The sequence below is a fragment of the Cloacibacterium sp. TD35 genome (assembly GCF_028864635.1).
Lineage (GTDB): Bacteria > Bacteroidota > Bacteroidia > Flavobacteriales > Weeksellaceae > Cloacibacterium.
The window spans coordinates 2,112,476-2,227,818 of record NZ_CP104850.1; the positions used below are offsets into that span (position 1 = coordinate 2,112,476).

At 33.6% G+C, this 115,343-nt stretch carries 120 protein-coding genes and 1 tRNA gene (1 of these 121 cut by a window edge); 51 read left to right on the forward strand and 70 right to left on the reverse strand.

Annotation, left to right across the window (positions count from 1 at the left end; all coding sequences use genetic code 11):
- On the forward strand, positions 1-639 hold the 3' portion of the coding sequence (locus tag N7277_RS09750) for a PhzF family phenazine biosynthesis protein (RefSeq protein WP_274779363.1). It extends 147 nt beyond the left edge of the window; 639 of the gene's 786 nt are visible here — the last part of the coding sequence; the start codon falls outside the window, past its left edge; its stop codon occupies positions 637-639.
- A gap of 13 nt (positions 640-652) precedes the next feature.
- Positions 653-1,384, forward strand: coding sequence for a tryptophan synthase subunit alpha (trpA, locus tag N7277_RS09755; RefSeq protein ID WP_274779364.1), 732 nt, complete (start codon positions 653-655; stop codon positions 1,382-1,384).
- Positions 1,385-1,412: 28 nt separating this feature from the next.
- Here trpA and N7277_RS09760 read toward each other — a convergent pair whose 3' ends face one another.
- The 9 genes from N7277_RS09760 to hisG form a co-directional block, all read right to left on the reverse strand.
- Positions 1,413-1,856, reverse strand: a complete 444-nt coding sequence (locus tag N7277_RS09760) for a hypothetical protein (RefSeq protein WP_274779365.1) — start codon at positions 1,854-1,856, stop codon at positions 1,413-1,415.
- Positions 1,857-1,922: 66 nt separating this feature from the next.
- Positions 1,923-2,507, reverse strand: a complete 585-nt coding sequence (gene hisIE, locus N7277_RS09765) for a bifunctional phosphoribosyl-AMP cyclohydrolase/phosphoribosyl-ATP diphosphatase HisIE (RefSeq protein ID WP_213189028.1) — start codon at positions 2,505-2,507, stop codon at positions 1,923-1,925.
- Positions 2,504-3,256: an imidazole glycerol phosphate synthase subunit HisF gene (hisF, locus tag N7277_RS09770; protein ID WP_274779366.1), complete on the reverse strand. Its 753-nt coding sequence runs from the start codon at positions 3,254-3,256 to the stop codon at positions 2,504-2,506. The genes hisIE and hisF overlap by 4 nt, the downstream gene beginning before the upstream one ends.
- 4 nt (positions 3,257-3,260) lie before the next feature.
- Positions 3,261-3,971, reverse strand: coding sequence for a 1-(5-phosphoribosyl)-5-[(5-phosphoribosylamino)methylideneamino]imidazole-4-carboxamide isomerase (hisA, locus tag N7277_RS09775; RefSeq protein ID WP_274779367.1), 711 nt, complete (start codon positions 3,969-3,971; stop codon positions 3,261-3,263).
- Between the two features lie 4 nt (positions 3,972-3,975).
- Positions 3,976-4,554, reverse strand: coding sequence for an imidazole glycerol phosphate synthase subunit HisH (hisH, locus tag N7277_RS09780; RefSeq protein WP_274779368.1), 579 nt, complete (start codon positions 4,552-4,554; stop codon positions 3,976-3,978).
- Positions 4,551-5,648, reverse strand: a complete 1,098-nt coding sequence (gene hisB / locus N7277_RS09785; RefSeq protein ID WP_274779369.1) for a bifunctional histidinol-phosphatase/imidazoleglycerol-phosphate dehydratase HisB — start codon at positions 5,646-5,648, stop codon at positions 4,551-4,553. Before hisB ends, hisH begins: the two co-directional genes overlap by 4 nt.
- Before the next feature lies 1 nt (position 5,649).
- A complete protein-coding gene (gene hisC / locus N7277_RS09790) occupies positions 5,650-6,678 on the reverse strand; it encodes a histidinol-phosphate transaminase (protein WP_274779370.1) in 1,029 nt (342 codons plus the stop codon).
- Positions 6,668-7,960 carry a histidinol dehydrogenase gene (gene hisD, locus N7277_RS09795; protein ID WP_274779371.1) on the reverse strand — a complete coding sequence of 431 codons (1,293 nt, stop codon included), beginning with the start codon at positions 7,958-7,960 and terminating at the stop codon, positions 6,668-6,670. Before hisD ends, hisC begins: the two co-directional genes overlap by 11 nt.
- 46 nt (positions 7,961-8,006) lie before the next feature.
- Positions 8,007-8,864, reverse strand: a complete 858-nt coding sequence (gene hisG, locus N7277_RS09800) for an ATP phosphoribosyltransferase (protein ID WP_274779372.1) — start codon at positions 8,862-8,864, stop codon at positions 8,007-8,009.
- Between the two features lie 316 nt (positions 8,865-9,180).
- Between hisG and N7277_RS09805 the strand changes: the two genes are divergently transcribed.
- Complete coding sequence (locus N7277_RS09805; protein WP_274779373.1) at positions 9,181-9,996, forward strand: glycosyltransferase family 2 protein; 816 nt, start codon at positions 9,181-9,183, stop codon at positions 9,994-9,996.
- An 88-nt stretch (positions 9,997-10,084) separates the two neighbouring features.
- On the forward strand, positions 10,085-10,906 hold the full coding sequence (locus tag N7277_RS09810) for a glycosyltransferase (protein WP_274779374.1): 822 nt from the start codon (positions 10,085-10,087) through the stop codon (positions 10,904-10,906).
- A 33-nt stretch (positions 10,907-10,939) separates the two neighbouring features.
- On the opposite strand, the gene N7277_RS09815 is transcribed toward N7277_RS09810, so the two are convergent.
- From N7277_RS09815 to N7277_RS09830, 4 genes are read right to left on the reverse strand one after another with little or no spacing between them, the layout of a single operon-like run.
- Positions 10,940-11,692 carry a glycosyltransferase domain-containing protein gene (locus N7277_RS09815; protein ID WP_274779375.1) on the reverse strand — a complete coding sequence of 251 codons (753 nt, stop codon included), beginning with the start codon at positions 11,690-11,692 and terminating at the stop codon, positions 10,940-10,942.
- Positions 11,693-12,505 carry a 2,3,4,5-tetrahydropyridine-2,6-dicarboxylate N-succinyltransferase gene (locus N7277_RS09820; RefSeq protein ID WP_274780828.1) on the reverse strand — a complete coding sequence of 271 codons (813 nt, stop codon included), beginning with the start codon at positions 12,503-12,505 and terminating at the stop codon, positions 11,693-11,695. It lies immediately after the preceding gene.
- Positions 12,506-12,526: 21 nt separating this feature from the next.
- A complete protein-coding gene (locus N7277_RS09825) occupies positions 12,527-12,991 on the reverse strand; it encodes a hypothetical protein (RefSeq protein ID WP_274779376.1) in 465 nt (154 codons plus the stop codon).
- Between the two features lie 3 nt (positions 12,992-12,994).
- Positions 12,995-13,519 carry a C40 family peptidase gene (locus N7277_RS09830; RefSeq protein WP_274779377.1) on the reverse strand — a complete coding sequence of 175 codons (525 nt, stop codon included), beginning with the start codon at positions 13,517-13,519 and terminating at the stop codon, positions 12,995-12,997.
- 206 nt (positions 13,520-13,725) lie between these two features.
- Here N7277_RS09830 and N7277_RS09835 point away from each other — a divergent pair, with 206 nt between their 5' ends.
- Complete coding sequence (locus N7277_RS09835; RefSeq protein WP_274779378.1) at positions 13,726-14,370, forward strand: hypothetical protein; 645 nt, start codon at positions 13,726-13,728, stop codon at positions 14,368-14,370.
- A 675-nt stretch (positions 14,371-15,045) separates the two neighbouring features.
- Positions 15,046-16,035: an IS110 family transposase gene (locus N7277_RS09840; RefSeq protein WP_274779201.1), complete on the forward strand. Its 990-nt coding sequence runs from the start codon at positions 15,046-15,048 to the stop codon at positions 16,033-16,035.
- Positions 16,036-16,167: 132 nt separating this feature from the next.
- On the opposite strand, the gene N7277_RS09845 is transcribed toward N7277_RS09840, so the two are convergent.
- The 8 genes from N7277_RS09845 to amaB form a co-directional block, all read right to left on the reverse strand.
- Positions 16,168-18,021: a DNA topoisomerase 3 gene (locus tag N7277_RS09845; RefSeq protein WP_274779379.1), complete on the reverse strand. Its 1,854-nt coding sequence runs from the start codon at positions 18,019-18,021 to the stop codon at positions 16,168-16,170.
- A gap of 220 nt (positions 18,022-18,241) precedes the next feature.
- Positions 18,242-18,315: transfer RNA gene (locus tag N7277_RS09850), tRNA-Ala, on the reverse strand.
- A 14-nt stretch (positions 18,316-18,329) separates the two neighbouring features.
- Positions 18,330-18,563 carry a putative signal transducing protein gene (locus N7277_RS09855; protein WP_104792545.1) on the reverse strand — a complete coding sequence of 78 codons (234 nt, stop codon included), beginning with the start codon at positions 18,561-18,563 and terminating at the stop codon, positions 18,330-18,332.
- Between the two features lie 30 nt (positions 18,564-18,593).
- On the reverse strand, positions 18,594-19,862 hold the full coding sequence (locus tag N7277_RS09860; RefSeq protein WP_274779380.1) for an amidohydrolase family protein: 1,269 nt from the start codon (positions 19,860-19,862) through the stop codon (positions 18,594-18,596).
- Positions 19,863-19,874: 12 nt separating this feature from the next.
- A complete protein-coding gene (locus N7277_RS09865) occupies positions 19,875-22,841 on the reverse strand; it encodes an amidohydrolase family protein (RefSeq protein WP_274779381.1) in 2,967 nt (988 codons plus the stop codon).
- 132 nt (positions 22,842-22,973) lie between these two features.
- On the reverse strand, positions 22,974-24,311 hold the full coding sequence (gene lat / locus N7277_RS09870) for an L-lysine 6-transaminase (RefSeq protein WP_274779382.1): 1,338 nt from the start codon (positions 24,309-24,311) through the stop codon (positions 22,974-22,976).
- Positions 24,312-24,374: 63 nt separating this feature from the next.
- Positions 24,375-24,728 carry a four helix bundle protein gene (locus N7277_RS09875; protein WP_274779383.1) on the reverse strand — a complete coding sequence of 118 codons (354 nt, stop codon included), beginning with the start codon at positions 24,726-24,728 and terminating at the stop codon, positions 24,375-24,377.
- A 62-nt stretch (positions 24,729-24,790) separates the two neighbouring features.
- Entirely contained in the window at positions 24,791-26,344 is a 1,554-nt protein-coding gene (gene amaB / locus N7277_RS09880) for an L-piperidine-6-carboxylate dehydrogenase (protein WP_274779384.1), read from the reverse strand.
- A 251-nt stretch (positions 26,345-26,595) separates the two neighbouring features.
- On the opposite strand from amaB, the gene serB reads away from it, so the two are divergent.
- On the forward strand, positions 26,596-27,798 hold the full coding sequence (gene serB, locus N7277_RS09885) for a phosphoserine phosphatase SerB (RefSeq protein WP_274779385.1): 1,203 nt from the start codon (positions 26,596-26,598) through the stop codon (positions 27,796-27,798).
- A gap of 23 nt (positions 27,799-27,821) precedes the next feature.
- Positions 27,822-27,962: a hypothetical protein gene (locus N7277_RS09890; protein ID WP_164467601.1), complete on the forward strand. Its 141-nt coding sequence runs from the start codon at positions 27,822-27,824 to the stop codon at positions 27,960-27,962.
- Here the strand turns inward: N7277_RS09890 and N7277_RS09895 are convergent, their stop codons facing one another.
- From N7277_RS09895 to N7277_RS09955, 12 genes are all read right to left on the reverse strand, one after another.
- Positions 27,963-28,490 carry a GNAT family N-acetyltransferase gene (locus N7277_RS09895; protein ID WP_274779386.1) on the reverse strand — a complete coding sequence of 176 codons (528 nt, stop codon included), beginning with the start codon at positions 28,488-28,490 and terminating at the stop codon, positions 27,963-27,965.
- Between the two features lie 82 nt (positions 28,491-28,572).
- Positions 28,573-28,779, reverse strand: a complete 207-nt coding sequence (locus N7277_RS09900) for a YgaP family membrane protein (protein ID WP_069796528.1) — start codon at positions 28,777-28,779, stop codon at positions 28,573-28,575.
- 10 nt (positions 28,780-28,789) lie between these two features.
- Positions 28,790-29,092 carry a hypothetical protein gene (locus N7277_RS09905; protein WP_104792538.1) on the reverse strand — a complete coding sequence of 101 codons (303 nt, stop codon included), beginning with the start codon at positions 29,090-29,092 and terminating at the stop codon, positions 28,790-28,792.
- A gap of 15 nt (positions 29,093-29,107) precedes the next feature.
- The gene (locus N7277_RS09910; RefSeq protein ID WP_274779387.1) at positions 29,108-32,353 is read right to left on the reverse strand and encodes an efflux RND transporter permease subunit; all 3,246 of its coding nucleotides are present in this window, start codon (positions 32,351-32,353) and stop codon (positions 29,108-29,110) included.
- A gap of 99 nt (positions 32,354-32,452) precedes the next feature.
- Positions 32,453-33,541 (reverse strand): efflux RND transporter periplasmic adaptor subunit, encoded by a 1,089-nt coding sequence (locus N7277_RS09915; protein ID WP_274779388.1) that lies wholly within the window; start codon positions 33,539-33,541, stop codon positions 32,453-32,455.
- Positions 33,542-33,646: 105 nt separating this feature from the next.
- The gene (locus tag N7277_RS09920; protein ID WP_274779389.1) at positions 33,647-34,954 is read right to left on the reverse strand and encodes a TolC family protein; all 1,308 of its coding nucleotides are present in this window, start codon (positions 34,952-34,954) and stop codon (positions 33,647-33,649) included.
- 200 nt (positions 34,955-35,154) lie between these two features.
- Complete coding sequence (locus N7277_RS09925) at positions 35,155-35,520, reverse strand: rhodanese-like domain-containing protein (protein WP_274779390.1); 366 nt, start codon at positions 35,518-35,520, stop codon at positions 35,155-35,157.
- A 159-nt stretch (positions 35,521-35,679) separates the two neighbouring features.
- The gene (locus N7277_RS11935) at positions 35,680-36,723 is read right to left on the reverse strand and encodes a bifunctional transcriptional activator/DNA repair enzyme AdaA (RefSeq protein ID WP_342455283.1); all 1,044 of its coding nucleotides are present in this window, start codon (positions 36,721-36,723) and stop codon (positions 35,680-35,682) included.
- Positions 36,724-37,042: 319 nt separating this feature from the next.
- Positions 37,043-37,657, reverse strand: a complete 615-nt coding sequence (locus tag N7277_RS09940; protein ID WP_274779391.1) for a DUF2911 domain-containing protein — start codon at positions 37,655-37,657, stop codon at positions 37,043-37,045.
- A gap of 100 nt (positions 37,658-37,757) precedes the next feature.
- Positions 37,758-40,937: a carbamoyl-phosphate synthase large subunit gene (carB, locus tag N7277_RS09945; protein ID WP_274779392.1), complete on the reverse strand. Its 3,180-nt coding sequence runs from the start codon at positions 40,935-40,937 to the stop codon at positions 37,758-37,760.
- 26 nt (positions 40,938-40,963) lie between these two features.
- A complete protein-coding gene (gene carA / locus N7277_RS09950) occupies positions 40,964-42,043 on the reverse strand; it encodes a glutamine-hydrolyzing carbamoyl-phosphate synthase small subunit (RefSeq protein ID WP_274779393.1) in 1,080 nt (359 codons plus the stop codon).
- Between the two features lie 61 nt (positions 42,044-42,104).
- Positions 42,105-42,995 carry an aspartate carbamoyltransferase catalytic subunit gene (locus N7277_RS09955; RefSeq protein ID WP_274779394.1) on the reverse strand — a complete coding sequence of 297 codons (891 nt, stop codon included), beginning with the start codon at positions 42,993-42,995 and terminating at the stop codon, positions 42,105-42,107.
- Between the two features lie 233 nt (positions 42,996-43,228).
- On the opposite strand from N7277_RS09955, the gene N7277_RS09960 reads away from it, so the two are divergent.
- The 11 genes from N7277_RS09960 (at position 43,229) to N7277_RS10010 (ending at position 55,717) form a co-directional block, all read left to right on the forward strand.
- Positions 43,229-43,648 (forward strand): IS1/IS1595 family N-terminal zinc-binding domain-containing protein, encoded by a 420-nt coding sequence (locus tag N7277_RS09960; RefSeq protein ID WP_274779395.1) that lies wholly within the window; start codon positions 43,229-43,231, stop codon positions 43,646-43,648.
- A 95-nt stretch (positions 43,649-43,743) separates the two neighbouring features.
- The gene (locus tag N7277_RS09965; RefSeq protein WP_274779396.1) at positions 43,744-44,985 is read left to right on the forward strand and encodes a hypothetical protein; all 1,242 of its coding nucleotides are present in this window, start codon (positions 43,744-43,746) and stop codon (positions 44,983-44,985) included.
- A 44-nt stretch (positions 44,986-45,029) separates the two neighbouring features.
- A complete protein-coding gene (locus N7277_RS09970; RefSeq protein WP_274779397.1) occupies positions 45,030-46,613 on the forward strand; it encodes an MFS transporter in 1,584 nt (527 codons plus the stop codon).
- Between the two features lie 115 nt (positions 46,614-46,728).
- Positions 46,729-46,956, forward strand: coding sequence for a DUF6814 family protein (locus N7277_RS09975; protein WP_274779398.1), 228 nt, complete (start codon positions 46,729-46,731; stop codon positions 46,954-46,956).
- An 88-nt stretch (positions 46,957-47,044) separates the two neighbouring features.
- Positions 47,045-47,239, forward strand: coding sequence for a hypothetical protein (locus N7277_RS09980; RefSeq protein ID WP_274779399.1), 195 nt, complete (start codon positions 47,045-47,047; stop codon positions 47,237-47,239).
- Positions 47,232-49,886 carry an ATP-binding protein gene (locus N7277_RS09985; protein WP_274779400.1) on the forward strand — a complete coding sequence of 885 codons (2,655 nt, stop codon included), beginning with the start codon at positions 47,232-47,234 and terminating at the stop codon, positions 49,884-49,886. Before N7277_RS09980 ends, N7277_RS09985 begins: the two co-directional genes overlap by 8 nt.
- Positions 49,887-49,888: 2 nt before the next feature.
- Positions 49,889-50,251, forward strand: a complete 363-nt coding sequence (locus tag N7277_RS09990; RefSeq protein ID WP_069796560.1) for a response regulator transcription factor — start codon at positions 49,889-49,891, stop codon at positions 50,249-50,251.
- Between the two features lie 76 nt (positions 50,252-50,327).
- Positions 50,328-52,220: an acetate--CoA ligase gene (locus N7277_RS09995; protein ID WP_274779401.1), complete on the forward strand. Its 1,893-nt coding sequence runs from the start codon at positions 50,328-50,330 to the stop codon at positions 52,218-52,220.
- A 45-nt stretch (positions 52,221-52,265) separates the two neighbouring features.
- On the forward strand, positions 52,266-54,176 hold the full coding sequence (acs, locus tag N7277_RS10000; protein WP_274779402.1) for an acetate--CoA ligase: 1,911 nt from the start codon (positions 52,266-52,268) through the stop codon (positions 54,174-54,176).
- Positions 54,177-54,261: 85 nt separating this feature from the next.
- Positions 54,262-55,101, forward strand: coding sequence for a prephenate dehydratase (gene pheA, locus N7277_RS10005; RefSeq protein ID WP_274779403.1), 840 nt, complete (start codon positions 54,262-54,264; stop codon positions 55,099-55,101).
- A 166-nt stretch (positions 55,102-55,267) separates the two neighbouring features.
- Positions 55,268-55,717, forward strand: coding sequence for an Hsp20/alpha crystallin family protein (locus N7277_RS10010; protein WP_274779404.1), 450 nt, complete (start codon positions 55,268-55,270; stop codon positions 55,715-55,717).
- Between the two features lie 36 nt (positions 55,718-55,753).
- Here the strand turns inward: N7277_RS10010 and N7277_RS10015 are convergent, their stop codons facing one another.
- From N7277_RS10015 to N7277_RS10035, 5 genes are all read right to left on the reverse strand, one after another.
- A complete protein-coding gene (locus N7277_RS10015; RefSeq protein WP_274779405.1) occupies positions 55,754-56,443 on the reverse strand; it encodes an SCO family protein in 690 nt (229 codons plus the stop codon).
- Between the two features lie 9 nt (positions 56,444-56,452).
- Entirely contained in the window at positions 56,453-56,719 is a 267-nt protein-coding gene (locus N7277_RS10020) for a YHS domain-containing protein (RefSeq protein WP_274779406.1), read from the reverse strand.
- A 53-nt stretch (positions 56,720-56,772) separates the two neighbouring features.
- Positions 56,773-57,132, reverse strand: a complete 360-nt coding sequence (locus N7277_RS10025; RefSeq protein WP_274779407.1) for a hypothetical protein — start codon at positions 57,130-57,132, stop codon at positions 56,773-56,775.
- A 67-nt stretch (positions 57,133-57,199) separates the two neighbouring features.
- A complete protein-coding gene (locus tag N7277_RS10030; protein ID WP_274779408.1) occupies positions 57,200-58,477 on the reverse strand; it encodes a replication-associated recombination protein A in 1,278 nt (425 codons plus the stop codon).
- Between the two features lie 32 nt (positions 58,478-58,509).
- On the reverse strand, positions 58,510-58,914 hold the full coding sequence (locus N7277_RS10035; RefSeq protein ID WP_274779409.1) for a hypothetical protein: 405 nt from the start codon (positions 58,912-58,914) through the stop codon (positions 58,510-58,512).
- A gap of 62 nt (positions 58,915-58,976) precedes the next feature.
- On the opposite strand from N7277_RS10035, the gene yidD reads away from it, so the two are divergent.
- Entirely contained in the window at positions 58,977-59,222 is a 246-nt protein-coding gene (gene yidD / locus N7277_RS10040; protein ID WP_274779410.1) for a membrane protein insertion efficiency factor YidD, read from the forward strand.
- Between the two features lie 28 nt (positions 59,223-59,250).
- A complete protein-coding gene (gene lgt, locus N7277_RS10045; protein ID WP_274779411.1) occupies positions 59,251-60,108 on the forward strand; it encodes a prolipoprotein diacylglyceryl transferase in 858 nt (285 codons plus the stop codon).
- 35 nt (positions 60,109-60,143) lie between these two features.
- Here the strand turns inward: lgt and N7277_RS10050 are convergent, their stop codons facing one another.
- Positions 60,144-61,643, reverse strand: coding sequence for an NAD(P)H-hydrate dehydratase (locus N7277_RS10050; RefSeq protein WP_274779412.1), 1,500 nt, complete (start codon positions 61,641-61,643; stop codon positions 60,144-60,146).
- 135 nt (positions 61,644-61,778) lie between these two features.
- Between N7277_RS10050 and mscL the strand changes: the two genes are divergently transcribed.
- On the forward strand, positions 61,779-62,162 hold the full coding sequence (gene mscL, locus N7277_RS10055) for a large conductance mechanosensitive channel protein MscL (RefSeq protein ID WP_274779413.1): 384 nt from the start codon (positions 61,779-61,781) through the stop codon (positions 62,160-62,162).
- A gap of 38 nt (positions 62,163-62,200) precedes the next feature.
- Here the strand turns inward: mscL and N7277_RS10060 are convergent, their stop codons facing one another.
- Complete coding sequence (locus tag N7277_RS10060) at positions 62,201-63,157, reverse strand: D-2-hydroxyacid dehydrogenase (RefSeq protein ID WP_274779414.1); 957 nt, start codon at positions 63,155-63,157, stop codon at positions 62,201-62,203.
- A gap of 289 nt (positions 63,158-63,446) precedes the next feature.
- Between N7277_RS10060 and idi the strand changes: the two genes are divergently transcribed.
- Together idi and gcvT are read left to right on the forward strand one after the other, a co-directional pair.
- The gene (idi, locus tag N7277_RS10065; protein WP_274779415.1) at positions 63,447-63,956 is read left to right on the forward strand and encodes an isopentenyl-diphosphate Delta-isomerase; all 510 of its coding nucleotides are present in this window, start codon (positions 63,447-63,449) and stop codon (positions 63,954-63,956) included.
- 48 nt (positions 63,957-64,004) lie between these two features.
- Positions 64,005-65,087 carry a glycine cleavage system aminomethyltransferase GcvT gene (gene gcvT, locus N7277_RS10070; RefSeq protein ID WP_274779416.1) on the forward strand — a complete coding sequence of 361 codons (1,083 nt, stop codon included), beginning with the start codon at positions 64,005-64,007 and terminating at the stop codon, positions 65,085-65,087.
- A 62-nt stretch (positions 65,088-65,149) separates the two neighbouring features.
- On the opposite strand, the gene N7277_RS10075 is transcribed toward gcvT, so the two are convergent.
- Both N7277_RS10075 and N7277_RS10080 read right to left on the reverse strand, forming a co-directional pair.
- Positions 65,150-65,488 (reverse strand): hypothetical protein, encoded by a 339-nt coding sequence (locus N7277_RS10075; RefSeq protein WP_274779417.1) that lies wholly within the window; start codon positions 65,486-65,488, stop codon positions 65,150-65,152.
- A gap of 2 nt (positions 65,489-65,490) precedes the next feature.
- Complete coding sequence (locus tag N7277_RS10080; RefSeq protein WP_274779418.1) at positions 65,491-65,838, reverse strand: arsenate reductase family protein; 348 nt, start codon at positions 65,836-65,838, stop codon at positions 65,491-65,493.
- 69 nt (positions 65,839-65,907) lie between these two features.
- Here N7277_RS10080 and N7277_RS10085 point away from each other — a divergent pair, with 69 nt between their 5' ends.
- Positions 65,908-66,372, forward strand: coding sequence for an acyl-CoA thioesterase (locus N7277_RS10085; protein ID WP_274779419.1), 465 nt, complete (start codon positions 65,908-65,910; stop codon positions 66,370-66,372).
- Positions 66,373-66,430: 58 nt separating this feature from the next.
- Here the strand turns inward: N7277_RS10085 and rny are convergent, their stop codons facing one another.
- The 6 genes from rny to N7277_RS10115 all read right to left on the reverse strand — a co-directional run bounded on the left by rny (position 66,431) and on the right by N7277_RS10115 (position 71,091).
- Positions 66,431-68,002: a ribonuclease Y gene (gene rny, locus N7277_RS10090; RefSeq protein WP_274779420.1), complete on the reverse strand. Its 1,572-nt coding sequence runs from the start codon at positions 68,000-68,002 to the stop codon at positions 66,431-66,433.
- A gap of 230 nt (positions 68,003-68,232) precedes the next feature.
- The gene (locus tag N7277_RS10095) at positions 68,233-68,520 is read right to left on the reverse strand and encodes a cell division protein ZapA (RefSeq protein WP_104792506.1); all 288 of its coding nucleotides are present in this window, start codon (positions 68,518-68,520) and stop codon (positions 68,233-68,235) included.
- A complete protein-coding gene (locus N7277_RS10100) occupies positions 68,520-68,822 on the reverse strand; it encodes a hypothetical protein (RefSeq protein WP_274779421.1) in 303 nt (100 codons plus the stop codon). The genes N7277_RS10095 and N7277_RS10100 overlap by 1 nt, the downstream gene beginning before the upstream one ends.
- 147 nt (positions 68,823-68,969) lie before the next feature.
- Entirely contained in the window at positions 68,970-69,746 is a 777-nt protein-coding gene (porT, locus tag N7277_RS10105; RefSeq protein ID WP_446715106.1) for a type IX secretion/gliding motility protein PorT/SprT, read from the reverse strand.
- Between the two features lie 6 nt (positions 69,747-69,752).
- Complete coding sequence (ubiE, locus tag N7277_RS10110; protein WP_274779423.1) at positions 69,753-70,469, reverse strand: bifunctional demethylmenaquinone methyltransferase/2-methoxy-6-polyprenyl-1,4-benzoquinol methylase UbiE; 717 nt, start codon at positions 70,467-70,469, stop codon at positions 69,753-69,755.
- A 55-nt stretch (positions 70,470-70,524) separates the two neighbouring features.
- A complete protein-coding gene (locus tag N7277_RS10115) occupies positions 70,525-71,091 on the reverse strand; it encodes a hypothetical protein (protein ID WP_274779424.1) in 567 nt (188 codons plus the stop codon).
- Between the two features lie 106 nt (positions 71,092-71,197).
- Between N7277_RS10115 and N7277_RS10120 the strand changes: the two genes are divergently transcribed.
- Positions 71,198-72,265: a 3-oxoacyl-ACP synthase III family protein gene (locus tag N7277_RS10120; RefSeq protein ID WP_274779425.1), complete on the forward strand. Its 1,068-nt coding sequence runs from the start codon at positions 71,198-71,200 to the stop codon at positions 72,263-72,265.
- Between the two features lie 73 nt (positions 72,266-72,338).
- On the forward strand, positions 72,339-73,544 hold the full coding sequence (locus tag N7277_RS10125; RefSeq protein ID WP_274779426.1) for a metallophosphoesterase: 1,206 nt from the start codon (positions 72,339-72,341) through the stop codon (positions 73,542-73,544).
- 6 nt (positions 73,545-73,550) lie between these two features.
- On the opposite strand, the gene N7277_RS10130 is transcribed toward N7277_RS10125, so the two are convergent.
- Positions 73,551-74,303: a polysaccharide deacetylase family protein gene (locus N7277_RS10130; protein WP_274779427.1), complete on the reverse strand. Its 753-nt coding sequence runs from the start codon at positions 74,301-74,303 to the stop codon at positions 73,551-73,553.
- 109 nt (positions 74,304-74,412) lie between these two features.
- Positions 74,413-75,381 carry an NAD-dependent epimerase/dehydratase family protein gene (locus N7277_RS10135; RefSeq protein WP_274779428.1) on the reverse strand — a complete coding sequence of 323 codons (969 nt, stop codon included), beginning with the start codon at positions 75,379-75,381 and terminating at the stop codon, positions 74,413-74,415.
- 226 nt (positions 75,382-75,607) lie between these two features.
- Here N7277_RS10135 and ggt point away from each other — a divergent pair, with 226 nt between their 5' ends.
- Positions 75,608-77,296, forward strand: a complete 1,689-nt coding sequence (ggt, locus tag N7277_RS10140) for a gamma-glutamyltransferase (protein WP_274779429.1) — start codon at positions 75,608-75,610, stop codon at positions 77,294-77,296.
- Here ggt and N7277_RS10145 read toward each other — a convergent pair whose 3' ends face one another.
- Genes N7277_RS10145 through ribA form a run of 8 tightly spaced genes read right to left on the reverse strand, consistent with a single transcriptional unit; the run spans position 77,297 to position 83,914 of the window.
- Positions 77,297-78,724 (reverse strand): SDR family oxidoreductase, encoded by a 1,428-nt coding sequence (locus N7277_RS10145; RefSeq protein ID WP_274779430.1) that lies wholly within the window; start codon positions 78,722-78,724, stop codon positions 77,297-77,299.
- A complete protein-coding gene (locus N7277_RS10150) occupies positions 78,721-79,206 on the reverse strand; it encodes an SRPBCC family protein (RefSeq protein WP_274779431.1) in 486 nt (161 codons plus the stop codon). Before N7277_RS10150 ends, N7277_RS10145 begins: the two co-directional genes overlap by 4 nt.
- Positions 79,207-79,225: 19 nt before the next feature.
- Positions 79,226-79,945, reverse strand: a complete 720-nt coding sequence (locus tag N7277_RS10155) for a lycopene cyclase domain-containing protein (protein WP_274779432.1) — start codon at positions 79,943-79,945, stop codon at positions 79,226-79,228.
- A gap of 54 nt (positions 79,946-79,999) precedes the next feature.
- Positions 80,000-80,470, reverse strand: coding sequence for a sterol desaturase family protein (locus tag N7277_RS10160; protein ID WP_274779433.1), 471 nt, complete (start codon positions 80,468-80,470; stop codon positions 80,000-80,002).
- Between the two features lie 9 nt (positions 80,471-80,479).
- Positions 80,480-80,935 (reverse strand): hypothetical protein, encoded by a 456-nt coding sequence (locus N7277_RS10165; protein WP_274779434.1) that lies wholly within the window; start codon positions 80,933-80,935, stop codon positions 80,480-80,482.
- 16 nt (positions 80,936-80,951) lie between these two features.
- Positions 80,952-81,794 (reverse strand): phytoene/squalene synthase family protein, encoded by an 843-nt coding sequence (locus N7277_RS10170; RefSeq protein ID WP_274779435.1) that lies wholly within the window; start codon positions 81,792-81,794, stop codon positions 80,952-80,954.
- A gap of 49 nt (positions 81,795-81,843) precedes the next feature.
- On the reverse strand, positions 81,844-83,298 hold the full coding sequence (locus N7277_RS10175) for a phytoene desaturase family protein (RefSeq protein WP_274779436.1): 1,455 nt from the start codon (positions 83,296-83,298) through the stop codon (positions 81,844-81,846).
- Positions 83,299-83,311: 13 nt separating this feature from the next.
- Positions 83,312-83,914, reverse strand: a complete 603-nt coding sequence (gene ribA, locus N7277_RS10180; RefSeq protein ID WP_274779437.1) for a GTP cyclohydrolase II — start codon at positions 83,912-83,914, stop codon at positions 83,312-83,314.
- 175 nt (positions 83,915-84,089) lie between these two features.
- Between ribA and N7277_RS10185 the strand changes: the two genes are divergently transcribed.
- Genes N7277_RS10185 through N7277_RS10225 form a run of 9 tightly spaced genes read left to right on the forward strand, consistent with a single transcriptional unit; the run spans position 84,090 to position 91,934 of the window.
- On the forward strand, positions 84,090-84,746 hold the full coding sequence (locus tag N7277_RS10185) for a TetR family transcriptional regulator C-terminal domain-containing protein (protein ID WP_274779438.1): 657 nt from the start codon (positions 84,090-84,092) through the stop codon (positions 84,744-84,746).
- Positions 84,747-84,749: 3 nt separating this feature from the next.
- A complete protein-coding gene (locus tag N7277_RS10190; RefSeq protein WP_274779439.1) occupies positions 84,750-86,075 on the forward strand; it encodes an ABC1 kinase family protein in 1,326 nt (441 codons plus the stop codon).
- Positions 86,068-86,223, forward strand: coding sequence for a DUF2256 domain-containing protein (locus N7277_RS10195; protein ID WP_274779440.1), 156 nt, complete (start codon positions 86,068-86,070; stop codon positions 86,221-86,223). Before N7277_RS10190 ends, N7277_RS10195 begins: the two co-directional genes overlap by 8 nt.
- A complete protein-coding gene (locus tag N7277_RS10200) occupies positions 86,175-87,476 on the forward strand; it encodes a DASH family cryptochrome (protein ID WP_274779441.1) in 1,302 nt (433 codons plus the stop codon). The genes N7277_RS10195 and N7277_RS10200 overlap by 49 nt, the downstream gene beginning before the upstream one ends.
- Entirely contained in the window at positions 87,458-88,939 is a 1,482-nt protein-coding gene (locus tag N7277_RS10205; RefSeq protein WP_274779442.1) for a cryptochrome/photolyase family protein, read from the forward strand. Before N7277_RS10200 ends, N7277_RS10205 begins: the two co-directional genes overlap by 19 nt.
- Positions 88,939-89,220: a TIGR03643 family protein gene (locus N7277_RS10210; RefSeq protein WP_274780830.1), complete on the forward strand. Its 282-nt coding sequence runs from the start codon at positions 88,939-88,941 to the stop codon at positions 89,218-89,220. Before N7277_RS10205 ends, N7277_RS10210 begins: the two co-directional genes overlap by 1 nt.
- A gap of 55 nt (positions 89,221-89,275) precedes the next feature.
- On the forward strand, positions 89,276-89,974 hold the full coding sequence (locus N7277_RS10215) for an SDR family NAD(P)-dependent oxidoreductase (protein ID WP_274779443.1): 699 nt from the start codon (positions 89,276-89,278) through the stop codon (positions 89,972-89,974).
- A 5-nt stretch (positions 89,975-89,979) separates the two neighbouring features.
- Entirely contained in the window at positions 89,980-90,627 is a 648-nt protein-coding gene (locus N7277_RS10220; RefSeq protein WP_274779444.1) for a MarR family winged helix-turn-helix transcriptional regulator, read from the forward strand.
- A gap of 2 nt (positions 90,628-90,629) precedes the next feature.
- Positions 90,630-91,934 (forward strand): cryptochrome/photolyase family protein, encoded by a 1,305-nt coding sequence (locus tag N7277_RS10225; protein ID WP_274779445.1) that lies wholly within the window; start codon positions 90,630-90,632, stop codon positions 91,932-91,934.
- Here the strand turns inward: N7277_RS10225 and N7277_RS10230 are convergent.
- From N7277_RS10230 to N7277_RS10245, 4 genes are all read right to left on the reverse strand, one after another.
- A complete protein-coding gene (locus N7277_RS10230) occupies positions 91,926-92,774 on the reverse strand; it encodes a diacylglycerol/lipid kinase family protein (RefSeq protein ID WP_274779446.1) in 849 nt (282 codons plus the stop codon). The two genes, N7277_RS10225 and N7277_RS10230, sit on opposite strands and share 9 nt — an antisense overlap.
- 136 nt (positions 92,775-92,910) lie before the next feature.
- Positions 92,911-94,845 (reverse strand): DNA topoisomerase (ATP-hydrolyzing) subunit B, encoded by a 1,935-nt coding sequence (gyrB, locus tag N7277_RS10235; RefSeq protein ID WP_274779447.1) that lies wholly within the window; start codon positions 94,843-94,845, stop codon positions 92,911-92,913.
- Between the two features lie 273 nt (positions 94,846-95,118).
- Positions 95,119-96,816, reverse strand: coding sequence for a lysine--tRNA ligase (lysS, locus tag N7277_RS10240; protein ID WP_274779448.1), 1,698 nt, complete (start codon positions 96,814-96,816; stop codon positions 95,119-95,121).
- A 136-nt stretch (positions 96,817-96,952) separates the two neighbouring features.
- Positions 96,953-97,345 (reverse strand): c-type cytochrome, encoded by a 393-nt coding sequence (locus tag N7277_RS10245; protein ID WP_274779449.1) that lies wholly within the window; start codon positions 97,343-97,345, stop codon positions 96,953-96,955.
- 154 nt (positions 97,346-97,499) lie between these two features.
- On the opposite strand from N7277_RS10245, the gene lipB reads away from it, so the two are divergent.
- Positions 97,500-98,213: a lipoyl(octanoyl) transferase LipB gene (gene lipB, locus N7277_RS10250; RefSeq protein ID WP_274779450.1), complete on the forward strand. Its 714-nt coding sequence runs from the start codon at positions 97,500-97,502 to the stop codon at positions 98,211-98,213.
- Between the two features lie 20 nt (positions 98,214-98,233).
- Here lipB and N7277_RS10255 read toward each other — a convergent pair whose 3' ends face one another.
- A complete protein-coding gene (locus N7277_RS10255; protein WP_274779451.1) occupies positions 98,234-98,524 on the reverse strand; it encodes a putative quinol monooxygenase in 291 nt (96 codons plus the stop codon).
- A 180-nt stretch (positions 98,525-98,704) separates the two neighbouring features.
- Here N7277_RS10255 and N7277_RS10260 point away from each other — a divergent pair, with 180 nt between their 5' ends.
- From N7277_RS10260 to N7277_RS10320, 13 genes are all read left to right on the forward strand, one after another.
- Entirely contained in the window at positions 98,705-100,012 is a 1,308-nt protein-coding gene (locus N7277_RS10260; RefSeq protein WP_274779452.1) for a dihydrolipoamide acetyltransferase family protein, read from the forward strand.
- 202 nt (positions 100,013-100,214) lie between these two features.
- Positions 100,215-100,691, forward strand: a complete 477-nt coding sequence (locus N7277_RS10265) for a GNAT family N-acetyltransferase (protein WP_274779453.1) — start codon at positions 100,215-100,217, stop codon at positions 100,689-100,691.
- A 118-nt stretch (positions 100,692-100,809) separates the two neighbouring features.
- Positions 100,810-101,151 carry a 30S ribosomal protein S6 gene (rpsF, locus tag N7277_RS10270; RefSeq protein ID WP_274779454.1) on the forward strand — a complete coding sequence of 114 codons (342 nt, stop codon included), beginning with the start codon at positions 100,810-100,812 and terminating at the stop codon, positions 101,149-101,151.
- Positions 101,152-101,178: 27 nt separating this feature from the next.
- The gene (gene rpsR / locus N7277_RS10275) at positions 101,179-101,481 is read left to right on the forward strand and encodes a 30S ribosomal protein S18 (RefSeq protein ID WP_274779455.1); all 303 of its coding nucleotides are present in this window, start codon (positions 101,179-101,181) and stop codon (positions 101,479-101,481) included.
- A 73-nt stretch (positions 101,482-101,554) separates the two neighbouring features.
- Positions 101,555-102,031: a 50S ribosomal protein L9 gene (gene rplI, locus N7277_RS10280; protein WP_274779456.1), complete on the forward strand. Its 477-nt coding sequence runs from the start codon at positions 101,555-101,557 to the stop codon at positions 102,029-102,031.
- A gap of 165 nt (positions 102,032-102,196) precedes the next feature.
- Positions 102,197-104,176 carry an alpha-ketoacid dehydrogenase subunit alpha/beta gene (locus tag N7277_RS10285; protein WP_274779457.1) on the forward strand — a complete coding sequence of 660 codons (1,980 nt, stop codon included), beginning with the start codon at positions 102,197-102,199 and terminating at the stop codon, positions 104,174-104,176.
- An 80-nt stretch (positions 104,177-104,256) separates the two neighbouring features.
- Complete coding sequence (locus N7277_RS10290) at positions 104,257-104,934, forward strand: DUF4197 family protein (RefSeq protein WP_274779458.1); 678 nt, start codon at positions 104,257-104,259, stop codon at positions 104,932-104,934.
- Between the two features lie 89 nt (positions 104,935-105,023).
- Positions 105,024-106,679, forward strand: a complete 1,656-nt coding sequence (locus N7277_RS10295; protein ID WP_274779459.1) for a peptidase domain-containing ABC transporter — start codon at positions 105,024-105,026, stop codon at positions 106,677-106,679.
- Position 106,680: 1 nt separating this feature from the next.
- The gene (locus N7277_RS10300; RefSeq protein ID WP_274779460.1) at positions 106,681-107,985 is read left to right on the forward strand and encodes an HlyD family secretion protein; all 1,305 of its coding nucleotides are present in this window, start codon (positions 106,681-106,683) and stop codon (positions 107,983-107,985) included.
- Positions 107,972-108,502, forward strand: coding sequence for a TolC family protein (locus N7277_RS10305; RefSeq protein WP_274779461.1), 531 nt, complete (start codon positions 107,972-107,974; stop codon positions 108,500-108,502). Before N7277_RS10300 ends, N7277_RS10305 begins: the two co-directional genes overlap by 14 nt.
- Positions 108,499-109,350, forward strand: a complete 852-nt coding sequence (locus N7277_RS10310; protein WP_274779462.1) for a TolC family protein — start codon at positions 108,499-108,501, stop codon at positions 109,348-109,350. Before N7277_RS10305 ends, N7277_RS10310 begins: the two co-directional genes overlap by 4 nt.
- On the forward strand, positions 109,347-109,655 hold the full coding sequence (locus tag N7277_RS10315) for a DUF493 domain-containing protein (RefSeq protein ID WP_274779463.1): 309 nt from the start codon (positions 109,347-109,349) through the stop codon (positions 109,653-109,655). The genes N7277_RS10310 and N7277_RS10315 overlap by 4 nt, the downstream gene beginning before the upstream one ends.
- Before the next feature lie 76 nt (positions 109,656-109,731).
- On the forward strand, positions 109,732-110,631 hold the full coding sequence (locus N7277_RS10320) for a TIGR01777 family oxidoreductase (protein WP_274779464.1): 900 nt from the start codon (positions 109,732-109,734) through the stop codon (positions 110,629-110,631).
- A gap of 52 nt (positions 110,632-110,683) precedes the next feature.
- On the opposite strand, the gene N7277_RS10325 is transcribed toward N7277_RS10320, so the two are convergent.
- The 7 genes from N7277_RS10325 to N7277_RS10355 form a co-directional block, all read right to left on the reverse strand.
- Positions 110,684-111,025, reverse strand: a complete 342-nt coding sequence (locus N7277_RS10325; protein ID WP_274779465.1) for an ArsC/Spx/MgsR family protein — start codon at positions 111,023-111,025, stop codon at positions 110,684-110,686.
- Positions 111,026-111,103: 78 nt separating this feature from the next.
- A complete protein-coding gene (locus tag N7277_RS10330; RefSeq protein ID WP_274779466.1) occupies positions 111,104-111,718 on the reverse strand; it encodes a deoxynucleoside kinase in 615 nt (204 codons plus the stop codon).
- A 5-nt stretch (positions 111,719-111,723) separates the two neighbouring features.
- Positions 111,724-112,485, reverse strand: coding sequence for a hypothetical protein (locus tag N7277_RS10335; RefSeq protein ID WP_274779467.1), 762 nt, complete (start codon positions 112,483-112,485; stop codon positions 111,724-111,726).
- Positions 112,486-112,544: 59 nt separating this feature from the next.
- The gene (locus N7277_RS10340; RefSeq protein WP_274779468.1) at positions 112,545-113,564 is read right to left on the reverse strand and encodes a glutaminyl-peptide cyclotransferase; all 1,020 of its coding nucleotides are present in this window, start codon (positions 113,562-113,564) and stop codon (positions 112,545-112,547) included.
- Between the two features lie 83 nt (positions 113,565-113,647).
- Positions 113,648-114,070 (reverse strand): SRPBCC family protein, encoded by a 423-nt coding sequence (locus N7277_RS10345; protein ID WP_274779469.1) that lies wholly within the window; start codon positions 114,068-114,070, stop codon positions 113,648-113,650.
- 98 nt (positions 114,071-114,168) lie between these two features.
- Complete coding sequence (locus N7277_RS10350; protein WP_274779470.1) at positions 114,169-114,624, reverse strand: DUF1569 domain-containing protein; 456 nt, start codon at positions 114,622-114,624, stop codon at positions 114,169-114,171.
- 107 nt (positions 114,625-114,731) lie between these two features.
- Positions 114,732-115,292, reverse strand: coding sequence for a Crp/Fnr family transcriptional regulator (locus N7277_RS10355; RefSeq protein WP_274779471.1), 561 nt, complete (start codon positions 115,290-115,292; stop codon positions 114,732-114,734).
- Positions 115,293-115,343: the final 51 nt, after the last annotated feature.

The following is a 115,343-nucleotide window of genomic DNA, read 5'->3' on the forward strand; positions in this document are numbered from 1 at the left end:
ACAGTTTCTGTAGAAAATGGTTATGAAATCAGATGGTTTACGCCAGAAGTAGAAGTAGATTTATGTGGACACGCCACTTTGGCATCCGCTTATACATTGATGAATTTTGAAGGATTTTCAGGAGAAAAAATCAACTTCTTTTCTAGAAATAGCGGAACGCTTACCGTAACTAAAAACGGAGATTTTTTAACCTTAGATTTTCCTGTAGACCAACTCCAAAAAGTAGAAGACTTATCTATTTTCGAAAAATGCTTTGCGTATCAACCTATTGAAGCTTATCAAGGAAAAACTGATTATTTATTGATTTTTGAAAACGAACATCAAATTCAAAATATAGAACCCAACATTCCTGAAATTGCAAAAATTAATGCAAGAGGTATTATTGTAAGTTCGATTTCAGAAAATTTTGATTTTGTATCCAGATTTTTCGGACCAAACTGCGGTGTAAACGAAGATCCTGTTACAGGTTCTGCTCACACAACATTAACTCCTTTTTGGGCAGAAAAATTGGGTAAAACTAAACTTACTGCAAAACAAATTTCAAAACGTGGTGGCGTTTTAGAATGTGAATTAAAGAACGATAGAATTCTCATCGGTGGAAAGTGCAAAGCGTACTTGAAAGGCAAAATATTCATCTAATAAAAAGATTACAATGAAAAAATTAAATATATATTTTACTGCGGGAATTCCCACTTTGGAAGATACTGCAGAAATCATGAAAACCATCCAAAACTCTGGCGCAGATATGATGGAAATCGGGATGCCTTATTCTGATCCGGTTGCAGATGGCCCTGTTATTCAAGGCGCACACGAATTGGCGCTTTCTAACGGAATGACCATCGCTAAACTTTTTTCTCAACTGAAATCGGTGAAAGATGAAATAAAAATTCCCGTGATTTTAATGGGTTACATTAACCCTGTTTTAAGTTTTGGATTCGAAAAATTCTGCGAAGAATGTGCCAATTCTGGAGTTTCAGGATTAATTATTCCAGATTTGCCTCCAATTGAATTTGAAAGAAATTATCAACCCATTTTAGAGAAATATGGATTGAATTTTACTTTTTTAGTCACTCCAGAAACTTCGGAAAAACGCATTCAATATTTAGATTCTTTGAGTTCAGGATTTCTTTACGCTGTTTCTAGTTCTTCAACTACAGGAAACGAAAACAAAGAGGTTAAAAATGATGAATACTTAAATAAATTGGCTTCCATCAAACTGAAAAATCCTGTAATGATTGGTTTCGGAATTAAAAACAAAACTGATTTCGAGCAAGTTACAGAAAAATCACAAGGCGGAATTATAGGAACTGCTTTTGTGAAAATTCTTTTAGAAAATAAAGATTGGAAAGAAAAAGCGGAAGCTTTCATCAAATCTATCAAATAAAAAACAGAGCAAATTGCTCTGTTTTTTGTTATTTTTTCAATAAGTTATTGTACTTTTCTTGTAAAATTTTGAGTTCATCTTCATTTTCTTGCAACTTCATTTGGTTTTTTTCTAACTCTGCAGTAATTTCTTGTAATTTTCGATTTACTTTTTCTTTTTTAGCATCATTTTTAGAAGACAATAGTAAGGATTGTAATTCTGTTTTTTTCTGATTAAGCACTTTAAATTTAGAATCTAATCTCTCTTTTTTAACAAAATTGAGTTCAAATTTTTCATCTAAATCTTTCATTTCGCTAGATTTACTTGCTTTAGCACTAGCTTCCATTTGACTCAAAGCTCTTTCTCTTTGATAATTTGATACTTGATTATTATAAGTTTGCTGAGAAACTCTACTACTGTTAATACTTTCTGCTGTTTGAGAAAAAATAGCAATTCCAGAGAATGAAAGTGCTAAAGTTAAATATTTTACCATTATTAATTTTTCTAGTAAAGGTAAACATATTCTTAATACTTTTTTACAAGAAAATTACATTTCAAATTAATGTCTTCCTCTCAAAACTTCTTCAATGTCTTTTAATTTGAAATTTTTAGCCTTCAATAAAATTAAAAAGTGATACAATAAATCTGCTGCTTCGTTTTTGAACAAGTCATCGTTATTATCTTTCGCCTCAATTACCAATTCTACTGCTTCCTCTCCTACTTTTTGAGCTACTTTATTGATGCCTCTTTGATAAAGTTTTGAAGTATAAGAACCTTCTACATTTTCATCAATTCTTTGGTTGATAATCGATTCTAATTCATACAGAAAACCTTTGGTATCTTTTTCTCCAAAACAACTGAAATTACCAGTATGACAAACCACATTCGTAGGCTTTACTTTAATCAGTAAAGTATCATCATCACAGTCTTTTTCGATGCTTTTTACATATAAATAATTTTCAGAAGATTCTCCTTTTAACCAAATTCTATCTTTGGTTCTGCTAAAAAAGTGAACTTTCCCCGTTTCTTCTGTTAATTTTAGAGCTTCTTCATTCATAAAACCTAGCATTAACACTTGTAATGTGGTTTCGTCTTGTATGATTGCAGGAATTAAACCTCCTGATTTTTCGTAATCTAAATTCATCTTATGGCAATATTTTGTTGTTTTAAAACTTGTTTTAAATCGTTTATTTTAATTTCTCCAAAGTGGAAAATACTTGCTGCTAAAGCTCCTGTAGCTTTGGTTTCATTAAAAACTTCTGTGAAATCTTCAATTTTTCCTGCACCTCCAGAAGCGATAATGGGAATATTGACGATTTGTGAAATTTCATTGAGCAATCTCACATCGAAACCTTGTTTGGTTCCATCAAAATCCATGGAAGTCAACAGAATTTCGCCTGCGCCTAATTCTTCTACTTTTTTCGCCCAATTGTGGGTTTTATAGTCTGTTTTTATTCTTCCGCCATTCACAAAAACGTAATCTTCGTCTCCAAATTGTTTAGAATCTATCGCCACCACTACGCATTGACTCCCGAATTTATCTGCAAAAGTTTTAATTAAATTAGGATTTTTCACCGCCGAAGAATTGATGCTGATTTTATCTGCACCCGCTTTCAAAAGATTGTCAACATCAGAAATTTCTGAAATACCACCACCAACAGTAAACGGAATATTGATTTCCTCTGCAATTTTTTCCACCAATTGCACTAGGGTTTTACGGTTTTCGTGAGTTGCCGTAATATCCAGAAAAACCAATTCATCTGCACCTTCATCTACATATCTTTTTGCCAATTCCACAGGGTTTCCTGCATCAATCAACCCCACAAAATTAACGCCTTTTACCGTTCTTCCGTCTTTTATATCCAAACAAGGAATAATTCTTTTCTTGAGCATTTTTTTAAATTTTTGACAGTTGTTCTAAAGAAATTCTTCCTTCATAAATCGCTTTACCAATAATGGTTCCAGCACAACCAATTTCTTTCATTTTTTGTACATCATCTATGTTCGAAATTCCACCACTTGCAATGAGTTCAATCGTTGAATTATCTATAATTTCTTGATACAATGCTGTGGATGGACCTTGTAGCATTCCGTCTTTTGAAATATCGGTACAAACCACTTCTCTGAAGCCTTTCTTCTGATATTCTTTGATGAAATTTACCACATCTGTTTCAGAATTTTCTAACCAACCCGAAGTTTTGATTTTTCTATCCAAACAATCTGCTCCCAAAATCAATTTTTCAGCACCAAATTGCTCTAACCAAGCCAAACACAACTCTGGATTTACCACAGCAATACTTCCTAAAGTTACCTTTTTTGCACCACTATCAAAAGCTTTTTGCAAATCTTCTTCAGAACGAATTCCGCCTCCGAAATCGATGATAAGATTGGTATTTTTAGCGATGTTTTCAATTACTTTTTGATTGATGATTTTCTTAGCTTTTGCACCGTCTAAATCTACTAAATGCAAATATTGAATCCCGAAGTCTTCAAATTCTTTGGCTACTTCAACAGGATTTTCGTTGTATATTTTTTTGGTATCATAATCACCTTTAGAAAGTCTTACACACTTTCCGTCGATGATATCTATTGCAGGAATAATTCTCATTTTTTTAGATTTTCAAAAAGTTTTCTAATAGTTTAAAACCAGCATCTCCAGATTTTTCTGGATGAAATTGAGCTGCGTAGAAATTGTCTTTTTCCAAAGTAGCACTGAATGGAGTAATGTAATCACAAACCGATGTTGTACTTTCTCCCACTTCCGCATAATAACTGTGTACAAAGTAAAAATTATCATTTTCTGAGATGTTTTCTAGCAATTTCCCTTTAATTCCCGAAACATTATTCCAGCCCATATGTGGAACGATGTCTGAATTAGGGAACAATTTCACTTCGCAATCAAAAATCCCAAGTGCTTTTGTATTGCCCTCTTCCGAAGCATTGCACATCAATTGCATTCCGAGACAAATTCCCAAAACAGGCTGTTTCAAATTTGGAATTACTACATCTAAACCTCTTTCCTGAAGTTTTTTCATCGCCGAAGAAGCTTCTCCTACTCCTGGAAAAATAACTTTATCAGCGTTTTTTATCGTTTCAATGTCAGATGTAATCTCCGCTTCAAAGCCTAATTTTTTCAAGGCATTTTGAACGGATTTTACATTTCCTGCATCATAGTCTATAATGGCTATCATAGTGTTCCTTTTGTACTTGGAAGGTTAAAATTTTGGTCGGTTTGTGCCACTGCATTTCTTAAAACTTTCGCAAAAGCTTTGAAAATGCTTTCGATTTTGTGGTGTTCATTCTCTCCTTCCACAGAAATATTCAAGTTACATTTTGCACTGTCTGAAAACGATTTGAAGAAATGATAAAACATTTCCGTTGGCAATTCTCCAATTTTTTCACGCTTAAATTCTGCGTTCCAAACAATCCAAGGTCTTCCACCGAAATCAATCGCAACTTGTGCCAAACAATCATCCATCGGTAAAACAAAAGCATATCTTTCGATGCCTTTTTTGTTCCCTAAAGCTTGTAAAAAACAATCTCCCAAAACTATGGCAGTATCTTCAATCGTATGATGTTCATCTACTTCTAAATCACCATCTACTTTTACAAATAAATCAAAATTTCCGTGTTTCGAAATTTGTTCTAACATGTGATCAAAGAACTTCAAACCTGTATCAATACTAGATTTTCCACTTCCATCAAGATTCAACTCTACAGCAATATCTGTTTCTTTGGTTGTTCTTTTTACTTTGGCTTTTCGTGGAACTTGTTTAAGATATTGATAGATTTCGTCCCAACTTTTTACAGAGAAAGTCGCTTCATCATTGCTTTCATCAGAAATGAAAAAAGATTTAGTCCCTAAATTTTTCGCCAATTCTACATCAGTTTTTCTATCGCCAATCACGAATGAATTTTCTAAATCGTAATTTCCAAAAATGTATTTCTGAAGCATTCCCGTTCTTGGTTTTCTATTTGGAGAATTTTCATGCTCAAAACTGTCATCTACACAAACTTCAGAGAAGAAAATCCCTTCATTTTCGAAAGCCTTCATCATTTTTTCTTGTGGTTTAATGAAATCTTCATACGGAAAGCTCTCGGTTCCCAAACCGTCTTGATTGGTCACCATTACCAATTCATAATCCAATTCTTTTGCAATTTTGGATAAATTCTGAAAAACTCTCGGATAAAATTCCAATTTTTCTAAAGAATCAACCTGAAAATCAATGGGTGGTTCTATAATTAAAGTTCCGTCTCTATCGATGAATAATACTTTTTTCTTCATTTTACTTTTTATAATTTTTCAAGGTTTCTATTAATTTTTGATTTTCTTCTTTTGAGCCTACGTTTATTCTCAACGCATTTTCAATTTGAGGATGTCTCAGACTGGTCAAAATATTCTGAGCGAGCAAAAATTCATATATTTCTATTGGATTTTCTACTTTGATTAAGAAAAAATTGGCTTCTGTAGGATAGATTTTTTTTACACAATCAAATTGATCTAATTGAGCTCTTAAAAATGCTCTTTCTGCTAAAATTTGTTCAATATTTTCATTAAACAGTTTTTCATCATTGAGTTGTTGCAAAGCTATTTTTTGACTTAAAGAATTCACGTTATATGGTCCTTTTATGGTATTAATCAAAGTAGCGATTTCTGTAGAAGCTGCGCCAATTCCAATTCTCAAACCTGCCATTCCATAAGCTTTAGAAAGGGTTTGCAATACTATAAGATTTGGATATTTCGCTAACCAAGAAATAGCTGATTTTCTAGAAGAAAATTCTATATAAGCCTCATCTAAAACCACAATCCCTGAGAAATTTTCAATGAAGAACTCTAAATCATCCACTTCATTTCCTGTAGGATTATTGGGCGAACAAAGAAATAAAACCTTCAAATTTTCATTCTGAATCTTTTGTAAAAAATCTTCTTTATTGATTTGAAAATTTTCATCTAATTCTAGTGTATTAACTTTATTATCATTGATTTTAGCATAAAAAGAATACATCACAAATGATGGATTCATTACCAAGATTTCATCTTTTTTGGGCTCACAAAAAGCTTTGATAATTAAGTCTATCAATTCATCACTTCCATTCCCGATGAAGAGATTCTTTGAGTTGATATTTTTAAGTTCACTTAATTTTTCCTTCAGTTTCTTTTGTGTAGAATCTGGATAACGATTGTACTCACCAAAAGGATTTTCGTTGGCTTCTAAAAAAACAGGCGATTCAAAATTTTGACTATCACGAAGCGAAGTATAGGGTTTTAAATTTCTAAGATTTTCTCTTACTAAATTTTCGAGTTTAAATTCCATTTTCTAAATTTTTTAAGCGTAATGTAACTGCATTTTTATGTGCAAAAAGTCCTTCTTCTGCAGCCATTTTTTCAATGGTTTTCCCTAAATTTTGAATTCCTTTTTCAGAAATTCTCTGAATGGTAATTTTCTTCACAAAACTATCTAAAGAAACACCACTGTAAGCTCTCGCATTTCCGTTGGTTGGTAAAGTGTGATTAGTTCCGCTTGCATAATCACCTGCACTTTCTGGCGTATAATTTCCTAAGAAAATAGAACCTGCATTGGTAATTTCTGATAATACATTTTCAGGATTTTCAATGGAAAGAATTAAGTGTTCTGGAGCATATTCATTGCTGAATTCAATACATTCTTCTATGGAATTTAAGAGGATAAAACTACTGTTTTCAAGGGCTTTTTCGGCGATATCTTTTCTAGGTAAATCTTGTAATTGTGCTTCAGTTTCTTGTTTTACTTTTTTTAAAATTTCTTTAGAAGTCGTCAAGAAAACCACCTGAGAATCAACACCATGTTCTGCCTGAGAAAGTAAATCAGCTGCTACAAAACTTGGATTAGCGGTTTCATCTGCAATTACTAAAACTTCACTCGGTCCAGCTGGCATATCAATCGCAATTCCTAATTTTTGAGCAAAAATCTTGGCTTCGGTTACAAATTGATTTCCTGGCCCGAAAATTTTATAAACTTTCGGAACTGTTTCGGTTCCCAAACTCATTGCAGCAATGGCTTGAGCTCCACCAACTTTAAAAATTTTAGAAACTCCGCAAAGATTCGCAACATATAAAATAATAGGATTTATTTTTCCGTTTTTTTGAGGGGGCGAACAGAGAATAATCTCTTTACAACCCGCAATTTGTGCTGGAACAGCCAACATTAAAACCGTAGAAAAAAGAGGTGCTGTTCCTCCCGGAATGTATAGACCTACCTTATCAATTGCTCTGCTTTCTCGCCAACAAACCACGCCTTCCGTTGTCTCTATTTGCTGAGGAACTTCTTTTTGAGACTGGTGGAATTTTTCAATATTGTTTTTTGCTGTATTGATGGCAATTTTCAGTTCTTCATCTACCAAACTAATGGCTTCTGCAATTTCTTGCTGAGAAACTTCAATCGTATCTAAAACTTGATTGTCAAATTTTTCAGCGTAAAATTTCAAAGCATTATCGCCTTCATTTTCTACTCTTTCGAAAATTCCTTTGATGAGATTTTCGATGTCATTTTTTTCAAAAACAGGTCTTTTGGTAAGGCTGCTGAATGTATTTTTAGATGGAAATTCTATTGTTTTCATTTTTTATTCGTAAAACTGTAAAGTTGAAGAGTCGTTGAGTTGTAAATTATAGAATCATTTTTTCTATTGGAATGATGAGAATGCCTTCTGCACCAGCTTTTTTAAGTTGGTCTATTACTTCCCAAAATCTTTTTTCTTCGATCACAGAGTGCAAACTGCTCCAACCTTCTTCTACCAAAGGTACGATTGTAGGACTTTTCAACACTGGCAAAATGCTAGAAACTTCTTGAATTTTTTCATTAGGAACGTTCATCAAGATGTATTTGGTGTTCTTAGATTTCAAAACTGCCTGAATTCTAAACAAAAGTCTATCTAAAATTTCTAATTTCTCAGCAGAAAGATTTTTATTTTTCGCCAAAACTGCCTCAGATTTAAGAATAGTTACGGTTTCTCTAAGACCATTTTTAAAAAGAGTACTTCCTGAGCTTACAATATCACAAATTCCGTCTGCTAATCCCATGTTTGGAGCAATTTCTACGGAACCAGAAATCACGTGAATTTCTGCTTCAATATTGTTTTCGGATAAGAATTTTTTAACCGTGTTTGGATATGAAGTAGCTATTTTTTTTCCTTGAAAAAAAGCTAAATCATCAGTTTCTACTTCTTTCGGAACGGCTAGAGAAACTCTACATTTAGAAAAACCTAATTTCTGTACAATTTCGATGTCTTTTTGTTTCTCTATAAGTAAATTTTCGCCAACGATGGCTACATCTACCACGCCATCTTCTACATATTGAGGAATATCTGAATTTCTAAGAAAATAGATTTCGATAGGGAAATTTTCTACCTGAACTTTTAATTGGTCTTTGCCATTATCATAAGAAATTCCGCAATCTTTGAGAAGTTTAATAGAATCTTCGAAAAGTCTTCCGCTTTTTTGAACTGCAATTTTAAGTGAACTCATTTTTTAGATTTTTATTTTTTAAGCCTCGAGTTCTGCAGTGATGAAAAAGAAAAATCCGCCTGAAAAACTCAAGGCGGATTGTAAATATTGTTTTTAACTATAATACATGATACATTATCAACTCGCCTTTAGATGAGATGATGATGATGATGGATTAAGTTTAAATTTTTCATTTTTTGTCTAATTCTTTTGCAAATATAGAGATTTTTTTGAAAATGGATATTATTTTTCAATTTTTTGAACGTAACAAATATCGTTCTGCGGAATTTTTGAATATTAGGCTAAAAAAGTATCTTTGTGACGAAATATAAAAAATATGAAAGCATCGGTAATTTTTAGTACCTATAATTCGGAAGAATGGCTAGAAAAAGTTATTTGGGGATTTAGCGTACAAACTACTAAAGACTTCGAAATTATTATTGCTGATGATGGCTCTAGAGAAGCCACAAAAAACCTGATTGAGAAATACAAAACTGAACTAGATATTCCTATTATTCATGTTTGGCAAGAAGACAATGGTTTTCAGAAATCTCAGATTCTAAACAAAGCCATACTTGCTTCCACTACGGATTATTTGATTTTCACCGATGGAGACTGTATTCCCAGAAAAGATTTTGTAGAAACACACCTTAACAATAGAGAATCGGGTAGATTTTTATCTGGCGGATATTTCATGTTACCTATGAATATTTCAAAACTCATCAGTAGAGAAGATATTCTTTCACAAAATTGTTTTGATGTAAAATGGTTGACCCAAAATGGATTAAAAAAATCTTTTAAAAATAATAAACTGACTTCTAAAGCTTTCAAAGCGAAACTTCTCAATTTTTTAACACCAACTAAGCCTTCTTGGAATGGTCATAATGCTTCTGGCTGGAAAAAAGATTTGGTTAAAATCAATGGATTCAACCAAGAAATGCAATATGGCGGACAAGACCGAGAATTAGGAGAAAGGCTGGAAAATCTAGGAATTAAAGGAAAACAAATAAGATACAGCGCAATTTGTGTACATCTAGACCATGCAAGAGGCTATGTAAATCCTGAAACTTGGGCAAAAAACAATGCCATCAGAAAAAACACAAGAGACCAAAAACTCATTTGGACTGAAAAAGGAATCACCACCAATTTATAAGTATGAAATCGCCATAATTAGCAAACACAAACGCTAATGAAGAATCAGCGATTGCATATGACCCTTAAAAAACAATAAATAACTACATATGAAATCAGCACTTATTATTTCTGTATATAAAAATACTGCCGATTTAGCCATCGTTTTAAAATCTGTAGAACAGCAAAGTGTTTCTGACTTTATGACTGTGATTTCCGAGGATGGAAACAGTACAGAAATGGCTGATTTTGTCAAAAATTACAGTGGGAAATTAGATTTAATTCACTTAACTCAAGAAGATCTAGGTTGGCAAAAAAATAAAGCGCTCAACAATACCATCAAAACGATTGATGCTGATTATTTTATTTTTATAGATGGCGACTGTGTTTTACACCCAAATTTTATAGAAAATCACTTAAAATTTGCTCGAGAAGATAGAATTTTAGCGGGTAAAAGAATCAAGCTAGGTCCTAACTATTCTGACCAATTAAGAAATGCAAAAACTGTTTCTGAGTTTGCAAAACTGATTCTCCCCGAGATAAAATCCATCAAAAAAGATGGTGCAAAATTCTATGAAGAAGGAATTTATATTTCACCAAAATCTATATTTTCTTTCATTGCGTACCTTAGAAAAATGAGCCAAATAAAAGGTTGTAATTTTTCTTGTTATAAGTCAGCATTGGAAAAAATAAATGGTTTTAATGAAGATTATGTTTTGCCCGCAATTGGTGAAGACATTGACTTAACTTGGCGTTTTGAAGGAATGGGTTATCACTTATATTCGCTTAGAAATTTTGCAGTACAATATCACCTTTATCACAAAGAAAATTGGAGCGACCAAAGTGTAAATGAAGCCATTATGAAAGAAAATCAAAGGCTAAAAAGATACGTTACGCTTAATGGTTTGAAAAAATTAGAAGAAAATACATAAATAAAAAATCTACTCTTTTCGAGTAGATTTTTTTTATGAGTTAAGACCTAAAAATCTTTTGATTTTATATTTCCATAAGTCTTTAGCAATATTACTTTTATGCTTCCCAAGAAGGTAAACGTAATCATTTTTCTTTCTGATGTCTCCTGGAATTACATTGTATTTAAAATGATGTTTCCAAGCGACATAATTGAAACTCAATTGGTCTCTTTTAGAAAAATTCTTCACGAAATACCACCATTCTTCCATGACTTTGATGAGCTTTTCGTCTGTATGTTTTCTCACCAAAACCCCACCAGAAATAAGGCCATTGTTTTCAGGATAATTTTCAGATTTTAGAAAGTCAATATGTTTTTTGATGACTTCTAAATCGTCTTTTACCTTATTTTCAGTTTCGGCTAATGCTACTATGGCTTCATATTCTTGATAAACGCAATTTCTGGGGTCCATAATGGTTTGATTATGATCAAAACATGCCATAGAAAGTTCTTCATTCAAGAAATTTTCAATCAACAAATGTGGATTTTTTTTAATGATAAAATTACCATCAATATAAATGCTGTATTGATAATCCTGCAAATGAAGATGTGGTAAAATTTTGTAGTATCTGTTATTTCGGGTATTGTCCTCGCCAACTGGTGGCTCTGAAACCACTACCATCTTCCAACCAGAAGATGATAGATTACGGTCTGTAAAACAAATATAATCTACATTTTCAAACTGAGGTTGTTCAATAAGCTCATTATACCCTCCAAAAATAGCAGTGTATACTACAATTTTCTCCATTTACACAGCTACGTTATTTTCTCTTAAAGCATCGTTAAGTGAGGTTTTCTTATCTGTGGATTCTTTTCTTTTACCGATAATTAAAGCACAAGGAACTTGAAATTCGCCTGCAGGGAATTGCTTCGTATAACTTCCCGGAATCACCACAGAACGCGCAGGAACTCTTCCTTTTAATTCTACTGGAGTATCACCCGTAACGTCTATAATTTTAGTAGAAGCTGTAAGCACTACGTTTGCACCTAAAACCGCTTCTTTTTCTACATGCACTCCTTCTACTACGATACATCTAGAACCTACGAAACAATCATCTTCAATGATTACTGGAGCTGCTTGTAATGGTTCGAGAACTCCACCAATTCCTACTCCACCGCTTAAGTGAACGTTTTTACCAATTTGAGCACAAGAACCTACCGTTGCCCAAGTATCTACCATAGTTCCGAAATCTACATACGCCCCGATGTTTACATAAGAAGGCATTAAGATTACTCCCGGTGAAATGTAAGCACCTTCTCTAGCCACAGCATGAGGAACTACTCTCACCCCTTTTTCTGCATAATTTCTTTTCAAAGGAATTTTATCATGGAATTCAAAAGGACCTACTTCTATGGTTTCCATTTTCTGAATAGGGAAATACATTACTACTGCTTTTTTCACCCATTCATTTACTTGCCAACCGTTTTCTGTAGGTTCTGCAACACGCAATTCGCCTTTATCTAAAAGAGCGATTACTTCTCTAATGGCAGTTTTGCTCTCTTCGTTTTGTAATAAATCTCTGTTATCCCAAATGTTCTCAATGGTTTGTTGTAAAGACATCATATTATTTTAATTTTTTATTTAAAATTGAAAATTCTCCAGCAATTCGGCCTCTGGAAAATACTCTGCAAAGGTATTAGATAATTTTGAATTTTTTAATTTTATTACACTATAACTGCCATCGTAAGCATAAATCTCTATTTCGGCGTCATCTCTTAATAAATTACTTTCCCAAATTTCTGGATTCCCTTCTACATAAGGTAAATTCTCTAGGTCTAAAACAATCTCTTTATCCTTTGGGATTGCTGCAAAATATCCATAATTAAACTTGATATCTCTTTGTATTAATTCTAAAAATTTTTCAGCATTGAAGATTTCATAATTGTTGGAAAAATTCTGAATCGGCAAGTCCTTTTCAGGAGAGAGGAAAAGGTAATCTGTTATTAAAAATTGATACTCTTTCAGGTCATTCTCTATTGGTTTTAAGAGTGAACCTAAGTGTGTATGGTAAGTTAAATTTTTAAGTTTTTGGATAATATAATTCATTATTTAGAGTACTCTTTTGGCAAAGAGAAAAGCTTTGTTCCAATATTTTTCGTTCAGCGAAGATACGATTACTCCTTTAGAAGTAGAAGCATGAATGAAGGTAATTTCTCCTCTGTTTTTAATTTCTTTTACGATGCCTACATGCGAAACCACTCTATTTCCATTAGTGGCAAAAAACAACAAATCTCCGGGTTTTGCCTCCCAAATTTCTATTTTTTTTCCTTGTTGTGCTTGGTCTATGGAACGTCTTGGCATTTTCACCTTGTTTTCATTGTATACATTAATGACCAACCCGCTGCAATCTAATCCAGACTTGCTGGTTCCGCCTAGTTTATAAGGAGCTCCTAAGAAATCTTCAGCATCATTTAGGATTTTTTTGACTTGATAAGAATTTTGACCTTCAAATTTGGAGGTTAGGTTTCTAAGGTTCTCTGTGGAAGTGTTAGGTTTGTGAGACACCGTTTTACGAGAACCACAAGAAATTACCGTGAGTATCAATACGACTAGAAAAAGTATTCTTTTATTCATGATTCAGTTTTCCCTCTTTTTTGGATATTACAGTGATTTATTCATTATTAGAATACATCGCTTATAACACCCTTTGTTTACTACTTTTATACAAATATAACATTAATTATTTATATATCAACTATACTATAACTATACTACAACTATACATTAAAGTTGTGCATGTCATGAGTATTCCTTACTTTTGATATTCATTTGATTAACCCATGGCAAGATACAAGAGCATTTTACAATTTCAGGGGTCTATAGATGGTTTGGTTTTTTATGAACTGAACGGAGTTTCTGTGGTGCGCAAGAAAAGTGGTTTTAATCGAGATGATTTTAAAACCAAGGAAAACTATGCTCGAGTAAGAGAAAACAGCAGTGAGTTTGGGCATTGTTCTAAAACGGGGAAAATGCTCAGAAATGCAATTTATCCTTACTATAAAAAATGTGGAGACCGATATCTATATCAGAAATTCGCACAATTGATGACCGCGATTAAAGATTTGGACAACGTTTCTGAACGTGGAAAAAGGACTGTTTACCAAGGTTTGAAAACCACAGAAGGGAAAAAATTACTATCTTCTTTTGTATTTGGGAAGATTCCTTCGGCGAAGGATTTTATTAAAAAAACAAGTTATGATGAGGGGATTTCTGTACAGCTCAATACACCACTCACTCTACCCTCTCTGCATTTGGTTTCTATTTTACCGAATTACGAAAGTTACCATTTTGAAGTTCAAGAGGAAAAAGTTAGTGTTGATAATGGTATTTTCACCTTTGGTTCTTATTTCCAAGAGGAGGAAGCTTTGCAGTTTGTTGCTATTTATGATGGCGAGGAGATTCTTGGGATGGGGTTTTTAACCTAAATGGTTTTACACGCAAAGATTTTTTTTATTCTCATTATGTTTTTAAGGGAGCAAAGTTGGCGAAATTCATTCGCTTTGAAGTGGGGTGGAAAGTCTGCTTATTTTCTTTCACAAAGTTCACTGAGATGGGGTGAAATGATTGCGTTTTTGAGCACACTGAGGAACATCAGAGATGTTCTGTGAAGCCCTCTATAATTTGAGATTCCTAGGGAATGACAAAGTGGCTTCGACGCCGCTCAGCCACCGGGCTTCGATAACAATCAGCCACCAGGAAAAGTGGTGAGAGGTAAGAGATGCGAGTTAAGAAGTGCAAGTATTTCTATCACAAAGTTCACGGAGATGGGGTGAAATGATGGCGTTTTTGAGGGCTCTAAGGAACATCGGAGATGTTCTGGAAACCTTCTATAATTTGAGATTCCTACGGAATGACAAAGTGGCTTCGACAGGCTATTAGATTTGCAAAAGAAAAAGTAACTTTAAATATTAATTTAAGTTATACTGATACCAGAGGCGCTATGGTGAACTAGTTCGACTAATAAATAAGACTTATACTGAGCATTAGACCTTAGCGCCTTTTAGGTTCTTGAACCATTTAGAATTTTAAGTTTCTAGACTTAGTAATAGCGTTAGTTAGAACCTTGCTGGAAATCAGAATGACCTTTCAATTGTAAATTTATGAAAAATCTATTTATTGGAATTGATATTTCCAAAGAGGTATTTGATTATTGTGCTATTGATGAGCAAAACCAAATAATCATCAATAAACAAGTTGCCCCAAATTCCAAAGATGGAATTGAAAAATTTTGTCAAAAACTTGACCAATTAAAAGAGTATTCTATCTGGATTGCCATGGAACACACTGGGCATTATGGAAGTTTACTATGTTATGAGTTCTCTATTCGTCAACTTTGTTATTCCTTAATCAATCCTTTAGAAATGAAACATGCTACTGGAATTAGCAGAGGAAAAACTGATGCAGTAGATGCTTGGAGAATCGCAAGTTATGCTTTAGCTAATAAACATAAACTAAAACCATACATATTACCAGCAAAAGAACTTAGAAAACTCAAAATATTAATGAGTTCTAGAGAACGTTTGGTTAAAGTCCATGTACAAATGAAAAACGGTTTAAAAAGCTTAGAAATAGAAGCAAAAATAATCTCTCTAAAGTCTCACACTCAAGAAATGGAGCGAATCATTCTTCAAATAGAAAAATCTATATTGTCTACGGAAAAACAAATGAGAGAAATTATTATACAAAACGATGAATTGAAAAACAACTTTCAGAAAATAACTTCTGTTATTGGTGTAGGAGAGATTACTGCTATAAAATGCATTCTTGAAACGGATAATTTTACCAAATTCAACAACCCAAGAAAGTTCAGTTGTCACTGCGGTTTAGCCCCTTTTAAATATCAATCTGGAAGCAGTATTAGAGGGAAAACTAAAACAAGTTCGCTCTGTGACAAATCCCTTAAAAGCATCCTTTTTAAAGCTGCTTGCTCAGCTATACAGCATGACCCTCAACTGAAAAATTATTACTTAAGAAAAACTTCTGAGGGAAAACACAAATTATCTGTAATAAACGCTGTAGCAAGTAAAATTGTGCTAAGAATTTTTGCCGTATCTAAAAGAAAACAAAATTTTGTAAAACTTTTTAACTAAACTCTTGTTTTTATCTTAGAATGCTCAGCCACCAATTAAAGTTATGAAGTTATGAGGTGATAAGGTTATGAGGTGATTAAAGGCCATTAAAAAAATGGCTTCGACAGGCTCAGCCACCGGAATTCGACAGGCTCAGTCACCAGGATTGGTGTCTTTTTTCTTTTTGGATTTGGTTTTGGTGGATTTTTCTTCTTGAAAAGAGATGACTTTTCCTTTGCTGTCGATGACTTTTTTGGTGAGTTGGGTTACCATTTCGATGAGTTCTTCTTTGAATTTTTGTGCCTCGTATTCGCCTTTTTCAATTTTTCTGAGTTTTTGTTCCCACTCTCCTGTTAGTTCGGCACTTTTTAATAATTCATCTTCTATGGTATCAATTAAATCAATACCCGTTTGAGTCGCGAAAAGATTTTTCCTTTTCTTTTCGATGTATTTTCTTTTAAAAAGTGTTTCTATGATGTTTGCTCTGGTAGAAGGTCTACCGATGCCGTTGTTTTTCAAAAGTTCACGCAGTTCTTCGTCTTCCACTTGTCTTCCTGCGGTTTCCATGGCTCTTAGCAATGTAGCTTCTGTGTATGGTTTTGGCGGAGAAGTTCTTCCCTGATGCACGAAAGGTTCGTGTTCGCCTTTTTCGCCTACTGTAAATTCGGGAATAAGTTGTTCTTCGTTTTTTTCTTCTTTTTCAGCCGTTTCTTTTTGGTCTTTGGCATAGACTAAACGCCAACCTGGCTCGAGAATTTGTTTTCCCGATGCTTTGAAATTGATGGTTCCTACCTGACCTTCTACCAAAGTATTGGAAATTTTACATTCTGGATAAAAAACCGCTATAAAACGCTTTGCCACCAAATCATAGACTAATTTTTCTTCTCTGGTCAAATTGGAAGTTGGCGGAATTTCCGTAGGAATAATTGCATGGTGGTCTGTGACTTTGGCATCATCAAAAACGGCTTTTGACATTGGAATTGGCGCTTCTAAAAGAGGAGCTGTTAAGTCTGAATAAAAATTCATGCTTCTGAGAATTCCAGAAATTTTTGGATATAAGTTCTCCGAAAGGTAGGTGGTATCTACTCTAGGATAAGTGGTGTGTTTTTTTTCGTAGAGGCTTTGGATATAATTCAGCGTGCTTTCTGCTGAAAATCCGTATTTTTTATTGGCTTCTACCTGAAGTCCAGTTAAGTCGAACAATCGTGGATTTTTTTCTTTTCCTTCTTTGATTTCAAAAGCTATGATTTCAAAAAGATTTTGTTTGAGATATTCCAAACCTTTTTCTGCTCTTTCTGCCGATTGTAAACGGTCAATTGCCGCAGTGAAAACCACTTCTCGGTATTTGGTTTTGAGTTCCCAATAGTCTTTTTGCACGAAGGCGTCTATTTCTTTCTGACGTTTCACGAGCATTGCCAAAGTAGGTGTTTGCACTCTCCCAATGGATAAAACGGCTTTGTTTCCGCCAAATTTTTTGGTGAATAAACGGGTGGCATTGATTCCTAAAAGCCAATCTCCTATTGCTCTGGCGTTACCTGCTAAGTAGAGATTTTTGTAATCTTCGGCAGATTTTAATTTTTCAAAACCTTCTTTTATGGCATCTTCCGTCAAAGAAGAAATCCAGAGTCTTTTTACGGGTTTATCACATTTGGCTTTTTGTAAAACCCATCGCTGAATGAGTTCTCCTTCTTGACCAGCATCCCCACAATTGATGACCTCCTCACATTCTTTGACCAAAGATTCAATAACTTTGAACTGTCTTTCAACTCCAGTATTGTTGATTAATTTAATTCCGAAATTTTTAGGAATTATGGGCAGTAAGAAGAGATTCCATGCTTTGTATTCGGGTGCGTAATCGTGAGGTTCTTTCAAGGTGCACAGATGTCCAAAAGTCCACGTTACGCAGTAACCATTGCCTTCCATATAGCCACTTTTAGGAGTGATGGCTCCCAAAACTTTAGCGATATCTCTTGCTACACTTGGTTTTTCAGCAATACAAAGTTTCATGATTGAATTCTAAAAGGGCTGCAAAAATGCATTTTTTTTATTTTAAAAAAGAAATAAATTTACAAAAATATGCTTTAAGGAATGCGTTTTGAAAGTTAAATAATATACCTTTTCGGGTATAAAAATAGATTTAATTGCATAGATTATATCTTTTCGGGTACAAAATTTATTATAAACTAAAAAACACTTACAAAATTGCAAGTGTTTTACCGTTTATTTGTGGAGAATATGGGACTCGAACCCACCACCTTTAGACTGCCAGTCTAACGCTCTAGCCAGATGAGCTAATTCCCCATAAAAAAGAAAACTTAGTTTTCTTTTTCTGCCAAATAATGGTCTATAATTTCAAAAGCTTTTTGCTCGTCATGAATGTTTACCTCTAGTTTTAAAGCGGTAGCGGTAGGTGTAGAAAGCAAATTATTAAGGTATTTATTGCTCACTGAACAAGCGATTCCTGCATCTTCTAATTTCTTTTTCACGATTTGTATTTGAACCATTTCATCTGCTTCAAATACCGAAACTCTTGGTAATTCTGCTCCCATATTTCTAATTTTAACACAAATTTATAAAAATTACTGATTTAATCGATACTTCTCTTGATATGTTTTGTAAAGTTCTTTCTGCTGATTGTCCAGATTAATTTTTCTACCATCTATGAAGGCTTCAGTAACATTATTGGTCAATTGATCCAGTGCATCGCCCTCAGAAATGAAGAGTGTAGCGCTTTTTCCTACTTCTAAAGTTCCGTAGTTTTTATCAATTCCCAACATTTTGGCTAGGTTAATGGTAATGCTTTGTAAGGCTTTCTCTTTTTCTACACCATACGCAACGGTAGTTCCAGCCAAAAACGGAAGATTTCTAGAATTTTGGTATTCCATATCTCCGCTGTAATCTAACCCGTAGAGAATGCCTTTATCTTGCACCAATTTTGCAAATTCGTAAGGTAATCTAGGAGAATCCGAACTGTTGACCGGCAAGCTGTGAACTCTCTTGATGATGAGTGGGAAATTGCTCTTTTTAATATCATCTAAAACCCCTACCAAATTGCTTTCACCAATCAAAACTACATTTTTAAGGTTTAGTTTATTGGCCCAAGCAATCACTTCTAGCGTTTCATTCGCTCCTGCTACTTCTACAAATAGTTTTCTGTTTTCAAAGACTGGTTTTATAGCATTCAGTTTATAATCTTTCACTTGCTGGTTGTCATATTGCTTTGCTCTCTGAAACAGGGAAGTCAGTTCTTTAATTTTTTCTGTTCTTCTGGTTTGAAATTCTTTATTACGTTTTTCATCGTCTATTCTATAAATTTCAGGCCAAGAAAGATGCAAAACATTATCCGTCGCTACCACCGCATCTTCCCAATTCCAAGCGTCTAGTTGCATGATGGAAGAGGTACAAGACAATGTGCCGTGTTTCAGAACTGGCTGAGTCAATAAAACGCCATTGCTTCTAATCACGGGAATGACATGAGAGTCTGTATTGAAAGAGATGAGCGAACGTACTTCTGGCGAAATATCATTGGCTTCTCTGTAATCTACCGTGGCATTGGTTGCGGAAATTTCTACCAATCCTAATGTATTGTTCACCAAAATAAAACCTGGATATACGTGTTTATTTTGGGCATTGATGACTTCTGCATTGCTCGGAATGCTTCCATTAATCTGGGTGATTTTCCCGTTTTCAAAAACGATAGAAGCATTATTTAAAACCGTTCCTGTAGCGGTGTGAATGGTGGCATTGGTAATCGCAATTGGATTTTTTTGTGCAGGTGCAGGATTTGGTCTTTGTGCCAAAACCATTGCTGAAACCAAAATATATAAAGTGAAAAATATTTTTTTCATGAAATTTAATTTTTAGTGTTGATGAAAATCTTCTTCTAAAGTGTCACAGTGGTACAATTTCTTTTGCTCTGTTTTTACCGATTGGGTATTTCCTTTTTTGGCATCGTCTGAGAATAGCATTTTTTGAATAATTCTGTTTTTCTCGTTCTTCACCATTTCATCTTTTTCGGCTTGTTTTTGTGCATCAAAAATGAGTTTTCCGTCTACAAAAGTTTTGTTTACTGTGGCATAAATACTCAATGGATTGTCCGTCCACAATACCAAATCAGCATCTTTACCTACTTCTATCGTTCCTAATTTATAGTCTAGTTTCAGCATTTTGGCAGGATTCAATGTTACGGTTTTCCAAGCTTCTTCTTGAGAAATGTTTCCGTATTTTACCAATTTACCAGCTTCCTGATTCAGTCTTCTCGCCATTTCGGCATCATCTGAATTGATGGCGGTATTGACTCCAGATTTTAACAAAATCGCAGCATTGTAAGGAATCGCTTCTCTCACTTCTTCTTTATAACCCCACCAATCTGAGAATGTAGAAGCGTTTGCTCCGTGCAATTTCATTTTGTCTGCTACTTTGTAGCCTTCTAAGATGTGTGTGAATGTGTTTACTTTGAAATTAAATTTCTCTGCAATTTTCATAAACATGTTGATTTCGCTCTGCACATAAGAGTGACACGTGATGTAGCGTTTAGATTTTAAAATTTCTAAATGCGTTTCCAGTCTTAAATCTTTTCTGTAATTTTTATTGGTCAGTTTTTCTTTTTCGTATTCGAGAGCTCTGGTGAACCAAAAATCAAATGCCTGTTCTACTCCACCTCTCGACTGAGGAAAACGATTAGGATTATTGCCCCAATTAGACTGTTTCACGTTTTCTCCCAAAGCAAATTTGATGAACTGAGGTGCATTTGGGAACTTCATATTTTCGGCATTTTCTCCCCAAGCAAATTTCACAATGGAAGACTGTCCGCCAATTGGATTTGCAGAACCGTGTAATTGTTGTGCCGAAGTTACACCTCCTACAATTTGTCTGTAGAAATTCACATCATCAGGATTGATTACATCGCTCATTCTCACCTCCGCAGAAGAATTGCTTCCCGCTTCATTTACGCCTCTAGAAAGTCCGATATGCGTGTGTTCATCAATAATTCCGTTGGTTAAGTGTAAATTGGTTCCATCAATTTCTTCAGCGTTTCCTTTGCTTAATTGACTTCCAACTTCTACGATTTTTCCTTTAGAAATTTTGACATCGTAATTTTTTACAATTCCTTTTGAGGTATTGGTCCAAACCGTAGCATTTCTAATGATATAGTCTTTTTGAGTCGGTACATTTTCGCTTCCAAAAGCTGCAAAAGGATACCAAATTTTACCGATTTCTTTTGGCGTTTCTTCTTCTTTTTTGGTTTCAGCTTCATTATTTTTTACAAAGGTGATGCTGTAAGGCACTTTGTTTCCTTGTTTGTTCAGGGCAAAACCATTGGTATTTTTATAGTCTGCTAGCGGATAAAGAATTCTGTAATTCTGTACAGAATCTTTCGGTAAAACCAGTTCCAGAGCCATTTTATAGTCGCTCACGTTTAATTTTACTTTTCCGTCTTTTTTCTCCTGACTTACTTTGGCTTCAGGCTTCAGAAGAGAGCCTGCAATTTTTAAATCATAGTTCTGATTGTTGATGGTGAGTTGATACACTCCTCTAATGTCTTGGTCTAACAATTTATTTACCACGAAATTTTTACCTGCCACCCAATTTTCTTGTAAAACGGCATCTTTGCTGAATAAATCTTCTGTAAATAATAAGAAATTGGCATAACTTCCTTTTCTTAAATTCCCCAAATTTGCTTCAGATTTTACAATTTTTGCAGGATTTTCGGTCAAAGATTTCAGAATTGCTTCTTTAGACAAACCATTTTTATAGAGTTCTCTAATTTTTCCTAAGAATGAAGATTTGTCTTTCAACTTGTTCATCGTGAAGGCAAAGTCTACATTTTCTTTTTGAAGAAATAGGGCATTATAAGGCGCTAATTCCCAATGCTTTAATTCAGCAACATTGGCATTTTCCACATCTAAAGCATCATTAATCTGATACGGTTTCGGATATTCTAATGGCAATAAGAAGAAACCGCCTGTAGATTTCATTTCTTTGGCTCTTTGGTATTCATTTCCAGAACCCATGAAAACGAATTGTTGTAGGGCTTCGTCCCCAATTTTATCCGCTCTTAAAACGTCCCATTTTTCGGTAGTTTCTATGATGGTTGGTAATTTTTTATATTGATTGAATGCTTCTAAATTTAGATTTTTCTCTACTGCATTTCCTCCTTTTTCATACCAATCTGCATCTAAATAAAACTGTCTCAACAAGGCAATAGAACCCGCCAAAGAAGTAGGATAAGACTGTCTAGAACTGCCTTTGTCAAAAGAAAGCATGAGTGCAGCATCTTCTTTGATGATTTTTTCTGCAGGTTTTCCGTTTCCTAAATTGTACAGCACCGCAGAACCTCTCACGATTCCATCCTGGTTGAAACTTAATACCGTACCGAAGCCTTGATTTAAGTATTCTTCGTAATCTTTTCCTTGATTGGTGAATTGATCAACTGCTCTAGAATAGGCTTTTACAGCATCATTATACGCTGCTGCAGAAGCGGTATTTGGAAGATAGATGCTTTTGGAATCTGCTTGTTTCGCTTCAGATTTTTCTACGCCAATATTGGTATACAAATCAATAAAAGATGGATAGACAAACTTTCCTTTTCCATCAATTACCACTGCATTTTTAGGGATTGCCACTTTACCTGACTCTACCACTTTGCCGTTCTGAATCACCAAAACAGCATCTGTAATAACCGTTTTGTAATCCTGATACAAGGTAATGTTTTTAATTGCATAAATGCTTTGGTCTTTGGCAGAGGTATCATTTTGCCAATACCCTAACTGTGCTTGCATCCAACTGAAAAGAACGCAAGAAAAGAGAATAAATACTTTCTTCATATCAATAATAATGAACTATTTTTAGATTTTCTAAAAATAGGAATATTTTTTGAAATGAAAAGAAGATTAAAAAAAATCGCCCAATTATAAAAAATTGAACGATTGTGAGAAATATAATAAATGTTAATAGTTTTAGTAGTTTGATGCAATTTTTTCTATTTTATCCAAGGCAAATTGCAGGCCTTCTTGCGTCACATTCAGGTGCGGACGGAATCTGATAGATTTTTCGCCGCAAATGAGCACAATTACGTGTTCTTCAAAAAGTCTTTCTTGGAAATCTGCTCTTGCTTTTCCATCTGGTAAATCAAAAGCACACATTAATCCTCTTCCTCTTGCATTAGAAATCAGGTGTGGAAACTTCTCTTGAAGTTTTTGTAAACCTTCCAATAAAAACTCACCTTGTTTCTGCACATTTTCCAAAAGATTTTCTTTTTCGATGATTTCTAAAACCAATTGGAATCTTAGCATATCGATGAAATTTCCTCCGAAAGTAGAGTTGATTCTAGAACTTTCAGCAAAAACGTGGTGTTCTACCTCATCTAGCTTGGTTTTACTTGCTAAAATACCACAAACCTGTGCTTTTTTCCCGAAAGAAATCACGTCTGGAACTACGCTGTAATTTTGGAACGCCCACATTTTACCTGTAATCCCGATTCCTGTTTGTACCTCATCAAAAATGAGCAGCATTTCGTTTTCGTCACAGATTCTACGCAATTCTCTTAAAAATTCATCACGGAAATGATTATCTCCACCTTCTGCTTGAATGGTTTCTATAATGATACAAGCTGCTTTATCTTGATTAGACAAAATGGCTTCTTCAATCTGTACCAAAGCTAATTGTTCATTCTTGATGGTTTCCTGTAAATTTTCTTCGGTGATTGGGAAATGCAATTTCGGATTGATGATTCTTGGCCAATCAAACAATGGAAAATATTGGTATTTTCTTGGGTCGTTGGTATTGGTTAAACTCAGTGTATAACCACTTCTTCCATGGAAAGCCTGTTTAAAGTGAATTGCTACAGAACCTTCTGTTTTACTTCCTTTGAGCCAATTTTTTCTGGTTTTCCAGTCGAAAGCTGTTTTCAAAGCATTTTCTACAGCTAGAGCTCCTCCTTCTACAAAGAAACAATACGGCAATTCTTCTGGAATCGCTACTCTGCTAAAGGTTTCTACAAAATCGGCATATTCCTGCAAATACACGTCAGACATGGTAGGTTTGTAGACAGCCATTTTGCCTAACCAAGCAGATTTCCCTACGATATAAGGATGATTATAACCCACCGAAGCAGAACCGAACATAGAAAACATATCCAGAAATTCTGTTCCTGTTAAACGGTCATGAATCCAAGAGCCATGAGATTTTTCGTAATCCATAACGAAATCAAAACCATCTGCTAAAATATGTTTTCCTAAAGTTGCTTTTACCTTATTGCTTACAACTTCGTGGCTTAATTCTATTGTTTTGTTCATAATTTTTATTTTAGATGTGAGATACTAGAATCAAGAGCCGAGATTCTAGATTCTAGATTTTGGTTATTTGTTAAGAGTATTTTTAAAACTATAAATCATCTTTTGAATTTCTATGGTATCATTTATTAATTCTAATGCTTTTTCCTCTTTTAAAATTTCCAATTCTTTGATAAGAATTAATTGTGTTTGTAATTCAAAAGCAGAACCTAGAGAAATTGCAAGAAAATGAGAAAACTCTTTATTGCTATTTCTTCCTGAACCTTCTGCAATATTTGAAGGAATTGATACAGAAGCTCTTTTCATTTGTGAAATCAAGCCAAATTTTTCATCAGAAGAAATTTCTGTAGAAACTAAATAAATCTTTTTAGCAAGCTCAATAGATTTTTTCCAAAAATTTAACTTTTCAAAATGATGCATAATTTATTCTTGATTCTTGGTTCTTGGTTCTTGATTCTTGATTCTAAGCTCTTATATCAATTCTATAAATCAAACTTAATTCCTTGTGCTAAAGGTAGATTAGTAGTGTAATTAATGGTATTGGTTTGTCTTCTCATATAGACTTTCCAAGCGTCTGAACCAGACTCTCTACCGCCGCCAGTTTCTTTTTCGCCACCAAAAGCACCACCAATTTCTGCACCAGAAGTTCCGATGTTTACATTGGCAATTCCACAGTCTGAACCTGCATGAGAAAGGAATTTTTCTGCTTCTCTTAAATTATTGGTCATAATCGCAGAAGATAAACCCTGCATTACTCCATTCTGTATTTCGATAGCATTTTCTACTTCTCCTGAATATTTTAACAGATATAAAATTGGTGCGAAAGTTTCGTGCTGTACAATTTCAAAATGGTTTTCGGCTTCTGCAATGGCTGGTTTTACATAGCAACCGCTTTCGTAACCTTTTCCTTTTAAAACACCGCCTTCTACAATCAATTTACCACCTTCTTTTTTCACTTTTTTCAATGCCTCTTCGTACATTTTCACTGCATCTGCATCGATAAGCGGACCTACGTGATTATTCTGATCAAGAGGATTTCCTATTTTTAATTGTCCGTAAGCTGCTACAATAGCATCTTTTACTTTATCATAAATGCTTTCGTGAATGATGAGTCTTCTGGTAGAAGTACAACGTTGACCTGCTGTACCTACCGCTCCGAAAACCGCCCCAATTACCGTCATTTTAATGTCTGCATCTGGTGTTACGATAATCGCATTGTTTCCTCCTAATTCCAGAAGTGATTTTCCTAATCTAGCTGCTACATTTTGGGCAACAATTTTTCCCATTCTAGTAGAACCTGTTGCAGAAATTAGAGGAACTCTAGTATCATTTGCCATTAAATCCCCAATTTCAGCATCTCCGATGACTAGATTTGAAATCCCTAAAGGAAGATTATTCTCTTGAAGCACTTCGGTGATGATATTTTGACAAGCAATTCCGCACAATGGTGTTTTTTCTGAAGGTTTCCACACGCAAACATCTCCACAAATCCAAGCTAACGCTGTGTTCCAAGACCAAACTGCTACTGGAAAATTGAATGCAGAGATAATCCCTACAATTCCTAATGGATGATACTGGTCGTACATTCTGTGACCTGGGCGCTCTGAATGCATGGTAAAACCATTTAACTGACGAGATAAACCTACTGCAAAATCACAGATATCTATCATTTCCTGAACTTCGCCAAGACCTTCCTGTAGCGATTTCCCCATTTCGTATGAAACCAATTTTCCTAAATCTTCTTTATGCTTTCTGAGCTTTTCGCCAAACTGTCTCACGATTTCTCCACGTTTTGGAGCTGGCATCAGCCTGAATTCTTTGAATGCTTTTTCTGCTTCTGCGATTACTTTTTCGTAGTCTTTTTTAGAAGTAGAAGTGACTTTAGCAATTAAGTTTCCATCTACTGGTGAGTAACTTTCTATCACTTTTCCTGTAGCAAACCATTTTCCTCCAGTAGAAGTGCCTTTATTCTCTGCTTTAATTCCTAAATTTTTTAAAACTTTTTCAATCCCGAAATCTTTATTTTTCTTTGACATTATGTTGAATTTGAATTTTGGTAAATATATCAAATTTTAAAGAATCAATAAAAAAAATCGCATTTTGTTAAATATTTTTCAAAATTAAAGGTTAAATAAATTTATTTTTTACAATAAAAGAATTTGAAAGATAAAATATCTATTATATTAAAAATTTCAGAAAAGAAAATGAAAGTTAGTGAAAGGGATTTTTGCAGAAATTGTGTATTTTTGGGCAAAGAATTGCTATGACCAAACATGAAATTGTATTAATGAGTATTACCGGAGAAGACAAACCCGGGGTAACCTCATCTCTCACTGAAATTTTAAGTAAACACAATGCAACGATTCTAGATATTGGTCAGGCAAACATTCATCAATCCCTTTCCCTAGGCATTTTGTTTCGATTAGACCCACAAATGCAAGGCAATATTCTAAAAGACTTGCTTTTTAAATCATACGAACTCGGTGTACAAGCCAAATTTACACCTATAGAAAGAGAAGATTATGACCAATGGGTTTCTAGACAAGGTAAAGAAAGTTATGTGATTACCGTTCTTGGCCAAAAAATAGAAGCCAACCAATTGGCTCACGTAACGAAAGTTATTGCAGAGCAAGGATTAAACATAGACACCATTAAAAGGTTGACGGGAAGAATTCCGCTAGATTCTGAAGACGATAGTCAAAACAGGTCTTGTATAGAATTTTCGGTGCGTGGAACTCCTCAAAATGTGAATTTGATTCACGAAAAATTTGTGACTTTAAGTGGAGCATTAGACATTGATATTTCTTTCCAAAAAGATAATATTTACCGCAGAAACAGACGATTAATCTGTTTTGATATGGATTCTACGCTCATTAAAACTGAAGTTATCGATGAATTGGCAGAAAGAGCTGGAGCTGGTGAAGAAGTAAGAGCCATCACCGAAGCAGCAATGCGTGGTGAAATAGATTTTAGCGAAAGTTTTAAAAAACGTGTTTCTCTTTTGGAAGGTTTAGAGGAATCTGTATTGCAAGAAATTGCAGAAAATCTTCCGATTATGGATGGTGCAGACAGACTGATGCATATTTTAAAAAAATGTGGTTATAAAATTGCTATTCTATCGGGTGGGTTTACCTTTTTCGGGAAATATCTTAAAAAACGTTTTGGGGTAGATTATTTATACGCCAACGAATTAGAAATAAAAGACGGAAAACTTACGGGGAAACATCTTGGAGATATTGTAGACGGAAACAGAAAAGCAGAACTTTTGAAATTTTTGGCTCAAGTAGAAAATATAGAATTAGATCAAGTGATTGCTGTAGGAGACGGTGCCAATGATTTACCGATGCTGAACATTGCTGGTTTAGGAATTGCCTTTCACGCCAAACCAAAGGTTAAAGAAAATGCCAGACAATCTATCTCTTCAATAGGTTTAGACGGGGTTTTATACTTTTTAGGATTTAGAGACAAACATATCAACGAAGATTTTTAACATTTTAATTAAAAAATATATTCATGGAAGAAAAAAAGACTCCAAAATGGAAAACCCTTCTTAAAAAATACGGTTGGCTAGGCATTTTATTTTTCTCAGTAAAAGGTACGCTTTCTCTTATTGCGATAATATGGGGTGCCAATGCTCTAAAAGGCTGTATGTAACTATTTCCAGTTTTCTTTTTTAATCCAATATTCTACGTTTTGTTTGGTAGATTCGCCGTGATACGCTACCATTACTTCGCCTTTCAATTCGGCTCCTAATTTTTCCATGGCTTTTCTTGAACGCCAATTTTCTGCGCCTACATGAAACTTCACCAAATCTACATACTGGAAAATGTAATCTAGCATCATTTTTTTTACAATAGGATTCAACTGACCTCCCCAAAATTTTCTACCATAAAAAGTATAGCCTATAAAAATAGAGTTTTCATCTTCGTCATAACTGTAAAATCTGGTACTTCCAGCCACTTCATTGCTTACTTTATCAATGATTATAAAAGCGCCTTCAGAAATAAGGGCTCCATCAAAAAAATTTCTAAAAATATCTCTTTGAAAACGGTTTTTATTCGGATGCTGTTCCCAAACCAAAGGGTCTGAAGCTACTTGATACAATCTTTCGAAATCTGATTCCTGAAGCGGAATCAATCTTACTTTATTCGTTTCTAAAATGGGTTGTATGCTGAAATCCATGACTTTATTTTTAACAAATGTAATAAAAAAGGCTCCACTTGTAAAACACAAATGAAGCCTAAAAACACAAATGAAAAAAAATTTAGTTACAACAAGTGTCTTTTTCGTCTTTTAAGCCCAATTTTTCTAAAATGGTACTTAATAAACACCAGTTGGTAAAAGCGTTTTGAAACAAATTAGCACCTACGAAACCTGTTAACCAAAACCAATTTTGATGTACAAAAATTCCCAGTAATAAACTTGTTAATATCATGGTTCCTGCGAACCCGTGGATTACTCTTGTCTTCATATTTTTATTGTTATATTGATTTTTCTATATTCATTGTAGCCACGTGGATTTTAGAAAGGGATTTTTGTTTCCCATTGAAAAATTCCACTTTTCTATACACTTCTTCAGTAAAATTCTCGTCGATAAAAACTGCAAATAGTACAGAATCTATCTCTGTATGCGAAGCTCCGAACCAGTTTTCTGAACTGCCATCGCTTTCATTTTTGTAACCTTTTACATAGTGATATGAAAAAGATTTTACTCCAGAATGATTGAGAATGTCTTTTACATTTTTCTCAAATTCTCTAATCGCTGTAATCATTAAAAGTTTCATAATGAATAAATTTTTTTATAGGTTATCATCTGAAGAAATCTCACCATATTCACTTTTTTCATCTGCGTGTATTTTCTCCCATTTTTTCTTTTCGGTCATGTAATAAATCAACGGAATTACAATCAGTGTTAATAAAGTAGAAACAATTGCTCCAAAAACCAATGAAATGGCTAATCCTTGGAAAATAGGGTCGAATAAAATGATTACCGCTCCTATAACTACTGCACCCGTTGTTAATAAAATTGGTGTAGTTCTTACCGCTCCTGCTTCTATAATCGCTTGTTTAATTGGAATTCCTTCATTAAGTCGAATTTCTATAAAGTCAATGAGCAATACCGAGTTTCTTACCATGACTCCCGCTAAAGCAATCATCCCGATGAATGAAGTTGCGGTGAAGAAAGCTCCTAATAACCAGTGTCCTAATACTATCCCAATCAAAGAAAGCGGAATGGCAACCATCATGACCATTGGCGTTTTAAAATTCTGGAACCAACCAACAATTAGCATGTAGATAATGATAATTACCACTGCAAAAGCAGCCCCTAAATCACGGAAAACTTCTAAAGTAATCTGCCATTCTCCATCCCATTTTACGGTATAATCGTCTTCATTGCTTGGTTGATTCATGTATAATTCATTGATAGAATATCCTTTTGGAAGTTCCATTTTTTTCAATTTTTCTTCCATTCCAAGAATTGCATACGCTGGACTTTCTAAACCTCCTGCCATATCTGCTAATACATACACTACTCTTTTCTGGTCTTTTCTGTATATTGTCTTCTGTAATTCTTCGCGCTGAACTTTCACCAAATCACTTACGGGAACCATATTACCCATTTGTCCTTTGATTTTTACATCAGTAATGTCTGTAATTGATGTTTTATCCGCATCATTCAATTTCATGACAATGTCTACTGCATCATTTGATTTCTCATCATACAAATTCCCGATAGGGTGTTCGCCCATCAAATACGTAAGATTTCCTACAATTTGCGCTGGTGCAACACCGTTCAACATTGCTTTTTCTTTATCAGCAACCAGTTTGAATTCTGTTTGTGGTGCTTCAACCATCCAATCTACATCTACCACATCATCTGTATTGTTCAGAATATTTTGAACTTGATTAGCTACTTTAATTTGCTCATCGTAATCAGGACCATAAATTTCTGCTACAATGGTTGATAAAACTGGCGGACCAGGTGGAACCTCTACGATTTTCACATTAGCATTGTATTTTTTCGCAATTTTCTGAATTTCAGGACGAATGTTTTTTGCTACATCGTGGCTTTGGTTATCTCTGTCTTCTTTGTGCAATAAATTCACTTGAATATCAGCGGTATTGCTTTGTCCACGCATATCATAGTGACGAACCAAACCATTGAAAGTAATTGGTGCTGATGAACCTACATACGATTGATAATTTACCACTTCTGGAACTGTTTTCAGGTACTGCGCAATTTCCTGAGAAACTGATGCCGTTCTTTCCAGAGTCGTTCCTTCTGGCATATCAATCACCACTTGGATTTCATTTTTATTATCAAAAGGAAGCATTTTTACCGCTACCCATTTTGTACCGAAAGCCAACATAGAAATCAATAGCAACACTACGGTAATCCCCATCATGGTCCAACGTTTTTTACCGCTGTCTAAGAATGGCTGCTCTATTTTTTTGTAAATTTTATAGATTTTGCTGGTTTCCATACCCTGTTCTTCCTTGTGCTCTTCGTCATCTTTCACTTTCAATAAATGATAACCCAGATAAGGGGTAACGGTTAACGCTACGAACAATGAAAGCATCATGGCAATAGAAGCACCAATTGGCATTGGAGACATATAAGGTCCCATCATTCCGCTTACGAAAGCCATCGGTAAAATAGCTGCAATTACGGTGAACGTAGCCAAAATGGTTGGGTTTCCTACTTCATTAATCGCATAAATAGCCGCTTGTTTGAATGGCAATTTCTTCATGTGGAAGTGTCGGTGCATATTTTCAGCAATAATAATACTGTCGTCAACCACAATTCCCACTACGAAAACTAGAGCGAAAAGCGTAATTCTGTTCAGCGTGTAACCCAGCATATAATAACTGAAAAGCGTTAGTGCAAACGTTAAAGGAACTGAGAAGAAAACGACTAATCCGCCTCTCCAACCCATTGCCAACATTACCAGAACGGTAACTGCTAAAATCGCGACACCTAAGTGCATCAATAATTCTGAAACTTTATGAGAAGCTGTTTCCCCATAGTTTCTGGTTACTTCTACATGAACATCATTCGGAATTAAAGTTTTCTTTAAATCTTCTACTTTATCCAAAATTTGCTCAGAAATTTTCATCGCATCTGCTCCTTTCACTTTAGAAACAGAAAGCGTAACCGCAGGATATTCTGACTTAAATTTTTTACCATTTTCTACTGCATTACCATAACCGAAACTCACATAATTCACTGGAGATTGCGCTCCATCTTCTACTTTTGCAATTTGTTTCAGGTAAACGGGCATATTTTGCGAAGTTCCTACTACCAAATTTTCTACATCCTCTGCAGAACTTAAAAACTGTCCTGTAGTCAATAGATATTCAGTATCATTAGAATCAAAGCTTCCTGATTGTGAACTTCCGTTATTGGCTTGAATCATTTGCATCACGTTTAATGCGTCAATGCTTAATTCCGCCATTTTATCTTTATCTAATTCGACTTTTAACTGGCGGTTTCTACCCCCAATCACTTTAGTTAAAGAAACATCTTTAATTTTTTTGATTTCCGAAGACAATTCTTCTGTCATCTGACGAAGTTCGTAATCGTTGTATTTTTCACTCCAAAGTGTTAAACCCAGCATCGGAACATCGTCAATAGAACGAGTTTTCACCATCGGTTCATACACTCCTTTCGGAAAAATATTTTTATTTTTCATGAGTTCGTCATATAGTTTCACGTAAGAACGCTCTGTATCTTCGCCTACGTAAAACTGAACGATAATCATGGCTTGTCCGTTCATTGCCATAGAATGAACGTGCTCTACTCCTTTTATGTTTGAGATGATTTTTTCTAATGGTTTCACCACTCTGCTTTCTACCTCTTTAGGTGAAGCACCGGGATAACCTACCATTACGTCTGCCATCGGAACGATAATCTGTGGCTCTTCTTCTCTTGGTATCAATGTGGAACTGTACACCCCAATAATCATCAATGCAATCATCAACAAAATTGTTAATTTTGAATTGATAAAAAACTCGGCGATGCGTCCTGCAAATCCTTTTTCCATAATATATTTTTAGATGTTAGATTTTAGATTTCAGATGCTAGACTGACCTTTCAACATTTAAAGTAAATGGTCTCATTTCTAGTATCTTGTGTCTAGTCTCTATTTTAAAGTAACTTTTGCACCGTTAAACAATTTTCCTTCTGCTGAAATGATGTACTGGTCATTAGCGTTAAGACCTGATAAAATTTCTACTTGATTACCGAAAGTTTTACCCACTTTTACCCATCTTAGAACTGCGGTATTTTGTGAACTTATGGTGTAAACTCCTGTTAACTGTCCGTTTTCTACAATTGCAGACTTCGGAATCATTACGCCATCTTGAAAATCCTGATTCACATTTCCAGAATTTTTGAAAGGAAACTGAACATTCACAAACATCCCTGGTAATAAATCTTTAGAAGCAGGAACATTGATTTTCACTAAGTATTGTCCACCTGTATTTGTTGAAGATTTGCTGATTTCTGAAACCGTACCCGAAACTTCTTTATTGGTAGATTTTAAAGTTACTTTTACAGGCATTCCAGATTTTAAAAGGGTTATATTCTGTTCAGAAACTAAAACTTGTGCCTGTAAAGCTCCTGGAGATTCTATAGTTAACAAAGGCATTCCTGGACTTGCCATATCACCTTGACTGGCATATTTCGCAGTAACTGTACCAGAAATAGGTGCCGTAACATTGGTATATCTGTACTGAGCGTTTACTTCATTTTTCATTTGCTGAGCAGCTTGTAAACCAGCTTGAGCCATTTCGTAACGCGCTCTCATATCATCTAATTCTTTTTGAGAAGCTGATTGATTTTTGTATAAATTTTGAAATCTTTCAAAATCTTTTTTCGCAATATTATAATTGGCTTGTGCTTGAGCTATGTTCGCAGAAGCCTGTCCGCCTTTTGCTTGAATATCTGTACTATTGATGCTTACTAAAAGTTGACCTGCATTTACATACTGACCTACTTCTACCTGCATCGCTGTAATGTACCCCATCATTCTAGTAGAAACATTTACAGAATTTTTAGCTACTAATTTTCCACTTGCTGTGGCATTAGAACCTACTGCATTGGTCGCAGATTTATTTACGGTAACCGCGATAGATTTGTCATTTAATTCTGCAGATTTATTTTCGTCTGAAGAACAACTTGCAAGGAATACGCTTCCTAAAAATAATGCTGAATAAATATATGTTTTCATATGTAGATTTTATTTTTATTTAAAGGTCATATGTAATCGCCTAACCTTCTTTGAAGTTTATGTTTCAACTTTAATATTGGCGATTTCATAAGAAGATTTTTATTGTTATTGTTTTAAATATTTATAGTATTCTAAAGCGACATTGTATTCAAAAATAGCTTGTTGGTATTCCAAATCTTTTTGAGACATGGTGGTTTCGCTCATTAATAAGTCTGAAGATTTCTCTAAACCTTGGTCATATCTGTTTTTACGAATTCTATACGCTTCTTTGCTTTGTTCAAGTGCTAGTTTGGTAAGGTTTACCTTGTTTTCTGCATCTTGAACTTGGCGATTTGCTTTATTGAGTTCTAACTGACTCTGCTTATTGTATTGAGTTATTTCTGTTTGAACTTTAGTCAATTCTGCTTTGTATTTTTCTTGTTCAGATTTTGCTTTTAATCCATCAAATACATTCCAAGAAAGCTGAAATCCTGCCAAATAACCATTTGCACCAAACTGTGCGAATTTGTTATCATACAATTCAAAACTGCCGAAAGCATTTAATCTTGGCAAAAACTTGGCTTTGGTAGATTTAATCAGATAATCGTACGCTTCTAGAGATTTTTGATATGCTTGCAAGTCTTTTCTTCCCACATTCAGCATAACAGTATTTTCTAAAATTTGGTCTTGAAATTCTAATTGTTCTGTAGGTTTTAAGACCTTATTGAAGGACTCTTCGTCTAGCAAGAAATAAAGGTAATCTGAAGCATTTTTTATGTTAGATTGAGCATAAGCAATCTGATTTTCTATTTCTTTTACACGAACATCTATGTATAACACTTCCGTTTTCTGAATCATTCCGTTTTTGAAATAATTGTCGATTACTTTTTTGTTGGCTAGCGTAGTTGCTTTTGCATTTTCAAGTGTTTCGAGCATTCTATAAGCTAATTGCAATTGCATATATGCTTTTTTGAACTCAAACTGAATGTATTCTTTGGTTCTTTCTGCTTTAATTTTTAAAACTTCAGATTTTACTTGTCCTGCTTTTTTAAGATACACCGCATCCATATTGATGATGGGTTGTTGCACCTCAATTTTAGTAGCGAAATTAGAAATCGCATCTGGAGCATTTAATTTAGCTGGGTCAAAATCCATTTGCGTAATACGCTCCTGATTCAATTTAGAACCGAAAGCATACAGAGGATTATTGGTATTCGAAAAGGTGTAAGAAGCATTTACGTTTGGTAAATACATTGCTCTCGTTCCCAATAGTTCTGCCTGTGCTAATTTGGCTTCGTCATTAGCCAATTTCACTTGAAGATTTTGGTCTACCATTCTTTGTTCTAATTCTGCTCTAGAAATTCTGATGGTATCTTGTGAGAAACCTTTCAGAATGAGCGAAAAAACAAAAACTACAGTAAAAAATTTTCTCATTGTATTTAAATTTTTCTTTTTTTAATTTATTTTAATTATTGAAATTGAGATTTTTGATACACGTTCTCTATTTCTTCGGCAAAAATATTGGTGATAAAAATCATATGCAGTAACTTATGTTACATTAAGAAAATTCTTTTGTTACAAAGAAAAAACGCCAGAAAAATTCTGACGTTTAAAAAGGGGTAATCTTCAATATATTAACTGCCGCATTCCGCAGTTTTAGAAAGGGAATGTGAAATGATTTCTGGTGGATTTCCAAGAAGTGGTAAATCATTTTGTTGCCATTTTACCAAACCACCTTCTAAATAGTAAATCTGGTTAAAGTCTCTATCTTCCAAATATTTGGCAACACTTTTACTTCTCACACTATTATTACAAACCAAAACGATTTTTTTATCTGCATCAAAATGTGTCAATAATTCTTCTATCTCGCTGAAGGGAAGATTTTCTACGATAGGAAGTCCCATTTTATACAATTCAAATTCATAGCGTTCTCTAACGTCTACCAATTGAATGGTTTCGTTTATCATCGTTTGAAAGGTACTAGGACAAATGCTTTTCATGGAAATTTTCAATTTATTGGGTTAAAAAGACTCTGTTTATCTTTGTTCATTGCAAAATTGAATTTTTCTGAAAAACCGCTTTGTAACAAGTGTTACAGAAATCAAAAGAATTGATACTATCTATTTAAAATCAAAGTTTTAATTGGAAAATATAAATAATTAGAATAAAATAGCGCCTTCTAATTCTAATAGTTTTTGTTTTCGCCAAATTCCACCGCCATAACCCGTGAGATTTCCATCGCTGCCAATCACTCTGTGACATGGAACCAAGATGGATATTTTATTCATTCCGTTAGCATTTGCAACTGCTCTCACTTTTTTTACATCTCCCAAAATTTCAGATTGTTGGGCATAACTCCATTTTTCTCCATAGGGAATTTTCATCAACACTTCCCAAACTGATTTCTGAAAATCTGAACCTACAAAATGTAGCGGAACGCTAAATTCTTTTCTTTTTCCTTCAAAATATTCGGTAAGTTGTTCTTCTAAAATTTTAAAATGAGGACTCTCTCCTTGAATAATATTGGCATTTAAGGATTTTGAAAGTTGTTTGAGTTCGGTTTCCAGCATTTTTCTGTCTGTAAATTCTAGCATACAAATTCCTTCATCCGTTGCAGCGGTATACATGGTTCCGAGTGGAGTTTCGATGCGTTTTAAATCAATTATTTTCTGATTTTTAGAATTTTTAGGAGACACGCCGAAAACATTTTTAAAACTTTCGGTAAAACCACTTAAACTTTCGTAGCCACTTTCCAGAGCGGTTTCCGTTACGGTTTCGCCTTGTTGAATTTTCTTAAATGCAGAATTAATTCTGAACATTCTTTGATACGCCTGAAACGTGATTCCGTGATTTTTCAGAAACCAACGTCTCATGGTTGCAGGTTCTATTCCGCGTTTTACCAAGTCGTAATCTTTGAACTTCAAAGAAGGATTTTCTGCTAATTCTGTGATGATTTCCTGAATATATTTCGGGGTTTCGTTCAGTTTTTCTAATGGTTTACAAACCTTACAAGGGCGATATCCTTTTAGAATCGCATCTTTCGTATTGCTGAAAAATTCTACATTTTCGGGTTTTGGTTTTCGCGCAGTACAAGTTGGTCTACAAAAAATTCCCGTAGTTTTTACGCCCAACCAAAAAACGCCTTCGAAACTTGCATCTTTATTGAAAGAAGCATTATACATGATATCGTTAGGTAAGTTCATAAAGTCAATATATGTAATGCAAATGTAGATTTTTAGGAATTGATGATACAACCGAAAAATGAACAAGTATTTTTTAGTTCTAGATGTGTGATGCTAGATGCGACTCTTCGACTACCGCTCAGAGTGACAATTATTTAAAATTTTTTCTTTTTTTGCGCGAGGGCGAAGTGTATTATTGGAGCTCTTTTTAATTTTTTTTCAAAAAAATTAAAAAAGCGACTACACGAAGACCGACCTTTTTTCGGTGGATGAAAAAACGCTTTTAGAAAATTTCTAAAAGCGTTTTTAGCGTTGGTAAAAAAAAGGACGCGCCCAAAAATTACTTTTTCGGTTCGTTTTTCTTTTTGATGTCGCTTTCTATTTTTTTGATGGCTTTCAGATTGTCAATAATCTGTAGCGTTTCTTCTACATTTAGAATTTCTACAGGAACATCTGCTCTGGTTTTGTCCCACTCGAAAACTAAATTTAATTTTTCGTCTGTAATATCTTCGAAATTAATGGTGAAACGTTCCATTTTTTCGTTCATCATTTTTACAGGAACGGTAGTTGTTGCTACATCTTCTTTTGCATCATACGTATAAGCTCCCCAATTGTTAACCCCTCTGTTTAAAATGATTTTCCATTCTTTTTCTTGAGGAATCACATACAAAGCGTAGGTTCCTTTTTTCACTTTTTGACCGCCAAAAAGCACTTCTTGACCAAAAGTAATTCTGGTGGCTTCATTCGCTCCAGCTCTCCAAACTTGACCGAAAGGAACCAATTCTCCGAAGATTTTTCTTCCTTTTACCGCAGGTCTACCATATTCTATAGAAATTTTGGTCACCGAAAATTGCTGTTCTACGGTTTGTCTCGGGCTTACAGCCGGAATGTTATATTGTTGAGCAAAAGCGTGTACACTTACTGCCAATGCTAAAGAAAATATCAGTTTTTTCATATTTTTTATTTTTGATAAAGATAAAAAAAATCCTTAAAGACAAAAAAAATCCTTCAAAGTTTTAAAAACCTTGAAGGATTGATATATCTAGAGAAAATTTTTACATTTTTTCCATTTTGAAAGTCATGCTTTCGATTACTTTGAGCATTGCTTCTACGGTATCCATACTGGTAAGACAAGGAACACCATTTTCTACCGAAGTTCTACGGATTAAGAACCCGTCATTCATCGACTGTTTTCCTTTTGTAGTGGTATTCACTACATATTGTACTTTTCCTTTCTGGATTAAACTGATTAAGTTCTCTGTTTCTTCTTCTATTTTATATCCAATTTTGGTTGGGATATTGAGTTCGTTAAAATATCTAGAAGTTCCTCTGGTTGCCCAAATTTTGAAACCTATATCGTAGAATCTTTTTGCTAATCTTGCAGCTTCTGGCTTATTTACATCATCTATGGTGAATAAGATAGAACCATGTAAAGGAACTTTTCTACCTGCACCAATTAAACCTTTGTACAAGGCTTTTTCAAGCGTAGAATCTTTGCCCATTACTTCTCCTGTAGATTTCATTTCTGGTCCCAGTGTTACATCTACTCTTGTTAATTTACTGAACGAGAATACTGGTACTTTTACAAAAATTCCTTCTTTATTTGGAACCAATCCATCTTGATAGCCTAAATCTTTCAGATTTGCTCCGAGAATTGCTTTGGTCGCTAAATTTGCCATCGGAACTTCTGTGATTTTTGACAAGAAAGGAACGGTTCTCGATGAACGCGGATTTACTTCAATCACATATACATTTCCATCAGAAATTACATACTGAATATTCATTAAACCTACTACTTTCAAACCTTTTGCTAAACGTTTGGTGTAATCTTCCAGTGTTGCAATTTGGTCTTGAGTAAGTGTTTGTGGAGGATATACTGCAATAGAATCTCCTGAGTGAACTCCCGCTCTTTCGATGTGTTCCATAATTCCTGGAATTACAGTCGTTTCGCCATCGCAAATTGCGTCTACTTCTACTTCTTTTCCGGTGAGGTAACGGTCTACTAAAACTGGGTGTTCTGGACTTGCATCTACCGCATGTTCCATGTAATGATCCAGTTCGGCATCGTTGTATACGATTTCCATGGCTCTTCCTCCCAGAACGTAACTTGGTCTCACTAAAACTGGGAATCCAATTTCATTGGCAATTTTAATTGCTTCTTCTTTAGAGAAACATGTTTTACCAAGAGGTTGTGGAATGCCCAATTCCTGAAGTGCTTGTTCAAATTTATCTCTGTTTTCGGCTCTGTCTAAATCTTCTAGAGAAGTCCCTAGAATTTCTACTCCATGAGCGGCCAATTTATCGGCAAGGTTGATTGCAGTTTGTCCGCCAAACTGTACAATCACTCCTTTTGGTTTTTCGAGTTCTATGATGTTCATTACATCTTCCTCTGTTAAAGGCTCGAAATATAGTTTATCTGAAATCGAGAAATCTGTAGAAACTGTTTCTGGGTTATTATTGATGATAATCGCTTCGTATCCCATTTGCTTAATTGCCCAAACGGAGTGAACGGTAGCGTAATCAAATTCTACTCCTTGACCAATTCTGATAGGACCAGAACCTAAAACGATGATTTTTTCTTTATCAGAAGGGATGCTCTCGTTTTCTTCTTCGTAAGTTCCATAGAAATAAGGGGTTTCAGATTCAAATTCTGCAGCACAAGTATCTACCATTTTGTAAACTGGCATCACTCCGTTTTCTTTTCTGAATTTGAAGATTTCTCTATAATCTGTTTCCCAAAGGTGTGCAATATTAATATCTGAGAAGCCTAATCTTTTCGCTTCCAGTAATATTTCTTTGTTGAATTTATCCTCCGCAATGGTTTTTTCAAAATCAATCAGTTTTTTGAATTTCCAAACGAAGAATTTATCTATTTTACTCCATTCTACAATGGTTTCCCAATCATAACCTCTTCTTAAAGCTTCGCCGATGATGAATAATCTTTCGTCATCACACACTCTAATTCTGCGTTCGATATCTTCATCCGTTAAGGCAAGTGATTGCTTTGTTTTTAATCCTAAATGCTGAATTCCTGTTTCTAAAGAACGAATGGCTTTCATTAATGATTCCTCAAAACTTCTACCAATCGCCATCACTTCACCCGTTGCTTTCATCTGGGTAGAAAGTCTTCTGTCTGCAGTTTCGAATTTATCAAAAGGGAATCTAGGAATTTTTGTCACTACATAATCTAGAGCAGGCTCGAAACAAGCGTATGTTTTTCCTGTAACTGGATTAAGCATTTCGTCTAGAGTAAGTCCTACTGCAATTTTAGCGGCTAATTTAGCAATAGGATAACCCGTTGCTTTACTTGCTAAAGCCGAGCTTCTAGAAACTCTAGGATTTACTTCGATGATATAATAGTTGAAAGAATGAGGGTCTAAAGCCAACTGTACGTTACAACCTCCTTCTATTCCGAGTGCTCTAATAATTTTGAGTGAAGCATTTCTGAGCATTTGATATTCTCTGTCAGAAAGCGTTTGCGAAGGCGCTACTACGATAGAATCTCCAGTGTGAACACCAACTGGATCTATGTTTTCCATGTTACAAACCACGATTGCATTATCGTTTTTGTCTCGCATTACTTCGTATTCAATCTCCTTAAATCCTGCAATTGATTTTTCAATTAAACATTGGGTAACAGGAGAATATTTAAGTCCAAGTTCTGCAATTTCTGTCAGTTGGTATTCATCATGAGCAATTCCACCACCTGTTCCACCCATGGTAAAAGCAGGACGAACAATTACTGGATAACCTATTTTTTCTGCAAAAGCTAACGCGCCTTCTACTGTATTTACAATATCAGAATCTGGAACGGGCTCGTTTAATTCTCTCATTAATTCACGGAACAAGTCTCTGTCTTCTGCTCTATTGATGGCAGAAAGTTTAGTTCCTAGAACTTCTACTCCACATTCTTCTAAAATTCCAGAATTCTGTAATTCTACCGCCATGTTCAATCCAGTTTGTCCACCCAAAGTTGGCAAAAGTGCATCTGGACGTTCTTTTCTGATGATATGACTTACAAATGGAAGAGAAATAGGCTCTATATAAACTTTGTCTGCAATTTCTACATCGGTCATGATGGTTGCAGGATTAGAATTGATGAGGATTACTTTGTAACCTTCTTCTTTTAATGCAAGGCAAGCTTGAGTTCCTGCATAGTCAAATTCTGCAGCTTGCCCGATGATAATTGGGCCGCTTCCTATTACTAAAATGGTTTTAATATCTGTTCTTTTCATTTTTTCTTTTTACAAATTTTTAGTAATTAGTTCTTAATTTTAAACTCTTCCATCATTTCCACAAACTCATCAAAAAGATAATTGGCATCTTCTGGACCTGGACTTGCTTCTGGGTGATATTGTACCGAAAAACATGGATATTTCTTATGACGAACCCCTTCGTTTGTTTTATCATTCAGAGCGATGTGTGTTACTTCTAAATCGGTATTTTCTAGAGATTCTTCGTCTATAGCATAACCGTGATTCTGAGAAGTAATCGCTACTTTTCCTGTTTTTAAATCTAGAACTGGGTGATTTCCACCTCTGTGACCGAATTTTAATTTATATGTTTTTGCTCCACAAGCCAAACCAATTAACTGGTGACCTAAACAAATTCCGAAGATTGGAACTTTACCCAGTAAACCATTGATTAATTCTGAAGCACCTTTTACATCTTGTGGATCACCAGGACCGTTAGAAAGCATTACTCCATCTGGATTCATTAATAGAATCTCATCTGCTGTAGTATCTTGAGACACCACAATGATGTCGCAATCTCTCTGAGAAAGTTCTCTGATAATGCCTAATTTAGAACCAAAGTCCACTAAAACCACTTTGAAACCTCTTCCTGGACTTGCATAAGGTGTTTTGGTAGAAACCTGCTCTACTTGATTAATTGGGAAATCTTTAGCTTTCAGTTCAGCAATTACTGCTGTTTCATCTGCATTTTCATCTACAATTTTTCCTTTTAAAACCCCGTGATTTCTGATAATTCTAGTCAGTTTTCTGGTATCAATTCCTGAAATTCCTGATAGCTTTTTTTTGGCAAAAAATTCATCTAAAGACAATTGACTTCTGAAATTAGAAGGAAAATCACACAATTCCCTCACGATTAAGCCTTTAATAGCTGGTTCAATACTTTCGAAATCATCTCTATTAATTCCGTAATTACCAATTAATGGATAGGTCATGGTCACAATTTGACCGCAATATGAAGGATCTGAAATGAGTTCTTGGTAACCAGTCATCCCGGTATTGAACACCACTTCTCCATCAGTATCGGTATTTGCACCAAAACCTTGTCCGTGAAAAACTTCACCTGATTCTAAAATTAATTTCTTTTTCATTCCTTTTTAATAGATTTTCAGAGCAGTATTACTCTGACTTTTGACTTTTATCTGTAATAATTTATTCAAATTCAAAACCTCTTTCTTCTAAAACTTTTTTAAGGATTGCCATCCTTGCAAATACTCCATTTTGCATTTGCTTAAAGATTCTAGAACGTTCGCTTTCTACCAAATCATTGTCTATTTCTACCCCTCTGTTTATTGGAGCTGGGTGCATGATAATGGCATTTGGTTTCATTTTTTGCTCACGCTCTTTGGTAAGACCGTATTTTTTGAGATAATCTTGAGGCGTCAATTTCATTTTTTCATCATGTCTTTCGTGCTGAATTCTTAATAGAATAAGCACATCTACATCTGTAATCATTGCGTCTAAATCTCTGTAGGTTCCATTCATTATACTTCCTTCGTCAAACCATTCTCTTGGTCCAGAGAAATATACTTTCGCACCTAATCTTCTCAGCGTATCTGCATCAGAATTTGCAACTCTACTGTGTTTAATATCCCCTACAATTCCAACTTTCAAATCTTTAAAATCACCAAATTCCTGTTTGATGGTCATTAAATCCAGTAACGCTTGACTTGGGTGATGCCCAATTCCGTCTCCTGCATTTACTACCCCCATTTTTACTCCTTTTAATTCGTCATAAAATCTGGTTTTTTGGTGTCTAATCACTGAGAGGTTTATCCCAATTGATTCTAGAGTTTTAATAGTATCTAAAAGACTTTCGCCTTTATTGATTGAACTTTTTGACTCATCAAAATGCACTACATGCAATCCTAATTTTTTTTCGGCAACCTCAAAACTAATTTTAGTTCTGGTACTGTCTTCAAAAAAAAGATTCGCAACAAAAATGTCTGATTTGGCCTTTACTGTTTTGCCGTTTGCAAATTCTAGAGCTTGATTTAATAGTTTTTCAACACTCTCTAATGACAATCTGGATAATTTAATCATGATTCAATGGTTTTTAAGCAAAAAAAACGAAGCCCCAACAGCTTCGTTTTCAATAAATAAAAATATTTTTTCTGTCGGATTGAAGTCCGATGTTTATATTCAATAAAAAGTTTATCGTTTTCATTGACTGCAAATATACATATTAACTTTTTGCCCTCAAAATTTTTAGAAAAAATTAATTTTATTTAACATTATTATTGCAAAATTAGTATATCTTTGCTAAAAACGTATATATGAAAATAAATTGTTGCCCAAAATGCGAAAACTCAGAAATCGTTAAAAGTGGTATTGTTAAAGGAAAACAGCGCTATTTTTGCCGAGATTGCAATTACTATTTTACGGTAAACAAAATTGGCAAAAAGATAGATGATTACTATGTTACCAAAGCCTTACAACTGTATCTAGAAGGCTTAAGTTTAAGAGAAATAGAGCGTATTTTGGGCATTTCTCATGTCACCATCAGTTCTTGGATTAAGGAATACAATATTAAGAAACCACCACATTCTGATTTTCATGCTACTTATAAGGTTTTCAAACAAATAGAACTTGCAGAATACATCAAAAATGAAGAAAACCTAAAGGGTTCTGGACTCATCATTACCGAATTCGGAGATAAGTTTATGATGATAAAATGGGAACGTTTTAAAAAGTAACTATACTTATTAACAAAAATATATACAAAATTTTTATAGAGTTTTTTTTATTATCAGTTTAGCGATGTTAAAATCACAAAAAACTGTTTAATATTATGAAGAAAACTCAACTAATCTTCGCTGGTATTGCTAGTTTATTATTTAGCAATACACTATTCTCTCAAGAGAAACCAAAAGAATGGGATGTAAGTCTCTATGGTTTTGCAAGAGCAGATTATATTTTCGACACGAGACAGTCTGCACAGGTGAGAGAATACCATCTCAACCTTTATCCTTTAGACAAAAAATTAGATGCAAATGGAAATGATATTAATGCTACTGGTGCAAGTAATTTTTTATCAGTAGTTTCTAGACTGGGGGTAAATTTCAAAGGTCCCAATGTTTGGGGAGCTAAAGCGAGTGGAAAATTAGAAGGTGACTTCTTTGGAAACACTCAAGAAAGCATTGGTCTTTTTAGATTAAGACATGCTTATGCACAATTAGCTTGGGAAAAATCTTCTATTACTTTAGGACAGACTTGGTATCCTTCTTTTGTTCCTGAAGTTTTCCCGGGAGTTGCCAATTTCAGCACGGGAATTATGTTTAATCCTTTTGGCTGGGTGGGTCAAATTAGATTCAGACAAAGTTTAACTCCACATCTTTCTTTAGATTTAGTCGCTTACAAAGACCGAGAATTTCAAGCTCCTGTAGTTTCTGGAAACGCTAATAACTCTCCTACTTTTAATTCTACCACCCCTACTTTACACGCACAATTACAATATAAAACTAAAAATGTAATTGCAGGTGTAGGGGCAGAATATCAATCTCTAAAACCTGTCATTACAAGTGGAGGATTGGCTTCTGATGAAAAACTAAATTCTACAATGCTCATGGGATATTTTAAATATTCTAATGAGAACGTAGTTGCAAAATTATACGGTATTACTGGTGGAAATTTGCACCACATGGTTATGCTTGGCGGTTATGCTTCTTATGCTGAAACCAACGGGATAGACTCTTACAAACCTACTAAAACCTCTGCTTTTTGGGTAGATATTGCAAGCAATAAACCTAATGTAGCCCCTGGAGTTTTCTTTGGATATACTAAAAACGCTGGTTTAGAAGATGCTAATTACAAATCACTATACGTAAGAGGTGTTTCTGGAACTAGAGTGGTAGATAATGTTTGGAGAGCTTCAGCTAGAGTAGATTTCAAGCAAAATAAATTTAAAATTTCTCCAGAATTAGAATACACTGCAGCAACTTGGGGCGATCTAAAAACTGATGCCACATCTGGAACCAATGAAACCAATGTAGGAAATTTCCGCGCACTGGTAAGTGCCTCTTATTCTTTCTAAAAACACTTTTCAATAAATTATTAACAAAACTAAAAAATAAACACATGAGTCATCAATTTAACACACAAGCAGAGCATGATGCTTACGTAGATGAACGTAAAAAATCTTCAACTCTTTGGAGTATTATCATGGCGTCTTCTCTAGGAACGCTTATAGAATGGTATGATTTCTATATATTCGGGAGTTTAGCTGTAGTTTTATCTACTAAATTCTTCCCAGCAGATAATCCTACTGCTGCATTTTTATCTACACTAGCTACTTTTGCAGCTGGATTCGTAGTAAGACCTTTCGGAGCTTTATTTTTCGGAAGATTAGGAGATATTATTGGTAGAAAGTATACTTTCTTAGTTACTTTATTAATTATGGGGTTCTCTACTTTCTTAATCGGGTGTATCCCAAGTTATGAAACCATTGGTTTTATGGCTCCTGTTTTGGTATTAATTCTTCGTTTATTACAAGGTTTAGCCCTTGGTGGTGAATACGGAGGCGCTGCAACTTATGTAGCAGAATACGCAGAACATAACAGACGTGGCTACTGGACTTCTTGGATTCAAACCACCGCAACCTCTGGTTTATTCATTTCACTCATCGTGATTTTAGTAACTAAAAGTTCATTAACTGCTGAAGAATTTGACAATTGGGGATGGAGAGTTCCTTTCTGGATTTCTATTTTAATGGTGGGGGTTTCTTACATCATTAGACGCAATATGAAAGAATCTCCTCTTTTTGCAAAAGCTAAAAAAGAAGGAAAAACATCTACTAATCCACTTAAAGAATCTTTCGGAAATAAATACAACTTTAAATATGTTTTATTAGCATTATTCGGTGCTGTAATGGGACAAGGTGTGGTTTGGTACACTGGTCAGTTCTATGCCATGTCATTCATGCAAAAAGTAATGAATATAGACTCTGCTCAAGTAGACTCTTTGATGGCTGCAGCATTATTTGTAGGAACACCATTATTTGTATTATTTGGTTGGTTATCCGATAAAGTAGGAAGAAAATCAATTATGATGCTTGGTCTTTTACTTGCCATTTTTGCTTACAGACCTATTTACAACCAAATGTTTAAACTAGGAGATTTCTCTCAAAAACAAGAATTAAAAGACAAGTTTACTTCTGAAGCAACAACTAAAATTCTAGAAGGGACTAAAGTAGACTCTATCTACACTACTCAAAAATTCTATGCAGACGGAAGCAATGTAAAAGAAGTAGTAACTAAACATCTAGAAAACGGAAAAGTTTTACAAGACGAAAAAGGAAAAGATAAAGTAGAAACTAAAATCACTAAAACGATTGATAGTAATACAAAATGGACACTTGCTTTCTGGGTTTTCTTACAAGTGATTTTTGTAACGATGGTATATGGCCCTATTGCTGCTTTCTTAGTAGAAATGTTCCCTATCAGAATCAGATACACCTCTATGTCACTTCCTTATCACATTGGTAATGGTGTATTCGGAGGTTTATTGCCTGCAGTGGCTACTTATTTGGTAACCTCTGCTAAAGACGCTGGAAACCCAGAGTATTACTTACAAGGTCTTTGGTACCCAATCATTGTAGCGGCAGTGAGTTTAATCATTGGGGTGATTTACCTAGACGGAAAAGATAGAAATGTAGAGGATTAATGATGGATGTGAGATGATGGATGCAGGAAGTTACACAAAAAAACAGCGCCCTGCATCTGACTTCTATCACCCAACAAAATTTTAAAAATTTTTACTAACTTTAAAAAACAAAAAAATGGACGCAATAAAAAAAATATTAGGTATCGTTTGGCTAGCTCTAGCAGCATTGGTAGCTTACCTTGGATTGACGGTTTTAGGAATTCCAAAATTAACTTCAGGTAAACAAGAAGACTTGGTTTTCGGTGGAATCATCGTATTTCTTCTTATGCCAATAATAGTTGGCGGGCTTGGAATATTTGGTTATTATGCATTAAAAGGCGAATATTCAGCCGATAAAAAATAATTTTTGGTATCAGAAAAAGAGATTTCAGCTTTTCCAAATTTTGGAAAACTGAAATCTCCATCTGATTTTTATATAACCCTTCTGAAAAATGAAAAAAAGACACGAGCAAAAATTGGTGATTCTAAGTATGGTGCTTTTTGTATTATTCAATGCACCTATTTTGCTTTTGTTTAATCAGGTAAAAGAATATTTCGGGCTTCCGTTTATTTACATTTACATTTTCGGAATTTGGTTCGCTTCTAGTATCATTTCTTTTGTAATATTTAAAAAATTTGATGAATAATTTACAGTTATTTGCCATCATCATGCTTTATTTAGCGCTTTTGTTCTTCATTGCTTACTGGGCAGAGAAGAAGAAGAGTAATTTTTGGGCGAATAATCCTTACATTTATTCCCTTTCATTAGCGGTATATTGCACCGCTTGGACGTATTACGGAAGTATTGGTGTAGCTGCTAATCAAGGTTTAGAATATCTGGCAATTTACATCGGTCCTATTATCATTATTCCCGCCTGGATTGTCATCAATAATAAAATCATTAGAATTTCCAGAGTCAATAAAATCAGTTCTATTGCAGATTTTATTTCATTGAGATACGGAAACAGCAGATCTTTTGGAGCCCTAATCTCTATCGTTTGTATTCTAGCGATTATTCCATACATAGGCATCCAGATTAAAGCAATTTCAGACACCTTCCATCAGATTACCAATTCTGATAATTCTGACAATATTTTTACGGATACCGCTACGTATGTGGTGATTCTCATTGCTATTTTTTCATCTTATTACGGAACCAGATATGTAGATGCTTCAGAAAAAAGATTGGGAATTATTTCTGCTGTGGCTGTAGAAAGTTTCTTAAAACTCATCTTTTTTGTAGTTCTAGGGTTATTTGTAACGTATGGCGTTTTCAATGGTTTTGAAGACATCTATCAACAGGTCCAAAAATTTGAAGATTTTGCCGCTAAAAATACTTTTAATGGATTAGAAGGAAGCATTAATTTCGCAATTACGTCTCTCCTTTCTATGTCTGCAATTTTTCTATTGCCAAGACAGTTTCACACGACAATTGTAGAAAACAGAAAGGAAAAACACTTAAAAACAGCCATTTGGTTATTCCCGCTTTATCTTTTGATTTTTAATTTTTTTGTATTCCCAATTGCATGGGGCGGAAGAATTCTCTTTGAAGGTCAAAATGTAAATCCAGAACTTTTCCCTATTCTTATTCCTCAAAAATTTGGGAATATATTGGTTTCTGTAATGGTATTCTTAGGTGGTTTGAGCGCCAGCGTTTCTATGATTATCATTTCGAGTATTACGCTTTCTGTCATGCTCTCCAACAACGTGATTATTCCTTACGGCTGGATAGATACTTTCAAGAAAAATCCGGAAAATTTCAATACGAAGAATATTGTGAGCATCAGAAAAGTAAGCATTTTCATGTTGATTATTTCTGCATTTTTATTCTATAAATACCTCATCATCAAATCCAGTTTATTCTCTGTAGGTTTGGTCTCATTTGTGCTCATTGCACAATTAGCACCTTCTTTTTTTGGGGCGATATTTTGGAGAAGAGGCAGTTATTATGGTGCCGTAACAGGAATTATCGCGGGAGTTATTATTTGTTATGTAAATTTGATTATTCCCCAATATATCCAGACCATTAACCCAGAATTTTCATTGGAAAATTATAAAATTCTTGATTTTTTTAGAATTCCTTATCTGTCTACCCTTGCTCAAGTTTTTTTCTGGAGCTTATTGGTTAACACTTTCCTTTTTGCAGTGATTTCTGTAAGTGTAAAAGGCAATTACAGAGAGCGAAACTTTGCAGAAATTTATATTGATATAGACCATTACATTCAAAATCATGAAGGAGCTTATATCTGGAAAGGAAAAGCTAATATTTCTGATATTGAAAAAATTTTGGTGAGATTTTTAGGTGAGAAAAAAACCACTCAAGCCTTGAAAATCTTTAATATGAAATACAATATTACAGATGAAACAGATACTGCTGACTCGCGTTTGATTAAATTTTCAGAAAACCTTTTGGCGGGAAGAATTGGTACTGCTTCTGCAAAAATTTTGGTGGAAGGTGTAACCAAAGAAGATAAAATTTCTTTGCCAGAAGTGCTCAATATTTTAGAAGAATCTAAAGAAAATATCACCCTCAATAGAAAACTTACCGAACAGTCTAAGCAACTGAGAAAACTTTCTGAAGATTTACAAATTGCCAATACCAATTTGATTGAAAAAGACAAACAAAAAGATGATTTTCTAGATTCTGTAGCCCACGAACTCAGAACGCCAATTACCGCGATTAGAGCTGCCAGTGAAATTCTGTTAGATGATGACGAAATCCCTACAGATATTAAAAAAGAATTTTTAGGAAACATCATTTCTGAGTCTGACCGATTAAACGAAATCATCAATGATATTCTGTATTTAGACAAACTGGAAACAGGGATTATTCAACTCAATATTCAGAAAAATAATATTGTAGAGACTTATCACAAAGCATTGAAACCTATTCAGCATTTGATTCAACAGAAAAACATTCACCATTCTGAAATTGATTTATTAAACCAAAAAGAATACGAATATGATGAAGCCAGAATGATTCAAGTTTTTCAGAATATTTTAGGTAACGCTTATAAATTCACGGATGAAAGTGGAATAATTCAAACTAAATTTATTGAAAAAGAAGACCAACTGAACATTAGCATTTTCAACACGGGTAAAAAAATCCCTGAAGAAGACATAGAACTTATTTTCGATAAGTTTTATCAATCCAAAAATCAAAACATTAGAAAACCCATAGGAACAGGATTAGGATTAGCCATTTGTAAAAAAATTATTGAAGCGCACAAAGGCGAAATCTCCGCAGAAAATAAAGAAATTGGTGTGGTTTTTAACATTAAACTCAATTCGTAAAAATGAAAAAGATACTTATAGCAGACGACGAACACAAAATCATCATGACCTTAGAGTACACCTTCCGAAAAGCGGGTTATGAAGTCTTCATCGCAAGAGATGGCTCGGAAGTTTTAGAATTATTAAAGGAGGAAACACCAGATATCATTTTACTCGATATCATGATGCCCAATGTAGATGGTTACACCACGTTGCAAGAAATAAAAAAACAAGAAAAACTTAATCAGTGTAAAGTCATTTTCTTATCTGCAAAAACCAACCCAGCAGACATAGAAAAAGGATTGAGTTTAGGAGCTGATGCTTATGTTACCAAGCCTTACTCTATCAAGAAATTGGTACAGCAGGTAGAAGAATTGTTAGCATAAAAAGTAAAAATAAAATCTACAAAATATTAATTGTTTCAGCATAAAATCTGAAATCTAAATTCAAAAATCTAATGTTATGAAAGCGCATGAAATGTTCTTGAACAGTATTGAAAACAAGGAACAATTTTGGGCAGAACAAGCCGACCAAATTCATTGGTTTAAAAAACCCCAAACGATTCTTTCACAAGGAGAAAACAACTATCCTGTGTGGTTTGCAGATGGAGAGTTGAACGCATGTTATCTCGCCATAGACAAGCACATAGAAGATGGTTATGGTGACCAAGTTGCCTACATTTACGACTCACCTGTTACTGACACAAAACAAAAAATTACTTTTAACGAATTAAAAGAAAATGTTTCAAAATTCGCTGGAGGTTTGCAATCGTTAGGGTTAAAGAAAGGCGACAATGCCATTATTTACATGCCTATGATTCCTCAAGCTGCCTATGCTATGTTAGCTTGTGCCAGATTAGGAATCACTCATTCTGTGGTTTTTGGAGGTTTTGCGCCTCATGAATTGGCAATTAGAATAGAAGATTGTAATCCAAAAGCAATTATTACGGCAAGTGCTGGTGTAGAAGTAAAAAAGAGAATTCCTTATTTGCCTTTCGTGAAAGAAGCTTATGAAATGTCTTCCCATAAACCTGAACATATTGTGGTTTTTGACCGTCAACTTTGGGGCAATAAAGTAGATTGGGAAAACGAACCTCAACTGACCAATTTTCAAGAATTGTTAGAAAAATCAGAACCTGCAGACTGCGTTCCTGTAAAATCTACTCACCCTCTTTATATTCTTTATACCTCAGGAACTACAGGAAAACCTAAAGGTGTAGTTCGTGATACGGGAGGTTATGCCACCGCACTTAAATTTTCCATTGAAAAAATTTATGGAGCAAAACCCGGCGAAGTTTTCTGGGCTGCTTCAGATATTGGTTGGGTAGTAGGTCATAGTTACATTATTTACGGACCGCTTATTAATAGAAATACCTCTATTATCTTCGAAGGAAAACCAATTATGACTCCAGATGCAGGAACTACTTGGAGAATTCTCTCTGAACATAAAGTTTCTGTTATGTTTACCGCTCCTACCGCTATTAGAGCCATTAAAAAAGAAGATCCAGATGGTGAATTCATCAAAAAATACGATTTATCACATTTCAGAACCCAGTTTTTAGCGGGTGAAAGATGTGATGTAGCCACGTTAGACTGGTATGAAGAAAAAGTAGGCATCACTCCTATTGACCATTGGTGGCAAACAGAATCTGGTTGGCCTATGTTATCACTGATGCGAGGCGTAGAAGACGATGACGTAAAACGTGCTTCCGCTGGTAAACCAATCCCGGGTTATGACATTAAAATCTTTGACGAAGAAGGTTACGAACTAGAAGCACACCATGAAGGTTACTTGGTGATAAAACTACCGCTTCCTCCAGGAGCTTTAATGGGAATCTGGGGAGATTACGAAAGATTCCACTATGGCTATTTAGCAAAATTCCCTGGATATTATTTTTCTGGAGATGGCGCCATCAGAGATGAAGACGGATATATTTTCATCACAGGAAGAGTAGATGACATCATCAATGTAGCAGGACACCGACTTTCTACTGCAGAAATGGAAGAAGCCGTTTCTGGGCACAAAGATGTTGCAGAATGCTGTGTAGTAGGAATAGAAGACGATTTAAAAGGTCAAATTCCTTTCGGATTGGTGGTTTTAAAATCTGGAACTCAATTTTCTGAAGCCGAAGTTGAAAAAGAAGTCGTAGCATTGGTTAGAGAAAAAATTGGAGCAGTTGCCGCATTGAGAAACATTGTCGTGGTAAAACGTTTACCAAAAACCCGAAGTGGAAAAATTTTGAGAAAACTCATCAGAACTATGTTAGACGGAAAAGAGTTCCAAATTCCTTCTACTATAGATGATGAAGTTATTATTACTGAACTCCAAGAAAAATTCGAAGAATATAGAAAATAAAGATACTTTCCTTACAAAAGGAATATAAAAAAATTAAAATTTGATATGAAAAATTATGTAATTCACGATTTGCCTGATTATTTCAAGCAGTACAAAAAATCAATCAAGAATCCAAAAAAATTCTGGGACAAAATTGCAGATGAAAACTTTGTTTGGTATCAGCGCTGGAACAAAGTAGTGAAATTTGACATGGAAGAAGCAAAAATTGAATGGTTTAAAGGTGCAAAACTCAATATTACCAAAAACTGTTTAGACAGACATTTGTCAGAAAGAGGTGATAAAACCGCTATCATCTGGGAACCAAATGACCCCGCTGAAAAAGCACAATACATTTCTTACAAAGAACTTCATGAAAGAGTTTGTAAAATGGCTAATGTTCTTACAGAATTAGGTGTAAAAAAAGGCGACAGAGTTTGTATCTATCTACCGATGATTCCAGAATTAGCGGTTACCATGTTGGCATGTGCTAAAATGGGCGCTGTACATTCTGTTATTTTCGCTGGATTTTCTGCTTCTGCTGTAACTTCTAGAGTGAATGACTGTGAAGCAAAAATGATTATCACTTCAGACGGAAGTTACAGAGGAAACAAAGCTATTGACCTAAAAGGAATCATCGATGAAGCCGTAGAAAAAACACCTACTGTTGAAAAAGTTTTGGTGGTAAAAAGAACCAACACCGAAGTAAAAATGAAAGAAGGAAGAGATGTTTGGTTAGATGATTACTATCAAAAAGCATCTGCTGATTTCGTTACTAAAATTATGGATGCAGAAGATCCATTATTCATTCTTTATACTTCTGGCTCTACGGGTAAACCAAAGGGAATGTTGCACACCACTGCTGGTTATATGGTTTACACTGGTTATACCTTTAAAAATGTTTTCAATTATAAAGAAAATGATATTTACTGGTGTACTGCAGATATTGGTTGGATTACAGGTCACTCTTACATTCTTTATGGACCTCTAACTAACGGAGCTACTACCGTTATTTTTGAAGGCGTTCCTACTTATCCAGAACCAGACCGTTTCTGGGCAGTAATTGAAAAACACAAAGTAACACAATTCTACACCGCTCCTACTGCGATTCGTTCTTTGGCTAAAGAATCTTCTTCTTGGGTAGAAAAACATGATTTATCAAGTCTTAGAGTTATTGGTTCAGTTGGTGAGCCTATTAATGACGAAGCTTGGCACTGGTATAATGACCATGTTGGCAAGAAAAAATGCCCAATTGTAGATACTTGGTGGCAAACTGAAACAGGCGGAATTATGATTTCTCCACTTCCGTTTGTTACGCCAACTAAGCCAACTTACGCTACGCTTCCACTTCCGGGAATTCAGCCTGTTTTAATGGATGAAAAACGAAATGAAATTACAGGAAATCAAGTAGATGGAAACCTTTGCATCCGTTTTCCTTGGCCTGGAATTGCCAGAACAATTTGGGGAGACCATCAAAGATATAAAGAAACGTATTTCACTGCTTTCCCTGGTAAATATTTCACAGGAGATGGTGCATTGAGAGACGAAACAGGATATTATAGAATTACAGGTCGTGTAGATGATGTGATTATTGTTTCTGGTCATAATTTAGGAACTGCACCTATTGAAGACAGCATCAACTTACACCCTGCTGTTGCAGAATCTGCTATTGTAGGTTTCCCTCATGATATTAAAGGAAATGCATTGTACGGATTTGTCATTCTAAAAGAAACTGGTGAAAGCAGAGACAAAGACCACTTGAGAAAAGAAATCAATATGCTGATTTCTGACACCATCGGTCCTATTGCTAAATTAGATAAAATACAGTTTGTTTCTGGCTTACCAAAAACACGTTCTGGAAAAATTATGCGTAGAATTTTAAGAAAAATTGCCGAAGGAGATTTCAGCAACTTCGGAGATATTTCTACCCTACTCAATCCAGAAATTGTAGACGAAATAAAAGATGGAAGGATCAACTAATGATTATTGTTAATTTTTGGTCACACGAAAACCTCTCATTTTTGGGAGGTTTTTATTTTCCATTCAAAATTTTTACATTTGTTCTATGAAAATCGCTTTCCTCGGACCACAAGCTAGTTTTACACAGCTTGCTACTTCACAAATTTTCCCCAATGAAGAACTCTTGCCACAGTCTAATATTTTAGACTGTTTCAAAGCGGTACAAAATGATTTGGTAGAAAAAGCCGTAGTTCCACTAGAAAATTCTATTGAAGGAACTGTTTCTATGACGCTTGATTATCTTTATGATTTTGACGAAATTTTTGTAGAAACAGAAGTAGTGATGCCGATTGCTCACCAACTGATGATTCACCCAGAAAACCATGATTTTGAAAAGGTTTTATCTCATCCTCAGGCTCTGGCACAATGTTTCCATTTTTTACAAGAAAATTATCAAGGTATTGCTAAGCAAGATTTTAACTCTACTTCTGCTTCAGCAAAATTAATTGCAGAAAACCCTCAAGAAAAATGGGCAGCCATTGCCAATTCTTATGCCGCAAAATTATACGGGCTTAAAATCATAAACCATAATATTCAGGATTTTGAGCAAAATCACACCAAGTTTATTGTCATTTCAAAAAAACAAAACCAATTGACTCTTGATTTTCAAAAGTCTGGAGAAAAAACATCTTTACTCATTACCCTTCCTGAAGATCAAGCTGGAGGTTTACATCAAGTGCTTTCGGTTTTTGCGTGGAGAAAAATGAACCTTTCTAAAATTGAAAGCAGGACTTTAAAAACAGGACTAGGAAATTATTTTTTCTTCATTAATGTAGCAAATGAATGGCACTCTGTCTTGTCTAATAACGCCTTGGAAGAACTCAAATCTCTCGGTACAGACGTGAAATTCCTAGGTCACTATAACGAATACATAATAGAAAGTTAAACTATTGATTTTTAGAATATTATAACTATATTTTATAGAAAATTTCAATCTAAATTTATCTAAAAATACTTTCAATACTATTTAAATCGCTGTAATTTTGTATAGAAAATTCAGCGATTTTTTATTGCTGTTTCATCACGGAAGTTTAACCTTAAAACTTAAAAAAATGTCAACTTTAATGAAAAGAAATCCAGTGACAGGGTTAAATAGTTTCTTTGATGATTTTTTTACCAAAGATTTATTTAACTGGAATGAAAAAAACCTTACAGAAATGGGCTTTACTATGCCTTCTGTAAACGTGAAAGAAACCGATAACCATTACGAAATTGAAATGGCGGTTCCAGGATTGAAAAAAGAAGATTTTAAAATTAACATCGATCGAAATATTCTCACCATTTCTTCGGAATCTCAAACCGAAAACGAAGAAAGAGATGAGAAGAAAAACTATACCAGAAGAGAATTTAATTATCAATCATTCACCCGTTCATTTACCATGCCTTCTGATATTGTAGATGTAGAACACATCGAAGCAAAATATGACAACGGCATTCTGAAATTGGCAGTTCCTAAAAGAGAAAATGCCAAAAAAGAAGTGAAATCCATAGAGATTAAATAACACATGAAAACGGTGAGAAATTTTCTCACCGTTTTTTTATTCTTCTAGAAGTTTCTGAATATCTTCTATTAATAATTTTCTATCTGGCTGGAATTTGCCTTTTAAACTCGCATTTTTTCCTTCTTTATCATCATAATTAAGTCCAGAATAATAAAGAATCGGCAAACCATCTTTTCCAAATCTGCATCTCACATTGCCTTCTTTATCTACCAGAGCCAGCATTCCGCTATGATTAAGACTCTCTGACTGATCATCTTTATCTCCTACATAAATATCAAATTCATTGGCTAAATCACCGATGTAATCTCTATTTCCTGTCAAAAAATGCCAATTGGGATTTGTAACGCCTAGTTTTTTAGCATGTGCTTTTAAAAATTCTGGCGTGTCATTTTCTGGATCTATAGAAATAGAAATTATTCCAAAATCCTTATTGCTAATCGCTTGATCTACGAATTTCAAATTGTTATTCATAATCGGACAAATTGTAGGACATCTCGCGTAGAAAAACTCTACTACATAGACTTTTCCCAGCATATCTGTATTCGAAATTCTACGATTATTTTGGTCGATTAATTCAAAATTCGGAGCCTTCATTACCGTATGAAGACTTTTCTTGAAAAAGTAATTTCCTGCGATAAATGCTAGAACAATAGCCACTAGAGCTATCATTTGGTACACCAGCATTTTATTCATTCCAAAACCAGACGCTTTTTTAGGTTTCGTCATGTTTAGAAATTATTTTGCGTATTTTTTAGGGTCTTTTTTGAATTCTTCTTTACAAAGTTTATTGCAGAAACCATAGGTTTTTCCTTTATAAACAGCAGTATCTTTTAAAAACTGAGCCGTTTTCATTCCGCAAATTGGGTCTTCTTCGTTCACCACTTTTACGTCAAGTTTTTGTGTCGTTTTTTTATGGTCGTGAACTTTTTTAGTTTCTGGAGTCTGTTGACAAGAAGATAATATAGAAATTGCTACAAAAGCAACGGTTAATATAGATTTCATTTTTTGATTTTTTTAAAGTTAAAATTTATTGAATAAAAGTACGAAAATTAATTTCAAACTAAAGGTGGATGAAAAAAATCAGGATAAAAATCTTGAAAAGTAAAATTAAAGAAATGGATAAAAACTTTCGTTTTTGAAAAATCCTGATGCTCTTGCTCTTCTACCGTTAAACTTTCTGTAGGAAGAAATAGCTGTAAAAATTCCACTTTCTGAATTTTATTCGATTGATTTTCAGAAGATTTTGCCATTTCGTGTTTCACGTAGCATTTTCCGTTGCATCGCAAATCAGGCTCAGATTGGTTTTCACAAAGTTGAGTAGAAATGTAGTTGTAATTCACCGCATAATCTAGTAATGGCAGCACAGAACGCACCGACATCACCAAAAATAAAAATATGGCAATTACAATTCTCATTTTTTAAAGATGGACAAAATTAAAGAAAAATAATGATGAATTAGAATGGATAATAAAAATTATCAAATTAATATTTTCCCTTCCATTTTTTCTGCAATTCTTCGCGGATTTTTCTTTCTGTAGCGTTTTCGCCAGGAACATAAAATTGAGTTCCTGAAATTTCATCGGGTAAGAATTCTTGGTTTACAAAATTTCCTTCGTAAGAATGTGCATATTGATATTCTTTGCCATAATCTAGGTCTTTCATCAGTTTTGTAGGTGCATTTCTCAGATGTAACGGAACTGGCAAATTTCCGGTTTGTTTCACCACAGCAAGAGCAGCATCAATCGCTTTATAAGTAGAGTTAGATTTAGGTGAACAAGCCAAATAAACCGCTGTTTCACTCAAAATAATTCTAGATTCAGGATTTCCAATGACATTTACCGCTTGAAAGCAATTATTGGCAACCGTCAAAGCATTTGGATTGGCCAAACCGATGTCTTCAGCTGCTAAAATAAGCATCCTACGAGCTATAAATTTCACATCTTCACCACCTGCAATCATTCTGGCAAGCCAATATACCGCTCCATTTGGGTCAGAACCGCGCATGGATTTGATAAACGCCGAAATAATATCATAGTGCTGTTCTCCATTTTTATCATAAAGCGCCATCGTTTCTTGCAAAACCGAAAGTACATCTTCGTTGATGATTTCTTTTTCTTTTACATTTTTGAATTGATTAAGAACTAATTCTATAGAATTAATGAGCTTTCGAGCATCACCACCAGAATATTGAATCAGCGCTTCCTTTTCTTTGAGTGTAAAATGCGTTTGTTCTTCTTCATTATATTTAGCCAGAGCTATTTCTGCAAGTTCTTCTAATTTTTCAAAACCTAATGATTTCAATACATACACTTGTGAACGAGAAAGCAACGCCGAAACCACCTCGAAACTAGGATTTTCTGTAGTTGCTCCAATTAAGACTACCCAACCTTTTTCTACGGCATGAAGCAATGAATCTTGTTGAGATTTATTGAAACGGTGAATCTCGTCTATGAACAAAATCGGTGATTTTCCTGAAAAGAGGTTTTGTTTTTTGGCATCTTCTATCACTTCTCTCACTTCTTTTACCCCAGAAGAAACCGCCGAAAGTTTGAAAAATTTTCTTCCTGAAGTAGTAGATATAATCTCTGCCAAAGTGGTTTTCCCTGTTCCTGGAGGCCCCCAAAAAATGAGAGAATTGAGTGTGTCATTTTCCAGCATTTTACGGATGGTTCCACGTTCTCCAGTAAGATGTTCTTGCCCTAAAACATCGTTGAGTGTTTTAGGTCTTAATTTTTCGGCTAAAGGTATGTTTGGGTTCAAAATTGAGGTTAAGGTTAAGGTTAAGGTTAAGGTTAAGATTGAGATGAATTTTCAAAAGTAGATTTTACTTCATTCCACATATTTTCAAAATCTTCTAATTGATTTTTATCTATTTGCGACTTGACAATGGTAATGCTTTGATTTCTATCTTTCACTATATAATCTCCAGCAAAATATTTTATTTCCACTAAATCTTTAAAAGCTATCTTTTTATTTTTTAGTCCAAACAAAACTATTTCTTGAGAGGTAATTTTAAAATATTTTTTGAAAAATTCAAATAAGAAAGTTGACAAATAAAGTAATCCGACAACTAGAAATCCATAATGATGCCACATCAGCTTTTCTTCGCCAAATAAATAATTGGCGCCAATAAAAAACCAAAGAATTCCTAAAAATAAATTGAAAAAAAGTCTCTTTTTGCTGTAATTAACTGTCATGGAGAATATTTTGAATTCTTAAATTTCAAATTTATCAATTATTATCCTATTTTTGCAAGGTAATGCTCAATAAAATTCTCATATTTCCGCTCATTGTATTGATAAAAATTTATCAATATGGAATTTCTCCATGGCTGGGAAAAAATTGCAGATATGAACCTACTTGTTCGCATTATACCTTGGAAGCACTAAAAGTTCACGGACTTTTTAAAGGAATTTATCTAAGTGCAAAGAGAATTTCTAGCTGTCATCCTTGGGGTGGAAGCGGTTACGATCCTGTACCGCCCAAAAAAGAGCATCAACATTAAAAAAATACTAACAAATCAATAAAAATATATGAATTTAGCTACGCTATTATATTTCACTTGGGATCCTTCTAAAGGAATAGAAATCGGGACTTTTACCTTACATTATTACAGTTTAATGTTTGTTTTAGCCTTCGGAATTGGTTACTATTTATTTGTAAAAATGTTTAAAATAGACCATGAAAGTGAAAAAAGTTTAGACACCATTTTCACCTGGACTTTAATCGGAACGATTCTCGGCGCAAGATTTGGACACGTTATTTTCTATCAACCAGAATTATTTAAACAAGATTTCTGGAGTGTTTTCTTGCCTATACAAACCGTTCCAGAATTTAAATTCACAGGATTTTCAGGTCTTGCAAGTCATGGTGCAGCCATCGTTTTAGTAGCTTCTACCATTATATTAGCTATAAAAGTATTAAAGAAAAATCCGCTTTGGTTATTAGACAGATTGGCGATTACAGTGGCATTAGCTGGATTTTTCATCAGAATGGGAAATTTTTTCAACTCAGAAATCGTAGGAAAACCAGCACCAGATTCACCATTTGCTGTATTATTTCCTCAACAAAGTATGGAATATGGAGAAATTGTTCCTCGCTATCCTACTCAGCTTTTCGAAGCATTTTCATATTTGGCATTATTTTTTGTAATGTGGGGAATTTATCTTTACACTAAGAAAAAATATAGTCAAGGTTGGCTTTTCGGGTTTTTCTTTGCTGTACTTTGGAGCATCAGATTTTTAGTAGAGTTCTTAAAAGAACCTCAAGGAGAAGAAAAAATTACCCTCGGAATTCTAAATACAGGTCAGGTTTTATCCATTCCATTAGTCATTATAGGATTAGCGGTAATGCTTTATTCTAAAAATTTCAAATACGAAGACAAATTCTAACATCATAAAAAAGGGAAACAGTAAATTGTTTCCCTTTATTTTTGTAAATATTTAAATACTTCCCCAATATGCTGAATAACATCTGAAGCAAGCATCGCTTCTTTAGAATATTTTTCGGCGGTGAAATCTGCCGCTTTGCCATGAAGCCAAACTCCAAAACTCGCAGCATTTCCTGAAGTATATCCTTGTGCTAAAAATGAGGTGATGATTCCCAATAAAACATCTCCACTTCCACCTTTTGCCAAACCTGAGTTACCCGTAATATTGTAAAAAACATAGCCTTCAGGGGTGATGATTTGGGTATGATGACCTTTGAGTACAATATAAATTTTCAATTCCTGAGCCTTTAGCTTTGCTAATTCTAATTGTTCAAAAGAATCCTTAGTTTCTCCAAAAAGTCTAGAAAACTCTTTAGGATGAGGTGTAATAATAGAATTTTTTGGAATTAACTTTAAATTTTCCAGATTTTTAGAAATCAAATTCAAAGCATCTGCATCAAGAACCAAAGGTTCATTATAATTTTGGAGAAAATGCATTAATTTTTCTTCTGTTTCGTAATCCGTTCCCAATCCAGGACCTACTCCATACGTGAAATCATTCTCTACTGTAAAATTTTTAATAAAATCTTCTCCTCCATATAAATACATGGCTTCTGGACAAGTTGTTTGCAAAATTTCGTATCCACATTTAGGTGCCAAAATATAAGTTAGGCCACTCCCAGAGTACAAGGCTGCTTTCGTGGCCAAAACCGCAGCTCCAATTTTACCAAAACTACCTGCTATAATGCATGTTTTACCATAATTTCCTTTATGAGAAGTGTCTTTTCTTTTTTTATAAACTTTACGGATAAACTCTTCGTCTATTATATAATAAGGAGTTTCAGTATTTTCTATATATTTTTTACTGATTCCTATTTCTAATATGTGAATTTTTCCACAATACAGATTGATTTCTGGATGTAAAAAAGATTGCTTACAAAACTGCAAAGACAAAGTTTCATCTGCCTTGAAAATAACTCCATTTTCTGGAATATTCTTATCTGCAAAAACACCCGATGGAATGTCAATAGCAATTTTATGAGCTTGAATTTGGTTGAGAATAGAAATCAATTGCCCCATTTTGCCTTCGATTTTTCTATTCAATCCTGTTCCGAATAGAGCATCAATAATAATGGTGTCTTCATTGGTAAAACTTTCATCAAAATCTGTAAAATCTAAAATTCTGATTCCTAAAAATTCTTTTAATCTATGGTAATTGATTTCTGCATCTTTTGAAAAATCTTTCTTATTTTTATCGATGAATACATCTACGTCAAAACCTTTTTGGTAAAGTAGTCTGGCCATTGCCAAACCATCTCCTCCATTATTTCCGTTTCCACAAAAAATAAGAATATTCTGGGTTTTCAGATATCTGTGATGAATGAATTCTGTGCAAGCTATAGCTGCTTTTTCCATTAAATGGACAAAAGCAATCGGTTCATTTTTTATGGTAAACAAATCACCATTTTTAATTTGTGCTGCAGAAAATATTTTCATAAAATGAAATGTCTTATACAAATTTACAACAAAAATCCTTCAATCAAGCGTATCGTTTTTGTTAAAAAAAACTGAGCTAATAAAGCATTATTAACATTTTATTTCTAAATTTGTTAAAACCTAAATCATAAAAATATGGGCTTAATAAAAGAATTTAAAGAGTTTATTGCTAAAGGAAATGCAATGGATTTAGCTGTAGGAGTAATCATAGGTGCAGCTTTCGGAAAAATAGTGAGTTCACTGGTAGATGATGTAATTACTCCTGCATTACTTACCCCAGCTTTAAAGGCTGCAAATTTGGAAAAAATTCAAGAATTAAAAACTGATGGAGGAATTTTATACGGCAATTTTCTAGCTGCCGTGCTTAGTTTCTTGATTATTTCTTTTGTAATCTTTTTATTAATAAAAGGAATTAATGGGCTGAAAAAGAAAGAAGAACCTGCTCCAGCTGCACCTTCAGGACCTACACAAGAACAACTTTTGGCAGAAATAAGAGATTTATTAAAAAATAAATCATAATTTATAAAAAAACTCCGAAAATTTTCGGAGTTTTTATTTTATTGAATTTTTAAAATACTAGCAACCTGCATCGCCAGTTCTTCGCCAATTCTGTCTTGGGCTTCTAAAGTAGACGCTCCAGTGTGAGGCGTTAAAGAAATTTTAGGATGAGTAAGAATTTTTTCTGATGGTGTAGGCTCATTCACAAAAACATCTAATCCCGCAAAAGATACTTTACCAGCATCTAATGCTTCTATTAAGGCTTCTTCATCTATTACGCCACCTCTTGCACAATTGATTAAAGCCACTCCATCTTTCATTTTAGCAATTTCCTCTTTGCCTATAATCGCAGATTTTTGGGCAGGAACGTGAAGTGTTATAAAGTTTGCTTTTTTTATCACTTCTTCGAAAGGTTCAGTAATTATTTCTATATCTAGGTATTGATCGTTATAGAAATCTACTCTCACACTTGTTTTATCTATCATTACATCAGAAGCGATGACGTTCATTCCTAATCCTAGTGCGATTCTTGCTACTTCTTGACCAATTCTACCTAATCCAACAATACCAATAGTTTTTCCTCTTAATTCTAACCCTTTTTCGTAAGATTTTTTAAATTTTGCAAATTCTGTTTGCCCCGAAACTGGCATTTTTCTATTAGAATCTTGTAAAAATCTGCACCCTGTAAATAAATGTGCAAAAACTAATTCTGCCACGCTTTCAGATGAAGCAGCTGGTGTATTGATTACATAAAGTCCTTTTTCTCTAGCGTATGCTACTTCTATGTTATCCATTCCTACTCCACCTCTTCCTATGATTTGTAGAGATGGGCAGTTGTCTATGATTTCCTTAGTCACCTTAGTTGCACTTCTCACTAAAAGTGTTCTAATTTTTTCTGCATTGATGTAAGAAATAAGCTCTTCTTGAGGAACTTTCTCTGTAATTACAGTGAAACCTTTTTCTTCTAAAGCATTGATTCCTGATAGTGTCAATCCATCATTTGCTAATACCTTCATTTATATTTTTTTTAGATTAATCGTTAAAAATTTAGAATCTATAAATTCTTGTTGCTCAAAAATTTTGTCTTTAACCTGATTTTCAGAAGCATCATTTGTATTAAATGCTCCAATATCTGATTTTCAAGTTGCAAAGTTAGAGAAAAATAAACATAATAAATTCCTAATTAATAAAGGTTTTTTAAAATATTTATGCACAAAAAAGCTATGTAAAGTATAAAAAATTCAAATTTCTAAAATCAATTCTTTATCTCGTAGATTATCATTAAATTTGAGAAGTCGAACAATTATGGAAGAAAAAGTAGTTTTAGTTACCGAAAATGATGAAGTTCTGGGCTTGATGGAAAAACAACAAGCACATATCAATGGTTTGTTGCATAGAGCATTTTCTGTATTTTTATTTAATTCACAAGGCGAAATGCTACTCCAGAAAAGAGCTGCAGAAAAATACCATTCTCCTAATCAATGGACGAATGCTTGTTGCTCCCATCCTAGAGCGAATGAAACCTATGAAGAAGCAGCCAAAAGAAGGTTAAAAGAAGAAATGGGAATAGATACCGAAATTTCGGAAAAATTCTCTTTTATATATAAAGCAGATGTAGGTGGAAATCTCTGGGAACACGAATTAGACCATGTTTTTGTAGGGAATTACGAGGGAGATTTTCAACTCAATTTAGAAGAAGTAGCCGAAGTAAGATACATTTCTATGGAAGATTTAGACCAAGAAATGAAACAAAATCCTGAGCATTTTACTGAATGGTTTAAAATAATTCTAGAAGAATACAAACATCATCTTTAAGGTTAAGCAATTAAAAAAATATCTTTTATCAAGTTAAAAAAATAAAAAATGGATAAAAAAACAGCGCTTTATAACAAGCACGTTTCTTTAGGAGCTAAAATGGTTCCTTTTGCAGGTTTCGAAATGCCTGTACAATATTCTGGTGTTACAGAAGAACATTTTGCTGTACGAGAAAAAGTAGGAATTTTTGATGTTTCACACATGGGACAGTTTTATGTAGAAGGTCCAGAAGCTAAAAACTTACTCCAATTTATCACTTCTAACAATGTAGAAAAACTGACTAATGGACAAGCGCAATATTCTTGTCTACCGAATGGAAAAGGCGGAATAGTAGACGATTTAATCGTTTATAAAATGAATGACGAAAAGTATTTTGTAGTGGTAAATGCTTCTAACATCGAAAAAGATTGGAATCATTTTTCTCATTATAATGAAAAATTCGGAGCTCAATTAAGTAATATTTCAGATGAAACTTCTCTCATTGCGATTCAAGGTCCGAAAGCCGTAGAAACCCTTCAAAAACTTACCGACTCCAATCTTTCTGAAATCCCTTACTACCATTTTACAATGGGAACTATAGCAGGTGTAGAAAACGTTATTATTTCTAATACCGGTTATACAGGAAGTGGCGGTTTTGAAATTTATTTCGGAAACGAAAGTGCAGAAAAACTTTGGGACGAACTTACAAAAGCAGGTGAAGAATTTGGACTTATACCTTGTGGATTAGCGTCTAGAGATACTTTAAGACTAGAAAAAGGATTCTGTCTTTACGGTAATGATATTGATGATACTACTTCTCCATTAGAAGCTGGATTAGGCTGGATTACTAAATTCGACAAAGAATTTGTAGATAAAGAATTCCTATTGAAACAAAAAGAAGAAGGAGTTTCTAGAAAATTAGTAGGCTTCGAAATGCAAGAAAAAGCTATTCCTAGACATGATTACTTGGTGGTAGATGCAGAAGGAAATGAAATAGGGAAAGTAACTTCTGGAACCATGAGTCCTTTGAAAAAAGTGGGAGTAGGTCTTGCTTATGTAGCTAAGCCTTACTTTAAATTAGATTCTGAGATCTTTATTCAAATCAGAAATAAAAATATCCCTGCTAAAGTGGTAAAATTACCATTTGTATAAGGAAATTCTTAAAACATACTACAAAAGCAGTTCTTTCCGAACTGCTTTTTTTATTTTAATTTTTATGGTTGGTGCTGATAGCAATAATCATTTCCTATTCTAGTGAAATGTTTACATCTTTTTCCCGCTTTGGTAATTCCTTTGCACTGATTTTTAGAATTTACTCCATTAACCTTCTTAGGTTTAGAAACTAAATGGTAAACAGATGAAATTGGAGGTTTACAAATTTTACATGGAGATAATCCAAGTTCTATTGCTTTGCTCAAAGAAACTCCAGAAGATACATTTTTCACCATTCTGCATGATGATATATGATATTTACTTCCTGAAGGCGTTTTGTAAACCGTTTGAGCTTTCAGATTTAAGCTAAAGAATAATATTAATAAAAGAATTTTATTCATTTTTATTTTAAAGAAATATTTAATTCTTCAATATTTTTCTTGTCACTTCCTATAAAAATCTCTTGATTGATCATAAAAACGGGGCGTTTTAGAAAACGATAATCCTCTAAAATCAGTTTTTTAAAATCTTCTTCTTGTAAAGATTTCACTTCTATATTTCGTTCCTTGATTTGAGTAGATTTTTTGCTAAAAAGCGCTTCATAAGATTTTGACAAGGCATACATTTCTTGCAATTCTTGCTCAGATACTGCTTTTGACTTGATTTCTCTTTGTTCAAAATCAGTCAAATCAAATTCAGACATAATTCTTTTGCAAGTGCTGCAAGTCTTTAAAAAAAATACTTTTTTCATGTTTCAAAAATAAGATTAATCTCTATATTTCAAAAATTATTGAATATCTTTATTCAAATTTTAGAGCAGATGAACAACAAGACTATTTTTCAGTTTATTTCTGAGCCTGGAGACGTAAATTATGGCGGAAATGTACATGGTGGAAGCGTAATGAAATGGATAGACCAAGCAGGTTATGCTTGTGCAAGTTCTTGGAGTTCTAGCTACTGTGTAACCGTTTACGTAGGTGGAATCAGGTTCTTTTCGCCTATAAAAATTGGTCACATTGTAAAAGTAGAAGCCGAAGTAATTTACACAGGCAAAAGCAGCATGCACATTGCCATCAATGTATTTTCTAGAAATATAAAACGTAAAGAATTTGAGAAAAAAACACACTGTATCATCGTTTTTGTGGCAGTAGATGACGAAGGAAACACAATAGAAGTTCCAAAATTTATCCCTGAAACTGAACAGGAAAAACAAATGGAACAATATGCCATCAAACTGATGGACCTAAGAAAACAAATAGAAGACGAAATGAAACCGTTTTTATAATAAAAAAACTCCTCTCAAAAAATTGAAAGGAGTTTTTTATTGTATAATGAAACCGTAATTATCTTGCGATATTTACCGCTCTCGTTTCTCTGATTACAGTTACTTTTACTTGACCTGGGTAAGTTAATTCATTCTGAATTTTCTCAGAAATATCATACGATAGTTGATGAGCTACTTCGTCTGTTACTTTCGCAGATTCTACCATCACTCTCAATTCTCTACCTGCCTGAATGGCAAATGCACTAGATACGCCTTCAAAGCTTAATGCAGCAGCTTCTAAATCTTTTAATCTTTGGATATAAGATTCTAAAACTTGTCTTCTCGCTCCTGGTCTAGCACCAGAAATTGCATCGGCTACTTGAATAATTGGTGATAATAAAGAAGTCATTTCTACTTCGTCATGGTGAGCTCCTATGGCATTTACCACTTCTGGATTTTCTCCAAATTTCTCAGCCCACTGCATTCCTAAAAGTGCGTGAGGAAGTTCTGATTCTTGCTCTGGGACTTTACCAATATCGTGTAATAAACCTGCTCTCTTCGCTAATTTTACGTTTAAGCCTAATTCAGCAGCCATGGTTGCAGCAATATTTGCCACTTCTCTAGAGTGCTGTAGTAAGTTTTGACCATAAGAAGAACGGAATTTCATTCTACCTACGATTTTAACCAACTCTGGATGTAAACCGTGAATTCCTAAATCAATGATGGTTCTTTTACCCACTTCTATGATTTCTTCTTCTATTTGTTTACGCGTTTTTTCTACAACTTCTTCTATTCTCGCTGGGTGAATTCTACCGTCTGTTACCAATCTGTGAAGTGATAATCTAGCCACTTCTCTTCTTACTGGATCAAAACAAGAAAGCAAAATTGCTTCTGGAGTATCATCTACGATGATTTCTACACCTGTTGCTGCTTCTAGCGCTCTGATGTTTCTACCTTCTCTACCGATGATTCTACCTTTTACCTCATCAGATTCTATATTAAATACAGAAACTGAGTTTTCAATTGCTTGTTCCGTACCAATTCTCTGAATGGTTTGAATCACAATTTTTTTCGCTTCATTTTTAGCGTTTAATTGCGCTTCTTCCATGATAGATTGTACGTGAGCCTGAGCTTTGGTCTTCGCTTCAGCTTTCATAGACTCTACGAGTTCTGCTTTTGCTTCTTCTGCCGAATAGTTAGAAATTTTTTCTAACATTTCTACTTTTTGAGCAATCGCTACATCTAATTCTTGTTGTTTTTTCTGTACGATTTCATGTTTTTTATCGTACTCTGCTTTTTGTCTTTCTAAATCTTTTTCTAGTTTTCCAGTTTTAGAAAGTTCGTCATTTAGTTTTTGTTCTTTGTCTCTAATTCTTTTCTCAGCCTCCTGCATTTTTTTCTCACGACTGTTAATATTTTCGTCATGCTGAGATTTGAGTTCTAAGAATTTTACTTTTGCTTGAGCTTCTTTTTCTTTTTTAATAGCTTCAGCCTTTACATTCGCGTTTTCTATAATGTTTTCGGCGCTTTTTTTAGCGTCTTTTACTATGAATTTAGCTTTAGAATTGAGAGAACTTTTTGCGAACAATGTTCCTACAACTAATCCTAAAATCAAGCAAACAGCACCGATAATAATAGCGGTTAGTGTCATATATGTTGAGTTTTAATTGTCAATTACTTAATTTTTAAAAATAAAAAAACCTACAACAGTTCAGTGATATAGAGTAAACTCCTAATCAACACGATTTGAACTGTTTTCTATGCTCTGTAATCTGCGTAAAGCAGCACGCCATTGCAAAGACATTCGTTCGGTAATTGTTTAGCGTTGAGTTTACCTGTAATGTGTTAGAACTATTGTAGGCAAGTTTTTATAGAAAAGTTTTACTTTTCTAATTCGTCTAATTGCTGATTAATTTGCATTAATCTATCATTAGCATTTTTTATAATTTTTTCTGAGTTAAGTTGATGTACTTCTGCGTTAGCTCCTAATTTTAGGGCGCACATTGCTAGTGCATCTTGTTTATCCTTAACATCAAAATTAGCTTCAAATTCTCTAATCATTCCTTCTATCTGTTTCCCTACTCTACGAAGTGTTTCTTCTTCGGCAGCAGGCACATTAAGAGGATAATTTCTTCCGGCAATGTTTATGGTAATTCTTCTTACTTCCATTACAAGCCACTATTTTGAAGTTGTGCAATACAAGCATCTATTTCTTTAACCAATCTATTGATATGATTTTTCATCAATCGATTGTGGTCTGGATTGCCGGATATTGCAGAGATTAATTTTATTTTTTTTTGCTCTTCTGTTAACTCCTGATTTCTTTTATGCTCTTCTTCATATTTAACTTTCAGATTTTCAAAGTCTTCTGTAAGAATAGCATGCCTTTCTAAAAGATTTTGATAACTTTTATTCATCTCAAAAATCTTTTTTTCAAGTAAAGAAAAATTATTCTCTAATTCTTTAAGCATTTCAGGTGTTAGTTCTAACTTATGCAAAAATATAAAAAAAATAATCAGTTAAACAGAAATTTAATAATAATTTAAAGCAAAACTTTAAATAAAAAAAGAAGACTCCTTAGAATCTTCTTTAAATCAAATATTTAGAAAAAATTTTTCTTATTCAAATTTCAATACAAACATGAAAGCTCTTGTTTGCATTGTAGAGATTGCTGCAGTCCAATAAGGTGGTGTTCCAGCGTTATCTGCTACAATTTCATTGTTAAATGCAAAGGTTCCTCTAAAAGCTGGAGTTAACTTAAATCTTGAGAAATAAAACTGTATTCCTGCTTCTGCACTCCATGCAAAATTATGGGTAGTGCTTCTGAAAATCCCTTGTTGATTGTCATCTGTAGAACTAGAATTAGACTGTAAGTTCACCATATAATTAAGTCCAGCTGCCATATAAGGTCTAGAATTGTACCATCTATCTGCATGAAGCTCTATCATAATTGGTAAATCTACATAGGTAGATTTCACTCTTCTTACCATATCTGCTTCAGTGAGCGTTTTTGGTGTAAAAGGATTACTAGCATCTGCAGCGTATTGGTCGTTTGATTGTGTATTAAAGGTAAGTTCTCTTTCTACAAACTGTAAACCTGGCTCTATTCTTAAATCAAAGTTGTCATTTAACCTCATTCTACCGATTAAACCAGCTCCAAAACTGTAAGTAGGTTTGGCTTGAACGAGATTTATATTATTTTCCATTCCGTGTTTTGGGTCTAGAACGAGTTTATAATCAAACTGGTTAAGGTTAAGATAAAAACCATAACTGTATTGATAAGAATCTTGCTCTTGCCTTCTGTCTTGTCTATCTTTATTTCTAAATTGAGCTTGAGTAAACAAAAACATTCCTAAAAAAAGGAGCGAGAATGTTTTGATTAACATTTTTTTCATGGGCTATTACTTGGTCGCTTTATAAATGGTAGCTATCCCTAAACTTAGTTTTTTATATTCTACCTTGCTGTATCCTGTATTTAGTAAAATTTGTTTCATTTTTTCACCATAAGGAAAAGCATTTACAGAATCTGGTAAATAGGTATATGCTCTATTGTCTTTAGAAACTAATTTACCGATTTGCGGTAAAATATTTTTGAAATAAAACATATAAAATGGCGCTAAGAAACCTTCAACTTTAGAAAATTCTAAAATGTAAACACTTGAATTTTCTTTTACTACTCTTCTTAGTTCTGCTAAACCTTTTTCTAAGTTCTCAAAATTCCTTACTCCAAATGCAACGGAAACTGCATCAAATTTATTATCCTCAAAAGGAAGATTTTCTGCATCTCCTTTTTGCATCGAAATTTTTTGGTCTAGATTAAGCTTCTTAATTTTATCAATTCCTACATTCAGCATTTGCTGAGAAAGGTCTAGACCTACAACCTCTGCACCTGTTCCTTTTTGTACAGCTATGGCAAGATCTCCTGTTCCTGTAGCAACATCTAGTACAAGTTTAGGAGCATCTTTATTCATCCATTTCACTAAAGTATTTCTCCAAAGCACATCTATTTTCATCGATAAAACATGATTCAGCAAATCATATTTTGGAGCGATGTTATCAAACATATCTTCTACTTCAGTTTTTTTACTTTGATCGGTATTGTAAGGTTTTACTTGCATGTATTTATGTAATAAGTAATGAGTAATATTTTTTAACTAACTTTTTCTGTATGTATTATTGATAATTTTCTTTATAGAAAAGTTTAAAATCTTCTTTTCTGTAAATCTTAGTCCTAGACTCTATTTTATCTATATTTTTAATGACTTTATCATAATCTTCGTCTACATTATAATAAAAGTCTTCTATGTATAATTTTTTATGCTTTGTAACATGCCCAGGAAGTTTTACGCCGTCCATTTCAAAAGTACTCGCCATCAAAAGTGAGTCTTTATTTGGGATATATCCATAAAACTGACGGTGCACAAAATACTCTTCTCCAGCAATATTCAATAAACCTCTGTATTGAGAAACATTAAAAGCAGAATCAAAAAGAAGTTTCTTTTTATCGTCAAAAACCTTAATACTGTTTTGTTTCCCTCTGTTAAGGTCTACTTTTACGAACTGACCAGAAGTGATGATTTTTTCTTCGCCGTTATTTATTTTAAAGTAATACGTTTTAGTAGTAGGATTATCTACTAGATATTCATTTTTCTTTGCTAAAAATAAAAAATAAATTCCAAAGGCAATTAGCATTACACTTGCCGAGACAATAAGCCCAATAAGAGGAGCATTTTTTTTCATATTTAAAAAAATATTGAGAATTGCAAAGTTAATAATTATTTTCTATGCGTTTGTTATGATTTAATTTATAAATTTGCTCCTTAATTATAAATGTAATATAGAAATTATGCCAAGTTCAGTAATTGTAGGTTCAGGTAGTTGCATTCCAGAAAGAGTAATTGATGGCTCTCATTTTATCAACTCTAAGTTTTATACAGACGCAGGAGATTTTATTGATAAACCCAATGAAGAAATTATTAAAAAATTTGTAGACATCACAGAAATTGAAGAAAGAAGATATCTGAGAAACGATCAATTTAATTCTGACCTAGGTGTACAAGCTGCTAAAGAAGCCATTTATGATGCTAAAATAGAAAAAGAAGATCTCGACTATATTATTTTCGCGAGTAATTTTGGAGAAGTTTCTGCTAATGGAATGGCGAATTTCATGCCGAATATGGCGGCTAGAGTAAAGCACAAATTGGGCATCAAAAACAGAAAATGCATTACTTATGACATGATTTTCGGTTGTCCAGGTTGGGTAGAAGCTATGATTTTAGCAGACGATTTAATTAAACTAGGAAAAGCAAAAACCATCTTAGTTATCGGTGGTGAAACATTAAGTCGTGTAACTGACCCATTTGACAGAAATAAAATGATTTTTGCAGATGGAGCTGGAGCTGTAGTTTTACAAAAATCTGAACAAGAAAACGTGGGAATTATTGCTACCAATACCGTTTGTGATAACGCAGAAGAACTTTTGTATTTAGAAAATTCTCATTCGCTTAATCCAGAAGCAGACCAAGAAAAAATGTATATCAGAATGCATGGTCGTAAGATTTATGAATATGCTCTCAAAAATGTACCTGCTGCGGTAAAAGAAACTATGGATCATGCAGATATTGGTATAGAAGACATTGATAAAATCTTAATGCACCAAGCCAACGCTAAAATGGATCACGCTATGGTTTCTAGATTATATAAATTATACGGGAAATCAGAATATGACGAAAATGTGTCTCCTATGACAATTCAATATTTAGGAAATTCATCTGTAGCTACTATTCCTACTATGTATGATTTAATTGCAAAAGGAGAAATGAAAGGTCATTCTTTTAAAAAAGGAGGTTATGTAGTAATGGGTTCTGTAGGTGCAGGAATGAACATCAACTGTATTGTTTACAAAATGCCTTAATCAGAATTCTGAAACAAAATATACAAAACTTCGACTACTTAACTTGTCGGAGTTTTTTTATGAAGAATAATATATGAAAACAAATTTTATAGTATTACTCGCTGTATTTTTCATTATAGAAATATATGTTTATCAAGCGATTAGAAATATTACCACCAATAATTACATTAGAATTGGATATTGGGTTTTTACGCTTTTAGCTTATGGAATCATCTTATATTGGATTTTAACTTTTAATAGAGCTTCCAGAGACCATCAACAAATACAGTTAATGGTTTCTGCGGTAATGATTTTCGTTTTTCCGAAAATTTTATCTTTAATTTTTTTATTGATTGGAGATTTTTCTAGGTTCTTAGAATTCGGTTTTAAATATTTCACCGCTAATGAAAACTATTTTCCTGAGCGCAGAAAATTTATTTCTACCACCGCTCTTGCTGTAGCTGGAATTTTCTCTGCATTGGCAATAGATGGCATAATTTTCGGAAAATATAGACACTCCGTAAGAAAAGTAAAATTAAGATTTAAAAACCTACCTGAAAGTTTTAAAGGTTATAAAATCGTACAAATCTCAGATGTTCACAGCGGAAGTTTTTTCAATCCTCAAAAACTACAAAAAGCCATTAACCTGATTAACGAACAAGAGGCTGATGTTGTTTTATTCACCGGTGATATGGTGAATAATTATGCGGATGAATTCAAACCATTTATTCCACTTTTTAAAAGTATTAAAGCCAAAGATGGCAAATTTTCTATCTTAGGAAATCATGATTATGGCGACTATGGCGCTTGGAATTCGGCAGAAGAAAAGGCACAAAATATCCCAAACCTGAAAAACTATCAAGCAGAGGCAGGTTTTAAACTTCTACGCAATGAAAATATTGCTTTAGAAAAAAATGGAGAGAAAATTTATCTTTTGGGGTTAGAAAATTGGGGAATCAAACCTTTTCCGCAATATGGTGATTTAGACAAAGCATTGACGGGAGTTCCAGAAGAAGCAATTAAAGTGCTGATGAGCCATGACCCTACTCACTTTGACGAAGTGGTAAAAAAACACAAAACCAATGTTAATCTTACTCTTTCTGGTCATACTCACGGAATGCAATTTGGTTTAGATTTGAAAAACATCAAATGGTCACCAGTAAAATTCAAATACAAAAAATGGGCTGATTTATATGAATCAGAAGGAAAATATCTCTATGTAAACAGAGGTTTTGGAGTTATTGCCTATCCTGGAAGAGTAGGAATCAATCCAGAAATTACCGTTATAGAATTGGTGTAACTTAATTTAGAAAAAGAAATCCTTCATTCTGGTAATGGCTAAATCATTTTCTTCTATATACTTTAGAAAACGATTGAGTTTTTCTTCCATTTGTACGCCAAGATTGTATTTTCTGTAAAAAGATAATCCAAATCTTTTATCATTGAGCTCTACAAACTGCCAAGAATTAAGATAAATCATCACATATTCTTCTTTTTGCAAAGTTTCCATCACCATATTTTGATAAAATTTCATGGGAATTATTTGAAACGTAAAATCATTATACGGAAGTCTGGAATACGGCGAAACACCTTCTGGAATCACCATAATTTCATTTTCTTCGTAAGCATTTTTTCTTTCTAAAGTATTCTTGAAAAAGAAAATATTAGAGAAATCCATTGGTGAACGATAAATAAATTGCATGGCTTTCAGTTTTTCAGAACTCAACCTTTTTTCGGGAAACTGTCTCATTCCTCTGATGGTTTTCCCAGTCAGTTCTTCTAAGAAATCTTTAGCGGTTTCTATTTCTTTTTGATAAGAGTATTTATTGAGTAAACCCAATTCATGACCTTTTTTAGTGACGTTTTTTAAAAGTTCTTGTAACTTTTCCACCAAAGAAATTTCCACAAAGAAAGTAGTGTGAACTTGATATTTTTCTAGAATTTCTAGAATTTTCTGTGTTCCATCTGTTGTAATTTTTAATAGTTCCTCTTCTGTAACTATTTTTTGGTAAGAAACTGAAATTTCGGGAGCGATGATGTTAAAAGTAAGTAAAACCATATCGTAAAAATAAAAAACTTTGTCTACAATCTGCAGACAAAGTTTAAAATTATTTTGTAGTGAAGAATTTAAGTTCTCTAGAATTCCCTTCTAAAATTCTATCACTTGATTACTTTCCCAATTTTATTTTCAGGTTTTTAATCATATCCTTGGTCATTTCTGTAATGCCAAAATCATACGTTAATCCCCAATCTTTTTTCGCCACAGAATCATCTATAGAAGCCGGCCAAGAATCAGCGATGGCTTGTCTGAAATCTGGCTCGTAAGAAATTTCAAATTCTGGAATTTCTTTTTTAATTTCTGCTGCCAATTCTTTTGGCGTGAAACTCATTCCGCCCAAATTATACGAACTTCTTACAGTGAGATTTTCAGAAGGCGCTTCCATAAGTTTTAGCGTTGCATTTATTGCATCATCCATATACAACATCGGCATGGCTGTATTTTCAGATATGAAAGATTTGTATTTTCCTTCTTCAATCGCTTCGTAGAAGATTTCTACTGCATAATCAGTAGTTCCACCACCTGCTGGAGTTTTCCAAGAGATTAAACCTGGATATCTAATACTTCTTATATCTACACCGTATTTTTCATGGTAATATTCGCACCATTTTTCTCCTGCCATTTTAGAAATTCCGTACACCGTTGTAGGATTTAGAACCACATCTTGACCTACATTTTCCTTTGGAATTCCTTTCCCAAAGACCGCAATAGAACTTGGCCAAAACACTTTTTTTATCAAGCCTTCTTTCGCCATTTCTAATAAATTCAATAGCGGCTCAACGTTCAGTTTCCAAGCAAAAAGCGGTTGTCTTTCTGATGTTCCAGACAATAAAGAAGCCAGATGATAAACAGTAGTAATTTCGTAATCTTTACAAACTTGTCTCACCAATTGCGTATTAGAAACGTCCATTCTTTCATAAAATCCGGCAGAAGTCAGCTTCTTGTCCCATCTATCCAGTCCAGAAGCAATCACATTTTCTGCGCCATGAATTTCCACTAATCTATTGGTCAGCTCGGTGCCTATTTGTCCTAAAGCACCAGTAATAAGAATTTTTTCCGTGTGCGTATCGGTTTCCATTTTAAAATTTTAGGATTTTCACAAATTTAGAAAAATTAAAGGGTTATTAAAAATTTTATGCCTAAAATATTTTGGACGCTAAATTGACTCCTGAAGTCGTCGAACCACTTCGTTAGGTTTCCAACTTTTGCTACTCTTTTTTTTCGGAGGCGCAATTCAGTTAACTGTAGACTTTTTTTGAAAATATTTAAAATTTTTCGATTATTTTTGATAAAAATATTTCCCAATGAAAAACCTACTTTTCTTTCTACTATTTTTGGCACAAACAGTTTCTGCTCAATTCACTAATATTTCTATCGTCAAAGAAGTCAAAGCAAAAGAAAAAGGTTTGGTAGTTTCTGCGCATCCATTGGCAAGTGAAGCTGGTGCTCAAATTCTAAAAAATGGTGGAAATGCCTTTGACGCTGCGATTGCTACCCAATTTGCTTTGGCAGTAGTTTATCCACAAGCTGGAAATATTGGAGGTGGAGGATTTTTAGTAGGCTATACCCAAGAAGGCGAAAAAATCGCATTGGATTATAGAGAAACTGCTCCAAAAAACGCATCTAGAGATATGTATCTCAATGAAAAAGGAAAAGCCAATACTGATTTATCACAAAACGGAAGATTAGCTGTAGGCGTTCCTGGTTCGGTTTCTGGAATGTTTTACACGCATCAAAAATTCGGGAAATTACCCATGGCTGTTTTGATACAACCCGCAATTGATTTAGCACAAAAAGGGTTTGCACTTACAGAAAGAGAAGCTGATTTACTTAATGATACAAGAGAAGATTTTCTAAAACATAATTCATACAAAACAGCTTTCACTAAAAAAATTCCTTGGAAAAAAGGCGATATTTTAGTTCAAAAAGAATTGGCTCAAACCTTAAAACTGATTCAGAAACAAGGTGAAAAAGCTTTCTACGAAGGAAAAAACGCTCAACTCTTAGTTGCCGAAATGAAGCGAGGAAATGGAATCATTACGCTTGAAGATTTGAAAAATTATAAAACTAAAGAAAGAAAAGCATTACAATTCGATTATAAAAATCACGAAATCATTTCTATGCCACTCCCTTCAAGCGGTGGAATTCTTCTGGCTCAAATGCTTAAAATGAGCAGTTTTGAAAATTTAGAAAATTTTCAACAGAATTCTCCAGAAGCAGTTCAAGTAATGGTAGAAGCAGAACGCAGAGCTTTTGCAGACCGTGCAGAATTTATGGGAGACCCAGACTTTATAGAAGACAAAAGCCAAATGCTTATTTCTGAAGAGTATTTAAAAAATCGTTGGAAAAATTTCAGTTTTGAAAAAGCTACTCCAAGTGCGGAAGTGGGAAAAATTATTGCTCAACCTCAAGAATCTACCGAAACAACGCATATTTCTATTATTGATAAATTTGGAAATGCAGTTGCTGTTACGACTACTTTAAATGGTTTATATGGAAGCAAAGTCGTAGTAAAAGGTGGCGGTTATTTCTTAAATAATGAAATGGATGATTTTTCTGTAAAACCGGGCGTTCCGAATATGTTTGGCGCAGTAGGCGGCGAAGCCAATAAAATCGAACCCAATAAAAGAATGCTTTCTTCAATGACGCCAACCATTGTTCTAAAAAACGGAAAACCTTACATCGTGGTGGGAACTCCGGGTGGAACCACTATTCCTACTTCTGTATATCAAAGCATCGTGAATGTGATTGATTTTAAAATGACACCAAGTTCAGCGGTGAATTCTGCAAAATTTCATCATCAATGGTTGCCCGAAGTGGTTTTTGTAGAGAAAAATTTTCCTGAAAGTACTTTGAAAATTTTAGAACAAAAAAATTACAAATTTGAAAAACGTAGTGGAATTGGCAGAACAGAAATGATAGTTATTGACGAAAATGGTAATGCTACTGCTGTTGCAGACGGTCGTGGTGATGATTCTGTAGCAGTAGAATAATTATTTTCCTGCCAATTTACGAAGCATTCCATTGAAAATTAAGCCGTGGAATGGTAAAACTGAATACCAATACAATCTTCCCGATAAACCTAATGGTCGGAAAGTAGCTTCTTGGTATAACTCTCCATTTTTAATATAGAATTCTAGCCAAGCTTCACCAGGAACCTTCATTTCGGCGAAGAGTAAAAGGCGTTTTTCTTCTTTATCGGCATATAAAACGCGCCAAAAATCCAAAGAATCGCCTGCCTCTAATTCGTTTTGGTTTCTTCTTCCTCTTCTTAATCCTACTCCACCCATTAATTTATCTAAAAAACCTCTTATTTTCCATAGAAAATTGGCATAATACCAGCCTGTTTTCCCACCAATACTGAAAACTCTTTCCATCGCCAATTCTTCATCATCTACTTTCATTTTTCTAAAATCGGTGAAACAACCTTTCTCTGGAACTTCTAAATACTGCCAAACATTTCGCTTGTGAAACTGATTGGTAAAAGAATCATACCAACTACTCAACACGTCATTTTGTTTGATTTTGTCAAAAGCCATGTTAATTGCTTCTTTGTAAGAGAACAAATGAATTCCTAAGTCCGAAGCCAAAGAATTTTGTCTTGCAATCACATCTATTTTCATACTGTCTACCAAATTGACCGCCAAAGAATAGGTGGTAGAAGTAATAAAGTATAACCAATAAGAAGATAATTTAGGCGTCATCACCGGAACAGTGAAAATCCAACGCTTCAGACCTCGAACTTCAGCATATTGTAACAACATTTCTTTGTAGGTAAGAACATCTTGACTTGCAATATCGTAGTTTTGATTGTAGGTTTTTTCTACACCAATAACTTTTGTCAAAAACTGAATCACATTTCTGATTGCAATCGGTTGACATTTTGTTTTCAACCATTTTGGAGCGACCATAATTGGCAGTTTCTCTACCAAATCTCTGATAATTTCAAAAGAAGCACTGCCAGAACCTACAATAATTCCAGCTCTGAGACAAGTTAAAGCATACTTCTCACTTTTAAGCGCTTGCTCTACATTTTTTCTGGATTGTAGATGTTCTGAAAGTTTTTCTTCATTGATAATTCCTGTGAGGAAAACGACTTGCTTTACTAAAGTTTTTTCTAATGCTTTTCTGAAATTTTCCGCAGAAATTCTCTCTTTTTCCGAAAAACTTCCACTCCCAGAAGACATAGAATGCACTAGATAATAAGCAAAATCTATATCTTGTGGAACATTTTGTAACGAATTTTCATCTAGAAAATCATTTTCTATAATTTGAATTTTTTCAAGATGATTTTGATATAATTTTAGGCTTAATCTTTTTTGGTCTCTTACAGAACACACCACATCATGACCTTCTTCTAATAGCTGAATGAGAAGTCTTTTCCCGATATAACCTGTGGCTCCTGTAAGAAAAATTTTCATGACTTGAAGATTTCTTCTAAAATTTTAAAACGACTTTCGAAAATGAATTTCACTTTATTTTTCACATAAAATCCTGCCAATAAATCTCCGAAAACTCCAAAAGGAAGTTTGAAATTTACGATATCCGTCATTTTTACTTTTCCATCTTCTGTAGATTCGAAATGGTGTTCGTGATGCCACATGGCGTATGGACCAAAACGCTGTTCATCTACGAAAAATTTTCTGTCCTCGAAATGCGTAATTTCTGTAATCCAATTGCTTTTTACCATTGGTAAAATCCCAATTTTATAGGTAATAATTTGACCAAGATAGGTTTTATCTGGCGGATTATTGGTGATTTCGAATTGCATCTCTTTTGGCGTAATTCTGTCTAAATTATTAGGATGGGTAAAAAATTCCCAAGCTTTTTCTAAAGAAATAGGAAGAATCTGTTCCGAAGTAAGTGTATAAATTCCTGATTGTTTTTTTATATTAATTTTCATCTCTGAATTTTATTTTAAATTATGATTTTACAGACATTGATAGAGAATAGTTCCATTTTCTTCTAAAATATTCAAACAATAAGACACTTCCATAAAGCATCGAAAAACAGTAAAAGCTGTCTTCTAAAGGCATGGTTCCCACTCTGATTCCAAGGTTTTCATTGTTGTCATAAAAAACTACTGGATTTTCTGAATAGCTTCCTGTTAAAGCAGAATTAACAAAGAAAAACGGCACGTAAATCAGCACAAAACTAATGTAAAACTTTCGTGCATATTCCCATTGATAAAATATTTGGAAAATCATCAATAGTGCAAACAACCCAAAACTTGCTGCGGTGTAAATTCTATCTAAATTAGTAGCAAAAACACTTGCACTTATGATTAATAAGAAAACAGAAATCCATTGTGTCAATTTTTTGGTCAACTGCAATTTCGGAAAGAAATATTCTAAAGAATAGTGAATAAAATTGCTGGAATAAGGAATGAGCAAGAAAAACAACCATTCTTCTACAGGCAGTTTAAACCATCTGATTCCCATTAAATATTCATCATTAAAACCCCAAACATTTTGGTACGCAAAATATATATCCCATAGAATGAAGAAAATTCCCACCGTAATGATTGCCAAAAAATAAGGCTTCCAAAAACGGATAAAATTCATCCATTTTTTCTCAAAACTGAAGATAAAAGGAATACTAAAACTCAAGATATCTAGAGCTATGTAATAATATTGTTGCAAAACTTTGATTTTAAATTAATGAATAATTAGCAGTAAATTCAATAAGAAAATATATTAAGCTAGTTTTGAATTCATTGCTTCTCTGAAGTATCTTAACGGTACGAAAAGCATTCCGAAACACTCTCCTTCTTCTTTCCCAAGATGCTTATGGTGCATTTTGTGCGCTTTTCTCAATCCACGTAAATACCAGTTATTGGTTTTGTCAAACCATTTAAAACGTCTGTGAATGAGAACATCATGCACTAAAAAATAAGCCATTCCGTATAGTAAAATTCCTAGACCTATAAAAAACATCCAATTAATACCATTAATCGTCCCGAAATAGAATAATAGAATACTAGGAATCGCAAAAATCACAAAAAAGAAATCATTTTTTTCAAAAACGTGAGGGTAGCCTGGTTGGTGATGATCTTCGTGAAAATACCAACCTAAACCATGCATAATATACTTGTGCGTAAGCCAAGTGACACCTTCCATGGTAACGAAAACGCCTAATGTGATGAAAAAATATTGCAATGCTTCCATTTTTTAATTTTAAATTTTTAAATAGTTTTTGATGAATTTCACTAGATTTTCATCATCAGAGTTTTTATAGTTTTTAATAATGAAATTTCGGTCTGATTCTATATTTTTATTGTAACCCAAAAAACTTGGCGTTTTTTCTTGAGAAATTAATCTCATCAATCTGATCTCCAAATTATTAGGCTCTTTTTTTATCGCATCTTCTAACCATTTTTTTCCTTTATTGAAATAAGAATATTTATTCAAAGGATTAGATGCGTGTTTTGCCATAAAAAAATTACCTACAGCATAAAATGCCATATAAATAGGCTTTTTACTTGTATCATAAGCATTTTTAGATTTTGAAATAAGGGTTTTGCTTACTTCTTCTGAGTTTTCTCCTTTTTGAAGGTAACCTCTTAGCTCTACTAAACTTTGTGCATTGATGAAACTGCAAAACAATAAAAATACAAAAACGAGCTTTTTCATAGATTTTAAAATTATCTTACGAAGTTAAGATTTTTAAACAAATCATCTCCCCAAAAAGATAAACTTTTCTCGCATTAGAAACACTGATTCTTTTGTGCATCAATATTTCTGGCTTACATTTTTTAATTTTCTTAAATAAATTCGTGTAGTATTTATATGCCATAAACACCGCTAATCTAGAAGACATAGGCAGCATCTTGATACCAATTAAAGAATGTTCAAAATCTTTAGCAATATCTTTCTCGATTTCTAATTTATCTTGTTGAGAAAAATTTCTGAAGTTCACATTCGGGAAATAGGTTCTTCCTAAATCTGTATAATCTGCAGAAATATCTCTTAAGAAGTTGATTTTTTGGAACGCCGCACCTAAACTTTGTGCATAAGGTTTCAGTTTTTGATATTCTTCTTCATTGCCATCTACAAAGACTTTCAAACACATTAAACCTACTACTTCTGCGCTTCCGTAGATGTATTCATTGTATTTTTCGTCATTCAAATCCTTGATATCACCCAAATCCATTCTCATAGAGTGCAAAAAAGCATCTACCAAATGCTGAGGAATATTTTTTTCTCTCTGTGTAGTACAAAAAGAATGAAGAATAGGATTTAGTGAAAAACCATTTTCCAGTGCATCTCTGTAGTTTTTCTCGAACTCATCTAGCAATTTTGCTTTGTCATAATCATGAAAAGTATCTACAATCTCGTCTGCAAAACGCACGAAACCATAAATATTATAAATATGCTGACGAATTTCTGGCTTAAACAAGGTAGAAGCTCTAGAAAACGAAGTACTGTATTTTTCGGTAACCATTTTCGAGGTTAATCCAGAAATGTGATTAAAAATTTGAAAATTATTCATTTTTTTTGTGTTTGTGTGGTTTAAAATTGAGACTTAAAATTTCAACAGACTAATTGTTCTTTAGAATATAATCTGTAACTACTTTTCCAGAAATCAATGCAGGCGGAACTCCTGGTCCTGGAACTGTTAATTGCCCTGTATAAAAGAAATTTTTCAATTTTTTATTCTTAATCGTTGGTCTTAAAACCGATGTTTGCAATAAGGTATTTGCCAAACCGTAAGCATTTCCTCTACAAGAGTAATAACGCTCTTTGAAATCTTTAACACCGAATGATTTTTTGAAAACTATGGCATCACTTAAATCTTCTCCCGTACATTTTTTAATTCTATCGAGAATCAACTGGAAATATTTTTCGTGAATTTCTTCGTTGTCTTCTAAATCTACCGCAACTGGAATAAGGAAAAAACCAACTTCCTTGCCTTGTTCGCAAAGAGAATCATCTGTTTTGCTCGAAAAATTAGCATAAAACAAAGGTTGTTTTGGCAATACTTTGGTATCATAAATTTCTTTTGCATGCTCTTCAAAATCTGTATCAAAGAACAAATTATGATGCAAAAGATGGTTCACTTTTCTGTTAAAAGCTACATAATATAAGAAAGAACTAGGCGCAAAGGTTTTCTTTTGCCAATATTCTTCACTGTAATTTCGGTTTCCGTTGAGCAATTTTTCGGTGTGTGCATAATCTGCTCCAGAAATGAAAATATCTGCCTCATAAACTCCGTTTTGAGTTCTGATTTTTTTGGCTTGATTATTTTCATAATCTATTCCTATCACTTCTTCATTCACATGAAATTCTACACCTAATTCTTTGGCTAATTTAACCATTCCAAGTGCAACTGCATTGAAACCACCTTTCGGATACCATGTTCCCAAACCGAAATCTGCATGATTCATAAAATTGTAGAAAGCAGGAGTTTTATTCGGTTTTGCGCCTAAAAATAATACAGGAAATTCTAAAATACTTCTCAATTTAGGATTTTTGATTTCCTTTCTTACCTGCTCAGAAATATTTTTAACAAATAAATTTAATCTTTTAGCACTTTCAACAGAAACCAATTCTAGCAATGACAAACCTGGATTATACACCAAATCCTGCATCGCAACACGATAGTTTCCCTCAGCTTCATCCATGAATTTTTTCAGATGTTTTCCGCTGCCTGGTTCTATTCTTTCGAAAGTAGCAATAATTTTTTCTGGAGTATCTTCTACATCGATGTAATCATTTTCACCAAAGACCACTCTATAAGCAGGCGAAAGTTTTTCTAGCTCATAATAGTCTGAAACTTTTTTACCAAAATCTGCAAAAAATCTCTCAAAAATATCTGGCATCCAATACCAACTTGGGCCCATATCAAACTTATAGCCATCAATTTCCATCATGGAAGCTCTTCCTCCTAATTGTTCATTTTTTTCTAAAACTGTCACTTTGTAACCTGCTTTTGCCATATAACAAGCAGAAGCCAGTGAAGAAAATCCGGAACCTATAATTACTGTTGTTTTCAAGGGTATTCTATTTTTAAATTGATGATAATGCTTCTTCTAATTGATGTCTAAAATAACTTTTTTTGACCTCTAAATATGATTTATTGATGTGATTAGCCTTAATATTAAGTGGAATTCTCTTTACCAATTGAATATTGCTATTTTCTACAAAACTTAATTTCTCGGGATTATTCGTTAAAAGGTTGATTTTTTTAACGCCTAAAATATTTAGAATTTCTATCGCTACATTAAAATCTCTATCATCTGCTGGTAAACCCAACTGAAGATTAGCTTCTACCGTATCAAGACCCAATTCTTGCAACTGATAAGCCTTTATTTTATTGATAATCCCAATATTTCTACCTTCTTGACGAAGATATAAAATAATTCCACCATTTTCATCTATATATTTCATAGATGCGTCTAATTGTTGACCACACTCGCATTTTTGAGAATGAAAAATCTCTCCCGTAATACATTCTGAATGAATTCTTACGTTTACCACTCCTTTAAAATCTGTATTCTCAGAGATTAATGCAATATGTGGCATCCAATCTTCTTGTGATTCTGAGAATGCTACAATTTTGAACTTTCCAAAATCTGTAGGCAATTTTGATTCTGCTTGTATCTTGATCATATTATCTATTTTTTAAATCATAATTATTGTACAAATTTATACTTTATTTTATTAAGTAGTAAAATATTTTACTATTTTTGTCATTAATAAATTCTATTGAATTAAATAAACCTTTGAAATTAAGTACAAAAGCTTATTAATAAAGGAATACAAAACGATTAAAAAAAATTGAAATATGAAAAATAAACCAATCAACTCAGAAAAAATTTTATCCCATTACGGAAATTATTTACTTACCCACGGAGAGAGACCCAAAAACATCTACGTTTTTGCACAAGAAAACCAATTTGATGAAAAAGAATTTTACCAATTCTTTTCAAGTTTCGAACAATTAGAGAAAGAAATTTTAAAGCATTTTTTCCAGAAATCTCTAGAACTTTCTCTAGAAATCGAAGGCTATGAAGACATGAGTGCTAAAGAAAGATTACTGAATCTTTATTTTATCTTTTTTGAAAACCTTACGATGAACAGATCTTTAGTGCTCATGATTTTAGAAAAGAAAAACCTTTCTACGTTGCAAAAACTTCATGAACTAAAATCTGAACATCAAAAATTTATCAAAACTTTAGACTTTAATGATTTAGAAATTATAGAAAAAGCAAAAGACTCTATTAAAAACTTCAATGAAAAATCTAGAGAAGAAGCGCTTTGGTTACACTTTTTATCGATCATAGAATTTTGGCAAAAAGATGAATCACCAAGTTTTGAAAAAACAGATTTATTCATTGAAAAAACCATTGACACAGGTTTTGAATTCTTAAACAATGAACCTCTAAAAAAAATCATTGACCTAGGAAAATTCTTGTGGAAAGAAAAATTTCAAAAAGCATAAAAAATGAAAACCCTCAATAAAATTCCCACAGGAAAAATAGAACGCGCCAGTAATTTATTGAAAGCAGGTGCAAAAGTGGGCGTAAATTATATTAAATATTACGGCAATAAAATCACCAAAGACGAAGAAGAAGCCAAAAAAATTCTAAATGAAGAAAATGCAGCAGATATTTATGACAGTTTAAAAGAATTGAAAGGTTCTGCTCTGAAAGTGGCGCAAATGCTAAGCATGGAAAAAAACATTATGCCGCAAGCTTATGTAGAAAAATTTTCCCTTTCGCAGTTTTCGGTTCCGCCGCTTTCTGGAGCTTTGGTTAAAAAAACTTTCAGAAAATATTTTGGCAAAAACCCTGAAGATATTTTTGATGAATTCTCAGCTGAATCAGTAAATGCAGCAAGCATTGGTCAGGTTCATAAAGCGAAAAAAGACGGTCAAGAATTGGCCGTAAAAATTCAATATCCTGGAGTTCAGGAAAGCATTTCCAGCGATTTGAAATTGGTAAAACCTATCGCAATGAAGATGTTCAACATCAGAAAAGAAGGCTCTGAATCTTACTTTAAAGAAGTAGAAGATAAATTATATGAAGAAACCAATTATGATTTAGAACTATCTAGAAGTGAGCAAATTGCGCGAGAATGTTCTCACCTGAAAAACATAAAATTCCCGAAATACTATCCAGAATTTTCGTGTGAAAAAATCATCACAATGGATTGGTTGCACGGAAAACATTTCTCTGAATTTATCAAAACAAAACACCCACAGAAAACACTGAACAAAATCGGACAAACGCTTTGGGATTTTTATATGTATCAAATGCACGTTTTAAAGCAAGTTCACGCAGATCCGCATCCAGGAAATTTCTTGATTTCGGAAAAAGGCGAATTAATGGTAATAGATTTCGGTTGTGTAAAGGAAATTCCGAGTGATTTTTATGAGCCTTATTTTGAATTGGCAAAAGTGGAAAATTTGATGAATCAAGAGTTTTTTGAACAAAAATTATACGAATTAGAAATTCTTAAACCAGAAGATTCATCTGAAGAGAAAGTGTTTTTCAGCAAACTCTTCCACGAAATGTTGGAATTGTTTACCAGACCTTTTAATCAAGAGTATTTTGACTTTTCAGATGAGAGTTTCTTCCAAGAAATTGCAGATTTAGGTCAGCGTTATGCAAAACTTAGCGATTTAAAAAACATGAATACCAACCGTGGTTCCAGACATTTTATTTATCTGAACCGTACGTTTTTTGGTTTATATAATATGATGCACGATTTAAGAGCTGAAGGAATAGAAATTAATCATTTTCAAAAATTTATGGTAGAAAATGCCTAAAAATTTGCCCTCAAAAATCTGTGAAGTTTGCGGTTTACCTTTTAACTGGCGAAAAAAATGGAAAAAAGACTGGGAAGAAGTGAAATATTGTAGCGAAAAATGCAGGAAAAACAAAAAATCAACATCGTTTGGTTCAAAAATGACTTAAGAACCAAAGACCAAATATCTCTATTTAAGGCATCTCAAGAAGATTTGCCTTTTATAGCTTTGTATATTTTCGATGAAGATTTTTATCAAAAAAAACAATTTGGTTTTAGAAAAATCGGAAAATTTCGTGCAAAATTTCTTTTGGAGAGTATTCAATATTTAAAGCAAAATCTTGCTGAACTCAACATAACTTTTTTGATAAAGTTTGGAAAAACAAAGAAGGTTTTTGAAAAATTGAATGAACACTACTCTATTCAAAAAATCTTTTGTGAAGAAGAATTTTCCCAAGAAGAAGTGGATTTAGAAAAAAGTGTTTCTTCTGCTCTATCCAATGTGAAATTTGAAAAATCTTACTCACAATTTTTACTAGATCCTGAATTTGTTTTCGAAAAATTAGAAAAAATCCCTGCGCTTTTTACCACCTTCAGAAACAAGGTTGAAAAGAATTTCATCGTAACAAAACCTTTAAAAATAGAAAAAAGAAGAGCGTTTTTTAAGCTAGAAATTCCATCAGACAAAATTGATTTAGAAAAATTAGGTTTTGAGGATTTCGAAACGCATCCAGACTCAGCATTTCCTTTTTATGGCGGTGAAAACGCAGCTTGGGAAAGATTGCATTATTATTTTAAGGAAACTCAACTGCTTAAAGATTATAAAAATACCAGAAATGGATTGGTAGGAAATGACTATAGTTCCAAATTTTCTGCATGGCTTGCAAATGGAAGTATTTCAGCGGTTTCCATTTATGATGAAGTGAAAAAATTTGAACAAAAATTCGGAGCCAATGAATCTACCTATTGGTTTATTTTCGAATTGCTATGGCGAGATTATTTCAAATTTATTGCGTTGCAACACCGCAATGAAATTTTTTACAAAAACGGACTTCAGCCCCATAAAAATGTAGAATTTCAAAACAATCCTCAAAAATTAGTACAATGGATTTCTGGAAAAACACATTCAGAATTTGTGAATGCCAACATGATAGAACTCCAAAAAACGGGATTCATGAGCAATCGAGGAAGACAAAATGTGGCTTCCTATTTCTGTAAAAATCTAAAACTAGATTGGCGAATTGGCGCAGCCTATTTTGAGGAAATGCTCATCGATTATGATGTTCACAGCAATTACGGAAACTGGCTGTATTTGGCTGGAATAGGAAATGATGCACGAGAAAGAAGTTTCAACACAGAAAAACAAGCAGAACAATACGATAGCAATAAAAAATTTAGAAATTTATGGCTGAAAAACCACTAAAAACGGCACAATTGATATTTCCGCATCAGTTGTTTCAAGAGATTTCTTTTCTTGAAATCAATCAGCCTGTGTTTTTAGTGGAAGAATTTTTGTTTTTCAAACAGTATAAATTTATCCAACAGAAATTAGCTTTTCATAGAGCCACGATGAAATTTTATGAAAATTTTCTAATTGAAAAAGGATTCAAAGTTCATTATATAGAAAGCATTTCGGAGCTTTCAGATATTCGAAATTTAATACAATTTTTAGAAAATGAAGGTTTTGAAAAAATCAGAACGATAGACGTTTGTGACGATTGGTTGGAGAAAAGGATTTTAAAGACAAAACTAGAAGTTGAGATTATCGAAAACCCAAGTTTTGTCAATTCAAAAGAAGATTTAAAGGTTTATTTTGAAGGCAAAAAGCATTATCATCAAACCGATTTTTATAAGCAACAGCGCCTTTCTAGAAATATCCTTTTAGAAAATGGAAAACCAATAGGTGGAAAATGGACTTTCGATACAGAAAATCGAAAAAAATATCCAAAAAATAAAAAATCGCCTTCTATTTCATTTCCTCAGAATAATCGTTTTTACGAAGAAGCGAAAATTTATGTTTCTGAAAATTTTGGAAATCATTACGGGGAATTAACAGACTATCAAATCTATCCAACTACAATTTCAGAAACTGAAATTTGGCTCGAAAATTTCTTAGAAAACAGATTTTTAGAATTTGGAATTTATGAAGACAGCATTGTAGAACAAGAGCATTTTTTGCATCACAGTGTATTGTCTCCATTGATGAACATTGGCTTTTTAACTCCAAATTATATCATCGAAAAATCCATCGAATTTGCTCAAAAAAATGAGATTCCGCTCAATTCATTAGAAGGATTTATTCGTCAAATTTTAGGTTGGCGAGAATTTATTCGAGGAATTTATTTGTATCAAGGAAGCTTCGAAAGAACCCGAAATTTTTGGAATCATCAACGAAAAATTCCTCAATCTTTTTATGATGGAACTACGGGAATTGCTCCGATTGACAAAACCATAAAAAAAATATTGAAAACGGGTTACGCTCATCACATTGAACGATTAATGATTCTCGCCAGTTTTATGAATTTGTGTGAATTTCATCCAGATGATGTCTATCAATGGTTTATGGAAATGTTTATCGATGCGTATGATTGGGTGATGGTGCCTAATGTTTACGGTATGAGTTTGTTTGCAGATGGCGGATTGATGAGCACAAAACCGTATATCAGCGGAAGCAATTATCTCAAAAAAATGAGTGATTATGCCACCGAAAATTGGGGAGAAATTTGGGATTCCCTTTTTTGGAATTTCATTGCTAAAAATCAGGAATTTTTTAGAAAAAATCCAAGATTGAGCATGATGCTCATCACTTGGAATAAAATGACGGAACAGCAAAAAGAATTACATCTCGTGAGAGCTCAAAACTTTTTAGAAAAATTACACCAATGATGAAAAAAAATTTTAATGTAGAACAAATCGACAGAATTATAGAAATGGCGTGGGAAGACAGAACGCCATTTGAAGCTATCACTTTTCAGTTTGGAATTTCTGAAGCTGAAACCATCTCTATTATGAGAACTGAACTGAAAAGAAGTTCTTTCAATCTTTGGAGAAAAAGAGTGAATTCTGGCATTAGTCAAAAACATCTCAAAAAAAGAAATCCAGAAATTGAAAGATTTAAATGTACCAGACAGAGAACCATAAGTTTAAATAAAATATCAAAGAGATAATAGATTCGAGAACCAAGAACCAAGATATTAGATTAAAAAATAAATAAAAATAGATATGAAAAATATAGTTATTATAGGTTGTGGAAGCGGAATAGGTTTAGCCACCGCAAAACAATTACAAAACGAAGCTCAAATCATCGGAATTTCTAGAACAGAAAATCCAGAAATGAAAAATGTAAAACTTCATTTTTATCAAAAAGACATTCTAACGGACAGTTTAGATGATGTTTCTTTTCCTGAAAAAATTGATGGGTTGGTCTATGCACCAGGAAGCATTAATTTGAAACCTTTCGGAAGATTATCTGAAGAAGATTTTAAAAAAGATTTCGAAATTAATGTTTTGGGTGCTATTAAAATCATTCAGAAATTATTGCCTAATCTTAAAAAATCTGAAAGTGCAAGTGTAGTTTTATTCAGCACCGTTGCAGCAAAATTAGGAATGCCTTTTCATTCTTCTATCGCTGCTAGTAAAAGCGCTGTAGAAGGTTTGGTAAAAAGTTTAGCCGCTGAATTTTCCCTACAAAAAATAAGATTTAACGCCATTGCACCATCACTTTCAGACACCAATTTAGCCACAGCTTTATTGGCATCACCTGAGAAAAGAGAAGCAGCTGCAAAAAGACATCCGATACAGAAAATAGGAAATCCTGAAGAAATTGCAAAAATGGTTGTATTTTTACTTTCTGATTCTTCTTCTTGGATTACCGGACAGATTTTTGGCATTGACGGAGGAATGAGCACTATTAAATTATAAGCAACATGGATACAAGTTTTTTAATTAATCTCCTACTAGAAGTTCAGGAATACGAACATTCTAAGTCGTTTAAAAATCATGCCACGGTAGAAGACTTCAGAATTTGGCTCAACGAAAAAAAATATACTACGGAAAGTCCAACCAAACTTTTTAAAAATGAAAACCACGATGTAAGTTTCACCGAAAATGAAATTTGCAAACAAGTTTTGCTTTTGGGCAGATTTTCTAAACAAATGATTCGCAAAGGTTTAAGCGATTTTCCGACTTTAGCCAATGAAGAATTCACTTATCTCTACAGACTTAAAGACGAGCCTTCTTTGACTAAAATTCAACTCATCGAAAGAAACGGTCACGAAAAACAAACGGGAATTCAAATCATCAAAAGACTTTTAGATGATGGCTTAATTCAAGAAACGGTGGATGAAAATGACAAACGTGCCAAAAGATTGACTTTGACCAAAAAAGGAGAAGAAGCCTTCCATAAATCGGTAGATAAAGTTAATACAACTTCCAGAATTCTATCGGCAAATCTTAAAAGTGACGAGAAAACAAAATTGCTGGAATTATTGAAAAAAGTAAACGATTTTCATTACACTTTGTACACAGAATACAAAAATTCTGAGATTAAAGAACTCCTTCATTTGATAGAATAAGCATGGATAAAATATCTATTTTTTGGTTCAGAAGAGACCTTCGGTTAAAAGACAATCACGGATTGTATCAAGCATTAGAATCGGGAAAAAAGGTGCTACCGATTTTTATTTTTGACGAAGATATTTTAGATTTATTAGAAAATAAGTCAGACAAGAGAGTTGATTTCATTGTACAAGCTTTGCAAACTTTAAATTATTTTTTAAAATCAAAGAATAAAGGCATTAAAATCTTCAAAGGAAAACCTCTTGAAGTCTACAAAAAACTATCCCAGAACTACGAAATAGAAGCGGTTTACTGTAATGAAGATTATGAACCCTATGCAATAAAAAGAGACCAAGAAATTGCAGATTTTTTGGCTTCAAAAAATATCGCTTTTCATCAGTTTAAAGACCAGGTTATTTTTCACAAAGACGAAATTGTAAAAGCCGATAAAAAACCTTACACGGTTTATACACCATATTCAAAACTTTGGCTCAATGAATTTCAAAAAATTGATTTACAAGGATTTCTATCAGAAAAAAAACTAGATTATTTATTAGATGTTCCTTTTGAGGAGTTCAAAATTGAAGATATTGGTTTTCAAAAAACAGATTTAACATTTGAGGTTCCAGAAGCAGATCTTAACATCATCAAAACCTATGAAGATACTCGAAATTTCCCTGCGGTAAAAGGAACTACACAATTGGGTGTTCATCTGAGACTTGGAACCATTAGCGTAAGAAAATTAGCAAAAATTGCCAAAGAAAATAATATTACTTTCCTTAAAGAATTGATTTGGAGAGAATTTTTCATGCAGATTTTGTATCATTTTCCGTATGTAGCAAATCATTCTTTCAAACCAAAATATGATGCCATCCCTTGGGAAAACAATACTGAATTTCTAGAAAAATGGAAAGCTGGAAAAACGGGATTTCCTATTGTAGATGCGGGGATGCGTGAACTGAACGCTACAGGTTTTATGCACAACAGAGTGAGAATGATTACGGCGAGTTTCCTCATCAAACATTTACTTACCGACTGGCGAATTGGCGAAGCGTATTTTGCGGAAAAATTAATGGATTACGATTTAAGTGCGAATAATGGAAACTGGCAATGGTGTGCTAGTTCTGGCTGTGATGCCGCTCCATATTTTAGAATTTTCAATCCAGATGAACAACAGAAAAAATTCGATCCAGATTTTAAATATATCAAAAAATGGATTCCTGAATTTGGAACAAAATACTATCCAAAACCTATCGTTGAGCATAAAAAAGCCCGTGAAAAAGTACTGAAAGTGTACAAAGAAGCTTTAGATAATTTAAACTAAAATTCTTAAACTTTTGGGGAGCACTTTTACTTTAACCGGAGATGAAATTTGGTTAAACTCGCCATCGAGATGCCATAAATCTGAATCTACTGAAAACTCAATTTCTGGAACCGATAAATAGTGAATGTACTGATTGGGAACCAATTTTTTGGTAAACATTCTGTAGGCAAAAACGCCAGAATGTGTAAAAGGAAACTTCTTTACTAAAGCAATTTCTAACAAGCCATCACTTTTACTTGCATGAGGAGCAATGTAGGCGTTATTCCCAAATTGACGGGTGTTTGCAACATTGAGCATCAAGTATTTTCCGTCAAATTTTTTAAATTTTTCTTCAAATTTGATGGTAATCGGTTGGTATTTAAAAAAGGTCTGAATAGAGGTTTTAATATAATTTTTGAAACCTCTGGAAGTCTTCTCAAAAGCTTCAATAACCGCTCCGTCAAATCCTACTCCAGCTACATTAATCGAAAATCTTTCATTTACCGTAAACGTATCTATTTCTTTAAAATTATTTCTCTGGATTTTAACTAAAAGTTCGTCTAAATTTTTAGAAAACTTGGTTTCATTAGAGAAACCGTTACCACTTCCTGCTGGGAAAATCCCAAGAATTTTATCCGTGTGAATTAAATTTTTCGCCACCGTGGAAATCGTTCCGTCACCTCCAATCGCAATAAAAATGTCTATTTTTTCAAAATTTTCTTGAATGAAATTTTCAGTATCTTGAATAGACTTAGAAATCAAATATAACGGATTTTCAACCTTTGCTTTTAAAGAATTAAGAAAAGGCTGATAATTTTTCTTTGCAGAAAAAGGATTGATGATGAATGCTACGTTTTGCATGAGTGCAAAAGTACGGAATTATTTAATGTTATTTCTCGAAATAAATTCTGGTTTTAAGTAAGGTTTCAACTCAGAAAAGAATAAAAAAACCGTCCAAAGATTGAACGGTTTTGAAATTATTGATAAAAGATTGATTTTAAGCGTCAATATTTGCATAGATTGCATTCTTCTCGATGAACTCTCTTCTTGGTGGCACTTCGTCGCCCATTAACATAGAGAATACGTTATCTGCTTCTGCAAGGCTTTCTATGGTTACTTGTTTTAAGATTCTGTTTTCAGGATTTAAAGTCGTTTCCCATAACTGTTCTGGGTTCATTTCCCCAAGACCTTTATAACGCTGTACTTCTACTCCTTTTCCATCTGGAGCCATTTCTAGAGTTTTTGCTTCTCTTTCTTTCTCGTTGTAAGCATACATTTTCTTGTTTCCTTTTTTCAATAAATATAAAGGAGGTTGTGCAATGTAAATGTAACCTTGTTCGATGAGTTCTTTCATATATCTAAAGAAGAACGTAAGAATCAACGTAGAAATGTGAGAACCATCAATATCAGCATCGGTCATGATTACGATTTTGTGATATCTTAGTTTTGCCAAGTTCAAAGCTTTAGAATCTTCTTCTGTTCCTACAGAAACCCCAAGAGCTGTATAAATATTCTTGATTTCGTCATTATCATATACTTTGTGAAGCATAGATTTTTCTACGTTCAATATTTTACCTCTCAATGGAAGAATCGCTTGAAAATGTCTATCTCTACCTTGTTTAGCAGTTCCGCCTGCAGAATCTCCCTCTACTAAGAAGATTTCTGAAATTTCAGGGTCTTTAGAAGAACAGTCAGATAATTTCCCTGGTAAACCAGAACCTCCCATTGGAGATTTTCTCTGAACCATTTCACGAGCTTTTTTCGCAGCTTGTCTTGCTTTTGCAGCTAGAACTACTTTTTGTACGATTTGCTTCGCTTCATTAGGGTTTTCTTCTAAGAAATTAGTAAGCATTTCGCCTACAATTTTATCTACTGCACCAGAAACTTCTGAGTTTCCTAACTTGGTTTTGGTTTGACCTTCGAACTGAGGCTCCATCACTTTTACAGAAATAATCGCTGTAAGACCTTCTCTAAAGTCATCACCCGTAATTTCTACTTTTTCTTTCGCAGGAAGACCTAATTCATCTGCATATTTCTTCAAAGTTCTTGTTAAGGCTCTTCTGAAACCTGCTAAATGCGTTCCTCCTTCGTGTGTATTGATATTATTTACGTAAGAGTGTAAATTCTCATTGAATGAAGTATTGTAACGCATTGCTACTTCTACCGGAATATCATCACGCTCACCTTCCATAAAGATTACGTGTTCCATGATTGATTCACGGTTTCCGTCAATGTAGGCAACAAATTCTTTAAGACCACCTTCTGAGTGGAACGTTTCGATTGGGAAACTTCCATCTTCATTTTTTCTTCTTTCGTCTGTTAAAGTAATGGTAATTCCTTTATTTAGGAACGCCAATTCTCTTAATCTAGCAGCTAAAGTATCATAATTGTACACCAATTCTTGGAAAATGCTTCCATCTGGCTGAAAGAAAACTTCGGTTCCTGTAGAAGTAGAAGTTCCTATTTCTTGTACATCTGCTAATGCTTTTCCTTGAGAATATTTTTGTTGGTATAATTTTCCGTTTCTAGAAACAGTAGCAATTAAAGAAGTAGAAAGTGCATTAACACAAGAAACCCCAACTCCGTGAAGACCACCAGAAACTTTGTAAGAATCTTTGTCAAACTTACCACCTGCACCAATTTTGGTCATTACTACTTCTAGCGCAGATTTTTGCTCTTTTTGGTGAAAGTCTACAGGAATACCTCTACCATTATCTTTTACAGAAATTCCGTCTCCTTCGTGAATGGTTACTGCAATGGTATCACAATGACCAGCCAAAGCTTCGTCAATAGAGTTATCAACTACCTCATAAACCAAGTGATGCAAACCTCTAACTCCTACATCACCAATGTACATAGAAGGTCTAAGACGTACGTGTTCTATCCCTTCTAATGCCTGAATACTGTCTGCTGTATATTGTTTTTGACTCATAATAATATTTTAATTTCGAGATTTGAAAGACTAGATTTGAGATTAAAAATAGATTTCAAAAGGTCTGAAATCTAAAATCCCGCGGCTAAAATCTTCATTTCGCAAAGACTTACAAATATCGTAAAAATTAGTGAGATATGAAAGTAAAAACGGCTCTAAAAATCATAAAAAGTTATCAACATTAACACAAAATTTATTGGAAAAACTCATTCAATTTTTTCCAAATAAAAAAGCGGACTGATGTCCGCTTTTATCGATTATATTTATGTAGTTTTATACCAATTTCATTAACAAATCATCATCTGTTTTCTCTACCTTCACCACATTTAATTTGGTAAGATTTTTAGATGTTTTGTCCCATTTTTTTCCTGAAAACTGAGATTGCGTTTTCACATCAGCTAAACTCATTTCGCCGCCATTTTTTTCTAAAATTTCGATGATTACTTTATCATCTTCATTCAATTCTACTTTTGGAACCGCTTTTTCTGGTCTCATTTGCGGGAAGAATAACACTTCTTGAATAGATGCATTATTGGTTAAGAACATAATCAGTCTATCCATACCAATTCCCAAACCTGAAGTTGGCGGCATACCATATTCCAAAGCTCTTAAGAAATCTTGGTCTATGAACATCGCCTCGTCATCACCACGCTCAGAAAGCGCCATTTGAGACTCGAAACGTTCTCTTTGGTCAATTGGATCATTCAACTCTGAATATGCATTGGCAATTTCTTTACCACAAACCATTAATTCAAAACGTTCGGTAAGCCCTTCTTTGCTTCTATGTTTTTTGGTTAAAGGCGACATTTCGATTGGATAATCTGTTATGAAAGTCGGCTGGATGAAGTTTCCTTCGCATTTTTCGCCGAAAATTTCATCAATTAATTTTCCTTTACCCATCGTTTCATCTACTTCAATTCCGATAGATTTTGCAAAAACGCGCAATTCATCTTCGGTTTTTCCAGTTATATCAAAACCTGTGAATTTCTGAATCGCTTCTGTCATCGAAACTCTTGGATAAGGAGCTTTCCAATTGATGGTATGTTCACCAAACTGAGATTCTGGAGTTCCGTTAACAGAAACTGCACAGAATTCTAACAATTTCTCAGTGAAATCCATCATCCAGTTGTAATCTTTGTATGCCACATAAATTTCCATTGCGGTAAACTCTGGATTATGGGTTCTATCCATTCCTTCGTTACGGAAATTTTTAGAAAATTCGTAAACACCATCAAAACCACCTACGATTAATCTTTTCAGATATAATTCGTTTGCAATTCTCATGTATAATGGAATATCTAACGCATTATGGTGAGTAATAAATGGCCTTGCCGCGGCGCCACCAGGAATTGCCTGTAAAATAGGCGTTTCTACCTCGAAATAACCTGCATTATTGAAAAACTCTCGCATCGCATTGAACAACTTAGTTCTCTTTACGAAAATTTCTTTTACATGAGGATTCACCGTAAGATCTACATAACGCTGTCTGTATCTAAGTTCTGGGTCGTTAAAAGCATCATGAATCACTCCATTTTCATCAGTTCTAGGTTGCGGAAGCGGACGAAGTGCTTTGGTTAATAAGGTGAAGTTTTTCACCATTACTGTCATTTCCCCCACTTGAGTTTTGAACAATTCTCCTTCAATACCGATGATATCACCAATATCTAAAAGATGTTTGTAGACTTCATTATAAAGCGTTTTATCTTCGCCAGTACAGATTTCATCACGATTAAAATACACCTGAATTCTACCTTCAGAATCTTGTAATTCTGCGAAAGAAGCCTTCCCTTGAATTCTTCTAGACATTAATCTACCTGCGATTTTCACTGCTTTTCCTTCAGTAAAATCGTTCTTGATAGAATTGGTAGTATCTGTAATTTTATATTCATCTGCGGGGAATGCATTAATTCCCATTTCGGTGAGTTTCTGTAATTTCTCTCTTCTGATGATTTCCTGTTCTGATAAAGACATTGTTTTTCAATTTTTTGGAATTGCAAAAATAAGGATTTTTTTACGAATTTTTAAATTTCTTAAAAATTAGCTTAATCAAGAAAAAAGCAACCCAAAAAAGGTTGCCTTCTGTTAAAATCACAATTAGTACAATTGTTTATTTTTTAAGTGAAAGAATATATTTCACCATTTTTTTAGCATTTTCTTTATCCATACCAGCGTGTGCAGCCATAGGAATTTCTCCCCAAACTCCGCTACCACCATTGATAATTTTATCTGCTAACATATCAATATCTGCTTCAGTATACTTCGCTGCTACATCTTGATAAGCAGGACCTACTAATTTAGCATCTTCTTTATGACAAGTAAGGCAATCTGAACCTTCGATTAATTTTTTGCCTTCTTCTTCAGGAGTTGCAGCAGCTGTAGCAGCAGTTTGCTCTGTAGGTTCTGGCAACATTACATTTGATTCTTTTACTGGCTCTTCTTTTTTAGAACAAGAAACCGCTACTAATGTTCCTAAAGCTAATGTTAAAATTATTCTTTTCATAGATATAATATTTTATTATTTTTAAATTTTCACAAATTTAGTGAATAAAGCCTTCCCTTTTTTCAAAATGCTAAAAATCATATCAGATTTTTTAAAAATTTATTCAAAGCATAATTGTTAAAAAAAACTTATTTTTGTGAACCAAAAATTAGAAATGAACGCTTCACAAAACAAAAGAATAAAATTCGAAGAATTGGGCCTTAAAAATTATCTTGAGGCTTTTGAATATCAACAGTCTTTAATGGATGAAATCATTACCATTAAAATCAAAAACAGAGAAAACGAAGACCAAGAACCAGAAACTACTCCTAATTATTTACTGTTTGTAGAACACCCACATGTTTACACTTTAGGAAAATCTGGTGATGAGCACAATATGCTTGCTAATGAAAGTAAACTGAAAGAAATAGATGCTACTTTCGTAAAAACTAATCGCGGTGGAGACATTACCTATCATGGTTTCGGTCAACTTGTAGGTTATCCGATTTTGGATTTAGACAACTTCAAATCAGATATTCATTTATACATGAGAAATCTGGAAGAAGTAATCATCAGAGCCATTGCAGAATACGGCTTAAAAGGCGAAAGAAGTGTTGGCGAAACTGGAGTTTGGTTAGATGTAGGAAAACCCTATGCTAGAAAAATTTGTGCATTGGGCGTTAAAACTTCAAAATGGGTGACTATGCACGGTTTTGGCTTAAATGTAAATACAGATTTAAGATATTTCGAATACATTATTCCTTGCGGAATTAAAGACAAAGCGGTTACTTCTCTAAAAAGAGAGCTTGAACGTGAAATAGATTTAGAAGAAGTAAAAGAAAAAATTAAAAAACATTTTCAAGATGTTTTCGAAGCGGAACTTTTTTAAGTTTCGCTTTTTTATTCTTTTTAAAAAATTTTCGTCCCTCTGTAAACTTCGGTTTGGGATTCCATCAGCGGAGATGCGTTTTGTCTAAAAGTAAAAAGATGCTCCGTTCCTGCATGTAAACGGTGATGTTCTTCGGTTTCCCAAAGTTCAATGATGAAAAAAGTGCCTTTATTTTCTCGGTCTTCTACCAAATCATATTGCAAACAGCCTTCTTCTTTTCTGGTTTCTATTACTAACTTTTTCAATAATTCTATCGCATCAAAAAGATGATTCTCTTTAAATCTAAATAATGCTACAATGTGTAAATTCATAACTGACTGTATTTTCTAAAACAAAAGTATTGATTTTTAAAAGCACATGAGAAATAAATTTCTGAAACTTACTTAAAACACCAAAATTCTTCCATTAAAAAATTCATAAAAAAAGTATCTAATTTTTATTAATTCGTAATTCCAAAAAATTTTTATCTTTGTGAAAATTCAAAAAGTAAAATGGCAGAATACAAATTAATCCTTCCAAGCATGGGAGAAGGCGTGATGGAAGCTACTATTATCAGTTGGTTATACAATGAAGGCGACACCGTAAATGAAGATGATTCTGTGGTAGAAATTGCTACCGACAAAGTAGACTCTGATATCCCTACACCAGTTTCTGGGAAAATTGTAAAAATTTTAAAACATAAAGACGAAGTTGCTAAAATTGGTGAAGCAATCGCTATTTTAGAAATCGCAGGAGAAGGAGAAGCTGCACCAGTTGCTGAAACTCAGAAAATAGAAGAACCTAAAACTGAAGCTCCTGCTGCAGAAGTAGTAAAAGAATTAGAAAAACCTTTAGCTAACACTTCTACTCCTCAAGAATTTTCGGGAGATGTATATCTTTCTCCACTCGTAAAATCTATTGCTCAAGAAGAAAACATTTCTGAAACAGAACTTAAAACCATTAAAGGTTCTGGTTTAGAAGGCAGAATTACCAAAGAAGATATTTTGGCTTTTGTAAAAAATAGAGGCACCTCTACTCCAGTTACTGCGCCAGTTCAAATAACTGCGCCAGTTGCTGCTGCACCGCAATCTGTGCCAGTTCCGGTTTCAGAAGGTGACGAAATTATCCCGATGGATAGAGTTAGAAAAATCATTGCAGATGCTATGGTTAATTCTAAGAGAACTTCGCCTCACGTTACTTCTTTCATAGAATCAGACGTAACAAATGTTGTAAAATGGAGAGCAAAACACAAAGATATTTTCGAAAAACGTGAAGGCGAAAAATTGACTTTCATGCCTATTTTCGTGAAAGCAGTGGTAAAAGCTATTCAGGATTTCCCAATGATTAATGTTTCTGTAGATGGTGACAAAATCATCAAAAAGAAAAATATCAACATCGGTATGGCAACTGCTTTGCCAGACGGAAACCTTATCGTTCCTGTAATTAAAAACGCTGACCAATTATCACTTTCTGGATTAGCAAAAGCAATTAACGATTTGGCTTACAGAGCAAGAAACAAAAAACTTCGTCCAGAAGATACTCAAGGTGCTACTTACACCATTTCAAACGTAGGAACTTTCGGAAATCTAATGGGAACGCCTATTATTCCTCAACCGCAAGTTGCGATTTTGGCAATTGGTGCCATTGTAAAAAAACCTGCAGTTATCGAAACCAAAGATGGAGATATGATTGGCATCCGTCAAATGATGTTCATGAGTCATTCTTATGACCACAGAGTTGTAGACGGTTCTCTTGGCGGAATGTTCCTAAAACACGTTCATGATTACCTACAAAATTGGGACATGAATACAGAGATTTAAAAACCCAATAAAAAGATAAAAGTAACCTTCGAAATTTTTCGGAGGTTTTTTTGTAGCCATTCCCGCTTTCACTACTCGCTTTTTTTAAATTTTTACCAACAAAATCCCCAGCAAAAAAATTTAAAAAGAGCTCAAACATACCGTTCAATCGGGGCTAGTTATATTTTCGGCAAAAATTTGTTATTTTTGAAAAAAATTTAAAATGTCAAACTTCCACATCAGAAAAGCAACGCCAGAAGACACACAAACCATCTTTGACCTCATTTACAAATTAGCCGTTTACGAAAAACTAGAAAACGACGTTATTACAACCGTAGAAGAACTCCGCACCAATATTTTTGAGAAAAAATTTGCAGAAGTTCTCATCGCAGAAGAAAACGAAAAACCTGTAGGTTTTGCACTGTACTTTCATAATTTTTCAACGTTTGTTGGTAAACCTGGTATTTATTTAGAAGACCTTTTTGTAGAACCAGAAACTCGCGGAAAAGGTTACGGAAAAGCACTTTTAGTAGAACTGGCAAGAATTGCAAAAGAAAGAAACTGTGGCAGATTAGAATGGAGCGTACTTGATTGGAACACCCCTTCTATAGAATTTTATAAATCCCTAGGTGCAAAACCAATGGACGAATGGACGGTTTTCCGTTTAGACAAAGCTGGAATAGAAAACTTGGCTAAATAATTTTAAATTTTGCCATTAAAACATCATCAAACCAACAAATTATAGCATTAATATTGTGTATTTCAAAAAGTTTCAATACTTTTGCACCTCGAAATAATTAACAAATATTTTTAACATTATGAACAATTACGAAACTGTTTTCATTTTAACTCCCGTTCTATCTGACGCTCAGGTGGAGGAAGCAGTTAAAAAATTCGAAGACTTCTTAAAAGAGCACAACTGCGAAATCGTTGCTAAAGAAAATTGGGGTCTTAAAAAATTAGCTTATCCTATTCAATTAAAAAAGAATGGATTCTACACTTTGATTGAATTCAAAGGTGAAGGTACTGTAGTTGCAGGTTTAGAAACTGCTTTCAAACGTGACGAGAGAGTAATCCGTTACTTAACTACTAAGCTTGATAAGCATGGCGTTGAATACGCTGAAAAAAGAAGAGCTAAAGTAAAAACTGCTAAAGCTTAATTTTTAACCCTTAAAAAATTTACAAAAATGGCAATCGACGAAATGGCAAAACAAGCATCAGCTGGAGGTGAATCAGAAGTAAAATTCCTTACTCCACTTGATATCAATACTAAATCTGATAAAAAATACTGTAGATTCAAAAAATACGGTATTAAATACGTAGACTATAAAGATGCTGACTTCTTATTACAGTTCGTAAACGAACAAGGTAAAATTTTACCAAGAAGATATACAGGTACTTCTCTTAAATATCAAAGAAAAGTTTCTGCAGCAATCAAAAGAGCTAGACATTTAGCTTTAATGCCTTACGTAGCAGACTTATTAAAATAATTATTAACAAAAAATAAATTGTTGGTTTTAGTTTACTAAACCTAACTTTTTAAAACAAAAAAGGACAACAACAATGGAAATTATCCTAAAAAAAGACGTAGAAAACTTAGGACTTGAGTTTGATACTGTAAAAGTAAAACCAGGTTATGCAAGAAACTTCTTAATCCCTCAAGGTTATGCACTTCTTGCAACTCCTAAAAATAAAGCTGCTTTAGAAGCTACTTTAGAAGCTAGAAAAGAAGAAGAAGCTAAGTTAATCGCTGCTGCAACTGCAATCATTGAAAAACTAAAAGCTACTACTATCTCTATCGCTGCAAAAGTAGGTACAGGTGATAAAATTTTCGGTTCTATTAACAATGCGACTTTAGCTGAAGAATTAGCTAAAGCTGGTGTAGAAGTAGACAAAAAATACATCAAAATCCCTGGAAACACTATCAAGAGAACAGGTAAATTCTCTGCTAAAGTAAGACCTCACAGAAATGTAGAATTTGAATATGAATTCGAAGTTGTTTCTGATGTAGTTGCTGAAGAAGCAAACACTGAAGCTTAAGACTCAGACTTATAAATATTAGAAACGCTCTCAAGATTTTGAGAGCGTTTTTTTATGCTTTTCAATTCACAAATAGATAATTTATCTACACTTTATTGAAAATTTGGCAATTTATAAATTGTTGCTCTCATCACATTTGATTATTTTTGAGTTTAAATTTTCCTTATGAATTTCAACACCGAAAATCTTGATAAAGAAACACTACTCTACCTTTACAAAGCAATGGTTTTACCCAGAACCATAGAAGAAAAAATGCTCATTGCTTTACGCCAAGGTAAAATTTCGAAATGGTTTTCTAGTTGGGGACAAGAAGCCACTTCTGTAGGTTCTGCTCTTGCGATGAACAAAGAAGAATACATCTTGACCATGCATAGAAATTTAGGCGTTTTTACTTCAAGGGAAATTCCATTGGATAGACTTTTTTCTCAGTTTCAAGGAAAAATGAATGGTTTCACCAAAGGGAGAGACAGAAGTTTTCATTTCGGAACTCAGGAATTCAAAATTGTGGGAATGATTTCTCATTTGGGCTCACAAATGGGTATTGCAGACGGAATTGCACTTTCTCATTTATTAAATCAGGAAGAAAAATGCACTTTGGTTTACACCGGTGATGGTGGCGCTTCTGAAGGTGATTTCCACGAAGCCGTAAATACAGCTGCCGTTTGGAATCTGCCTGTCATCATCGTAGTAGAAAATAATCAATGGGGACTTTCTACTCCATCTCGTGAACAGTTTAGATGCAAATCATTCGCAGACAAAGGAATTGGCTACGGAATAGAAGCCCATTCTATTAATGGAAATAATATTCTGGAAGTTTATCAAACTTTCAGACATTTAGCAGAAAGCATCAGAAAAAACCCTAGACCTGTTTTGGTAGAGTGCAATACATTCAGACTCAGAGGTCACGAAGAAGCTTCAGGAACAGCTTATTACCCAGAAGGAATGATTGAAGAATGGACAAAACAAGACCCGATTTATAACTATGAACAATTCTTACTTTCTGAAGGAATTTTAAATCAAAATTTAATTGAAGAAATTAAAGAATCTTATAAAAAACAAGTAGACGAAGCACTAGACCAAACCATCGCAGAACCAGAAATCATTCCGAATAAAAAAACAGAATTAGAAGATGTCTACGCACCTTTTGATAATCACGAAATCTTACCTGAAAAATTACAAAACAGAGAAATAAGATTCATCGATGCGATTTCTGAAGCCATAGAAATTTCCATGAAAAACCATCCCAATCTTGTTTTGATGGGACAAGATATTGCAGAATATGGCGGCGCTTTTAAAATTACAGAAGGTTTTGTTGAAAAATTTGGCAAAAAAAGAGTGAGAAATACGCCATTGTGCGAAGCTGCGATTGTAGGTTCTGGTTTAGGATTAAGCATTAATGGCTACAAATCTATGGTAGAAATGCAGTTCGCAGATTTTGTTACGGAAGGTTTCAATCAAATCATCAATAACTTGGCAAAAACCCATTACAGATGGAATCAAAATGCTGATGTAGTGGTAAGAATGCCAACTGGAGCGGGAACTGGAGCGGGTCCTTTTCACTCTCAAAGTAATGAAGCTTGGTTTACCAAAACTCCGGGACTGAAAATCGCATATCCTGCTTTTCCAGATGATGCAAAAGGTTTATTGATTCAAAGTTTTGAAGATCCAAATCCAGTATTGTTTTTCGAACATAAAAAATTATACAGAAGTCTGAAAGGAAACGTTCCAGAAGGATTCTACACTACTCCTTTCGGGAAAGCCAGAAAAGTAAAAGAAGGTAATGAACTTACGATTATTACTTACGGTTTAGGAGTTCATATCGCTCTAGAATTTGCAGAGAAAAATCCTGAAATTTCATTAGAAATTGTGGATTTAAGAACGTTGATTCCATTGGATACAGATACTATTTACGAATCAGTGAAAAAATGCAATAAAGTGATTATTTTACATGAAGACACTTTAACTTGTGGATTCGGCGCGGAGCTATCTGCACTCATTACTGAACATTGTTTTGAGGATTTGGATGCTCCTATTCTACGTGTAGCTTCTATGGACACGCCAATTCCGTTCAATAAAAAGCTCGAAGACCAATTTATGCCAAATGAAGAATTGGCAGAAGCTGTAGAGAAAATTTTGAAATATTAATGTAATAATTCTCTTAAATATTATAACACAAAGCTTTAACTTTGGCAGGATATTTGAAAACTTCCCTTAAAAAGATTATTATGAAAAAATATATTTTAGCTGCAGGATTAGCACTAGGTTCAGTTGGAATTATTACCACTACCACGCAATCTTGTATGACGATTGCCACTACAGTAGGACTTTCGGTTCTTAAAAAGATTTTAATTGGTGGCGTTTCTAAAGGTTTAGGAATTTTTAAAGATAAAAACAGTTTCTTGGGCAATGAATTGATTAATGCTGCACTTCCGCAACAGCTGAAAGATATTAATTCTACTCTAGAAAAATTAGGCTTAAGTAATTTGGTTCAAAAGGAAAAAGGATACATTGCAGACGTTGCTGCTTTTATTGCACCGATTGCAGAACCTATTTTAATCAATGCGATTAATGACATGACATCAGCAGAAGCTCAACAAATTGCACAAGGTGGAAGTGGTGCTGCAACGGTTTATCTTAAACAAAAAACCAGTGCACAATTAATGGCTGCTATCGCTCCAAAAGTAGATGCGAAACTCAATGAATACGGAATTGTAAGAAGTGTAAATCTTGCTTTACAAGGAAATAACTTGCTTGGCGGTTTATTAGGAAATCAAAATTCTACTAATTCAGCAAGTTCAAGTTTGAGCAATCTAGCTGCAGAACAAATGGTGAATGGACTGTTCAACATTGTAGAAAATTATGAAAAAACAAATCCAGAAAATCCTATGAATATTTTGAAATAGAGGTTTTCAATATCATGATATGTAAAATCAATTGCGAGCTATTGCAATTGATTTTTTTGTGCATTACTTTTGACAAAATTTCAAACACAATGACGGCAAAAGAGCAAGGAAAAAGGCTTCTGAAGTATATTACTAAAGAAAGAAAAGATGTTCTCAATATTTACTTTTATGCCATATTAAGTGGTCTCGTTCAGCTGAGTTTACCACTGGGAATACAAGCCATCATCAGTTTTGCAATGGGTGCAACTATGGTTACTTCTATCTATATTCTCATTGCATTTGTAGTTCTTGGAACGTGGTTGGTAGGATTTTTCAGGGTGAAAGTAATGGAAATCATCGAAAAAATTCAACAAAAAATATTCGTAGAATACGCCATCTCTTTTTCGGAAACTTTACCAAAAATAAAACTCGAAAAGACCAATCAATACTACTTACCAGAACTTATCAATCGTTTTTTTGACACTCAAAATTTACAAAAAGGGATTTCTAAAATTCTCCTCGAAATTCCTACCGCTATTATTCATATTTTATTTGGGATTATTCTCCTCTCTTTTTATCACCCATGGTTTTTAGCTTTTGGAGGAATTGTATTGGTAGGAGTCGTTTTGATTTTTAATTATACTTCTGAAAAGGGCATAGAAACAAGTTTAATCGAAAGCGAAAAGAAATATTTTGTCGCTTCTTGGTTAGAAGATATTGCCAGTTCTGTGAAATCTTTCAAAGCCAATAAACACACCAACCTTCACCTTAGAGAGACAGATGACAGACTACTGGATTATCTGAGTTACAGAACGCATCATTTCAAAGTTCTTTTATTTCAATATAAAACCATCATTTTCTTCAAAGTTTTGATTACACTAGTTATGTTGGTGATTGGAACCTATCTATTGGTCAACCAAAAGCTAAATATTGGCGCATTTATCGCTGCAGAAATTGTAGTTCTTACCATTTTAACCGCCGTAGAAAAACTCATTAAAAGTTTAGAAAGTTATTATGATGTCATTACGGCACTCAGCAAACTTTCGAAGGTTACCGATTTGCCACTAGAAAATGAAACAAGCGATATTATCCATATCAAAGATGATATTCAATCTTTTGAATTTAAAAACGTCTCTTTTGGTTTTGGAGATGAAAACATTCTGAAAAATTTAAATTTCAAAGTTCAACCAAGTAGCATCAATGTAATTTCTGGAGAGCTTTCTTCAGGCAAATCATTGCTCATCAATCTAATGTCTGGGATTTACGCACCTACTTCTGGTCACATTTTATACAATGATGTTTCTTCTAAAAATTTAACTCAAGACCAAATCAGAAGAGGAATCAGTATTCACACAGATGATATAGATGTTTTCAAAGGAACGGTTTTGGAAAATATTCAACTGGGAAATGAAAAAATAACTGTAGAAAAAATCAATCATATTGCTCAAAAAATAGGAATTGATGATATCGGGACTAAATTTACCAACGGATTTTTGACCAAAATTCAAGATGGAACCTCTCAACTTTCTTACAGCAATAAGAAAATAATCCTTCTTCTAAGAGCTCTTGCTACAGACAATAAAATCATCATTTTAGAAGATCCTTATGACGGACTTTCTAAAGAAATCAAGGAAAAAATGATGGTGTTTTTACAAGAATTAGCAAAGGAAAAAACCATTATTGTGGTTACTCAAGATGATGACTTTATCAAAAAAGCTCATCAACATTTTCACTTGATTAATGGTCAATTAGAAACTAAAAAATAAAATGATGCAACTAAAATCACTCGAAAATATTTATCATATTAATAAGAATTCAAATGTTGCCAAATGGTTTTTATTTACATTTTTAGCATTTGTTTTCATTATGTTTTTACCTTGGACTCAGAATATAAAAACTCAAGGAAATGTTTCTACCTTATATCAGGAGCAAAGACCTCAAAAACTCAACTCTCCTATTCCTGGAAGAATCATCAAATGGTATGTAAAAAACGGAGATGTAGTCAAAAAAGGCGATACCATTCTTCAAATTTCTGAAATTAAAGACGATTATCTAGACCCACTTTTGGTAGAAAGAACTCAGGAACAAGTTCAGGCAAAAAAAGGAGTTAGAGAATACTATAATGCAAAAATTTCTACCACAGAAAACCAAATTGCAGCCATTACTGCCGCTAAAGATTTAAAATTGAATCAAATTAAAATTAAAATTGCTCAGTTAGAAAATAAGTTAAAAGCAGAACAAGCCGAACTTACCGCGGTAAACAATGAATTAAAAATTGCTCAAGACCAGCTTAATCGTCAGAATAAAATGTATGAAGAAGGTTTGGTTTCTCTTACTCAGTTGCAACAACGAAATGTAAGTTATCAAAATGCTCTAGCCAAGAAAACTTCTGCGGAGAATAAATTGGCACAAACTCAACAAGAAATCGCAGCTCAAAATATAGAACAAAACTCTGTTATTCAAGAATATACTGAAAAATTAAGTAAAACCGAAGGTGATCGTTTCCAAAGTATGGGACAAGTAGCAGGAAGCACTGGTGACATTGCAAAATTAGAAAATCAGGTGGCAACCTACAAAGTTAGAAAAGGCTTGTATTACATTTTGGCAACACAAGACGGACAAATTACACAACTAACGAAAGCTGGAATTGGCGAAATTGTAAAAGACGCAGAAACCATCGGAATTATTGTTCCGAAAAATATAGACTACATCGCAGAAATTTATGTGAAACCTGTAGACTTACCGCTTATCAGAGAAAACCAAAAGGTGATGCTCACTTTCGATGGATTTCCTGCGATTGTTTTCTCGGGTTGGCCTAATTCTAGCTACGGAACTTTTTCTGGAAAAATTATTGCCATAGAAAATTCCATCAGTGAAAACGGTTTATTTAAAGCGATTGTTGCCGAAGATAAAACTCAAAAAAGATGGCCACCCAACATGAAAATTGGTACAGGAGCCAGTGGAATTGCCATTCTGAATGATGTGCCTATTTGGTACGAGATATGGAGAAATATCAATGGTTTTCCACCAGATTATTATCAAGTAAATACCCAAAAGAATGAGAAAAAATAAAATTTTATTGCTTATTTTTCTTTTCACGTCTTATCAATTTTTCGCTCAAGATTCTATTGCTTTGAGCTATGAAAATTATATTTTTTGGGTTCAAAAAAATCATCCGATTATTAAAATTTCTGATTGGGAAAAAAATATTGCTCAAAATAATATTTTGAAAGCCAAAGCTTTACTTGACCCTAATATTTCTGCAAAAATTGGAGAAAAAAGAATAGACAACACGCTTTATTACACTCAAAAAAACATAGAACTGAATCTCCCAACTTGGTACGGAATAGACTTCAACATTGGAACCAATGATTTGGCGGGAAATAAACTGAATAATGAAGAAACAAAAGGCGTTCTAAATCATGTAGGAATAAGCATTCCACTTGCGAGAGATTTGGTTTACAATAAACGAAGAACCGCTATTCAGCAATCGAAAAATTTCAGCAAAATGACTTTTTACGAGCAAGAAATGCTCAAAAATGAAATCCTTTTAGAAGCAAATTTTAGTTTTTGGGAATGGGTAAATTGAACAAAAAAGTTCTTGACCTCAACAAAAAAAGATATCAATTGGTCAAAAAATCTTTTGAATTGGGAGAAAGACCAGCCATAGATACCGTAGAAGCTTTCACGCAACTGCAAAGTTTCGAAGCCAAAACCATAGAATCTCAGAACAAGTATAACATTTCTACCATAGAACTTTCTCAGTTTCTTTGGAAAGAAAACGGTGAAAATTATAATCTTCCATTGTTTACCAAACCGAGTGAACAACTCAACACTCAGTTTACCCAAGATTATTTTATAATCACAGAAAAAATTCTACAAAATATTGATGCACATTATGCGCTGAATTATTATTTTGAAAAATCTAAATCTTTGGAACTAGAAAGGAAACTAAAATGGCAAAATTTTCTTCCTAAAATCAATTTCAACTACAATTTGTACAATAAAGAGTTTAAAAATCAGGACATTCTGCCACTTTTTGACAATAATTACCAATATGGTATAAAATTGGAGTTACCCATATTCATGAGAGAAGCTCGTGCTGATTATCAAAACATTAAGCTGAAAATTCTCCAGAATGATGAGAATATAAAATTTAAAAACCAAGAATTAAAAACCAAAATACAGACTTACAATGCAGAAATAGGCAATTTCTTATCTTTAACTCAAAATAATGAATCGCTCATTGAGAATTATAAAAGGCTTTTAAAAGCCGAAGAAATAAAATTTTCTAATGGTGAAAGTTCACTTTTCTTAATTAACAGCAGAGAAAACAAACTATTAGAAACCCAAGAAAAATTTTTAGAACTGAAAGCCAAAACAATTAAAACTTATTTTAAATTGAACTGGCTGGAAAACAACACTTTAAAACAATGATAGAAGTAACAGGAAACGAACCATTTGATGAACAAGCAGAATTTTATGCTTCTTTAAAAATAAATTTAGAGAAAAACCACAATTTCCCTGAAGATTATCTTTATAAATTCATCATTGTCAACAATCAAGAAAAACTTACAGAAATTTATAAAGTTTTTGACGGCACCAAAAATACTTTTTCTACAAGAGAAAGCAGTAACGGAAAATACATCAGCATTACGATACAATGTTTTGTGCTCGATGCAGACCATGTCATCAAACTTTATCAAGAAGTTGCCAAAATTGAGGGCGTAATTATGTTGTAGGATGTTGTTATAAGATGGAAGACAGAAGTACAAATTTCTCAAATCTCACATCTAAAAATCTTAAATTATAAAATCTATGAAAATATTAATCACAGGAGCCACTGGTTTAATCGGAAAATACTTAGTTCGAAAACTAAAAGAAAATGGTCATGAAATTATAATTTTGACCAGAAAAAAATCGGAAAAACCTAATGAATTTCAATGGAATCCTGATCAAAATTTCATAGAAGATGCTGCTTTTGAAAACATAGAAGCCATCATTCATTTAGCTGGTGCCACCATTGCCAAAAGATGGACAAAAGAATATAAAAAAGAACTCTACAGCTCTAGAATTAATGCTGCTAATCTTCTCAAATCTTACTGCGAAAAGCATCAAATCAAACTAAAAAGCTTTATCTCAGCGTCTGGAATTAATTATTACGGAACGTATACCAGCGATGAAATTCTCACTGAAAACTCTCCCATCAAAAAACTAGATTTTCTAGCTGAACTTTCGCTTAATTGGGAAAAATCTGCTTATCAATTTTCTGAAATTGCAGAGCGTGTGGTTTGCCTAAGAACAGCAATGGTTTTGGCAAAAGAAGGTGGAAGTTTCGTTCCATTGAAAAAATTGACTGATTTTAATTTGGCCTCGCCAGTAGGAAAAGGAAAACAATGGATGAACTGGATTCATATAGAAGATCTAGCAAATATGTATGTAGAAGCGATAGAGAACCCTCAATACAATGGAAGTTACAATGCGGTAGCAGATGAAATGGTGACCAATGAGACTTTCATGAAAAGTATGGCTAAAAAATCAAACAAATTTTTCTTGCCAATTCCTGTTCCAGAATTCATGATGAAACTGATTATGGGAGAAATGTCTACGATTATTCTAGATGGAAGCAGAGCGTCAAACGAGAAAATAAAATCAACAGGATTTACTTTTAAATACCCAGATTTAAATGCTGCTTTAGATGATTTAATAAGAAAATAAAAAAATTTAGATAAAAAAAGCGAACTCTTGTGAGTTCGCTTTTTTGTTTATTTTATAAAAATTTTTCTAAATTTTCTATATCTCTTGCGATGATGGCTTTATTATCTTTAATGACAATTGGTCTTTGCAAAAGTTTAGGATAATTCGCAAGGATAGAAACTAAACCACTATCAGAATAGGTTGTTTCTGAAAATTTTTCTTTCCACAAATCTTCATTTTTCCTGATAATGTTATGTATTGAAGTATCTAGTTTAGATAATAAATCTTCTATTTCTACTTCAGACAATGGATTTTCTAAGTAATTTCTTACTTCAAATGCCACACCTTTAGATTCTAAATACTGCAAGGCAGTTCTAGATTTTCCGCAGCGATTATTATGTAAGATAGTGATCATATATTTTGGATATTAGATGTTTAATGATGGATTTTTATCAATGTTCTCTAATTCTCAATCATTCTACAACGCTAATGCTTAAAAAAGTCCGTGCAATTCTGCTTCTATTTTTTCTAAAATATACCCGAAATCTTCTGGTCTTTCTACAAAATCTAAATCATCTACTTCTATTACCAGTAGTTTTCCTTCTTTGTAGTTAGAAATCCATTTTTCGTATTTTTCGTTCAGTTTAGATAAATATTCTATGCTAATGCTGGCTTCATAATCTCTTCCTCTTTTGTAGATTTTCTTTACTAAATTAGGAACATCTGACTTTAAATAAATAAGCAAATCTGGTGCCGAAACAAAGGATTTCATCAGATGAAATACCGAAGAATAATTGTTAAAGTCTCTTTCGGTAAGCAAGCCCATATCATTTAAGTTTTCCGCAAAAATATACGCATCTTCGTAGATGGTTCTGTCTTGAACAATATTTTTACCACTTTCTCTAATTTCTTTTACCTGACGAAATCTGCTTCCTAAGAAATAGATTTGGAGCGCAAAACTCCATTTGCTCATGTCTTCGTAAAAGTCTTCTAAATATGGGTTATGATCTACATCTTCAAATTGCGCATCCCAACCATAATGTTTTGACAACATTGTAGTTAAAGTAGTTTTTCCCGCGCCTATGTTTCCAGTAACAGCAATATGCATCGATTCTATTTTTCTATTCCGTAAAGATAAAGTTTGTCATCTATCAATGCCAAAAAATGATTGCTGTTTTTTTCCACAATGATAAAATTTTCTTTAGAAAATACAGGATAGAATAATTGAGCTGGTGTGTAGAGTGAAATGGTATTTTGCTCTATGACGTATATTTTATCATTTTCACGTCTTAGTCTTTTCCCATTTTCTATGTCGATAGAATATTTCTGGGCACCTTTGAGCTCATAAACACTGAAACATTTCTCTCTGAGTAGGTATAAATGATTTTGATAAACGATAAAATCTACCACAGTACTCAAATCCATATCAAAAGGAAATATATTGATGATGCTATCCTGTCGATAATTGTACTGTATTAATTGCTTTCGAGCTGAATCTAATACCCAAATAAACTGTAAATCTTGCGAATAAACCGCTTTTATATGTCCAAATTTTTGGTATAGGTTTAGATACTGAATTTCATTAAGATTCTGATCTAGAATTTTAATTTCTTGTCCGTTTTCTGAGAACAAAAAAATATCCAGAGGGTTTTCAACCGATTGTATTTTAAACGGTTGCGGAAACATGACTTGTGCTTTTTTATGACCAAGAGAATCATATTTAAGAATACTCAAATCGCTGTTGCGATACACATAAATATTCTCATAATCGTCTATAAGAACATCTCTAATACTATCTTTTATGATAATAGGGAATTCTTTTTGTGCAAAAAGTATAGCACAAATAAATGTAAAAATAAATGATAATCGTTTCATGGCATTTGTGTTTATAAAATGTATTGTAAAGAAAAAACCAGAAACTTTCAGTATAAAATTTACTTTATTTTTACTTCATAAATTTTGTCCCAATTTTTTCCTGTAACGAGCATGTTTTGCCCTTTGAAGGCAATTCCGTTTAGAACATCATCTGTTCCTGTGTTGTGTTTTTTTACAATTTCTGAAAAATCTATTTTCGCCAAAACTTCTCCAGATTTTGGATTAATTTTTAGAATATATGGTTTTTGCCAAACATTCGCATAAATAGAATTGTCGTGATATTCTAATTCATTAATACTGTCATACACTTCAGTATTTCCAGCTACAGAGATGTATTTCACCATTTTAGAAGGGTCATTTACATCTAAGAAATATAGATTTTTAGTTCCGTCTGAAGCAATAAGATTTTTACCATCATACGTTAAACCCCAACCTTCTCCCATTACATTAGGATAAGGAAATTCTGACAAAAGTTTAAGTGATGATTTATCATAAATAAAACCTTTTTTATTTTGCCAAGTCAGTTGATACACTTTGTTTCCTACAACCGTACTTCCTTCAGAAAAAACATCTGCGGGTTGAGCTGTAAAATTTGTAGCATTGGTTTGACCTAATGTATATTTTAAAATTTTAGATTGTCCGGTTTGTCCATCACTTTCATAAATGGTGTTACCTTCTAACTGAAATCCCTGCACAAAATTAGCCTTATCGTGAGGATATTCTGCTACGATTTCATAAGTCAATTGCGCTTCTGGATTTTTGGCGAAAACATTTATGGTAGCATCTTGACTCAGCACTTTTCCATCTCTGGTAATATTGATGGTTACCGCATTATCTCCTAATGTAAAAAATGCTGGATCTACTACTAAATCGCTGGTTTCTTTGTCTCCAAAACTGATGCTGATGCTTTCTGCGTTTTCTGTAACTTCTTTGGGTAGGTTTATTTTGTCCCCGAAATGATAACCTTTGGTTTCCATTTCTGTATTATAGGTATTAAGAGCGTCTAAAATCTCTTTGTCTTTATTACATGAAGTTAATAAAAATAGGGCAAATATACTTACGAAAAGTGTTTTTTTCATTCTTAAATTATTTAGTTCAAAATTACAAAAAAAGCACCACTCTATAAGAATGATGCCTAATATTTAATAAATTTTAAGAAATTTTAGTTTTCAACAAAATTTTTCAAAGCTTTGTTTAGGATTTCGTCCCAACCGTTTTGGAAATTTTCTTTCTTAAAATCAGCGCCTAGATGATCAAAGTTTTCTAAACCTTTGTGTGTAAGAGTAACCAGCGTTCCGTTGCTTTCTGGTTGAAGCTCCCATTTTACTAACGTTTTATCATGGGTATAATCAGGATATGTCCAAGAATGTTTTAATTTTTTCTGAGGAATAATCTCTACGATTTCGCAGTGATGGTGTAATTTTTTATCTTCTCCTTCATAGAAATTAAAAGCGGCATGCTCTTTCAATTCGAAGTCTGGTATATTAAAATACCATTCTTTCATCTGTTCTCTATTCGTAATCGCATCCCAAACTTTTTCTATTGGTGCGTTTACTTTTACGCTGATTTTAACATTATCGTGCATAGCGTTATCATTTTTAAGATTGAACAATTATTTATACTCGAATTTACAAAAAATATATGGATTAATGTTGCTGAAATTTATCAGCCTTCTCTCAGAATTTAAACTCCAAATTGATCTAAATGATGATTGAGATGTTTCGCAAACATATTATTCCAACCTTGAGCTGTCATTTTCCCGAAATTAATGTTTTCTTTTCCTTCGAAAGCTTCTCTACCCAATTGTTGCACACGCTGAATATTGCCAATTAATTTGGCTTTTTCTTCTTCAAAGTTTCTTTCATCTGCAATAATAAAAGCTGGACTTGTTGGCAAACTAGGTTTATAAGGAATTTCGTTGGTGATTTTCGGTTTTACAAACCTCGAAAGCAAAAATTTAGCAATAAAACTAGGCTTTGGAAATTTTTCAGGCGTGAAAGTCAAGTCATAGGCTACATTTAAATGTGCTAAAACTTGGTCTACACTCATTTTGCCCCATTTTCTTTGGGTTTCAGGTGTTAAATTATTGATTCTATTGATGTACTCTTGCGCATCTTGTGTATCAAAAACGTTTTGCATGGATTTTATTTTTAGAGAATCTCAAAGTTAATTGAAATTTCTAAAATGCCTATCAAAAGAATCAAAAAAATGTTATAAAATTTAAAAAATAAAAAATGTTTTTAACCTTAAATATCACTTCTAATTCTGCTTAAAGTCTCCTGAGAAATTCCCAGATAAGTAGCAATCATTCCTAATGGAGCTCTGAGAATGATATTAGGATTTTCTTCCAAAAGTTGAATATATTTTTCTTTTGCCGTCATGTATTGCAGCGAAGAAATTCTGTGAGACATCTGTATCATTAAGTTTCCTAGAATATATCTGCTGAAATTTGCCGCAGTAAGCGAAACCGAACATAATTCCTCTAATTTATTGAAATTACAAGTAGTGATTACAGATTTTTCTAAGGTTTCAATGTTATTTCTAGTAGGTTGGTTCTTAAAAAGCGTATCTATATTAGCCGTAATCTTGCCTTCAGAATAAAAATTGGTGGTAATATCTTTTCCGTTTTCGTAGTAAAACATTCTTAGCAAACCTTCATCTACAAAGAAAACGGTATGATTATATTGATTTTGTTTGCTCAATATTTCTCCTTTTTCAAAGACTTTTGTTTCACATTCTTCATTTAAAAAACGCTCTATTTCTGCATCTATCTTAATGTGTTTATTAAGTTCTTGAATTAATTTCATGAAAACTAAATTTCTGGCAAAATTACACAAAAAAGGCGTCTCAGTTACCTG

Excerpts from the sequence above, each read along its gene's own strand:
- trpA (WP_274779364.1), top strand. The coding sequence starts at position 653 with ATGAAAAAATTAAATATATATTTTACTGCGGGAATTCCCACTTTGGAA.
- N7277_RS09760 (WP_274779365.1), bottom strand. The coding sequence starts at position 1,856 with ATGGTAAAATATTTAACTTTAGCACTTTCATTCTCTGGAATTGCTATT.
- hisIE (WP_213189028.1), bottom strand. The coding sequence starts at position 2,507 with ATGAATTTAGATTACGAAAAATCAGGAGGTTTAATTCCTGCAATCATA.
- hisF (WP_274779366.1), bottom strand. The coding sequence starts at position 3,256 with ATGCTCAAGAAAAGAATTATTCCTTGTTTGGATATAAAAGACGGAAGA.
- hisA (WP_274779367.1), bottom strand. The coding sequence starts at position 3,971 with ATGAGAATTATTCCTGCAATAGATATCATCGACGGAAAGTGTGTAAGA.
- hisH (WP_274779368.1), bottom strand. The coding sequence starts at position 4,554 with ATGATAGCCATTATAGACTATGATGCAGGAAATGTAAAATCCGTTCAA.
- hisB (WP_274779369.1), bottom strand. The coding sequence starts at position 5,648 with ATGAAGAAAAAAGTATTATTCATCGATAGAGACGGAACTTTAATTATA.
- hisC (WP_274779370.1), bottom strand. The coding sequence starts at position 6,678 with ATGGAATTTAAACTCGAAAATTTAGTAAGAGAAAATCTTAGAAATTTA.
- hisD (WP_274779371.1), bottom strand. The coding sequence starts at position 7,960 with ATGAAAACAATAGAATTTCCATCTAAAAATACATTCAGCAGCCTTACC.
- hisG (WP_274779372.1), bottom strand. The coding sequence starts at position 8,864 with ATGAGTTCACTTAAAATTGCAGTTCAAAAAAGCGGAAGACTTTTCGAA.
- N7277_RS09805 (WP_274779373.1), top strand. The coding sequence starts at position 9,181 with ATGAAAGCATCGGTAATTTTTAGTACCTATAATTCGGAAGAATGGCTA.
- N7277_RS09810 (WP_274779374.1), top strand. The coding sequence starts at position 10,085 with ATGAAATCAGCACTTATTATTTCTGTATATAAAAATACTGCCGATTTA.
- N7277_RS09815 (WP_274779375.1), bottom strand. The coding sequence starts at position 11,692 with ATGGAGAAAATTGTAGTATACACTGCTATTTTTGGAGGGTATAATGAG.
- N7277_RS09820 (WP_274780828.1), bottom strand. The coding sequence starts at position 12,505 with ATGTCTTTACAACAAACCATTGAGAACATTTGGGATAACAGAGATTTA.
- N7277_RS09825 (WP_274779376.1), bottom strand. The coding sequence starts at position 12,991 with ATGAATTATATTATCCAAAAACTTAAAAATTTAACTTACCATACACAC.
- N7277_RS09830 (WP_274779377.1), bottom strand. The coding sequence starts at position 13,519 with ATGAATAAAAGAATACTTTTTCTAGTCGTATTGATACTCACGGTAATT.
- N7277_RS09835 (WP_274779378.1), top strand. The coding sequence starts at position 13,726 with ATGGCAAGATACAAGAGCATTTTACAATTTCAGGGGTCTATAGATGGT.
- N7277_RS09840 (WP_274779201.1), top strand. The coding sequence starts at position 15,046 with ATGAAAAATCTATTTATTGGAATTGATATTTCCAAAGAGGTATTTGAT.
- N7277_RS09845 (WP_274779379.1), bottom strand. The coding sequence starts at position 18,021 with ATGAAACTTTGTATTGCTGAAAAACCAAGTGTAGCAAGAGATATCGCT.
- N7277_RS09855 (WP_104792545.1), bottom strand. The coding sequence starts at position 18,563 with ATGGGAGCAGAATTACCAAGAGTTTCGGTATTTGAAGCAGATGAAATG.
- N7277_RS09860 (WP_274779380.1), bottom strand. The coding sequence starts at position 19,862 with ATGAAAAAAATATTTTTCACTTTATATATTTTGGTTTCAGCAATGGTT.
- N7277_RS09865 (WP_274779381.1), bottom strand. The coding sequence starts at position 22,841 with ATGAAGAAAGTATTTATTCTCTTTTCTTGCGTTCTTTTCAGTTGGATG.
- lat (WP_274779382.1), bottom strand. The coding sequence starts at position 24,311 with ATGAACAAAACAATAGAATTAAGCCACGAAGTTGTAAGCAATAAGGTA.
- N7277_RS09875 (WP_274779383.1), bottom strand. The coding sequence starts at position 24,728 with ATGCATCATTTTGAAAAGTTAAATTTTTGGAAAAAATCTATTGAGCTT.
- amaB (WP_274779384.1), bottom strand. The coding sequence starts at position 26,344 with ATGTCAAAGAAAAATAAAGATTTCGGGATTGAAAAAGTTTTAAAAAAT.
- serB (WP_274779385.1), top strand. The coding sequence starts at position 26,596 with ATGAGTATTACCGGAGAAGACAAACCCGGGGTAACCTCATCTCTCACT.
- N7277_RS09890 (WP_164467601.1), top strand. The coding sequence starts at position 27,822 with ATGGAAGAAAAAAAGACTCCAAAATGGAAAACCCTTCTTAAAAAATAC.
- N7277_RS09895 (WP_274779386.1), bottom strand. The coding sequence starts at position 28,490 with ATGGATTTCAGCATACAACCCATTTTAGAAACGAATAAAGTAAGATTG.
- N7277_RS09900 (WP_069796528.1), bottom strand. The coding sequence starts at position 28,779 with ATGAAGACAAGAGTAATCCACGGGTTCGCAGGAACCATGATATTAACA.
- N7277_RS09905 (WP_104792538.1), bottom strand. The coding sequence starts at position 29,092 with ATGAAACTTTTAATGATTACAGCGATTAGAGAATTTGAGAAAAATGTA.
- N7277_RS09910 (WP_274779387.1), bottom strand. The coding sequence starts at position 32,353 with ATGGAAAAAGGATTTGCAGGACGCATCGCCGAGTTTTTTATCAATTCA.
- N7277_RS09915 (WP_274779388.1), bottom strand. The coding sequence starts at position 33,541 with ATGAAAACATATATTTATTCAGCATTATTTTTAGGAAGCGTATTCCTT.
- N7277_RS09920 (WP_274779389.1), bottom strand. The coding sequence starts at position 34,954 with ATGAGAAAATTTTTTACTGTAGTTTTTGTTTTTTCGCTCATTCTGAAA.
- N7277_RS09925 (WP_274779390.1), bottom strand. The coding sequence starts at position 35,520 with ATGAAAAGCATTTGTCCTAGTACCTTTCAAACGATGATAAACGAAACC.
- N7277_RS11935 (WP_342455283.1), bottom strand. The coding sequence starts at position 36,723 with ATGAACTTACCTAACGATATCATGTATAATGCTTCTTTCAATAAAGAT.
- N7277_RS09940 (WP_274779391.1), bottom strand. The coding sequence starts at position 37,657 with ATGAAAAAACTGATATTTTCTTTAGCATTGGCAGTAAGTGTACACGCT.
- carB (WP_274779392.1), bottom strand. The coding sequence starts at position 40,937 with ATGAAAAGAACAGATATTAAAACCATTTTAGTAATAGGAAGCGGCCCA.
- carA (WP_274779393.1), bottom strand. The coding sequence starts at position 42,043 with ATGAAAAAGAAATTAATTTTAGAATCAGGTGAAGTTTTTCACGGACAA.
- N7277_RS09955 (WP_274779394.1), bottom strand. The coding sequence starts at position 42,995 with ATGATTAAATTATCCAGATTGTCATTAGAGAGTGTTGAAAAACTATTA.
- N7277_RS09960 (WP_274779395.1), top strand. The coding sequence starts at position 43,229 with ATGAAAATAAATTGTTGCCCAAAATGCGAAAACTCAGAAATCGTTAAA.
- N7277_RS09965 (WP_274779396.1), top strand. The coding sequence starts at position 43,744 with ATGAAGAAAACTCAACTAATCTTCGCTGGTATTGCTAGTTTATTATTT.
- N7277_RS09970 (WP_274779397.1), top strand. The coding sequence starts at position 45,030 with ATGAGTCATCAATTTAACACACAAGCAGAGCATGATGCTTACGTAGAT.
- N7277_RS09975 (WP_274779398.1), top strand. The coding sequence starts at position 46,729 with ATGGACGCAATAAAAAAAATATTAGGTATCGTTTGGCTAGCTCTAGCA.
- N7277_RS09980 (WP_274779399.1), top strand. The coding sequence starts at position 47,045 with ATGAAAAAAAGACACGAGCAAAAATTGGTGATTCTAAGTATGGTGCTT.
- N7277_RS09985 (WP_274779400.1), top strand. The coding sequence starts at position 47,232 with ATGAATAATTTACAGTTATTTGCCATCATCATGCTTTATTTAGCGCTT.
- N7277_RS09990 (WP_069796560.1), top strand. The coding sequence starts at position 49,889 with ATGAAAAAGATACTTATAGCAGACGACGAACACAAAATCATCATGACC.
- N7277_RS09995 (WP_274779401.1), top strand. The coding sequence starts at position 50,328 with ATGAAAGCGCATGAAATGTTCTTGAACAGTATTGAAAACAAGGAACAA.
- acs (WP_274779402.1), top strand. The coding sequence starts at position 52,266 with ATGAAAAATTATGTAATTCACGATTTGCCTGATTATTTCAAGCAGTAC.
- pheA (WP_274779403.1), top strand. The coding sequence starts at position 54,262 with ATGAAAATCGCTTTCCTCGGACCACAAGCTAGTTTTACACAGCTTGCT.
- N7277_RS10010 (WP_274779404.1), top strand. The coding sequence starts at position 55,268 with ATGTCAACTTTAATGAAAAGAAATCCAGTGACAGGGTTAAATAGTTTC.
- N7277_RS10015 (WP_274779405.1), bottom strand. The coding sequence starts at position 56,443 with ATGACGAAACCTAAAAAAGCGTCTGGTTTTGGAATGAATAAAATGCTG.
- N7277_RS10020 (WP_274779406.1), bottom strand. The coding sequence starts at position 56,719 with ATGAAATCTATATTAACCGTTGCTTTTGTAGCAATTTCTATATTATCT.
- N7277_RS10025 (WP_274779407.1), bottom strand. The coding sequence starts at position 57,132 with ATGAGAATTGTAATTGCCATATTTTTATTTTTGGTGATGTCGGTGCGT.
- N7277_RS10035 (WP_274779409.1), bottom strand. The coding sequence starts at position 58,914 with ATGACAGTTAATTACAGCAAAAAGAGACTTTTTTTCAATTTATTTTTA.
- yidD (WP_274779410.1), top strand. The coding sequence starts at position 58,977 with ATGCTCAATAAAATTCTCATATTTCCGCTCATTGTATTGATAAAAATT.
- lgt (WP_274779411.1), top strand. The coding sequence starts at position 59,251 with ATGAATTTAGCTACGCTATTATATTTCACTTGGGATCCTTCTAAAGGA.
- N7277_RS10050 (WP_274779412.1), bottom strand. The coding sequence starts at position 61,643 with ATGAAAATATTTTCTGCAGCACAAATTAAAAATGGTGATTTGTTTACC.
- mscL (WP_274779413.1), top strand. The coding sequence starts at position 61,779 with ATGGGCTTAATAAAAGAATTTAAAGAGTTTATTGCTAAAGGAAATGCA.
- N7277_RS10060 (WP_274779414.1), bottom strand. The coding sequence starts at position 63,157 with ATGAAGGTATTAGCAAATGATGGATTGACACTATCAGGAATCAATGCT.
- idi (WP_274779415.1), top strand. The coding sequence starts at position 63,447 with ATGGAAGAAAAAGTAGTTTTAGTTACCGAAAATGATGAAGTTCTGGGC.
- gcvT (WP_274779416.1), top strand. The coding sequence starts at position 64,005 with ATGGATAAAAAAACAGCGCTTTATAACAAGCACGTTTCTTTAGGAGCT.
- N7277_RS10075 (WP_274779417.1), bottom strand. The coding sequence starts at position 65,488 with ATGAATAAAATTCTTTTATTAATATTATTCTTTAGCTTAAATCTGAAA.
- N7277_RS10080 (WP_274779418.1), bottom strand. The coding sequence starts at position 65,838 with ATGAAAAAAGTATTTTTTTTAAAGACTTGCAGCACTTGCAAAAGAATT.
- N7277_RS10085 (WP_274779419.1), top strand. The coding sequence starts at position 65,908 with ATGAACAACAAGACTATTTTTCAGTTTATTTCTGAGCCTGGAGACGTA.
- rny (WP_274779420.1), bottom strand. The coding sequence starts at position 68,002 with ATGACACTAACCGCTATTATTATCGGTGCTGTTTGCTTGATTTTAGGA.
- N7277_RS10095 (WP_104792506.1), bottom strand. The coding sequence starts at position 68,520 with ATGGAAGTAAGAAGAATTACCATAAACATTGCCGGAAGAAATTATCCT.
- N7277_RS10100 (WP_274779421.1), bottom strand. The coding sequence starts at position 68,822 with ATGCTTAAAGAATTAGAGAATAATTTTTCTTTACTTGAAAAAAAGATT.
- porT (WP_446715106.1), bottom strand. The coding sequence starts at position 69,746 with ATGAAAAAAATGTTAATCAAAACATTCTCGCTCCTTTTTTTAGGAATG.
- ubiE (WP_274779423.1), bottom strand. The coding sequence starts at position 70,469 with ATGCAAGTAAAACCTTACAATACCGATCAAAGTAAAAAAACTGAAGTA.
- N7277_RS10115 (WP_274779424.1), bottom strand. The coding sequence starts at position 71,091 with ATGAAAAAAAATGCTCCTCTTATTGGGCTTATTGTCTCGGCAAGTGTA.
- N7277_RS10120 (WP_274779425.1), top strand. The coding sequence starts at position 71,198 with ATGCCAAGTTCAGTAATTGTAGGTTCAGGTAGTTGCATTCCAGAAAGA.
- N7277_RS10125 (WP_274779426.1), top strand. The coding sequence starts at position 72,339 with ATGAAAACAAATTTTATAGTATTACTCGCTGTATTTTTCATTATAGAA.
- N7277_RS10130 (WP_274779427.1), bottom strand. The coding sequence starts at position 74,303 with ATGGTTTTACTTACTTTTAACATCATCGCTCCCGAAATTTCAGTTTCT.
- N7277_RS10135 (WP_274779428.1), bottom strand. The coding sequence starts at position 75,381 with ATGGAAACCGATACGCACACGGAAAAAATTCTTATTACTGGTGCTTTA.
- ggt (WP_274779429.1), top strand. The coding sequence starts at position 75,608 with ATGAAAAACCTACTTTTCTTTCTACTATTTTTGGCACAAACAGTTTCT.
- N7277_RS10145 (WP_274779430.1), bottom strand. The coding sequence starts at position 78,724 with ATGAAAATTTTTCTTACAGGAGCCACAGGTTATATCGGGAAAAGACTT.
- N7277_RS10150 (WP_274779431.1), bottom strand. The coding sequence starts at position 79,206 with ATGAAAATTAATATAAAAAAACAATCAGGAATTTATACACTTACTTCG.
- N7277_RS10160 (WP_274779433.1), bottom strand. The coding sequence starts at position 80,470 with ATGGAAGCATTGCAATATTTTTTCATCACATTAGGCGTTTTCGTTACC.
- N7277_RS10165 (WP_274779434.1), bottom strand. The coding sequence starts at position 80,935 with ATGAAAAAGCTCGTTTTTGTATTTTTATTGTTTTGCAGTTTCATCAAT.
- N7277_RS10170 (WP_274779435.1), bottom strand. The coding sequence starts at position 81,794 with ATGAATAATTTTCAAATTTTTAATCACATTTCTGGATTAACCTCGAAA.
- ribA (WP_274779437.1), bottom strand. The coding sequence starts at position 83,914 with ATGATCAAGATACAAGCAGAATCAAAATTGCCTACAGATTTTGGAAAG.
- N7277_RS10185 (WP_274779438.1), top strand. The coding sequence starts at position 84,090 with ATGAAAAATAAACCAATCAACTCAGAAAAAATTTTATCCCATTACGGA.
- N7277_RS10190 (WP_274779439.1), top strand. The coding sequence starts at position 84,750 with ATGAAAACCCTCAATAAAATTCCCACAGGAAAAATAGAACGCGCCAGT.
- N7277_RS10195 (WP_274779440.1), top strand. The coding sequence starts at position 86,068 with ATGCCTAAAAATTTGCCCTCAAAAATCTGTGAAGTTTGCGGTTTACCT.
- N7277_RS10200 (WP_274779441.1), top strand. The coding sequence starts at position 86,175 with ATGCAGGAAAAACAAAAAATCAACATCGTTTGGTTCAAAAATGACTTA.
- N7277_RS10205 (WP_274779442.1), top strand. The coding sequence starts at position 87,458 with ATGGCTGAAAAACCACTAAAAACGGCACAATTGATATTTCCGCATCAG.
- N7277_RS10210 (WP_274780830.1), top strand. The coding sequence starts at position 88,939 with ATGAAAAAAAATTTTAATGTAGAACAAATCGACAGAATTATAGAAATG.
- N7277_RS10215 (WP_274779443.1), top strand. The coding sequence starts at position 89,276 with ATGAAAAATATAGTTATTATAGGTTGTGGAAGCGGAATAGGTTTAGCC.
- N7277_RS10220 (WP_274779444.1), top strand. The coding sequence starts at position 89,980 with ATGGATACAAGTTTTTTAATTAATCTCCTACTAGAAGTTCAGGAATAC.
- N7277_RS10225 (WP_274779445.1), top strand. The coding sequence starts at position 90,630 with ATGGATAAAATATCTATTTTTTGGTTCAGAAGAGACCTTCGGTTAAAA.
- N7277_RS10230 (WP_274779446.1), bottom strand. The coding sequence starts at position 92,774 with ATGCAAAACGTAGCATTCATCATCAATCCTTTTTCTGCAAAGAAAAAT.
- gyrB (WP_274779447.1), bottom strand. The coding sequence starts at position 94,845 with ATGAGTCAAAAACAATATACAGCAGACAGTATTCAGGCATTAGAAGGG.
- lysS (WP_274779448.1), bottom strand. The coding sequence starts at position 96,816 with ATGTCTTTATCAGAACAGGAAATCATCAGAAGAGAGAAATTACAGAAA.
- N7277_RS10245 (WP_274779449.1), bottom strand. The coding sequence starts at position 97,345 with ATGAAAAGAATAATTTTAACATTAGCTTTAGGAACATTAGTAGCGGTT.
- lipB (WP_274779450.1), top strand. The coding sequence starts at position 97,500 with ATGAACGCTTCACAAAACAAAAGAATAAAATTCGAAGAATTGGGCCTT.
- N7277_RS10255 (WP_274779451.1), bottom strand. The coding sequence starts at position 98,524 with ATGAATTTACACATTGTAGCATTATTTAGATTTAAAGAGAATCATCTT.
- N7277_RS10260 (WP_274779452.1), top strand. The coding sequence starts at position 98,705 with ATGGCAGAATACAAATTAATCCTTCCAAGCATGGGAGAAGGCGTGATG.
- N7277_RS10265 (WP_274779453.1), top strand. The coding sequence starts at position 100,215 with ATGTCAAACTTCCACATCAGAAAAGCAACGCCAGAAGACACACAAACC.
- rpsF (WP_274779454.1), top strand. The coding sequence starts at position 100,810 with ATGAACAATTACGAAACTGTTTTCATTTTAACTCCCGTTCTATCTGAC.
- rpsR (WP_274779455.1), top strand. The coding sequence starts at position 101,179 with ATGGCAATCGACGAAATGGCAAAACAAGCATCAGCTGGAGGTGAATCA.
- rplI (WP_274779456.1), top strand. The coding sequence starts at position 101,555 with ATGGAAATTATCCTAAAAAAAGACGTAGAAAACTTAGGACTTGAGTTT.
- N7277_RS10285 (WP_274779457.1), top strand. The coding sequence starts at position 102,197 with ATGAATTTCAACACCGAAAATCTTGATAAAGAAACACTACTCTACCTT.
- N7277_RS10290 (WP_274779458.1), top strand. The coding sequence starts at position 104,257 with ATGAAAAAATATATTTTAGCTGCAGGATTAGCACTAGGTTCAGTTGGA.
- N7277_RS10295 (WP_274779459.1), top strand. The coding sequence starts at position 105,024 with ATGACGGCAAAAGAGCAAGGAAAAAGGCTTCTGAAGTATATTACTAAA.
- N7277_RS10300 (WP_274779460.1), top strand. The coding sequence starts at position 106,681 with ATGATGCAACTAAAATCACTCGAAAATATTTATCATATTAATAAGAAT.
- N7277_RS10305 (WP_274779461.1), top strand. The coding sequence starts at position 107,972 with ATGAGAAAAAATAAAATTTTATTGCTTATTTTTCTTTTCACGTCTTAT.
- N7277_RS10315 (WP_274779463.1), top strand. The coding sequence starts at position 109,347 with ATGATAGAAGTAACAGGAAACGAACCATTTGATGAACAAGCAGAATTT.
- N7277_RS10320 (WP_274779464.1), top strand. The coding sequence starts at position 109,732 with ATGAAAATATTAATCACAGGAGCCACTGGTTTAATCGGAAAATACTTA.
- N7277_RS10325 (WP_274779465.1), bottom strand. The coding sequence starts at position 111,025 with ATGATCACTATCTTACATAATAATCGCTGCGGAAAATCTAGAACTGCC.
- N7277_RS10330 (WP_274779466.1), bottom strand. The coding sequence starts at position 111,718 with ATGCATATTGCTGTTACTGGAAACATAGGCGCGGGAAAAACTACTTTA.
- N7277_RS10335 (WP_274779467.1), bottom strand. The coding sequence starts at position 112,485 with ATGAAACGATTATCATTTATTTTTACATTTATTTGTGCTATACTTTTT.
- N7277_RS10340 (WP_274779468.1), bottom strand. The coding sequence starts at position 113,564 with ATGAAAAAAACACTTTTCGTAAGTATATTTGCCCTATTTTTATTAACT.
- N7277_RS10345 (WP_274779469.1), bottom strand. The coding sequence starts at position 114,070 with ATGCACGATAATGTTAAAATCAGCGTAAAAGTAAACGCACCAATAGAA.
- N7277_RS10350 (WP_274779470.1), bottom strand. The coding sequence starts at position 114,624 with ATGCAAAACGTTTTTGATACACAAGATGCGCAAGAGTACATCAATAGA.
- N7277_RS10355 (WP_274779471.1), bottom strand. The coding sequence starts at position 115,292 with ATGAAATTAATTCAAGAACTTAATAAACACATTAAGATAGATGCAGAA.